The sequence below is a fragment of the Rhizobacter sp. OV335 genome (assembly GCF_900142965.1).
In the GTDB taxonomy this organism is placed as follows: domain Bacteria; phylum Pseudomonadota; class Gammaproteobacteria; order Burkholderiales; family Burkholderiaceae_C; genus Rhizobacter.
Genome location: NZ_FRCQ01000016.1, coordinates 1 through 115,343 on the forward strand (window position 1 = coordinate 1; position 115,343 = coordinate 115,343).

Below are 115,343 nucleotides of genomic sequence, written 5' to 3' on the forward strand. Positions count from 1 at the left end.
GAAGGCATCTGGAACAGGGTGAACATCGGCACGGCGCCCATGGCCGCGACGTCGTTGGAGAAGACCGTGATGACGCCACCGTCCGGATAGTTGTATTGCCATTGAGGCCATGCGTTACCGCCGCCAGCGTTGAAACCCGTGACCGCCACGAGATAGGTATCGATGATGTCCGGAGCGATCTGCTGGGCCTTCATGTCCGCGAAAGTACTGGCCGCGCCGAGGCCCACGAGGAGCCGGCCGGGCTTGCCGAGGGCCGTCGTGATCGAAGGTGCGGGCGCAGGCGCGGGCGCTGACCCGACCGGTGCTGCAGCGGTGCCCGAATCACGGCCTCCGCCGCAGGCAGACAGCACCATGGCGCACAGCAGTGCGCTTGTCGCCGTGGCGAGTCCGGGGCGTTGGCTTGGCATGCTCATCGTGAAGATCCTGTTGCGTCAAAGTAAGTGCGGCGCGCCCGTGTCACTCGACATGCGGCGCCCTCGATTTCTGCCAGTGTGTGGGTCGCGATGTCGGGAAAGCTGACCAAACTTGCGGAGTCGCCTGTGAGCATTTCACGGGTTTGCGCGGGACGACTCAGCAGGGCGAGTTGGTCTGCGTGAGCACGCCGAGACGGTACGGCAGCTTCTCGTAGCTGTCCTTCGCTCCAGGCGTCAGCCCCTGGTAGAGGAAGCGCATGTTGCAGGCACTGATCTCGACGTTCTGGTCGTACCCGCTGCGCAGCATTTCGCCGTGGCTGATGCCCTGGCTCCACTTGCCGGTCGGGAAGCTCACGTTGGCGTCGCCGGCAAACGGGCTCGACTCGGTCGCGGCCAGTGGCGTCCAGGTTCCGCCCAGGCTGCTCGCGGTCCACGAGCGGAAGTACCGGCCGCCGCTGCCGATGGCCTCGACGATGAGCAGGTACTGCCCGGTCTCGCGCACCTTGTAGACCTGCGGTGCTTCGAAGACCTTGTTGCGGTCGGCGTCCTGCAGCGCGATCACCGTGTTGCCGAAGCCGTTCGGGAAGTTCGCGAGCGTGGTCTGCGAACGGTAGATCTGCCCGTTGTCGCCGGCGGAGAACAGGTGGCAGTCGGCCGCATCGCAGGCCACGGCAAAGTCCAGCCAGTTGCCGTTGCCGCCAGCGGTGTTCTGCTGGACGATCTGCGGCACGCTGCCGTAGAAGGTCTTCAGCGCGCTCCACCCACCCGGGTTGCCGATGTCGGGGTTGGTCGAGTAGGCGGCGTTGCCGTTCTGGAACACCAGGTACCACAGCCGCGAAGGCGCATGGAAGAACACGAAGGGCGCAGCCCGGTACCCGCCTCCGATGGCGGTGGAGTCGAGGAAGTAGGGCGTTGCTGCCCCGGCGTTCGACCAATCCGTGAACGAGCGGTACTCGAGGCCCCACCCGTTGCCCTTGGCCTGGGTGGAGAACACGTGCCACAGGCCGTTGTAGTACACGACCGACGGGTCCTTGATCGCCACTTCCGGGAACTGCGCGGCCGGCTTGGCCGCCATCAGCGCCGCGCTCGAGGTCCAGCGGAAGCTGGACGGCAGCGCCACGTTGCCGGTTCCGCCACCAGGCGGCGGCGTGGTGGCGCCGACGGGCACGAGCGCCCAGGTCTGGTTGCGGCCGCTGTAGTCGGTGTACTGGGTGACGTCGCCACCATCGGCGGTGGACGCGCCGGCGACTTCAAGCACCTTGCCCGAATTGCGATTGATGAAGCGCACCGCGTTGTTGTCGGAGCCGACCAACTGCCACTGCTGGTTGACGCCATCGTGGTCGGTGTACTGGTTGACGGCGGCCCCGTCGGCCGTCGAGAGGTTCCACACGTCGACGACCTTGCCCGAGTGCCTGTTCTTGAGCCGGTAGTAGCCGTTGCCGGAGCTGACCAGCTGGAACTGCTGGTTGGCACCGTCGTGCCGGCTCCACTGGCGGAACTCGGCGCCGTCGCCGGTCATCCAGTTGTAGAGGTCGAGCGCCTTGCCGCTGTTGACGTTGACGAGGGTGTACCAGGCGTTGCCGTCGACCGTGACGGCGGCGTGCGCCGGAGCAGCGGCCCCCAGGGTGAGCGCCGGCAGCACGAAGGCCGCCAGCGTCGACAGAACCTTGCGAAGTTTCATCGTGTTCTTCATGACAGGTCTCCTTTCAGATCAGGCAGGGGCTCACAGGTCGCCGAAGCCGATGGCGCCGTTGCAGTGCAGCCATTCGCTGCGGCCGCTGCCGCCACCGCACCGGCCGTTCTGGTACACGCCGGTGTTGTAGGTCTGGTTCTCGGCCTGCCGGACGCTGCCGTTCACGCTCAGGTAGTCGACCTGGACGTCGCGGCCGGCGGCGTCGTTGCTGAACTCCACGGTGCTGCCGCCCGACAGGCTGGTCGTGAACGTGTAGTTGGTCATGGTCTTGCCGAGCGTCCAGCTCTGCACCGCGGTGCCGCCGACGCGCAAGGTCACGCGCTCCTGGCCCGAGGTTCCCCGTGCACGCACGACGATGGACTTGCCGGGCATGCCGCCGCCACCGCCGCCGGTGTTGCTGCGCACGTAGTTGCCGAGCCAGGTCAGCGCGGGCCGCTCGCTGCCATCGCGGCGCACGAGGTGCGAGTTGGCCACCCAGGTCTGGCCTTCGATGTAGCCCCACAGCGTGACGCCCGCGACGCCCGGGTGCGTCCACAGCAGCGGGAACTTCTGTTGGTAGCGCGCCAGCTGCGTGGCGTCGTCACCGGTCATGTCCAGCTCCGACACGTAGATCGGCAAGCCGGCCTGGGCCAGCGAGTCCAGGTTCTGCGTGATCGTGGCCGGCGCCAGGTTGTCGATGCTGAAGTAGTGCGTCTGGATGCCCACGCCGTCGATCAAGCCGCGCGACTTCAGGATGTTGACGATGCCCTTGTAGCGGTTCAGCGCGTTGGCGTCGTTGATGATCCCGTACTCGTTGATCAGGAGCTTGGCGTTGGGGCAGTGCTGGCGGGCCTTCTGGAACGACCAGACGATCCAGTCCCAGCCGGTCGAGCCCGCGCCGCCGAGGGCCTCGCGGTAGCTGGCCGGTGCATGCAACGGCTCGTTGACCACGTCGATGTACTGCGTCTGCGGGTAGCGCTGGCAGTACTGGCGCATGAAATCCTCGACCTCGGCGGCTTGCTGCGGCGCGCTCAGCCCGTCGATCCAGTTCGGCGCCTGCGAACCCCACACGAAGGTGTGCTGCTTGAACGGAAAGCCGTTGGAGCGCGCGTAGTTGTAGGCGGCGTCGAGCTGGCTCCAGTTCATCTGGCCGCGCACCGGCTCCACCGACTCCCACTTGCCGGCGTTCTCCGGCGAGACCTGGTTCCAGTAGGTGCTGAAGTTGCCCGGCGGATTGCCGGCAATGATGTTGCCGAGGAACTTGGGCTTGCCGACGGCGATCTGCGCGTGGGCCAGGCCGGCTGAACCCAGCAGGCCGAGTGCTGCCGTGGTGCAGACCATGGCGCGATGGATGGACTTGACGATGTGTTCGGTGTTCACGGTTGCGTTCCTTTGGAGGGTCAGTTCACCAGCGTCGTGATGCTTTTTGCCGGCAGCGAAATGGAGAACGTGTTCGCGCTGACGCCGATCGCAGGCTGTTGCGCGAACGTGGCGGTCGCGGTGGTGCGGTACGGCGTCAGGCTGGTCAGCGAGCGGCCGGCGGGGGCGATCGACGTCGTCAGCGTGACGTCGGCCGCGTTCTCGTTCACGAGCACGACCACGGCCTTGCTGTCGGCAGCGCCGGGGGGTGTGCCGAACGCCGAGACGCGGACGCCCTTCTGCGGCAGCGCTGTCGCGTCATAGCGGACGTAGCCCGGACGGATGAAGTACGAGAAGTGCTTCAGGCCGATGCCGAAGTAGGTCGGCTTGTTGTTCGTGCCGATCAGGCCGGTCGGCGTCGAGTCGTTGGAGTTGACGAGCCACCAATGGACGTAGGCGTTGTACTGCGACAGCGTCAGGCCGTCGTGGACTTCCTTCGCCATCGCGATGGCGTCGTCGATGCTGGTCTGCCATGAGGTCTTGGCGTCCGATTTGTTGACGGAGTCCAGGAAGTGCTCGGTCATCCAGACGTCTTTTCCGAGCTTTGCCGCCGCGCTGGAGTAGTTCGGCGTGCCGCCGTACAGGTGGCCGCCGACGATGGAGAGGTTGCCGGCTGCCTTCGAGTCGGCCAGCAGCGTGTCGGTGGTGGCCTGCGAGTAGTAGAACGATTCCGCCGCCATCAGCCTGGTGGTGGTGCCGGCGATGGCCGTCGCCCCGTAGCCACCGACCCAGGCCGTCATCTCGTCGGCGTTCCACAGGCAGGACTCGTAGTCCTTCGGGTCCCAGTCCGGCTCGTTCTGCAGCGACACTGCGTGGAGCTTCACATTGCGCGTGGCGGCGTAGCGGATGTAGGCGTTCAGGTACTGGGCGTAGTCCGCATACATCGCGGGGTCGAGCCGTCCGCTGTAGAGCGGGTTGCTGCGTTCCGTGTTGACGATCTTCATGCTCGCCGGGGGTGACCACGGCGAAGCGAAGACGATGGCTCCCCGCGCCTGGGCACCGATGCCGTTCTCCAGCTCGGCCGTCCATTGCGTGGTGTCGGCGGTCTTGGCCGAGGCGTTCCAATTCGCCGGCGCGATGCGCAGCCGGATGATGTTCAGTCCCAGGCTGTCGGCGAGGCTGGTGCCGAACAGCACGTTCAGGCGCTCTTCCGACATCTTGCTGTAGTACCAGGCCGCGGAGCCGCCGAAGCCCTGGATCGTCTGCTTCGTATCGCCGAAGTCGATGGCGGCCGTGGTCGACGCGGGCTTGATGGTCAGCGTGGTGCTGATGACCGCCGGGCTGTAGTGCGCGCCGTCTCTCGGAACGAAGGTGGCCTGGACGATGGCCGTCCCGGCGGCTGCCGTGGTGGCGGTGCCCAGGGGCTTGCCGTCGATGGTCATGTACGACGCCGCATCGGCAGTGCCCTGAACGCCGTAGAGCGCGTACGGTGACGTGGTGATCTGCGCGGCCGTGAGCGCAGAGCCTTGGAGCACGGCGGCGGGGAGATCCCATCTCGCCGGCGGTTGAGCCTTGTTGACGGTCAGCTTCTGCACGACCGTCACCGTCGAGTACTTCGCCGTGTCCTGCGGCGTGAACTTGAGCGTCAGCGACTGGACGCCGACCTCGGGTTTTGCGCCAACCGCCGGTGAGTAGGTGAACGTGCCTGGCACGCCTGCCTTGGCATTCAACTGCGCCGAGCTGAGTGCGGTGCCCCAGTCGATGGCTGCCGGCTCAGGCCAGGTAATGGCTGCTGCCGGAGCGGGAGCGGGAGCGGGAGCGGGAGCAGGAGCGGGAGCGGGAGCGGGAGCGGGAGCAGGAGCGGGAGCGGGAGCGGGAGCGGGAGCAGGAGCAGGAGCAGGAGCAGGAGCAGGAGCAGGAGCAGGAGCAGGAGCAGGAGCAGGTGCGGGAGCGGGTGCGGGAGCGGGTGCGGGTGCGGGTGCGGGTGCGGGTGCGGGTGCCGGTGCTGACCCAACCGGTGCCGCAGCGGTATCCGAATCGTGGCCTCCCCCGCAGGCAGACAGCACCATGGCGCACAGCAGTGCGCTCGTCGCAGTGGCGCGTCTGGGGCGTTGGTTTGGCATGCTCATCGTGAAGATCCTGTTGCGTCAAAGTGGGTGCGGCGCGCCCATCTCATTCGACATGCGGCGCCCTCGATTTCGGCGCTAGTGTCTGAGTCGCGATGTCACGAAAGCTGACGAAACTTGCGGAGTCGACGGATGCCACGCGGGGCGTTGGCGCAGCGAGACGCAGTGCAACAGGATGCAAGTTCACCGCACCCGATTTACATCGAATCGGCTGCGTGCTTCGCCTGCGTCAGGGGGTCACATGAAACGTCGCATGCCGGGCGTCGAGCCTTTCATCGCCGGGGTGTCTCGACGGGCCGCCCACCCTCGGCGGGCTCGGTACCCGCCGCGCGTGCGCGCTCCTTTTCATAGTTGGCGAACTCGGGCAGCACCGGGCACGGTGGGTCGGCCGGCTTTCGACTCAGCCGGCATTGCTGCGCCGTGTTGCGCTGACCTTCGTACAAGGCGCGCTCCCAGTTGACGTCCGCGCACCCGGCCAGCAGGGCAAGCGTGATGCAGACAGCACGACGATTCAGCATGCAATTTCCTTGTGCTCAGTTCGTTGAGAAAATTTCTGTCTTGCATTGTTTTATTATTGTTTTACAGAAATATATGGCAAACTGAAACCCTCGACAAGGGGGCTGCATGAAGAGTTCGCAAAGCGCAATTTCGCCGGTCGGCGCGCGGTTCAACGCGTTGCTTGCGCTCGCATGCCTCGCGATGGTGATTGCCATTCCGGCCCTCACGCTCTACGGGTTGTGCACGACACCGCCCGAGATCTGGCTGGAGCGTCTGGGCAGCAAATCGGCATTTCCGGCAGGTCAGCCCGGTTTGCAGATCGCTGGGTGGCAGTCCGGTCTGGTGGTGCTGGCAGGCATGCTGCCGGCGTGTGCGATGGCCTATGGCCTGTTCCGCGCGCGCTTTTGTTTCCTCGGTTTCGCGCGCGGCGAAACATTCAGCCTGGGCACGGTGCGGCACCTGCGCGGCTTCGCGGTCGGCATGTTCGCTGCAGCGCTTGGCGGGCTCGTGTCGTCGGCGCTGATCGGCGTGCTCCTGACGCTGGGCGCGCCTCCCGGCAAACGCCCACTCGGTCTGGCCATCGGCTCCAGCGAATTGCTGATGCTGCTGTTCGCAGGCATGGTCTGGCAAATCGCGCACGTCATGACGCAAGCTGCCGAACTTGCCGATGAGCACGCGCAGATCGTCTGAAGCGGGACGCCCACCGTGCCCATCGTCGTCCGGCTCGACATCATGCTGGCCGAGCGCAAGGTGAAGTCGAAAGACCTGGCCGAGTACGTCGGCATCACCGAAGCCAACCTGTCCTTGCTCAAGCAGGGCAAGGTGAAGGGCGTGCGCTTCGACACCTTGCAGCGGATCTGCGAGTACCTCGACTGTCAGCCTGCAGACCTGCTCGTCTCGAAACCTGATGGCGAGTCGAACCGCTGATCAGCGCCTCGTGGTGGTGATGGACAGCAGCGCGTTCCCGTTTCCGCGAATGGACGCGCGGCGAAGGCCCTGGATGGCGGCGAGCCAGCTGTCGTTGCCGGAGGTCAGCGCCCAGCTGGTCTCCTTGATGACGTCGAACCAGGTGAAGGCCCGCACGTTGGGCAGCGTCTCGATGTCGCTGAACATGCGCTCGATCCAGGCGGCCTTGTCGCCGCCGGTTTCGGAGCAGCCGAGTTCGGCCAGCACGATGGGCTTGGACGGCGCGATCTCGCGGGCCATCCCGACCGCGCGGCCGAAGACCTGGCTGAAGGGCGTCCAGTGCGACCAGCTCTGGCTGGTGCCGAAGTTGTAGCCGTCGATACCGATCCAGTCGACGTACTCGTCGCCAGGGTAGGCCGCGCGCGGGTCGTTCCACGACTCCGCGGGCGTGCTGTCGTTGTTGAAGCACCAGACCCAGCGGACCTTGTTTGCGCCGGCCGCCCGAAAGCGCTCGACGATGTGGCGGTGGGCCTGCGCGAAGAGCTGGGGCTGGCGGCCGTTCTTCACCAGGCACCAGGGGTACCAGTCGCCGTTGAACTCGTGGCCCACGCGCAGCATGAAGGGGTGGTCGACACGCGCCGCGCCTTGCGCCCAGGCGTCGATGGTCGCGTCCCACTTGCCTGCGACGATGTCGGCGAGCGCCACCGGGCTGTTGTCGAAGCCCCAGGGCTCCCAGGTCACTTGCGCCGCCACGCCGCGCTGCGCGAGGTAGCGGATCTGCGACTCCGGGAACGCCGCGCCGAAGCGGGTGAACCACATCGCGGCCGCGGGCTGGCGGCGCAGGTCGTCCTGCACGTCGATCAGCATGTCGGGCAACGCGCTCTCGCGGAAGATGCCGAAGAAGATGCCGCGGCTGCTGTCCTCGTCGCGGTCGGCAAGGACCGGCAAGGCCAGGCCGTCGTCGAGCGCCGACGCCTTCTTCGGCGCACTGCCGCAGGCCGGCAGGCCCACGCCGAGCGCCGAAGCGGCGAGCAGGCGGCGGCGCAGGCGTTGGTCGGGCCTCATGGCACCAGCTCCAGCCGGACGATCGCCATCGAACGGGCGGGCAGGGTGATCGTGCGTCCGGCCTGCGCGGCGAGCGGCTGCAACGGCTTCTCCTCTTCCGCGATGCCCGCGTCGAAGTAGCGTGCATCCTTGAGCGTCAGCGCGGCTTGGCCGTCGATGCGCACCGGCTGGGGCTGCGTGCGGGTGTTGAACAGCACGAGCTGAAGCTGCGAACCCTTCTTCGTCGCATGGGCCCACAGCATCGCGTCGCTGCTCGCCGCGTCGACGAAGGCGCCGTCCAGCTCGCTCAGCAGGCCGAAGCCGTAGTAGGTCGGGCGCGGTACGCCCCCCGTGTCCAGCAGCCCGTGGAAGCCGGTGCCCATGTAGGCGAAGTAATGGGCCAGGTTCAGCCCTTGCTGCGCCATGCGCAAGGCCGATTCGGCCGCCCACATCGCGCCCACCTGGTCGGACAGGAAGCGCGGCCGGTCGGTGCGCCACGACAGGCCGTATTCCGTCACGCCGAACCGGATGCTCCGCCCGTGGCCGAGCGGGTTGCGCGAGCGGTCCTTCCACAACGAGGAGAAGCGCGCGATCGAGCGGTCGACCTCGGCCACCGTGGCGAGCGCGGCCTCTTCGGTGCCATCGCCTTCGGTGGGGTAGATGTGCCAGGTGAGCACATCCACGACGTCGCCGCACAGCTCGACGAAGCGCTCGAGGAAGAGCGGTGCGCCGGGCTGGGCACCGGAGACGGCGGGGCCGGCGATCAAGGCCTTCGGGTCTTCGCGGCGAATCGCCGCGGCCTGCGCGCGGAAGACCTCGCAATAGCGCGGGACCGTCCAGCTCGCGTCGCCGCGCACGGTGCTGAAGAGGTCGGGCTCGTTGCCGATCTCCCAGATCCTGACGTTCAGTCCGCGGGCGCGGGCCATGCGCACGGCACGCGCCGCGTCCTGCGGCGTGTTGGCGGCGGGGCGGTCGGGCCGCCCCTGGAACACGCGAGTCTGCACGAGCAGTTCGCGTTCGCCCGCGACCTGCGACAGCAGCGACTTGAAGGCGTCCAGCGTCGGCTCGTCCATGTCGTGGTCGTCGCCGATGTTGCCGCCGGGAAAGCGCAGCGCAGCGGCCGGAACCTTGGCCAGTTCATCGCGGAATTCCGTCACCGACATCCAGTTGCCGAAATTGAAACCGGACAGCACCTGCCGATTGACGGCCGGGCCGACGCGCGAGGCGTCGATGCGCACCGTGGCGACCTGCGCGTTCGCCCAGGTCGCCACCGTGAGGGCGAAGACGCCGACGCAGCGAGCGGCCGAGCGGAGGGGGGTGGGGTGAGGGCTGTCTTTCGGCTTCATGGCTGGCACGATAGCCTGCTGTGCAAGCGCTTGCAACATGCTGACCTGACCGTTCTTGCGAATCAACGGTGGCAAGCGGGAAACCCCGGGGTTTCCCGGGTGTGATACCCGAATCGGTGGGTCTTTCCCCTTCCACGGGCAAGTTGCGCAAGCGCTATCATCCGGCCATGCCCATCGAAAACACCAGCGTCACGCTCGAAGAGGTGGCGCGCCTGGCCGGGGTTTCCACGAGCACGGTGTCGCGCTACCTGAGCGGCACCCACGTGGTCGCCGAAGAGAAGGCGACGGCCATCGAGAGCAGCATCAAGCGCCTGAACTACCGGCCCAACCTGGTCGCGCGCGGGCTCGCCAAGGGCCGCACGATGACCGTCGGCGTCCTGACGCAGGAGATCTCCAGCTCGTTCTTCAACGAGGCCATGCGTGGCGTCGAGGATGGGCTGGCCAGCCACCATTACGAGGCCATCTTCGTGAGCGGCCACTGGAACAAGGTCGAGGAAGAACAACGGCTGATGTCGCTGATGGGCCGCCGGGTCGACGGCGTGATCCTGCTGGTGGCCGAACTGGACGACGAGCTGCTGGATCGCCATGCGCAAGGCGTTCCCACGGTGCTGCTCGGGCGGCAGTCGGCGTCGATGCGGGTGCATTCGCTGTGCTTCGACCACTACGCCGGCGCCTGCGAGGCGGTGCGCCACCTCCTCGAACTCGGCCATCGCAGGATCGCCTTCATTGCCGGCCCGCCGGGACGCCAGGATGCTGAAGAGCGCTTGCGCGGCTACCGCGACACCCTGGTCGCGGCCGGGCTGCCCTTCGACGAGGGGCTGGTGGCGCCGGGCGGCTATGTGGAGACGGGGGGCGTGACGGCGATGAACATGCTGCTCGATCGCGGCCTGCCGTTCAGCGCGGTGTTCGCCGCCAACGACGACTCCGCCTATGGCGCGATGCTCTCGCTGTACAGGCGCGGCATGCGCGTGCCGGACGACATGTCCATCGTCGGCTATGACGACCTGTCCCATTCCTCCTTCTCGCTGCCTCCGTTGACCTCGGTGAGGCAGCCGCTGCGCGACCTCGGCCGGGAGGCCGCGGGGGCGGTCGTCGCGCTCATCGACGGCCGCAAGCCGCCGCGCGCGGCGATGGCGAAGCTGGAGTTGATCGTCCGCGAATCGACCAAGGCGGTCCCCGTCACACGCTGACACGGGGCGCCCCATCCGGGTGCGCGACAAGCCGCGAAACCGCAAGATCGGCTAGGTCGTTCAGGGTTCCCCCCGGGCCGGTGCCGACACCCAGTTCATACACTGCCATGCAAGCGCTTGCATGAGCGTTGTCACGGACACGACAGGCGCTTCGTCGGACCACCCCAGAGGAGTTGAAGTGAAATTCGCAACCAGGCTCAGTCTCGCCACGCTGCTGGCATCGGCCACGGGCCTTGCCTCGGCACAGACGGTGCTGACCGTCGCATCGTTCAAGGATCTCGACCGCTCGGTGCAGGCGGCGATCCCGCTGTACAAGAAGGTCCACCCCGAGGTCGAGATCAAGCTGGTCGCGCTCGGCTACGGCGACCACCACAACGCGATGACGACGGCGCTGGCCACCGGCGCGAACCTGCCCGACGTGATGGGCATCGAGATCGGCTTCGTCGCCAAGTTCGCCGAAGGCGGCGGCGTGGAAGACCTGTCCAAGCCGCCCTACAACGCGCTGCAGTACAAGGACAAGTTCTTCAGGTTCACGGTGGCGCAGGCCACCAGCCGCGGCGGCATCTTCGCCGCGATGCCGGCCGACATCGGCCCGGGTGCGCTGTTCTATCGCAAGGACCTGATGGACAAGGCCGGCGTCACCGAGGCGCAGCTCACCCAGTCGTGGGCCTCGTTCATCGATGCCGGCAAGGCGCTCAAGGCGAAGACCGGCGCCTACCTGATCCCGCATGCCGCGGCGATCAAGGACATCGTGATCCGCTCGGGCCTGAAGGACGGCGAAGGCATCTACTTCGACAGCAAGGGCAGGATCCTGGTCGATTCGCCGCGCTTCGTGGAAGCCTTCGAGACCGCCAAGCTGGCGCGTGCGGCCGGCATCGACGCCAAGGTCGGCGCCTGGAGCAACGAGTGGAGCGAAGGCTTCAAGCGCGGCACCATCGCCTCGGAGATGATGGGCTCCTGGCTCGCCGGCCACCTGAAGAACTGGATCGCCCCGGACTCCAAGGGCCACTGGCGCTCGGCCGGCCTTCCCGGTGGCGTGAACGCCTCGTATGGCGGCAGCTTCTACGCGATCCCGAAGGGCGCGAAGAACAAGGAACTCGCCTGGGACTTCGTGAAGTTCATGACGACCAGCAAGGAGGTGCAGATCGCCGCCTTCCGCGAACTCGATGCCTTCCCGGCGCTCGTCGAGGCCACCACCGACCCGTTCGTCGACCAGCCGATGGACTTCCTCGGCGGCCAGAAGGCGCGCCAGGCCTGGAAGGCCACCGCGGCGAAGATTCCCGCCACCGAAGTGGACAAGCTCGACCCGGTGGCCGCCGAGGTCGTCAGCGCCGAGTTCGACAAGGTGCTGGAGCAGGACAAGGACGTGAAGACGGCGCTGGCCGACGCAAAGAAGGCGATCGAACGCCGCGTTCGCCGCTGATCCCCCGAGACCGGAAGTCCCCCCATGTCCGCAGTCCCCGCCCCGCACGGAACGCCGCTGAAGAAGACGAGGCGGCGCCGGCTCAAGCCGTGGCGCTTCATGCCCTACGTGTTCGTCGCACCGTTCTTCATCCTCTTCCTGACGTTCGGCCTGTTTCCGCTGCTGTTCTCCGCGTATGCGTCGTTCTTTCGCTGGGAGTTGACGGCGGGCCTGGGGGGCATGAAGTGGGAGGGCCTCGGCAACTACGCCTTCGTCCTGCAGTTCGATGACCTGCCCTGGTCGCAATTCTTCTCGGGCCGGTTCTGGTCGGAGCTGTACGCGCGCGACTTCTGGCGCGCGATGTACAACACCTTCTGGCTGGGCATCGTCTCCGGACTGCCGCAGCACCTGATCGCGGTGCCGCTTGCGTTCTTCATCCACACGAAGTTCCGCCGCGCGCGCAACCCGGTGATCGCGATGTACTTCCTGCCGTACATCACCAACACCGTGGCGATCACGCTGGTGTTCTCCTCGCTGTTCTCGCGCGACTTCGGCGTCGTCAACCAGGTGCTCACCGGCCTGGGCCGGCTGGAGATGTTCGGCCTGCATCCGCTCGCCTGGCTGTTTCCGGTGCAGAACGTCGACTGGGGGCGGCCGGAGTACACGCGGCCCATCGTGTCCTTCATTGTCTGGTGGCGCTTCGTCGGCTGGAACACCGTGCTCTACCTGTCGGCCCTGCAGACCATCCCGAAGGACCTGTACGAAGCCGCGACCATCGACGGCGCCGGGCTGTGGCAGCAGTTCCGCTACATCACGGTGCCCTTGCTGCGCCCGATGATGCTGCTGGCCGTCACGCTGACCATCATCGGCAACCTGCAGCTCTTCGAGGAGCCCTTCATCCTCACCGGGGGCACCGGCGGGGTGGGGCAGGTGGCCGAGACGGTGGCGATGCAGATGTACAAGGTGGGCCTCAACGATGGCGACTTCGGCACCGCGTCGGCCGTCGCCTGGCTGATGTTCATGGTGATCGCCGCGCTCACGTGGCTCAACAACCGCACCCTCGGGCGCAAGGATTGACCGGCCATGACCGCATCGCAACTCACCGCCCAGGCCATCGCCAGGGCACCCGCCTCGGGCAGCCGGCGCGCACGGCTGCTGCGCAAGCTCAGGCCCTCCGGGTGGTTGCCCTACGCCATCGTGATGATGGGGGCGCTCATCATGCTGGCGCCGTTCTACTTCATGTTCGTCTTCGCGACGCACACCAACAGCGACATCCTCTCGATGCCGCCGCCGCTGTGGTTCGGCTCGGCGCTGGCCGACAACATCCACCAGCTGGTCGCGCTGCGCCCGCACTTCTGGCACAGCCTGGGCCTGTCGCTGTGGGTCGCCGTGGCGGCCACCGCGCTCAACCTGTTCCTGTGTTCGCTGGGCGGCTACGCCTTCGCGATGTACGAGTTCCCGGGGCGCGACACGCTGTTCGCCGGCCTGATGGCGACGATGCTGCTGCCGGCCTTCGTCGGCATGATCCCGTTCGTGCTGCTGATGAAGGAGATGGACTGGCTCAACAGCACGCGCGCCCTCATCGTGCCCGGCGCCTGCTCGGCGTTCGGCGTGTTCATGATGCGCCAGTACATCGGCTCGGCGCTGCCGCGCGAGCTCGTCGAGGCGGCGCGCATGGACGGCTGCGGCGAGTTCGGCATCTACTGGCGCGTCGTCGTGCCGCTCATCGGGCCGGCCATGGGCACGCTGGGCCTCGTCACCTTCATCGGCTCGTACAACAACTTCGTCGGCGCGCTGCTCGTGATGAGCCAGCAGGAGATGTTCACCGCACCGCTCGTGCTGCGCTCGCTGCAGGGCACCGGCCAGACGCCCTGGGGCGCCATCAGCGCAGGCTCGGCCATCACGGTGCTGCCGCTGCTGATCCTCTTCGCCGCCTCTTCACGCCGCCTCATCGAGGGCCTGTCCGCAGGCGCCGTCAAGGGATGAGGCGCCCTAGTTGCCCGATGAACACGAACCTCCTGGTCGCCGACGCCGCCGCGCAGCTCCGTTTTGCGCAAGGTCTTCCGCCCGCCGGCGCCGGCCCGCTGAAGGCGCTCGTGCGCCCGCGTGAACAACCCTCGCTGCGCAGCCACCACCTGCGGCGCATGGAGCAGGTGCTGGACCACGTCGAGACGCACTTGTCGAAGGACCTGAGCCTGGAGCGGCTGAGCGACTGCGCGGCGTTCTCGCCGTTCCACTTCCACCGGCTCTTCCTCGCCTGGACCGGCGAGACGGCGAAGGAGTTCGTGCGCCGCCGCCGGCTCGAGACGGCGGCCGGCCGGCTGCGCCACTGCCCGAACGAGAAGGTCACGGCCGTCTCGCTCCACTGCGGCTTCGCCTCGCCGGAAGCCTTCGCCCGCGCCTTTCGCGAGCACTTCGGCATGACGCCGTCCCGCTGGCGTTCGGGCGGGTGGATCGGCTGGCGAGCGCCGGCCGACGACAGGCGGACCGCCACCAACTGCCGTGTCGAACTCAGGCACTTCGAGGCGAGGGAATGCCTCTACATGCGCGAGCGCGGCGACTACGGCCACAGCTCTGAGGTCCTGCACACGCGCTTCGTGCCCTGGGTCGACAGCATGGGCTTGTCGGACCGGCCGATGCTGTCCATCGGCCTCGACGACCCGGCCATCACGCTCGCAGCGCAGTGCCGCATGGACGCCTGCGTCGAGCTGCCCGCCGGCTGGCAGGACCCCGGCCTGCGGGCCATGCGCAAGAGCCTGCCGGCGCACTGGGCGGCCTGCCTGCGGTACGAAGGCCCGTCGAGCGAGATCGGGCGCGGCTGGAACAGCTTGCTCACCGAATGGCTGCCGTCATCCCCCTTCAAGCTCGCGGAGGGACATTTCATCCAGCGCTGCGAACCCGGTACGCCGCCGCCCGGTTCGCCGTTCGTGCGCTGCGAGCTGTGCATGCCGGTCAGCGCGGCATGAAGCGCGCAGCGTGGTGCCTGGCGGCGCTTGCCGCGGCGTGGCTGTCCGTGCCGGCCTGGGGTGCCGACGCACCGTCGGTGGTGTGGGCCGATTTCAGGACGCCTCCGGCCGGCCGCGAGCGGCCGCCGGTGACGCTTCTGCAGATCTCCGAGAAGCCCGGCGATGTCGCGGCCGACGCGCTCGGCGTCTACGACGGCGGGGTGCGGGTGTCCGGCCGCCTGGGCCGTGCGCATGGAAGCACCTGGACCACGCTGGGGGTGGACGTGGGGGCGGGCCGCGGCGGGGCGGCGGTCGACCTCTCGGCCTTCCGGAACCTGCGCATCCGGCTCGTGTCACCGACCGAACAGGTGCTTCGCATCCGGATCAAGGGCACCGACACGAAGCTGCAGAACACCGGCTGCTACCCGGTGCTGCTGCAGCGGGTGCGGGGCACGATGGACCTCGACATCCCGCTGGCGGTCTTCGAGCCCGAGCCCTATTGCGCCGGCAACGGCGCGAGCATCGCGCAGACCTTGCCGGCCGTCGCGAGCGTGGAGGTCACGGCCAACGAACCGTCGCAGGAGCCGGTGCGCTTCGAGCTGGGGCGCATCGAGTTCCTGAATGCCGCGGGCGACGTGGCGGCCGTGGCGGCGCCGCTGCCGCCGGCGGTCATTCCGCGCGAGGCGCGGGACGGCGCATGGCGGCTCGCCTGGGCCGATGAATTCGACGCGGCGGCGACCGTGCGGGTCGACGAGAAACGCTGGCGCGTGCACAAGGCCCCCGGCGGCGCGAGCCCGCAGCTCGACGGCCATGGCCGCTTGCTGCTGCCGCCCGCGAGCAGCCTGCGCGTGCGGCCGACGGGCGCGATGATCTACGGCCGCATCGAGCTGCGCGTGAAGCTGCCGGCCGGTGCCGCGCGCGTCTCGTTGCAGGGCGCACCGCTGACATCGCTCGACTGGCTGGAAGCCGGCGAGATCGCGTTGATCGAGAAGGACGGGGCCGACCTCCATCTCGGCCTGTATGCGCCGGGCATCGGCGACGAGCCGGCTTTCCATGCGCCGGTGGAACTGACGCCTTCGAGCGATGGCTTCCACCGCTTCTCGCTCGAATGGGACCCGGTGAAGATCCGATGGGCTCTCGACGACGTGGTGGTGAAAGCGGTGCTCCGCGCCGAGGTGCCCACCGGTGCGCGCGAGGTCTTCGAGCAATGGCCCTTCCTGCTGAACCTGGAAGCCGGACCGGGCAGCGAGCCGATGCTCGTCGACCATGTCCGCATCTACCAGAAGGACGAGCTGGCCGCCTTGTCGCGCCAGCGGCTCGCGACCTGGAAGACGGCGTACGAGTCGGTGAACGACTCGGCGAACGCCGCGGTGCCGGTCTCCCGTCGCGTGGCGAGGCCGACGCCACCGCGCAAGGTGGCCGAGCCGGCGACGCCGGCCGCGCGCACGCGCGTCGTCACCTGCGAGCGCAACAAGTTCGGCTTGATGATGTGCTTTTGAGCCCTGAGCGCAAGAACGGCACGGTCAAACGCAAAGACGCGACTGCGCCGACGGCAGCGTGAGAACACCATCCACGGGTCACTTCACAGGAGACCTCAGTGGATCAGATCTATCGGCGTTCATGCACCGCCCTGACGGCGCTCTTCAGCGCGGTGGCGCTCACGGCTTGCGGCGGGGGAGGGAGCAGCACCCCCACGCCGGCGGCCTCTGCGCCGCCGTCGACCCCCGTTCCATCACCGCCCGCGGGCCCGTCGTCGAGCGATGTCGCATTCGCGACCCCTTCGAGCGCGACGGACACCAGCGAGGCCGGCAAGATCGAGACCTACGCCTTTGCCGAGAAGGGCAACGAACTCGTTGCCGGTGCGCCGACGTATGCACCGAGCGAGGCGAGCTTCAGCGCGACGCTGTCGGGCAGCCAGGCCTACGCCGGTGCGGCCATCCGGCTCTACGCGCCCGGCAACACCGGCGCGGCACCGGTCACCGCCTTCAATGCCGCGGGTTTCACCAGGCTGAAGATCCAGCTGAAATCGTCGAGCGACGGCGTGTTGTCGATCAAGCTCCAACCGAGCCCGGTGGCGGGCGACGGCTGCACGGCAACGGCCCAGGCCATCGTCAACTCGACCCTGTCCGAACTCGTCATCGACCTGAACGACACGATGTTTCCGCTGCCGGACTACTGCAATGGCATCGGCTCGAAAGTCGGGACCATCCAGGCCGGTCTCTTCGCGGTCGACGTGATCAACGCCGCGACCACCACGGGCGCGCACAACCTGAGCGTGGGCACCGTGAAGCTCGCCCCCTGATCGCGCACGACAACCCACAACGAGGAGACAAGCATGATCACTTCCATCGTCAAGGGCGCCTTCGCCCTGGTGCTGGCCATGGGCCTGCACCTGAACGCGCAGGCCACCAGCTTCTTCGACGGGTTCGACGGCACGGGCGGTCCCAACGGATCGACCTGGGAGACCGCCAACTGGGCCAATGGCGACATCTTCGGCTGCACCTTCGCCTTCAGCGAAGCGTGGCTGACAGGGTGGGGCGGGCTGGACCTGAACGTCAACGGCAGCAACCGCAACGCGGTGAAATGCGCCGAGGTGCGCACCTGGCAGAGTTTCCAGTACGGCAAGTTCGTGACCCGCATGCAGCCGGGCACCATTCCCGGCGGCAACAGCTCGTTCTTTCTGTTCACCGGCAACGCGGGCACGTCCAACCACTTCGAAATCGACCTCGAGTTCATCAAGGGGGGCACCGTCCTGCACACCAACGTGTGGACGGCGGGCCAGCAGAACTTCCAGCAGTTCGCCATCGCCACCGGCTGGCGGACCATCGGCTTCGAATGGCGGCCGACCTACGTGCGCTGGTTCCACGTCAGCGATGCCGGCGTGGAGATGGAATTCCGGCGCGTCAACACCGCGTTCTCGGCCCCGATGCGCCTGATGCTGAACCACTGGGTCGGCAACAACTCGGCGAACGCCGTCGGCTTCGTGGGCACCTACAACGGTGGCGGCGGTCCGGCCTACTACGACTGGGTGAGGGTCTCGGATTGAGCCGTGTCTTCAGGCGGCGGTGCCGTGGTACCCCGCACCATCAGCTGCAGATCCAGCGACCCGATCGGGGCCTCGTTCAGCTGGTTCACGCCCAGCAGCCGAAGCAATTCCCGGGCGGCGGTGCAACCCATCTCGTAGATGGGTTGCCGGACGGTGGTGGTCGGCGGCACGGAATACTCGGAAGCAGGCAAGCCGTCGAACCCCACCAGCGAGATCTGGCCCGGCACCTCGATGCCGCGATTGAACAAGACCAGCCGCGCGCCATTCAAGCTCTGGTCGTTCGCCGCGAAGACCGCCGTCAACCCGATGCCGGAGTCGAGCAGGGCCTGCATCGCCCGCACGCCACCCGGCTCGGAAAAATCGCCATGCACGATGAGGCGCTGGTCCACCGAGAGACCGGCATCGCGGTGCGCATCCATGTAGCCCTGCATGCGGGCGATCGCATCGGGCTGGTACTCGATCCCGGCGATGTGGGCGATTCGCCGATGTCCCAACTCGATCAGGTGACGGGTTGCCATGTAGCCGCCCTGGCGCTGGTCGACATCCAGCGAACGCAGGCGGGGGCCGTGGCAGTCGCGGCCGATCGCGACGATGGGCTGCAGTTCGGAGAGATCCAGCAACTGCTCGTTGCTGAGCCGTCCCCCGATGACCACGATGCCATCGATCTTGCGCGACATCAGCACGCGCACGCGCTCGGTTTCGTCACCGGTGCGATTCCAGTGGCCCGAGATCACGATGGGGGTGTAGCCACCGCTCATCAACTCGTCTTCCACGCCCTTGGCTGCACGCGAGGTATAGGGGTTGTCGAAATCCTGCGTCAGCACGCCAATGGCCATGCTCACGCCACTGCGCAGGCTCTTCGCCACGAGGTTCGGCTTGAAGCGCAGCTTCTTGATCGCGGCGTCGACGGCCTCGCGCCTGGGCGAGTCGACCTGGCCGTTCAGGATGCGCGACACGGTGCTGGCCGACACCCCGGCCAGCCGAGCCACATCCTGCAGGGTCGAACTCTGCTCCGACGCGCCTCGGTTCGCCAGGGCGCCGTGCCTTCCTTTGGTAGGGCTGGTCATTGAGATGCTTGCCCGAAGGGCGCTCCTTGGCGGTTCCTGGAATCGATTGCACCAAGCATCTTCCAGCAAACGGTTGCTTCGTTTCGCGAATCGATGCTGGCGTGGCGAAAAGAGTCGCCCATCGCTCAGTAATTCACGTTATCCCGATCATAAGGCATTGACCCGTTGACACGACTAGTAACCTTGCTGCAACATTCTCCTCAGCTTGCAATCGATTGCACGCACATTCCACACCTCATGACCGGAAGTTGAACGAATGATGAAGACGGAAGCAAATTCGGCCAGTGGCGCCCCTGATAATCCTTCTCCAGGCCTTCGTTCCCCATCGTTGCAATCGATTGCACGACTCGCCGTGACCGCGATCCTGCTCTGCGCGGGGCTGGCGGCGTGCGGTGGGGCCGGCGGCGCAACGGCGTCCGACGCGCCAACGCTGGCCGACTATCCCGCGGCGGCGGCGGGCACCCCCCCTGGCGCCTCGGCGCGAGCCAACAGCGCTGCGGCTGCGTTCGGCCGTGGGGTGAACTTCGGCAACATGCTCGAGCCGCCGCGAGAAGGCGACTGGGGGCTGACCGTGGAGCAACGCTTCATCGATCTGCTCGATGGCGGCACCTTCGACAGCGTCCGGCTGCCCGTCCGGTGGAGCAATCACGCCTCGGCCGATGCGGCGGCAGTGATCGACCCGGCCTTCTTCGCCCGCGTTGACAGCGTGGTCGACCGCCTGCTGGACAAGGGTGTCTACGTGCTGCTCGACATGCACCACTATCGCCAGCTGGACGGCGACGTGCTGGACGCCAACGAACGCGCGGTGGACCCCGCCGTGCTGGAAGTGCGCTTCCTCGCGATGTGGCGCCAGATCGCGGCTCGCTACAAGAATCGCAGCGACCGGTTGATCCTGGAGGTCTACAACGAGCCGCACGGCAACCTGACCGATCGCTGGAACGACCTCATGGCGCGGGCTGTCGGCGTGATTCGCCGCGACAACCCGCAACGCCTGATCGTCGTCGGCCCGACCAGCTGGAACAGCGCAGCCGACCTGTCCAAGCTCGTGCTGCCCAACGACGCCAACCTGGTCCTCACGGTCCACAACTACGAACCGTTCAACTTCACCCACCAGGGCGCCACGTGGGTCACACCTGCGCTGCCGGTCGGGCAGGGCTGCTGCACGGCGGACCAGCTGTCGCGAATGACCTGGGGCCTGGACCTCGCGAAGGCCTATGGCACGCAGGTCGGCTACCCGGTCTTCGTCGGCGAGTTCGGGTCGTACTCGGCCGCGGACAGCGCCTCGCGGGTGCACTACTCGCGTGCCATGCGCGACCTGATCGAAGCCCGCGGCATGAGCTGGCACTACTGGGAGCTGGCCTCGAGTTTCGGCGTCTACGACCCCTCGGGTGCCGGTGCGTTCCGTACCGACCTGAGAGATGCCCTGTACGGCCGATGAGCGTCTCCAGCTTGATTTCCCGCGTTGCGCCACGTCGCGGCACAACGCTGATCCGTCCGCCCGCCACGTGCAGGCAATCGTCTACCACCCCCACAGCAAAGAAGTCCCCATGAACATCGACAACTCCCATCGCATGGCCGCCGTCTCGACCCTGTTCCTGCTGCTCGCAGCCTGCGGCGGCGGGGGCACCCCGGTGCCGGGCCCGGCGCCTGCGCCTGCACCGGCGCCCTCCGTGCCGGTCACCATCAATGGACAGGTCGTTGCGTCGTTCACCGCGGCCGACGGCAGCACCGACCAGGGGCGAACGGCCTCGGCATTCGCCTATGCCGAAAAGCCGGGCGACTTGCCCGCCCTGCCGGTGCTGGGTGTCAGCGGCAACATCCTCAATGTCACCAGCAGCTTCAGCAACGCCGGCGCCAGCACCTTCGGCGGCGTGGGCATCGACATCCCGCTGCGCGATGCCGATCGCAACCAGGTTCAGTCCGGCGCGACCAAGCTGCAGTTCTCGCTGGCATCGACCGGCACCAACAAGACGCTCAAGCTCAAGATCAAGGCGCTGGGCTCGACACCCAACGGCTGCGTGCCGGCGGCCAGCGTGACCGTCACGGCCACCCAGACGAACTACGAGCTGGCGCTGACCGATGCCAACTTCAAGCTGCCCGACTTCTGTGCCGGCGCCACCGTCACCAACCCGGCGCTGGCCGGCACGCTGGCCAACATCGGGGCCATCGAGGTGTCGGACGAGGCCTTCCCGACCACCGGCTCCGCCACCGTGGCGATCCATGTGGGAAGCATCGCCTTCGCGCCCAAGCCTGCCACACCGGCCACGTCGGCCGTGTCGATCACGGGCCCGTTCTCGTTCGAGTACGGCACCGGTGCCACGGGAAATGCCATCGCCGAAAACAGCTCGGCGTACACGCTGACCGGCAACCGGACGGCCGCCACCGAGTCGTGGGCTGCCACCGTGGCCGTGCTGCCGCTGACGGCGACGAGCGACGTGTCTGGCTGGCCCGCATTGAGCATCAACCTGGCCTCCACCAGCAACAGCCAGGTCGTGCTCATGCTGCAGTCGGCCGATGCGGTCGATGACGGCTGCTTCCCGAGCTATGTGGTCACCGGCCTGAGCGGCACCGCCGCGACGCGCGTGATTCCCTTCTCGTCGTTCAGCCTGGCCAACAACCCCGATGCCAGCTGCGCTGCTGCGAGCGCCACGCGTCCTGACACCGCACTGGCGCTGACCAAGCTCAAGCAGTTCCAGATCCGCGAGCTCAAGGGCAGCGCGGGCCTGGACGCGGTGTCGGTGGTCATCGGCAAGCCTGTCCTGCTGTCGGGTCAGTGATCGACGCGGACCCAACCAACAAGGAGATGACATGAAGTTCGGCCCCTTCCTCGCCCCGGCGGCATGCGCCGTGCTGGGCGCTTGTTCTCAGTTCCCGGGCGGCTCGCCCGCCGAGCGGGCACCCAAGCCCATGGTCGTGCCGCTCGCGTCGCAAGCCGCGGCGCCCAACGTGCAGGCCGACTCGGCCGATCGTTTGTGGGTGACGACGTTCAAGAGCCCGTCACGCACGCCGGAGGGAGGCGTGATCACCAGTTTCGCCTTCTCCGAGAAGCAAGGCGATGCGCTGGTGTCGCCGCTGGCCGTGCAGGGCGATGTCCTCGCCGTGACCGGGCAATTCTTCGGCAAGGGCGCCAGCGCGTGGGGCGGTCTCGGGGTCAACATCGGCGCGCCGAGATCGATGCCGGTGAAAGCCGGCGACTACAGGTTCCTGACGATCCGGCTCAGCTCGGCCACCAGCACCCGCCTGCGGGTGCGGCTCGTCGGGCCGGACGAGGCCACGCAGCGGCTCGGCTGCTACCCGATGGTGTGGCAAGCCGTGAAGCCCGAAGCGGCCGAGTACCGGATTGCGCTGGAGCGCTTCGCGCCCGAAGGCTATTGCGGCCCCAAGGGTGTCGCGCTCAAGCCCACGCTGGAGAGCCTGACCGGCATCGAAGTGGCCGAAGCCGCGGCGCCGATGCGTGACCGCACCGTGAGCTTCGGCGTGGGTGCCATCGGGCTGGCTCGCTGAGTCGAGGGGGCAGCCATGCGCCACCTGAATCACACCACCTTGCTCACCCGCGGGCTGGCCACCGCGTTGGCTGCGCTCGCCCTGGAGGCGACGGCACAGGTGCCGGCTCACATGCCGAATCCGGACAAGGCCGACGAGCAGGCCAAGCGGCTGGCCGAGAGCCCGTTCCGCCGCATCCTGGAAGCGGGCCGGGTCGAGGTCAAGCTGCGCCGCGAGGTCGAAGCGCCCGCTCCCGCAGCCGCAACGTCTCGACGCGTCACCGCTGCGGCGCCGCCAGCAGCGAAGCTGCAGGCGCCCCGGGCGGCGGGCGAGGCACCGGCCCCGTTGCTGGCATCGATCCCGGCGACCACCGCGGCGGCGGTTTCCCCTCCACCGGTGACGGTGGCCGGGGTCGAGCGCCTCTGGGCCGCCTTCAACGGCGCGACGGCCGTGGTGGAGGGGGGCTCCATCGAGGGGACGGTCTATTCCGAAAAGCCTAGCGACGCGATCTTGGGCGACATCTCCGTTGGCAACAACGGTGTGCTCAACGTCACGGGGCAGTTCAACACGCGCGGCGGGAGCCAATGGGCCGGCGTCGGGATCGTGGTGATTTCGCCACGACCTGTGGTTGCCTCCGCGTACAAGGCGTTGAAGGTTCACCTGGCGGGCCATACGGTGGGCAAGCTGCGCCTGCGCATTCTGGGCGATGACACGGCCATTCAGCAAAGGGGCTGTTATCCGGTCGTGATGTTGCCGGTGAAGCCGCAGGTCACGGAGTACCGCGTCGAGTTTTCGCAATTCGCAGCGCCGGAGTACTGCGGTGCCGATGGCGTCGACGTCAAGACCACGCTGGAGTCACTCACCGCCATCGAGATCATCGACGCGGCAGAACCCGTGCGTGATCGCGCGGTGAGTTTCAACGTTGGCACGCTGTCGTTGCTGAAGTAGGAAGCCCGCGGCACGCGCCAGCCGCGAGCGTCAACGGGCTTGACACAACATGATCGCTACCGACGACATCCCACGCCGCTACGACCCCGCGTTGGCTGAACGAGTGCGACATGGCATTGGCCAGATGCCCGGCTCGGGCGGCGTGCACAGCTGCGTCGGGTTCCTGGCCCAGAAACTTGCACAGATCCAGGGTTCGGCCCGGCCGCAGCTGGAGAAGCCTCAGCTGGTGGTTTTCGCCGCCGACCACGGCATCGTGGCGCGGACGGCTTCGGTCTATCAGGCGGATGTGGCGACGCTGCGGGTGCGCAACATCCTGGCCGGCAACACGGTCGCGTCGATGTTTGCTCGCCGGAACGGTCTGGCGTTGACGCTGATCGACTGCGGCTTGCGCGCCGATTTCGAGCCGCACCTGCAGTTGGTCCGGATCAAGATGGCGCGGGGCACCTTGGACAGCAGCCGTGGTGCCGCCATGACGGTCGGGCAATGTCGTGCCGCGATCGAGCGCGGCACACGCCTGGTCACCCGCCTGCCGGGCAATGTGTTGCTGCTGGGAGAGACGGGCATGGGCAACGAGGCTGCTGCATTGTTGATGAGCCGACTCACCGGCGTGCCGGTCGCAGACTGCGCGGGCTTCGGCAACGTGGGTCAGGCGAGGGAGCTCGCGGTGCTGCAGGGGGCACTTGATCTGCATGTCGGCATCTCCAACCCGGTGGCGGCCCTGACGGCACTGGGGGGCCTGGAGATCGCTGCGCTCGTCGGGGCGGTTCTTCAGGCTGCGCGACAGCGCCGCGTGATCGTTGTCGGTGGTTTCGTCACGACGGCGGCTGTGGCTGTTGCCGCCAAGCTGGCACCGGCACTTCTGGAGTGTTGTGTTTTCTCGCATGGCTCGCAGGCGAACGGGCACGCACGGTGGTTGCAGTTGTTGGGCGCCGAGCCCCTGTTCGATGCAGCCGTGTGCACGAGTGAAAGCTGCAACGCCGTGCTCGCCTGGCCCTTGTTGAAATCAGCTGAACAGCTGCTCAGCGCAGTGGCAGAGGCCCAGTAGACCCGGCGCTCCCTCGCGGTCCGTCAAGCGGATCGGAAAGTGTTCGGTAAGGATCGATTGCGGAGCATGCCTGCCTTCCTGCGCGTTCTGATGCCCAGGTATAAAAAGGTCATGAACCGAATCTTGTTGATTGAAGACAACCTGGCGTTGGCCGGGTTGATCTCCAACGCGCTGGCTGCGGCAGGCGTGGCCGCCGATGTGTTTGACCGCATGGATGCGGCGAAGGCGGCCATGCGCCATGTCGACTATGGCGCGCTGGTGCTGGATCGCGGACTGCCGGATGGCGACGGGTTGGTGCTGCTGCGCAGCCTGCGCTCGGCCGGATCGCAGCTGCCGTGCCTGGTCCTCACCGCGCGCGACGCGTTGCACGATCGGGTGGATGGACTGGAAACCGGCGCGGACGACTATCTCCCGAAGCCGTTTGCCATGGATGAGCTGGTGGCGCGCATACGGTCGCTCCTTCGCCGGCCCGCGAGCACCTGGCGCAGCCTGGAGCCGGTGTACGGCGACCTGAAGCTGCGAACGCGGGCCTGCCAGCTGCAATGCCGCGAGCAGCAGATCGTGCTGGCGCCTGCCGAGCTGCAGATCATGCTGCAGCTGGTCCAGGCGGCTGGGGACACGGTACGCCGCAACAAGCTCGAAGCCGCCGCGTGGGGCCTGTCGGAGGCCGTCACGCCCAACGCGCTCGACGTGGCACTGCACAGGCTGCGCCGCAAGCTGGGTGTCATCGGCGCTGCCGTCGAGATCGTCAACATGAGAGGGCAGGGCTATGCGCTTCGTCAGACCGGACTGGGTTGACAGCCTGTCGTTCCGCGTCGTGCTGGCCCATCTGCTGGGCAGCGTGCTGAGCCTGGGCCTGGTGGCCGGCGTCCTGGTGTCGGTCCTCGGGCAGCCGCTGATGTCCGAGCGCAGCGTGGCGATGGCCGACCTGATCGGCGCGCTGCAGTTCGACGCGCAGGGGCACCCGGTGGAGGTGGCTCACTCCGAGCAGTTCGCGTGGATGTATCGCAGCATGGGATCGGAAGTGACCTACCGCGTGCTGGATCCGGCCGGCGCGGTGGTCCTGTCGCCGAGTGCGGACCGGCGCCCGCTGACCTCGTCGGTCGAGGAGGGCGTGTTCGCGGCCAACCTGGATGGTGTCGCGCTGCGCGGCCGGGCCGTGGCCGTGATGCACGGCGGACAGCGGTGGCTGGTGCAGTTCGCCGCCAGCCAGCGCCTGAACGACCGCCTGCGCAACGACCTCTGGCTGCCCCTCGTCGGCTCGGGCGCGTTGGTCGGCGGTGGCGTGCTGCTGGTGGTGGTCACGGTCATCACCAGCATCACGCTGGCGCGGCTGCTCAGGCCCTTGGTCCAGACCTCGGCACAGGTCGCCCGGATCACCCCCGAGGCGCTCGATGCGCGGCTGGATGAAGCCCGGGTGCCGTCGGAGATCCGTCCCCTGGTCCACAGCTTCAACAGCGCGCTCGAGCGGCTGGAGCGTGGGTTCGAGCTGCAGCAGGAGTTCCTGGCGACCGCAGCGCACGAACTCAAGACACCGCTGGCGATGATCAGTGCGCAGATCGAGGCTGAGCCCCATCTCGTGGGTCGGGCCACGTTGCTCAGGGATGTGCAACGCATGGCTCGCCAGGTGCAGCAGCTGCTGATCCTGACCGAGACGCGCGAGGCACAGAACTATCGCTTCGGCAGCGTCGAGCCGCGCCTGCTCCTGGACGAGATCGGCAGCTACCTGCAGCGCCTGGCGGATGTGGCGGGTGTGGACATCGCGTTGCAGGTGCCGACCGGCCTCCCACCGTGGCGAGCCGATGGCGGCGCCTTGTTCACGCTGCTGAAGAACCTCGTGGAGAACGCCATCCAGCATGCGCCGCGCAACACGGTGGTGCGCGTGCAGGCGACGCACGACGGGCTGTGCGTCAGCGACGCCGGGCCCGGTGTTGCCGCGGAGGACCTGCCGAAGCTCTTCGCGCGGTTCTGGCGCGGCGACACGCGGCGCAACGACGGAGCAGGTCTCGGCCTGTCGATCTGCCGGCAGATCGCCGAGGTGCACGGCGGCACGCTGACGGCTCACCGTGGTGCACCTGGATTGCGGGTTTGCCTGCATCTTCCGGCAGATGCTGCGCTCGCCCGCTAAGCGCGCCCCCTTTCGACAAGGCGAAGCGCCACCTGGACGTTGTTGCGGCCCGCGCCTTTGGCCTGGTAGAGCATCACGTCCGCCTGCCTGACGAGCGCGTCGACGGTCGTGGCGTCACCCTGGTAGAACGCCAGGCCGATGCTGGTGGTGACATCGATCGTCTGCTGGTCGATCGCGAACGGCGTCCTCATGGCGTGGACGATCTTGGCGGCGACGGTGGAGGCCACCTCCGGCGTCGGCAGGCCTTCCATGATCACCGTGAACTCATCGCCGCCCAGGCGGGCGACGGTGTCGCTGGAACGCAAGGTCCGGGACAGCCTGCCCGCGAATTCCCGCAGCAGTGCGTCTCCCGCGTTGTGTCCGTACCGGTCGTTGATCTGCTTGAACCGGTCGATGTCGAGGTACATCAGCGCCATCAGTGCACCCGTGGTGCGGCAGCGCTCCATCGCCTCGGCGACGCGCAACTCGAAGCCGGCGCGATTGACAAGGCCCGTGAGCGGGTCCACGCGCGCCAGCTCGATCAGCCGCTTCTCTTCGAGCTTCTGGCGGGTGATGTCGCTGACCACGGCGTGGAAGCCGAGCACCGTGCTGCCGTCGGCGGCAAGCTGCGGGATGTACTGCGCCTCGTAGCAGACGTGGCTGCCGTTGGTCATCTCGCTCTGGAACGTGACAGCCTCTCCCCGCAACGCGGCGCGAATGTGCGGTTCGATCGCGCTGTACGCCGCATCGCCCAGCAGCGCGCGCACGGTCTGCCCCTGGAGCTCGTCGCGCGGCCGGCCGAAGCCTCGCTCGTAGGCCAGGTTGTTGAATCGGTAGCGCTCGTCGGCGTCGATGTAGGCCACGCGCATCGGCAGTGCATCGGCCACCGTGCGCAAACGGGCCTCGCTCTCCTGGAGTGCTCGTTGCGCTTCGCGGTACGAGGTGACGTCGGCGACGAGGGTGTACAGGCCGACGACCTTGCCTTGCTCGTCGCGATCGGGAACGGCCGTGACCTGCACATGGCGACGGCCTTCGGGGCGCACCATTTCCCGGTCGTACGCCACCTCCTGCCCCGCCAGGGCGGCCCGCAGCCGGGGCTCGATCTCCGCCCAGGCCTGCTCGCCATAGAACTCCCGCACGCTCGTCCCGATCTGCGGCGCCGCTTCATCGCCGAACCATTGCTGATACGTCCGGTTGACGAAGCGGAAGCGCAGGTCGCAGTCGAGGTAGGAAATCAGTGCCGGCAGGTGGTCGGTCACCATGCGCAGCCGATGCTCGCTCTCGCGCACGGCCTGTTCTGCGGCCTTGGCGGCCGAGATGTCGCGCATGAGTGCCGAGAAGTACTCGACCTTGCCCTGTTTGTCGCGGTGGCAGATGACGATGTGGCTGACCGGGAACTCGCGACGCTCTGCATCCCAGACCAGCGATTCGCCCACCCACACGCCGGTGGCCACCGCTGTGGGCCAGACCTCCGACATGAAGCGCTCGAGGGTTTGAGGCGGGTTGAAGTCGGCCATCGTCAGGTGCTCGATCGACGCGTCGAGCGCGACCCCGGTGCGCCCGCGTGCGGCCGGATTCATGTAGGTGAGCCGGCCCTTCGGGTCGAGCTGCACGACGTAGTCGGTCGTTGCGTCGAAGACGGCGCCCAGCGTGCGATGCGCCCGGTCGGCCCGCATGCGCTCGGTCACGTCGCGACCGACCGAATGAAGCATCGGCCGACCCGACGGGTCGAGCTGAAGGCTGTCGGTCCACGAAATCCAGCGCTCGGCGCCGTTGGCCGTCTTGATGCGGTTCTCGCCGGTCGCCGTCTTGCCCGTCGACAGAACGTCCGACATGACCTGTCGAACGATCGCGTGTTCCGCCGGCTCGACGTAGTCGAACAGATTCCTGCCCACCATCTGCGCGGGTGTCAGGCCGAACTGCCGCGCATAGGCCGGGTTGACGTAGCTCAGTTCGCCGTCGGGCTGGACGAGCGACACGAGTTCGGACTGGTCATCGAGGATGGCTTTCACCATCTGCTGGCTCGCGACCAGTTGCCTGAGCACCGGCCTCACCTCGCTGTGCTGGACATAGATGGCCAGCGCGACGATGCCGACAAGCGCCAGCGCAAGAAGGTTCAGGCGCGACCTCATCGGCGCATAGAGCGTCTCGACATCGGTTCGCACCGCGAACCCGAGCCCGAAATCCTTGATCGGCGCGAAGGCCGACAGGACAGGGCTGCCGCGCCGGTCATCGAGGAACTGCACGCCCTGTTCGCCGAGCACGGCCCTTGCCACCGGAAGGGCGGGACCGCCCGCCGCGTCGAACATCGGCAGTTCGAATCCGGACGGCCTGAACCGGTTCGGCGCACAGACCAGCTTGTCCTGGTCGCGGCCGCAGATCGCCACGTCGGAGGTGTCGCGGGACGACCGGATGTCCTCCAGCAGGCGATCGAACAGCGGCATGCGCTGCTCGGTGACCACGCGTCCGACGGTGCGCTCCCCGACGAGGACATCGGTTGCCGTGAGGAGCAGGTAGCCGTCCTTCCAGGCCAGGATGGTCGTCGACCCGGTGTTCGACAGGCGCTGGATGACTTGCATCTTCGCCGATGTCATGGAGCCCGCCTGCGCCACGCGCGTGGCATTTGCGGCGTAGAACTCCACACCCGTCAGGTCGGTGGTCAGGATGCTGTCGGCAACCCTCTGCAGGAACTCCTTGGCCACCGCGTCGTCGGGCGCCGTGCTCAGCCTGTCCAGGGCCTGGCGCGCGGCCGGCCGCGTTGCAACGGCTCTCGGGAACCACAGGCTCACCTCGATGGTGTGGGCCAGCGAAGTCGCGTTCGTCCTGGCGATGAGCAGCATGTCCTTCGCGACCGAGCGCTCGAAGGTATCGCGCATCACCCCGAACCCCGCGACGCCACCCGCCAGGGCGACCAGCGTGATGACCGCGATCGAGCGCCGCTTGATGCGCTGCTCGGTCCTTTGCAACACCTTGGGTTCAAGCGCCTGGGATGCTTCATGGAGCATCCACAGGCCAGCGCCGACGACCGAGAGCCCGAACGCGGTGACCGGCAGCATCCCGTTGAGGCTCGCCACCCGGTACAGCGTCTCCAGGCCCACGAAGTGACCGACGAGTCCGGCCAGGCCGATGAGGGAAACGGCCAGGGACAGCGCCAGGAAGATGAGCTGGCGAGGCCGGGTGGCGCGTTGCCTGTTCAGCCAGAAGCCGATGCCGGCGAGCAGGAATGCCAGGCTCGCGTTCGCGGACAGCCGGCCGGGATGGGGATGGGTCGCCGTGGAGACGGTGCCGGCACGGACGATGTCGACGCCCAGGCCGATGCCTGTCGCTCCTTCGAACAGGTAGGCCAGCGGCAGCGCGATCAGGGCGGCGATGCAGAGGGCAGAGAGTCGGGTGAGCCAGGCGGCCGGGCTGGAGGGGCGCGAGGCGTTGAACAGGCAGATGCTCGCCGCGACGAAGAGCAGCGGGTTGACGATGCCTGCGTGCTCGGAGCCGGGGATGAGGCGCGCGACGACGTCCACCTGAAACACCCAGCGAACGGCCAGGGTCACGCCGAGCAGCCCGACGGCGAGGCCTGCCACTCGCGCGGTTGAAAGGGCCGATTTCTGCATGGGGTGTACTCGATCCGGTGCTTGCCGCCAGGCGATGTTGTGGCGCACAACCTCTCGACGGGCAGGCGACACCGGAGCAAGCGCTACGCCGCAGAGTACGCCTCAGCGGGAGTGCCGAAGACCGGAAGTGGACCCGCGCGGGATGCCAATTCGAGTTTCGAAACCGTGAACGATGGCCTCTCGCACCCACCTCTGCCCCGCATGCCCATGCCCCCGCTCGTGCCAGACCATCCCCACCGCGAACCCTTCGACGGGAAACGGCGGCTCAATGAGCAGCAGCCTGTCCGCTCGGTCCCGCACCAGCAGCTCCGGCACCAGGGCCACGAAGTCCGACCCCGCCACGATCTCCGGCAGGAACAGGAACGAAGCCGCCGACAGCACCACCGTGCGCTTGTGCCCCAGCGCCGCCAGGGTGCTGTCCACCGGCGTGACGAAGTCGGCCCCGCGCAGCGAGACGATCACATGCTCCAGCTGCGCAAACCGCGCCACGGAGATCTTGCGCCGCAGCCGTGGATGGCCCCGCCGGCCGATCAGCACATAGCGCTCATCGAACAGGTGCCGCGTCCGCAGGCCCGGTGGCGCGACCTCCGGCGTCATCAGCGCCAGGTCCACGTCGCCCCGCGCCATCTGCGCTTCCAGCTGCGGCAGCTCCAGGTTCCGCAGCGCCACGCGCACGCCGGGTGCCCGGGTGCGCAGTTCCACGACCAGCGGCTTGACCACGGCCGTCTGCAGGAACGGGTCGTCGAACGCGTCGCGCAGGCGGCTCTCGAGCAGTTGCTCTTCCCCATCACGCACGGCTCGCTCCATTTCCTCGGCTTCGATGTGCTGCCCACCTTCGCCGTCTATGGCACGGGACGCATCGCTGCGGAGGAGGTCGCTGCGGCCAGGCAAGCCTGGCGCTCGCGCGTCGAACGCCTCTTCGAAGAAGCTCCCATCCCCTTCCGGCCGCAGAACGGTGGCGACTATCCGGACGGCCACGTCCTGGCAGCGCATGTCGCGGCCGGCCAGAGTGGGCTGGTGGCGCACATCGCCGGCACGGAAACGGTCGCGCCATCAGTCGATCCGAGGATCGGCACTCGGCGCCCGTGAAAGGGCCGGCAGAGCGGCGACAGCGGGCAGAATCGGCCCGATGAACCCGCCGCCCCACCGCCTCGTCCCGCAGCCGCTGACATCCGCAGCCTTCGCGCCCTACGGCACCGTGCTGCAAGCCCCCGGCGGCACGGGCAGGCCCATCAACGGCGGCACGTCGCAGCGTTTCGACCTGGTCGACGACCTGCAGCTCCAGCGGCAGGGTGGGCGGCCGGCGCTGGCGATCTTCCGCGCCACGGCCCGGCGCTTCCCGCACAGCGTCGACGAGATGGAACGGCACGCACTCGGCAGCCAGAGCTTCGTGCCGCTCGGCGCGCGCCGCTTCGTGATCGTGGTGGCAGCCGCCGGCCCGCTGCCCGAGGCGCCGGACCTGGCGGCCTTCATCACGGATGGCGAACAGGGCGTGACGCTCGCGCCGGGCACCTGGCACCACGCGCTGCTGGCCGTCGATGCCGGTGACTTCGTGGTGCTCGAACGGGCGGCGCCGCAGGTCGATTGCGACGTGCACCGACCGGCCCGGGCGGCCCTCGTCGATCAGGCCTGGTGAGCCAGGCGTACGGCCAGCGCAACAGGCGCATCGCCGGATTCAAGGCAGCGCGCTCACCAGCCCGGCCGCGGCATCGGTGCGCAGGCAGCGCGCCTGGTGGCCCGGCGACAGCAGCACCGGCTCGGGTTGGAGGCTGCGGCATTCGGCCATCGCGAGCTTGCAGCGTTCGGCAAAGGCACAGCCCGGCGGCAAGGCCGACAGGTCGGGCGGCGCGCCGCCGATGGTCTCGAGCCGGGTGCCGCGCACCAGCGCGCCATGGGCCCGGCTGCTCAGCAAGGCGATGGTGTACGGATGGCGCGGCGAGCGGATCAGCTCGCGGGCGCTGCCCTCCTCGACGATGCGGCCGGCATACATCACCGCGATGCGATCGGCCACCTCGACCGCCGCGCCGATGTCGTGGGTGACGAAGATCACCGACAGCCCGAGCTCGCGCTGCAACTCGCGCAGCAGCAGCAGGATCTGGATCTGCACCGTGGCATCGAGGGCGGTGGTCGGCTCGTCGGCCAGCAGCAGTTGCGGCCGGCACGCCAGGGCCAGCGCAATCATCGCGCGCTGGCGCATGCCGCCCGACATCTCGTGCGGGTAGGCCGCCAGCCGGCGCTCGGGGCTCGGGATGCGCACCTGCTCGAAGAGCGCCAGCGCGCGCTGTTTCGCGACGGCCGCCGACACCTTCTCGTGCCGCCGGATGGATTCGACGATCTGCGCGCCCACCGAGTACACCGGGTCGAGCGCGAGCAGCGGCTCCTGGAAGATCATCGACGCGACCTTGCCGCGGAACGCCGCCAGCTCGCCGGCCGACATCGCCAGCACGTCGCGGCCCGCCACCCGCACGCTGCCGCCGATGCGGGTGCGCCGCTCGGGATGCAGGCGCAGCAGCGTGCGCAGCGTGACGCTCTTGCCCGAACCCGATTCGCCGATCAGCGCCAGCACCTGCCCGCGCTGCACCTGCAGGCTGACGCCGCTGACGGCCTGCACCGGCGTGCGTCCGCCGGAGAAGACGACGCCCAGGTCACGCAGTTCCACCATCGGCTCTTCCATCGCTTGTTCCTAGGTTGCCGCCGGGTGGCCGCTGCCCGGTTCGTGCATCAGGCAGGCCACGGTGTGTGCGCCACGCCGCGCGGCCAGCACGGGCGCGCGCTGGCCGCACACCGGCGCGGCATCCGGGCAGCGCGGATGGAAGCGGCAGCCCGCGGGCGGGTCGATCGGGTTCGGCGGATCGCCCGCCAGCAGCGCCCGTTCGGTGCGGTGGTCCGGGTCCATCGACGGCATCGACGACAACAGCGCCCGGGTGTAGGGGTGCAGCGGCCCGGCGTAGAGAGACTCCGACGGCCCGAGCTCGGCCACGCGGCCCAGGTACATCACCATCACGCGATCGCTCAGGTAGCGCACCACCTGCAGGTCGTGGCTGATGAAGAGGTAGGTGAGGCCGAACTCGGCCTTCAGGTCGAGCAGCAGGTTGATGACCTGCGCCTCGACCGACTTGTCGAGCGCCGACACCGCCTCGTCGAGGATCAGCAGCCGCGGCTGCAGCGCCAGCGCGCGGGCGATGTTGACCCGCTGGCGCTGCCCGCCCGACAGCTCGTGCGGATAGCGTTCGGCGAAGCGCTGCGGTTCGAGCCCGACGCGGGCCAGCAGGTCGCGGGCCCGTTGCACCGCCGGCCGGCGGCCGCTGCCGTGCACCTGGGGCCCGAAGGCAATCGAGTCCTCGATCGTCAGACGCGGGTTCAGCGAGGCATAGCTGTCCTGGAACACCATCTGGACCTGGCGGTGGAACTGCTTCAGCGGCAGATCGCGGCCACCCACGGTGCGGCCGTCGAACACCACCTCGCCCGCGGTCGGCCGGATCAGCTGCATCAGCAGCCGCGCGGTGGTCGACTTGCCGCAGCCCGACTCGCCCACGACGCCGAGCGTCTCGCCCTTGCGCACCTCGAAGTCGATGCCATCGACGGCACGCACGCTGCCGCCGCCGCGACCCAGCAAGCCCTTGGCCAGCGGGTAGTGCTTCTGCAGGCCGCGGATGGTCAGCAGCGGCTGCGCCGGCCCGCCGACGTCGTCGTGCACCGGGCGGAGGGGCTCGTTCATGCCTTGTTGTCCATCGCCGAGCGCAGGCCGTCGGAAAGCAGGTTGAAGGTGATCGACGTGATGAAGATCATCGCGCCCGGCAAGGCGGCCACCCACGGCTGCACGTAGATCGCCGTGCGCAGCGTGTTGAGCATCAGTCCCCACTCGGGCTCGGGCGGCTTCACGCCCAGGCCGAGGAACGACAGGCCCGAGGCCAGGATCATCGAGACCGCGATCAGGCTGGTCGCGTACACGAAGATCGGCCCCAGCACGTTGCCCAGCACGTGCACGCGCACGATCGTGAAGGCGCCCGCGCCCGATGCCCGCGCCGCCTCGACGTAGTCGCGCCCGCGCACCTGCGTCGTGACGCTTTCGGCGACGCGCGCGATCTGCGGAATGAACACGATCGTCAGCGACACCAGCGAATTGAAGACGCCCGCGCCCAGCGTGCCCGACAGCGCGATCGCCAGCAGCACCGACGGGAAGGCGTAGAACACGTCGACCGTGCGCATGATCGCGGTGTTGACGAAGCCGCCCGCATAGCCCGCGACGATGCCGATGGACGCGCCGAACAGGAAGGCGCACAGCACCGGCGTGATGCCCATGAAGAGCGACAGCCGCGCGCCGACGACCAGGCGCGACAGCATGTCGCGGCCGAGCTCGTCGCTGCCCAGCGGCAGCCCCGGCGTGCCGATGGGCTTGAGCCGCTGCAGCATCGAAGCCTGGTACGGATCGGCCGGCGCGAGCCAGGGCCCGAACAGCGCGAGACCCAGCCACAGCAGCACGACGATGGCGGCGCCGACGGCCACCGGATCGCGCAGGAAGCGGTGGCCGACCGAAGCCCAGTAGCCGCGCGAACGCCGTGCGGGCGAGGCCGCGGACGACATGACAAGGGTGCTCACGGCCATCCTTTCCTCACTTTCCTCACCCACGCGCGATGCGCGGATCGAGCAGCGTCTGCAGCATGTCGACCAGCAGGTTCAGCAGCACGAAGAACATCGCCAGCACCAGGATCGTGCCCTGCAGCAGCGGCAGGTCGCGCTGGAAGATGGCGGAATTCAGCAGGAAGCCGGTGCCCGGCCACGAGAACACCGTCTCGATCAGGATCGAGCCGCCGAGCAGGTAACCCAGTTGCAGGCCCATCACCGCCAGCGCGGTGGGCGCGGCGTTCTTCACGACGTGCCGGAAGATGCCGAAGCTCGTCAGTCCCTTGGCCCGCAGCCCGACGACGAACTCCTGGTCGAGCAGCTCCGAGACCAGCGCCCGCACCGTGCGCGCGATGATGCCCATCGGGATCACCGACATCGTCAGCGCCGGCAGCAGCATGTACTGCAGGTGCGCCCCGTCCCAGGCCCAGTCGTCGGAACCGCTGGGTCCGGCACCGGTGGCGGGCAGCCACATCAGCTGCGACGAGAACACGATCACCAGGACCATGCCCAGCCAGTAGTGCGGCACGCTGACGCCCAGCACCGACAGCATCGATGCCAGCCGGTCGATGAACGAGCGGCGGAAGTAGCCCGCCACGAAGCCGAACAGGCAGCCCAGCGCGAAGCCGATCAGCGTGGCCACCACCGCCAGCCGCAGCGTGTTGACCACGGCCTTGAGCACCTCGCCGATCACCGGCCGGTTGGTCGCGATCGACACGCCCAGGTCGCCGTGCAGGGCCCGCCACAGCCAGGCGACGAACTGCTCGGGGTAGCTGCGGTCGAAGCCGTACAACTGCCGCAGCTGCGCCTGCAGCTCGGCCGACGCATCCGGCGGCAGGATGGACACCAGCGGATCGCCCGGCGCCAGGTGCACCAGCGCAAAGCACACCAGCGCGACGCCGAGCATGATGGGCAGCGCAAGCACGATGCGCCGGGCCAGGTAGGCAAGCATGCTCAGTCCATCGTCATCGTCGCGATGTCGATGAACCAGCTCTTCGGCTGCACGACGTTCTTCACCTTGGGCGACATCGCGCGCGGGCCGACGTCGTGCGCGATCCAGACGAAGGGCGCGTCGTCGACGATGTGGGCGTGCAGCCTGGCCAGTGCCGCGTTGCGCGCCGTGTCGTCGAAGGCGGTGCGGGCATCGGCCACCAGCTTGTCGACCTCGGCATTGCCGTAATAGCCCCAGTTGTTGGACACCGGCGGGAAGGTCTTGGTGCTGACGAAGCGCACCATCGCGAAGAACGGGTCCATCGCCGCGAAGCTCACGTTGACGGCGCTGGCGCCGTTGGCCGACGGGTCCTTCGCGCCCTTGCGCCAGTTGGTGAACAGCGTGTTCCACTCGATCACGTCGAACTGCACATCGAAGTAGCACGCCTTCAGCGACTGCTGCACGAACTCGTTCATCGGCAGCGGCTGCATCTGGCCCGAGCCCGAGGCCGAGATCTGCACCTTGACCTTCAGCGGCTTGGCGGCCGAGTGGCCGGCCTGTGCCATCAAGGCCTGGCCCGCCTTGAGGTCGTAGCGGATGTCGAACGTCGGGTTGCCCCACCACGGATGGCCCGGCGGCACCGTGCCCTTCGGCTCGGCCATCATGCCGCCCAGCAGCTGCTTGAGGCCGCCGCGGTCGACGCACAGGTTGGCGGCCTGGCGCACGCGCTTGTCGAGCCAGGGCGAGCCTTCGGCGAACGACAGCTGCCACGGCCAGACGTGCGGCTGCGCGTTCGAGTAGATCTTGAAGCCGCGCTGCTGGATCTGCGGCATCGCATCGGGCGAGGGCGCCTCGATCCAGTCGACCTGGCCGCCCAGCAGCGCGGCGGTGCGCGCATTCGCCTCGGGCATCGGGATCAGCACCACCTTGTCGATCTTCGGCGTGCGCTTCGCATCCCAGTAGGCCTTGTTGGCGGCCAGCTCCAGTCGCTCGCGCGAGACGAAGCGCGTGACCTTGAACGGGCCGGACCCCGAAGGATCGGCGGCAAAGGCCGTCCAGGCCTGCCTGGTGCGCTCGGCGGCATCGGCGGTGGCGGCAGGCACCGCCTTGAGCTTGGCGTCCCAGTGCGCGGGCGAGGCCATGAAGAGGTTGGTCAAGTTGATCGGCAGGAAGGAATCTGGCTCGCTGGTGGTGAGCTCCACCGTCAGCTCGTCGAGCTTCCTCGCGCTGCGCAGCGTGGGCATGCGCGAGGCCGTCACGCCGACCTGGCTGGCATCGAACTGCGGCGCCGACTTGTCGAGCACCTTGTTGACGTTCCACACCACCGCGTCGGCATTGAACGCCGAGCCGTCGTGGAACTTGACGCCGGAACGCAGCTTGAACACCCACTTCGTCTTGTCCTTGGCATCGACCGCCCAGGACGTGGCCAGCGCCGGGATCAGCACGCTCGGGGCATCGGCCTTCGACAGGTCCCATTGCGTGAGCGAGTCGTAGATCGGGATGCCGGTGAAGCGGTTGCCTTCGAAGCCCTGGTCGGGCTGACCCAGCGTGCGCGGGATGTCGGCCGCCGTCATCGCGATGCGAAGCACCTTCTCCTGCGCCATGGCGGCTGCGCCGCACAGCAGCGAGACGGCCATCGCGGGCACGACCATGCGATTGCGCAGGCGCGAAGACAACAACGGGTTCGGGCTCATCGGGTCACCATCCGGGTGGGGTTGAGGGATTCACGGGCTCGACGCCGGATATGCAAGCGCTGTGCCAAACGGTTTGTCGTGTATCGATAGTCGATACAACAAGACTCGTTTTCGATACTTGATGACTGTTTGTCCATACCATTGGCTCGCAAATTGCTGTCCGCCAGGCGCTGCCGTTCAACCCTTCCACCTGCACTCACCCCGTGAACAACACCCTTCCCGCACCCACCGCGCTCCAGGTCGATGGAGCACGCCTGTGGCAATCGCTGATGGACCTGGCGCACATCGGCGCGACGCCCAAGGGCGGCGTGCGCCGCATCGCGCTGACCGACGAAGACCGCCAGGGCCGCGATCTCGTGCTGCACTGGTTCCACGAGGCCGGCATGGCGGTGCGCATCGACGAGGTGGGCAACGTGTTCGCACGACGTGCCGGCACCGACCCCGCCGCGCGCGCGGTGGCCACGGGCAGCCACATCGACACGCAGCCTTCGGGCGGCAAGTTCGATGGCAACTTCGGCGTGCTCGCGGGCCTCGAAGTGGTGCGCACCCTGAACGATCGCGGCATCCGCACGCGCGCACCGATCGAGGTCGCGTTCTGGACGAACGAGGAGGGCACCCGCTTCACGCCGGTGATGATGGGCTCGGGCGCGTTCGCCGGCGTGTTCGACGTCGCGCGCATCCTCGGCGAGAAGGACCTGGCCGGGTTGGCGGTGGGCGACGAACTCGAGCGCATCGGCTACCGCGGCACGCAGGCCTGCGGCGAGGTCCCGGGCGGCATGTTCGCGGCTTACTTCGAGGTGCACATCGAACAGGGGCCGGTGCTCGAGGCGCAGGGCCTGCCGATCGGCGTGGTGCAAGGCGCGCTCGGCCAGCAGTGGTACGACGTGACGGTGACCGGCATGGACGCACACGCCGGCCCCACGCCGATGGGCCTGCGGCACGATGCGATGCTGGGCACGGCGCGCATGGTCGAGGCGGTCAACCGCATCGCGCTGGCGGAAGCGCCCGACGGCCGCGGCACGGTGGGCTTCGTCCAGGTGACGCCCAATTCACGCAACGTGGTGCCCGGCGAGGTGCGCTTCTCGGTGGACTTCCGCCACGCGCAGCAGACGGGCCTGGACCACATGGACGCCGCGATGCGGCGCGAGTTCGCGGCCATCGCCGATGCCGGCCGGCTGCAGGTGGCGATCGCCCAGGTGGTGAAGTTCGACCCCTGCGCGTTCGACGCGGCCTGTGTGGGCAGCGTGCGCCGGGCTGCCGAGGCCCTCGGCCTGCCTTGCATGGACATCGTCAGCGGCGCCGGCCACGATGCCGTCTACGTGGCCCGGGTGGCCCCCACCGGCATGATCTTCGTGCCCTGCAAGGACGGCATCAGCCACAACGAGATCGAGGACGCGCTGCCCGAGCACATCGCGGCGGGCGCCAACGTGCTGCTGCACGCGATGCTCGACAGGGCGACGTGATCAGTGGGCCATCGCGTGCGAGATCGCGCGCGCACACTCGATGACCATCGGCGCCAGCTGCTTCTGCGCCTCGTCCATCGTCCAGCGGCTGGTGGGCGGCGACACGTGCACGGCGCCCACCGGGCGGCCGGCACTGTCGATCACCGCAGCCGCCAGGCCCATGTCGCCGAGGAACAGCTCCTCGCAGTTGGTCGCGTAGCCGACCTTGCGGCACAAGGCGACGCGCTTCATGATCGCGTCGACATCGGTCAGCGTGGCGGCGGTGCGCCGCTCGCGCGCCGAAGCCTCCAGCAGCGTGCGGGCCTGCGCTTCCGACAGGCGGCTCAGGAAGGCCCGGCCGGAGCTGGTGCAGTACATCGGGATGCGCATGCCCACCGGCGTGAGCACCGGGATGAACTTGGGCGCCAGCAACTGGGCCACGTAGACCATCTCCTGGTCCACCGCCTCGGTGAGGCTGGCCGTCTCGCCGCTGGCATTGGCCAGCTGCGACAGGTAGGGATGCGCCGCGCGGATCAGCGGATGCGCGGCCAGGTAGTTGAACCCGATCTCGATGACCCGGGGCAGCAGCTGGAAGCGGCGCGTCTGCGGGTGCTTGCCGATGTAGCCCAGCACCTGCAGCGTGTGCACGGTGCGCTGCACCGACCCCTTGCTCATGCCGGTGAGGGCGGCCAGTTCGACCATCGTCATCGTGCGATGCGCGGCATCGAATGCCCGCAGCACCTGCAGGCCCTTGTCGAGCGACACGTTGTAGAGCGCGTCGGCCGGCGGCGGTTCGGCGACGCGGGGCTTCTTCTTCGGAGGTGTTTTCCTGCTCGTTGCCATGCGGCTCGGGCCCGGCTGGATATCGATGATCGATTCTAGATGTCCGACGTTGCCGATCCGCACAAACCCGTCCTCTCGCGGTGGGATGGATCCGCATGGGGAAGAGGCCCTGGCTGCACGGGCTTGCGGTGCGTCCTCAATCCATGGGAGGCGCGCCGCGGCTGCGCTCGTAACAATGAGCTCCTGCGGGAGGGCTTCCCATGGACGCTCATTCAGACGAGGGTGCGGCGCGCTCGCTCTGCGAGGTGTTGGAGGCGGAGGTGGTGCTGCTGTTTGGCGAGGCACAGCCCGCCTTCGTGCCGGACGCCGGCGCGCCATCGCTTGAGCGCCTGACGGCGCTGAACCGCCGGCTCGACACGCTCGACGGCGATGACGTGCCGACCGCGCTGTGCCTGTCCGGCGGAGGCATTCGCAGCGCGACCTTCTGCCTGGGGGTGATCCAGGGACTCGCGCGCGCCGGCCTGCTGAAGGACTTCCACTACCTGTCCACCGTCTCCGGCGGAGGCTACATCGGCGGTTGGTTGTCGAGCTGGATCCATCGTGATGTCGGCGGGCTGGACGGCGTCGTCGACACCCTGCAGCACGAGAGTGCCCACCCGCCGGTCACCCGGACCCCTCCCGACTTCGTGGGCCCGCCCCGGCCGGAGCACCGGGTCAACCGCCATTGGCCGGTCGACCGGCTGCGTGCCTACACCAACTACCTCAGCCCGGTCTGGGGTCTGTCGACCGATGCCCTGACGCTGGTCGCCACCTTCGTGCGCAACCTGGTGCTGAACTGGATGGTGATGCTGCCCTTGCTGGCGGCCGCAGTCCTGCTGCCGCGATGGCAGGTGGCGATGGTGGGGGTGAAGGGGGTGGCGGCAGGGCACGTCACTCTGCTGGCAGTTGCCGCCTTGCTGCTGGTCGCGGGCGCCGTGGCCTACATCGCCGCTGACCTGCCGGGGCCGCCGCTCGACGCAGATCAAGCGCCACGACGCAAACCGCACAACCACTTCCTGACCTTCTGCATGCTGCCCCTGGGCGTGGCAGCGCTGCTGCTGAGCTGGGCCGGTGCGTGGGCCTGGCAGGATGCCGAAACCACCTGCAACAGGTTGTTCCAAAAGCCGTGGTATTGGCTCTGCGGTGGCTTCTCCCTGGCCGGACTGCTGCTTCACGTGGCCGGTGCCCGGGTGGGATGGTGGTTGCGCCCGCTGCGTGGGCTGGAGGCCTGGCGCGCGACCTTCCGGGGAACGGCCTATGCGACAGCGTCGCTGACCGGTGTGATCGGTGGGTTGGGGCTGGCGGGCTTCGCGTCGTTCAGCTGCAGCCATGGTGCGCTGCTGCATGGCTCGTGGCGGGACGCCTATGCGGTGCTGGCCGTCCCTGCGCTGCTTGCCGTGTTCTGGGCCACGGTGACCCTCCACGTGGCAGGGGCCAGGCGCTTCACGACCGAGGACGATCGCGAATGGTGGTCGCGGGCGTCGGCGGTATCGCTGGGTTTCACGCTCGCCTGGGTTGTCTTCGCCTGGCTGGTGATCTGCGCACCCGGCCTGTTGTTGTCGGCGCCGTTCTTGCGCGGCCAGGCCGAGGCCGGCGGGTGGGTGGGCGGGGGCACGGTCCTCCTGGGCGTGCTGACCAGCGCCTTCGGCTACTGGAGCAAGCGCGGAGCGGCACTCAAGGCCGATGCCGAAACCTGGGCGTCGCGGCTGGGCGTGCGCGTGCTGGACCTGGCCGCGCTCGGCTTCGGGCTGCTGCTGGTGGTGGCGCTGAGCCTGTCCGTTTCGGCCGCGTTGGCGATCGGGGACCGCAGTCTCGCGGCGGAGCTCGATGCACGGCGGCCCAAGTTCGAGGTGGCGCTGCGCACCGAGGAGTCGATCTGCGTCATGGCGGCAGAGCACGCATCGCGTCGGACCGCGGCACAACGCGCCTGCCCTGCGCTGCTGCCCGACCCGCCGCGGGCCCCCGTCGATTCGGTGCCGGCCGCGACCTATCGGTGGGTGCTCGACCGGAGTACACCGCTCGAACTTCTCGGCGCTGCGGCGGTGCTCGCCATCGTCGGTGTCGTCGTCACCGTCTTCACCGGGGTGAATGCCTTCTCCCTGCACAACATGTACGGCAACCGCCTGGCGCGGGCCTATCTCGGGGCCACGCATCGCAAGCGCCGGGCGCATTGGTTCACCGGGTTCGATCCCGAGGACAACCTGCCGATGGCGGACCTGATGCCCAACGGCCGCAAGCGCATGTTGCACGTGGTCAATGTCGCACTCAATCTCGCGCAGGCGGCCGGCAACCGGCTGGAATGGCAGGAACGCAAGGCGGCCCCCTTCACGATCACGCCCTTGCACTGCGGCAGCCCGACCCTGGGCTATGCCAGGACGCACCAATACGGTCGAAAGCCGCTGCCGGACAGCAGCACATCACCGGGCCAGTCCACCCCGGCGCCAACGGGTGGGCTGACGCTCGGACGGGCCGTCGCGATCTCGGGCGCGGCGGCGTCGCCGAACATGGGATACCACACGTCGAAGATCGTCGCCTTCGCGATGAGCTTCTTCAATGTGCGCCTGGGCTGGTGGTTGCCCAACACCGATCCGCGCTTCCGGAAGGTCTGGCTCTCCGATGAGCCGGATTTCGGCTTGGGCAGCGTGCTGAGGGAGGCCGTCGCCGGCACGAGTTCGGACAAGAGCTTCGTCTACCTGTCCGACGGCGGACACTTCGAGAACCTGGGCCTCTACGAGATGGTGCGGCGGCGCTGTCGGCGCATCGTGCTGGTCGATGCAACCGAGGATCCGGAGTTCCTGTATGCCGACCTGGAGAGCAGCGTCCGCAAGATCCGCATCGACCTGGGGGTGGAGGTGCGCTTCGATGATGGCTTGCCATCGTCCGACCTGGCGAAGAAAAACGGGCGCCACCATGCCATCGGCCGCGTCCTGTACGGCCAGGGCGTCGAAGGCACGATCATCTACCTCAAGCCGGTGCTGAGCGGTGACGAGCCGATGGACGTGCAGCGCTATGCGGCGGCGGCGATCGAGAAGGTCAAAGGCAGGCGCAAGGACGTGTTCCCGCACGATCCGACCTCGAACCAGGCCTTCGACGAGGCGCAGTTCGAGAGCTACCGCATGCTGGGGCTGTTCAGCGTCCAGCAGACATTCACGGGGGACGGGCGCTGGGACCCGCAGGAGCAACCGGAGCGCTGGACACCGGTGATCGGGCCGATGGGGCCGGCGGGTGGGCCGTTGTTGGCACCCGCCGGGGCCGGCGGCAGGCCGGAGGAGCCGGCCGCCAAGGAGAAGCTGGGGACCGCCGTTGCATTTCCGTTGGCCATGGGCAGCTCCTGGAGCACGCTGGCCACCACGGCCGTGCTGGCGGGGTCGGTGGCGGTGACCGGTACCGTGGTGCTGAAGGACAGCACGGTGACGCTGAAGGAAGGCACCACGGTCAGCCTGGCGGACAACACGCTCAAGCTGGTTGGCGAGCGGAACCTGCCGGGCCTGGATGCCGAGCAAGTGGTGGCCTTGACCGAGGCGATCGGCAAGCTGGCTGCAGTCGTCCACGACCTGGGAATCGGGGATCCGGGCAGGGGGAACGGAGACTGGCGGCGCGAGATCGCCCGACTCGACGAGGAGCTGAGGCGACTGCGGGACCAGCTCAAAGGCACGCCGGTGCCACCGGCGCTGGTGACGGCCGTGGAGCGCACGGCCTCCGCTGTCGAACGCGTGGCGCGGGTGCAGGAGGCGGCGCGCCCGGCCTCGGCCGTCGTCACGGCTCACGATGTCAAGACAGCGCTGGAGACGCTGGACGAGGTCCGCAAGGCGATCGTCAACAGCGCGCCGCGGCGCAATGTCAGCGGACAGAACCCATGAGGCCGGCCCTGCATGCGACGACACGCCGCTTCGCCGGCGCCATTTGCCTGGTCGCCCTGCAGGGCTGTGCCTCGTTCGATGCCAAGTGGTACTACGTCGATGCCGGAGCCGCAAAGCAGGCGGAGAACGGTGTCCGCGTGGCCGTGTTGAACCGGGGCGAACGCACGTGCGCCATCAGGTCCATCGGCCTGAACGCGGAATCGGGCCGGAGCGCAGACCAGCATGACAGCGTGGTGAAGTGGAAGCCGGAGACGCTGGACGGCAAGGAGACTGCGGTCGAATTGCTGCCGGGCGAGGTGCTCGTGCTGTCCCTGGAGCAGTTCAGCCGCGAGGACGGGACGGTGCCGGGGCTCTGCCTGATGCCCATGGAGGTCAGCGTCGAAGCCGACAAACCCTGCGGCCTGGCCGGCGCCACCGGCAAGGTCCGGGTCGGCATGCCGCCGCAGTTGCCCCATGAGCTTCCGGACAGCTGGCTGCACTGCCGGGTCAAGCGCGTGGTCGCGCCATGAGCGCGCTGGAACGACGACAACAGCCTGGCCTGGGTGCAACGCTTCAATCACCGCTGAGCCCGCAGGTCAACGCGCCGCGTTGACCTGCCGGAGCGCATTCGGGTAGCGGCAAAACAATGCCCGCGACTTGAGCTTGCGCGATCTCGATGCGAATCGGGCGAAAAACCGACGCGGCCCATGCTGGCAGTGCGAGGTCATTTGCGATATCCAATGGCATCGTCTCCTGGCACGATCCGCATCTCAAACAAGAAGCGACAGGGAGAGCCAGATGATTTCGATCGACGACATCCGCGACCAGGACATCCGCTTCTCGTGCGGATCGGGGGCGTCACGTCATCCCACCGTCGAAGGCGAGCGACAGCAACCCGTCTGATTCAGACCTGCGCTTCGCAGCGACAACGGACTCTCATCCTCTCCGAGCACGGAGAGAACGTCGTAAAGAGACCGGCACGTCGGGTTGTCTCCCTTTATGAGACCGAGATCCATGACGCATTGCGACACAGCAATATCACCGGCTCATGTGGATCAATTGCTGAGCCAAGGCTATCCGCTTGCCGCATTCCACCGCATCAAGTCCCCCGCCGTCGTTTCACCGACTGGCCCCAACAGGTATTAGTCTCAGTGGGTCAGTTCGGCTTGACGCTCATGCTCGACAGGCGAGCGATAGCCGAGAGTGGAATGGAGCCTGACGGGGTTGTAGAAGCAGGCGATGTAGTCGGCGACATCGATCATCGCTTCGGCGTGATTGGCGTAATCGCGCTGCCAGACGCGTTCCATCTTCAGGTTCAGGAAGAAGCGTTCCATCACGGCGTTGTCCCAGCAGTTGCCCTTGCGGCTCATGCTGGCAACCAGGTTGTTGCTCGCGATCAAGGCGGCATGCTCGCTGCCGGCGTAGTGGCTGCCGCGATCGGAATGCCTGGCCACGGCCTGGGGCCAGCTGACCTGAGCCGCCAGGCCGGATCCCGCCGCAGCGCCTCTCAGGCCTCGCGCCGTGCGCGCTTCGGCCCGACCAGCCGCTGCAGCATCGCGATCGCGAGCAGCCCGAAGAAGCCCATGTCCTCGATGAAGTAGCGCCTGAACATGCGGCGCGGCTCCTGCAGGAAGCGGTAGAACCACTCGAGGCCGCTGCGCTGCATCCAGCGCGGCGCACGCCGCGTCAGGCCGGCCATCACGTCGAAGGTGCCGCCGACGCCCATCGCAAAAGGCACGCGCATCTCGCGCTGCCAGCGCGCGAGGAATTCCTCTTGCGCGGCGAGTTGATCGCGACGAACAGGATGTCCGGCCGCGCCTGCGCGATCGCCTCGACCACGGCCGGCTACCGGCGAGTTCATCGGGTTCGGGGATGACCAATCAACTCATGGTCACGCGAGTGCCGGGCGCTGCTCGCCCGTCAAGGGCGAAACCGTGAGGCTGCACTGGCCGGGGAGTGCGATCAGGATGGCATCGCCGCCGGCCACGATCGACACCCAGAATCCCTGGCCTGGTCCGAAGGCGTCGATGACCCAGCCGGAGGCGAACGAGCCGATGTCCATGCCGATGCCGGTCATCACCCAGGTGATGCCTTCGGTGAGCTTGGCGGCAGGGACCAGGCGTTCGACCAATCCGAAAGCCGTGATGAAGGTGGGCGAGATTGCCGCGCCGCTGACGAACAGCGCGAATGCCAGCATCGGAATGTTGCCCACGAACAGCAGCGGCACTGTCGTTGCCGCCGCGATGGCGATTGCCGTTGCGAATTGGCGCGAGAGCTGCGTGCTGAGCTTCAAGGCGCCGAACAACAACCCGACGAAGAGAGAGCCGACGGCATATCCGCCCAGCACCAGGCTGGCGGCGGCTGCAATATTCGCCGTGGGTGCGGGACAGCATGGCGACGATGCCGATCGTCGCCATGGCAATCGGCAGGCGAGCAAAGAAGCCGGCCGCAGCAAAACCCTTGGCTCCGGGCGGTCTGAATATCTCACCGTAGGGGTTGGACATCGGAGACTCATTGCTTTCGAGACGATGGCGACGTATATACGTGGCGCGACGCCGAAATGTCGCACCGTCTGCACGCCATCTCTTCGAAGGCGAAGGATCCCTGGCGCGGCTTCGTCGATGAGAACATCGCCTATATCGAGATGGCCCTGGAGCCGGAGATCCAGCGCATCTTCTTGCGCGACGGCCCTGCGGTGCTGGGCGACCCCTCGTCCTGGCCTTCGCAGAGCGAGTGCAACCGCTCGATGACTGAAAACCTCGGAAGGCTGAAGAAGGACGGCGTCATCATCGATGTCGATCCGGAAGGTGCCGCCCGCCTGCTCAGCGGAGCCGCGCTGCACGCGGCGCAGTGGATCGCCCATGCGGACAATCCGGCCGCGACGTCGAAGCACGCGGTGAAGGCGTTCAAGGCCTTGCTGGACGGGCTTCTGACGCGCGCGAAACAAGGCCCGGCTCGCGTTTCACGCGCCGGTCGACTGGAAAGAGGAGATTGACTTGACACGCACCGCAGGAGAGACCGTTCGTGAGCTGGTTGACCGCGTGACCATGTTGAGGAACGGGGACCACAGTCAGATCGAACCATTGGCAGGCCTGTACGCCCTGGATGCCTACGTCACCCATCCTCTTCACCCGGAACATGCCAATTCGGCAACCGCAGGTCGAGAGGCCCTGAGAGCCCACTTTTCACGGCTGCCGCAAGCGGACGTGTCGGTTGCATCAAGCGTTGAAGACTTTCGATTGCACACGACCGCCGATCCGGAGGTCGTCATTGTCGAGTTTCGCTACGCAGGTCGTGTTGGCCAGCGGGCCTTGAATACCCGATGCATCTTTGTCGTGCGCGTGGTCGCCGGCCTCATTGTCGAATCCCGAGACTACATCGACCATTTGGCGTCTGCCCGGGCCTATGGAGTGCTGCCAGAGGTACTTGCTCGGCTTGGCGCTGGGCTTTGAGGCCTTGGCTGCGGCAATGCACCGGTACCTCGCAGGGCTGGTACTCGTACCCCTTGCGGCCTTCTACGTTCCGTTCGTCTCGCCGTACTGGACTGTTCCTGTTGGCGCGGTATTGGCGATCGTGATGGTTCGGCTCAAACCAGGGTCGCCCATCGCCGAGTTGGGACTGGGGCCACCTCGCAGATGGGGGCATGCCGTCGTACTCGGTGCTGCCGCGGGAATCGGGCTGGTATTGTTGAGTCGTCTTCTGCTGAGCCCCGTCATCGAGCACCTCACCGCGACTCCTCGCGACCTGAGCGGGTTTGACCACTTGCGTGGCAACTGGCGCTCGCTGCTGCCGCTTTTGCCGACGGTCTGGATATCCGCCGGAGTTGCCGAGGAAATCGTCTACCGCGGCTATCTCATTTCTCAAGCTGCAGAGCTGTTGGGAAACTCGGTGCCGGCGCGATTCGCTGCCGTCTTGCTGGCCGCGATCCTCTTTTCTCTGGCGCACGGACATCAGGGTCCGAGCGGCATGCTGCTTGCCGGCACCTTGGGTCTGCTGTTTGGCTTGCTCTTTCTCCAGCAACGCGGGAACCTCTGGGCCAACATGGTGGCTCACATCGTGGGCGATACGGCGAGCCTGGTGGCAATCACCCTGAACTGGGACCTGTGGCTCGATCATCTCGGACGCCATCTGTTTTTCGCGCGATGAACGTCGGTCAGCACGGTTTTCGCGGGCAAATTCAGCGTCTGGCACTGCGTCGATCATCTGCAGGCCCCGCCTCCATGAGCTGGACGGACTACTGACGTCCCCGCCGACACATCGCGGCCCAAGACTGCGCCGCTGCTCCCGGTGTGTCTCCGGGCTTGTCTACGCCGCGCCTCCTGCTGTCGGTCAAGCCGACGGCCGGGCAGGGCGGGCAGCTGTTCTCGTGGGACGGGTTGCCGGCACCGCCCGCTGCATCAGCAAGCGAATACGAACGCCCCGAAAAAGATGCCGATTCCACCGACCCAAACGGCCAGCATGCCGGCTCCTCCCAACAGCAGTGCGGGGAGTCGGTGCCAAAGTTTCCAGCGGCGCGTGCGCTTGACGACAAGGTACATCAGCGCAATGCCAGCCACCAGCGCCAGAAGCAGCAAGCCCCAGCCGACCATCATGAACCCGTCCGACTTCTTCCCGAATTCCGGTGGGCACTGCCTGGTGGCAAACGCCGGCGCCATGACGCTCATCGCGAGAATGCCGATCGACATATTCGAGGTGACAGTCATCGATTTCTTTTCGGTGTGAGCAGCATCACCAGCAGAGGCAGCAGCGCCAAGGTGAACAGGGTGCACAAACAGGCGACCCAAAGCGGATGGTCGTCCGGGTTGCCCAAGGCGAAGTATTTGAGCGCCGCGTAGCCCAGGGCCAGCACCATCAGCAACGTGATGCCCGGCAAAAGAAAGCGGAACAGGAACGCCATGCCGAAGGCCGCTACGCCTTTCATCGGATGGCCCAGTGCGTACCAGACCGTGGCCCACAAACAATAGCCGAGGATGAACAGCATGACGCTCGCCCCGAGCCACAGGCCCACGCTGCGGGCGCTGAGCTCTGCGGCCACCCGGTCCCCCGGGGCGTACACCACCGTCACCGATGCCCCTTCGAGGGGAACCTCGGTCGATGCCACCGAGCTGGGCAACTCCAGCGGTTCACCATCGGGACCCACGAACCGCACCTGGGCGGTGTGCATCAAGCGCTGGCGGGTGACGGTGCGATCTCTGGCGTCTTTTTCCTGATAGTCGCGGTACTCGGAGGTGTACCCCACCACGGTCGCGCTGTACCTGGGTTTGGTGGCAAGGGCGTGAAGCGCCTGGCCGGTCCAATAGCTGAAGGGCACGAACAAGGAAATCAACGCAAAGATGATGACCACCACCAGCGCGTTGGTCCCCGTCCCGGGTCGCAGGCGCTGCGAGACGCGCCGCCCCACCCAGACCGAGGCACCAAGGAACACCGCGCTGCTGGCAAGCAGGGTCTGGCCCGCAGTTGTCAGCCCCATGGGCCGGGCTCCGAATGCGATGCATGGAAAGCAGGAGAGAAATGGGCGTCGGTCATGGTCGGGGCAGTCTAAGGTCTTGGTGCCGCGAGCAGGCTGCTCAAGGCTGAACAGGCGACCCTGCTGGCGGCGGGTCTGTGGCTGACCGCGCTTCCCTACGCCGTGAAGTAGTCCGGATGCGCCAGGCGGATTGCGTCGATCTGCCCCAGCGTGCCGGAGAGGTGATCGCGCAAGCTCGCCTGCGCCGCGGCGGCGTCGCCGCTGGCGATGGCGTCGACGATGCGGCGGTGGTCGCGCACGATCGTGCGCTGCTTGCCGAGGGAGGGCAGGTTCAGCATGCGCAGGCGGTCGACGTGGCCGCTGTGCTTGCGCACCAGGTCAAACAGGTCCGGCACGCCAGCGGCGACATACATCAGCCGGTGGAACGCCCGGTCGGCCGCGATGAAATCGAGGTACGCCGTACTGCCCGTCAACGCCGTCTGCACGTCGATCTGCGCGCGCAACTGGCTGAGCAGCACGGCGTCGGCATGCCCGGTCAGGGTGAGCACCACCTCGGCCTCGATGGAGCGGCGCAGGAACTGCGCCTGCGTGGCGGCCGCCGCATCGATGCGGCTCACGACCGTGGCGTGCTGCGGAAAGATGTCCACCAGGCCCTCTTCGCCGAGCTTGATCAGCGCATCGCGAACCGGCGTCTGGCTGAGGCCGAAGTGCGCCGCCAGGTCGGCACGAGAGAGCACCGTGCCAGGGGCCATCTCCAGCGACAGGATCAGGTCGCGCAGGCGCTCGAAGACCTGCGGAGCCGCATGGCGCGAGCGATCCAGGGCGGCGGAACGGCTGGGGGACGAGGCAGGCATGGAGCGCATTCTAGCGGTGGGGTCGGTGCATTGACACACTAATATATTAGTGCTTCACTTCGGGTCAACGGGCCGAGCCGATGCAGCGCGGCCCACCTTGCCACCACCGGAGACTGCCTTGAATCGTCGAACCCTCGTGTCCTTCCTGTCGTTGCCACTGTCGTTGCCACTGTCGTTGCCACTGTCCCTGGCCCTCGCCGGCACCGCCACGGCCCAGACGCCGGAGTGGCCGCAGGCCAAACCCATCACCTACATCGTTCCCTTCACGGCCGGCGGTTCCACCGACGTGGTCGGGCGTGTCCTCGCAGAGAAGCTGCAGCTCGCGCTGAAGCAGACCGTGGTCGTCGACAACAAGCCCGGGCAGGGCGGTGGCATCGGTGCGAGCTTTGCCGCCAAGGCCGCACCCGACGGGTACACGCTGTTCGGCGGCACCATCAGCACGCACGCGATCAACGCCAGCCTCTACAAGAACCTCGCCTACGACCCGGTGAAGGATTTCGAGCCGGTGGCCCTGGTGGCCACGCTGCCCAACGTGCTGCTGGTCGACCCGGCGCTCGGCGTGAACTCGGTGGCGGAGCTGATCGCCTTGCTCAAGAAGGACGAGAAGCGGCGCACCTTCGCGTCGTCCGGCGCCGGCACCTCCACCCACCTGGCGGGGGAGCTGTTCGCCGACCTGATCGGCGTGCCGCTCACGCACGTGCCGTACAAGGGGACGCCGCCGGCGATGGTCGACGTGTCCGCAGGCCAGGTCACCTTCATGTTCGACCAGATGACGGCTGCGCTGCCGCTGCTGCAGTCCGGCAAGCTGAAGCTGCTGGCGGTGACGACGGGCAAGCGCATCGCGCTGTCGCCGAGCACGCCGACGATGATCGAGTCGGGCGTGCCTGGCTTCGAGATGTCGTCGTGGCAGGCGGTCTACGCCCCCAAGGGCACGCCCAAGGCCGTCGTGCACCGGCTGCATGCCGAGATTGCCAGGGCGCTGAAGATGCCCGACGTGCAGGCCAAGCTGGGCGGGCAACTGGGCATGGAGCTCGTCGGCGGCACGCCCGAGGAGCTGTCGGCGTTGATGGCCCGGGAGATCCCGCGCTGGGGGGCGCTGGTGAAGAAATCCGGTGCCACCGCCAACTGAGTTCCCACCGAGACCCCGCCATGACCCGAGACATCCGCATCACCGACGTCCGCATCACGCCGATCGCCTTCCGCGACGGCCCGCTGCTCAATGCCGCCGGCATCCACGAGCCATGGGCGCTGCGCTCCATCGTCGAACTCGAGACCAGCGACGGCCGCGTCGGCATTTCGGAGACCTATGGCGACGAGCCGATGCTGCGCGTGCTGGCGCAGGCGAAGGCGCTGGTCCTGGGCCTGTCGCCGTTCGACCTCAACCGAATGGAAGAACGCGTGCGCGCCACCATCCGGCCCAGCCCGGGCGCCATCGAGTTCGAGCTGGCGCCCGGTTCGCACACCGCGAAGAACGCCGCCAAGGTGACCAGCACCTTCGAAGTGGCCATGCTCGACCTGCAAGGGCAACTGCTCGGGGCGCCGATCGTCGACCTGCTGGGCGGTGCCGTGCGCGACACCGTGCCCTACAGCGCCTACCTGTTCTTCAAGTACGCCGAACACATCGAGCGGCCCTATGCGGCCGACGCCTGGGGCGAGGGCATCAGCCCGGCGCAGATCGTTGCGCAGGCGCAGCGCATGATCGACGCGTACGGCTTTCAAAGCATCAAGCTGAAGGGGGGCGTGTTCGAGCCCGCACACGAGATCGCCTGCATGCGAGCGCTGCGCGCGGCCTTTCCCGGCCTGCCGCTGCGGCTGGACCCGAACGCCAACTGGTCGCTCGAGACCAGCATCCGGGCCGCGCCCGAGCTCGACGAGCTGCTCGAGTACTACGAAGACCCGACGCCGGGCTTGAAAGGCATGGCCGAGCTCGCCCGGCACACCCGCCTGCCGCTGGCCACCAACATGGTCATCACGACGCTCGACGACTTCCGCAAGGGGGCGGAAACCGGCGCGGTCAGGGTGCTGCTGTCGGACCATCACTACTGGGGTGGGCTGCGCGTGACGCAGACGCTCGCGCGCATGTGCGCGCTGTGGGATCTGGGCATGTCGATGCATTCGAACTCGCACCTGGGCATCAGCCTGATGGCGATGACCCACGTGGCGGCCAGCATCCCGAACCTGACTTATGCCTGCGACACGCACTACCCGTGGCAGGAAGAGGAGGTGATCCGGGGCGGCCGCGTCGCCTTCGAGAACGGCGCGGTGCGCCTGCCCGGCACGCCGGGGCTCGGCGTCGAACTCGACCGCGGCAAGTTGGCCGAACTGCATTCGCAGTACCTGGCCTGCGGCGTGCGCAGCCGCGACGACCTGGCCCAGATGCGCAAGTACGACGCCGGCTTCTCGGGGCGCACGCCGAGGTTCTGAGCGAGGTTGCGAGTCCCGTCCGCGCTCAGCGCGGGCCCGATGCAGCGGCCGGCACCGTGATCAGGCGCCGCAGCTCGCGCAGCTTCGCCTTGATGCGCCGTTCGTTGACCGGCCCGGTGCGCAGCATCAGGCGCTGGCCGGCACTCAGCGCCTGCAGCGCCGGGTCGTTGAACTCGTACAGCACCCACGGCCGCGTCGGCTGCACCGGGCTGTTGACGGTCGGCAGGTGCACGCCGATCGACACGGCGGGGTCGGGCGTGACCAGCAACTGGTCGATCACCGCGACCAACCGGTCGTTGAAGTACACGCCCGGGTAGCCGAGGTCTTCGTAGGCTTGCTGGAACTGCGGGTAGAACGCCGCGTAGAGCGCGACGGCCTGCCGCAGGTCCACCTTCTCCAGCAGCAGCACGTACGGCGTGTAGCGCTGGCCGTTGTCGGCGCTGATGGTGTCGCCGTCGCCATGGCGCTCGACCGTGAAGCGGCCTGCGGCGGGACTGAGCGGCCACAGGCGCGGGGACGCCTGCTCGCGACCCAGGCCATCCACCGTCGCAGCCACGCGATGGGGCAGGTCGTTCATCTGGAACAGCGCCAGCACCGCCTCGCGACCGAACAGCGCCGTCACCGCCGAAGGGAGGTCGGCCGGGGCCGCTGCGGGGTCGGCCTGCAGGTTCTCGATCGGGTGCTGGATGCTCGAGCTGGCCGCCTGCGGGGCGGCAGCCACCTGGGCGGGCGCGGGCTGCGGCGGTGCCGTGGCTGCAGGAATGACAGGGGCGGGGCGCGCCAACCAGAACCAGGCGGCCGCAGCGGCGAGGCCGAGGGCCCCGAGCGTGAGAGCGATCTTCAAACCGAGCTTCATGCCTCAGCTTACCTCTGTCATTCTCGATCAGCCGGAAGAACAGGGTTTGCGCCCATGCAGTACTCGTCTAGATCTGCGCCCGTGCCGTGTGAATCTTGCGATAGCTGTCCATCAGGCGCTGGTGCCTGTCGAGGCCTTCAAGTCGCATGCTCGTCGGCGTGAGCCCGAAGAAACGCACGCTGCCATCGACCGACCCCATCACGGCATCCATGCGCGCGCTGCCGAACATCCGCCGGAAGTTGAACTCGTAATCGTCCAGCTCCAGGTCCTCGTCCAGCATCACTTCCAGGACGGCATCCATCGCTTGGTAGAACAGCCCACGCTCGACGGTGTTGTCGTTGTATTGCAGGAAGGCGCCCACCAGCTCCTGCGCTTCTTCGAACTGCTTCAACGCCAGACGGGTCAGCAGCTTCAGCTCCAGCACGGTGAGCTGGCCCCAGACCGTGTTTTCGTCGAACTCGATTCCGATCAGGGTGGCAATGTCGCCATAGTCATCCAGCTCGTTGTTCTCCAGCCGCTCGAGCAGCAATGCCAGGCTGGCATCGTCCAGCCTGTGCAGATTCAGGACATCGGCGCGGAACAACAGCGCCTTGTTGGTGTTGTCCCACACCAGGTCTTCCACCGGATACACCTCCGAATAACCCGGCACCAGGATTCTGCAGGCGGTCGCGCCCAGTTGGTCGTACACGGCCATGTACGCCTCCTTGCCCATCTCCTCCAGGATGCGAAACAATCCGGCCGCTTCGTCCGCATTGGAATGCTCGCCAGCGCCGGAGAAATCCCATTCGACAAACTCGAAGTCGGACTTGGCGCTGAAGAAGCGCCAAGACACGATGCCGCTGGAATCGATGAAGTGCTCGACAAAGTTGTTGGGTTCGGTCACCGCCTTGCTGTTGAAAGTTGGCCGCGGCAGATCGTTCAGGCCTTCGAAACTGCGGCCCTGCAGCAGCTCGGTCAGGCTGCGCTCCAGAGCGACCTCCAAACGAGGATGGGCGCCGAACGAAGCAAATACACCGCCTGTGCGAGGGTTCATCAAGGTGACGCACATCACGGGATATTGCCCGCCCAATGAGGCGTCCTTCACCAGCACGGGGAAGCCCTGCTCCTCCAGGCCCTTGATGCCGGCAACGATCCCGGGGTATTTCGACAGGACCCGGTCCGGCACATCCGGCAGCGCGATTTCCTCGTTGAGGATCTCCCGCTTGACCGCGCGCTCGAAGATCTCCGACAGGCATTGCACCTGGGCTTCGGCCAGCGTATTGCCCGCGCTCATGCCGTTGCTGACGTAGAGGTTCTCCACCAGGTTGCTGGGGAAATACACCTCCTCGCCGTCCGACTGCCGGATGTACGGCAGCGCGCATATGCCGCGCTGCACATTGCCGGAATTGGTGTCGTGGAGGTGCGAGGCACGCAGCTCGCCTTCGGGATCGTAGATTTCCAGGCAGTGGTCATCCAGGATTCCTGCCGGTAGCGCGTCGTCGGCGCCGGGTTGGAACCAGCGCTCGCCGGGATAATGCACGAATTCCGCGTTGGCGATGTCCTCACCCCAGAACTGGCCGGCGTAGAAGTGGTTACAGCTCAAGCGCTCGATATATTCCCCCAGGGCCGACGCCAAGGCGCTTTCCTTGGTCGACCCCTTGCCATTGGTGAAGCACATGGGCGAATGGGCATCGCGGATATGCAGTGACCACACATTCGGAATGATATTGCGCCAGGATGCAATTTCAATCTTGATGCCCAAGTTCGCCAATACGCCGGACATATTGGCGATGGTCTGTTCCAGGGGCAAATCCTTGCCGAGGATACAGGTGTTCGCGTCAGCGGCCGGATTCACCGTCAGCAGCGACTGGGCATCGGCATCCAGATTCTGCACTTCCTCGATCACGAACTCAGGACCGGCCTGCACGACCTTCTTTACCGTGCATCGCTCGATGGAGCGCAGGATGCCCTGACGGTCTACGGCAGAAATTTCCGCCGGTAGTTCGACCTGGATCTTGAATATCTGCTTGTACCTGTTTTCAGGATCGACAATATTGTTCTGCGACAGGCGAATGTTTTCCGTTGGAATATCTCTGGTGACGCAATACAGCTTCACGAAATAGGCCGCACACAAGGCCGACGAGGCCAGAAAATAATCGAATGGGCCTGGCGCCGAGCCGTCCCCCTTGTAGCGGATGGGTTGGTCTGACACCACCGTGAAATCATCGAACCTGGCTTCGAGACGGAGCTTGTCGAGAAAATTGACCTTGATTTCCATGGAGAACTCCAGAATGACGCTTCAAATGATTTGCTTGTGATTGCCGGTGCGCAGCGAAGCGCATTCAACCATGCCGACACGACTGAAGCGCTGCGCCAGAGTAATCCGACAAGAGTTGGTGACCAGTTTCCGCCCATCCACGCCCGGTAGGCGAGACTGACTACCAGGCCTCGCGGTCCAGGTAGCGTTGCAACCACGCCAACGTGGCGCCGCCGTCCTCGCCGAACCGCCCGGCAAATTCGCCGTGCTGCCGGAGCTTGATCCCGGCGACAGCAGCTTCTACCGCGGCCACCTCGGTTGGCCATGCGTTTCGGTTGCGGTCTCCCAACACCGGATGGTCGCCGGCCCTCACCACCACCCCCTGCGACAGCCGCGCGATGTCGGCATGTCGTCCGACCGCCTGCCATGATTCCGGCGTCACGCGTTCGGCCAGGGCCGAGCCCAGCAATGTCAGCCAGTTCGCACCCTTGATGCCCTCCAACATGTGCGGCAGCGTGACGTTGAGGTCTTCGACCTCGAGGCCAGGGTAGCGTTTGGCCCAGGCGTAGATCTGGTCGAAGGCGGTGGCCTTGAGGTCGGCGTTGAAGACGGCGCCGAAGCCCGCGTGGCCGGAAAGAAACGCCGTGCTGTCGGCCAACTCGCACGCCATGCGAGCCATGACGGTCGGCGCAACGTCGTTCGGCATCACGACACGGCAGAACGACGCGCATTCGGCGCCGTCGCGCAATGGCGCGCCTTGAATGGTCAGCGACCAGCTTTCGCGCAGCTGGCCATCCCACACCATCAGCCCGATATCGCGGCGCCGGTCCATCCGGGCCATCACCCGGGCCGCCAGCGTCTGCCCGAATGCTTCCGTCAGCGGGGTGAAGGCTGGCGCATCACCGCCCGTGACGAACCTCACCCGGTCGGTCGGACAATGCGCACGGTAGACCTCGATGATGCGCCGGGCCACCGCCTGGGTCGGCGCGTCTCGAAGGTAGAGCGTCAACGTCGGCGTCACGTAGCAGAGCCAGTGGCGGTGGTGTGCGACCCGAAGCGCGGAAACATCCTGCATGGCGGCCATCGCGCTCAGCGCTGGTTGGCGCGCTCGTCGGCGATGAACTTGTCGAGTGTCTTCTCGTAGTCCGCCAGGTAGTCGGTGAAGCTCGCATAGCGCTCCAGCACACGCTTGTTCCAGTACACGACCTCCAGACGCCCGGACTGGGCCTGGCCCGCACGATCGAAGTACGAAAAACGCGTCGTGAACGACGCTTCGAAGATCAGGCCCTGGGACAGCGCGTTCTCGCCGCCCGCCTGCATCTCCTCCTGGAAGCCGGTCACATGGTCGTGCAGTTCGCCGTCGCTCATCTCCGCGATCGACAACAACGCGTTCTCGCCGCTGAAGTTGCCCCAGCCGTCGTGAAGGCGAAGGAAGGCCTTGTAGTCGTCGGGAAGCGTGAAGCCGATGCGGCGCTCGAAGTCGGCGATGTCAGCGGGAGATGCCGGCGCTCCGAGCGGGTGGTCCATCTCGAATTCGGTCAACTGGTCGAGCTCGACCAACTTTTCCGAGATGCGCGAGACCAGCGCGGCAATGGTGGCAGTGGGATCAGGGGTCACGGTTGGGTTTCCAGGGTCAAGCGGCCAAGGTCAAGGGGCCAAGATCAGGCGGCAAGAATGTTCTCGGTGTCGTCCTTGCTCGGCGGACAGTGAGTTTCCTCGGCAGGACAGCAGTCGGCCGAGACTCCGCCCGGATGCTGATCCGGGTCGTAGGGCGTCAGCGTCTGGCCGAGGGACTTGTTGACGCTGGATGACAGCCACTTGAAGTTCTTGAAGTCGGTCGCCGCGCCGCCGAATTGGAGGTCGTGGACATGGTCCGGGTTCCAATCCCGGGTGTTCATCTGGAACTCGGTCGCAGCGGCCCGCCTGAACGCGCACGGGTGATAGAACTTGTGCTGGATCGGCTGCCAAGCCAGTGGCGCTTCATTCCAGCGCTGCCGGAACAGTGCTTCGCCGCGCGCCGCATTCCGGTCCTGGATCCTGGCCGGATCGGTGGTGAGCTTGCCCCACCCGCCCAGCTCGTTGATCGAATCGAGCTTGGCACAGAACTGCTTCAGGTCGCAGCAATCCCAATTCCTCTTGGCGCTGGTGTTGACCTTGCACTGGATCTCGCAGACCGCGGGGGCATCGCCGACGACAGCGGACTCGATGTTCATCAGAGACTCACCGTGTTCTCGTTGTTGCTGGTCATCTTGTCCGACAAGCGGCACGCGGCCTGGCCTTCCAGCTTCACGTTCATGGAGTACGAAATCCACTGGGCTGCCTTCATGTTGACGCCCGACTTCACGCCACCGGCCGTGCCCGCCTCGTCGCCGTTGCTGCTGGCGTACTTCGAGCCCTTGTTCGCGCACATGTTGCCGCCGTCGGCCTTCACCGTGGTCGTGCCGTCGGTGAGGCTCGCGGAGCGGGCGATGTTCGGATAAGGGATCGGCACCGGGCCCCCCGGGGAGGGGGTCTTGCAGACATCGGGCACGGTTGCCGCGGCAATGCCGTTGGCGCCCTTGTGCGACAAGGAAAGCGAGTTGACCGAGACAGTGACGCTCATGCACGACTCCTTTGTGGTGTTTCAAGGTCCAGCAGCGCGGCAGTCCGCAGGCCACTCTCGGACCCCGTCCATACCAATACGTGACCGCCGTGGTCCGGGGCGCGCGTGGCGGCCATCGCAGCCAGCCCGACGAAGAGCGTTCCGGAGGCTGCACCGACGTCGCCCCAGCTTTCCGCCGGCGTCAGGAAGGCGCCGGGATCGGACAGCACCCGCGAGAGGCGCACGCGGGTGTAGCCGTACTCGTCGGCACGGTAGGGCTCGCCGTTCAGGTCGCAGACCATGCGATCGACGAGACGGCCTTCGGGCAACCGGCTGAGTGCACCGCGCAACGCGTCGGTCAGGCCCTGGCCCAGGCACACCTGCTCGGTCTTGATGAGGTTGTGCTCGACCGCAGCACCGCAGGACAGCAATCGACCCCAACTGGGCAACTGCAGGTGGGACACAAGCCGCTGCGAGCCCAACAGGACGGCACCAGCAGCCTCACCGGGAATGAAGCCCCATGGATTGCCGTCGTGGTAAAGCTGATGGCCTTGCTCCAGCCACTCCAGCGCATCGGCGGTCAGGTACGAGTCGGCAGCCACCACCAGCACCAGCGCTTGCGGATCGTCGTGCAGCAGGCTCAGGCCACCTGCCAAGGCCCGCAGTGCACCCGCATGACCCTCGGCGACGACGCTGCGCGAGCGGTAGACGACTTGCCCTTGCAGCGCCGCGTCGATGGCCGCCCAGACACGCTGAGCCAACCCGGGTTCCACGCCCGGCCGATCCGGCGGCGGCAGCGCCAGCATCACGTGGACGGGGCACCCGGCCGGCAGCGATTGCGTGGCCTCTTGCGCGGCAGCGCTGCACATCTCGCCCAGGCGGTCAGTCAACGGCATGTCGGCCGGCAGCAGTGCGTCTGCGGCCACGAGCACCGGTGCACCATGCGAATCGACCATGTAGGCGTGATCACCGAATACCGCGATGCCCGCGCGCACCGCGGCGCTCGCCGCCGGAAGCGACAGCCCTACCGGCGTTCGTGCTCCCAGCCCGACGAGGTGTGCCGATTCAGCCATGCGCAACCGCTCGCGAAGGAAGCGATGCGAGCGTGACGCGTGGCTTGCGCAGCACGACGGTGCGCTCCAGCCGATATTTCTTGCCGTGGCAGGGCAAGGCCGAGGCCCAGAGCATCACGAGGCGCGACACGTCGGGCTCCAGCACCACCGCGTACAGCTGGGCAGGCTGGTCGACGAGCGCACCGTCGAGGCGGGAGCGGAAGACCAGGCGGCTGTTGGTCGGCCGGCGCGCTCTGGTGGAACCGCAGATCAAAATCCAGAGGCCTCAGTGGAAAGCGTTCTTGCTCCCATGCCAGGTCGAAGGTGCCCGCATGTCCGGCGCGAGGCTGCCAGTGGCGGGCCACCGGGCCGAAACCCGCCGGTGCCGGGCGATCGTCCCAGCGTGCAAACTCGTGGCCTGCGTATGACACGTTGGCCACCGGCTGCCCATGCATGCCCTCGGCGTGGCGCGCAAACCCCGTGCCGACGGGATTGCGAGGCTCGAATTGTGTCGGCGAGCCTTGTTCGCGGCCGCCGAACGCACGCTCGTAGGTGATCGGCATCGTCACGAACAGCACGGGCGGGCCGGGACGCGGTCCGAGCAGTCCGGATTTCCACACCCGATCCCCGACGACGCGCAACGCCTTGCGCACCGGACCGACCTGCATCGACACCTCGACCTCCGTGCAGGGAACGCCGCCGGGCGCGTGAGCCGAGCCGACGAGCAGCACGTCGGTGGTCCGCTTCGGGAAATCCAGGTCGCTTTCGGACAGCAGCGATGAGACGTGCGGATCGCCGCGAAAACGAGGCTCGAAGAACACAGGCAGTTGCTGCGGATCCACCTCGGTGCGACCGTCAGGCATCAGCTGATAGCTGGCCTTCACGAGCACCAGCATCACATCGGCACCGCGTTCGTCGGTCACGAAGGTGCGTTCGGCCGCGAAGGGCGTTTGGTTGATCAGAGTCCACATCCCCGAGTGCGCAAACGATACTGCGACGGAGTCTAGGTACTCGGGCGGTCCCTCCAAGTGACGTAAGTCAGCGTGGTGGTGTGCAGCGCCCCCGTGCGATGTCCGAATCCCCGTGGAGATCCCGATGGAGACCTTGGCCAATCTCGAGGCCACCGACCACGTCGATCCGGGGACGGGCACAGCAACGTGCTCCGTTCGGGGCGACTGACTAGGGTGGTTGCCGGAAGCAGTGGGAATTTGCGAATGCCTGCTTGTGGCTGGACACCGAATGCTGCCAATTGGCAGGAGTAGCAATCGGTGGACAGGTCTGCGACGCGCAGCGGACTTTCACGTGCGCAGCGTTCTCGGCTAGGGTCAGCCAGTCGCAAGCGCACAGCGAAGTCATGTTGACCCGATCCATGCAACGCAGGAGCCTTGCGCCCGCCGATGAAGCCACTGAACAAGTTGGCCGGTCAGCGGCAGCCCCCATGAGCCTGATTCAGCCGGCCAAGCTGAATGGACACGACCCGTACGCCTTCCTCAGGGCCGTGCGCGAGCCGTCAGCCACTGTGATGGCGGCAATGGCTTGGCCACAATGCGGACCTCGCCCATGCCACCCAGGAATCCGCCCCCGGGGCCATTGCCCTGGTAGTAGCCTGCCCCCACCACCCAAGGCAAACCTTGCGAGGCCAGGCCGACGGTGTCGATGGTGTTACGCAGGACGGGCGCGCCCTCCACATACAGGGTCGTCTCCTTGGCGACCGGGTCGTTGACGACGGCAACATGCAGCCAGCTGTCCAGCAGGATCTCGCCGGACCAGTTGGCACGCGCCGAATCCGGTGCCGGCAGTTGGGGAATGACCTCGAACTGCACCTCCTTCAGGTTGGAGATGGCAAATTGCACGGGCGGCGAGGCATCCCATCCCTGGAATTCCGGGAAATTGCGGTTCCACCCGCCTCGCGTCATGATGTTCATCCAGGCATTGCGGGTGGTCCAGGACTTGTCGAGCTTGATGAATGCCTCGATGGTGTAGCCGGTCGCGTCGAAGGTGGCGCTGTTCAAGGCCGCCGCGGCATCCGTCATGAAGTAGCTCAGGCGCGAACCCTCCGTGTTGCTGAAGTGCACGCTCCCGGTGGCCGACGACAGCCGGTGGTGGTCGTGGCTCCACTGGAGATCCGACAATTGCGCCGCATTGCCGGCAGGCTCGGTCAGCACCGCCCGCGTCAGGTGGGTGGCACGGCCCGAGGCATCGGCGATGACCTGGCGGTCGGCAAGCGCCGTGCCGTCGGTGCCACCGAAGAAGCGCCAGTGAGCAACCGTCTCGGCCACATGCGGATAGTCCTCGACGTTCGCAGGCGCAACGGCCGGCACCTCGACAATGCCCTTGAAGCCATCGAGCATCATCGACGTGGCCACGGTTGCGAGCGATGTGGCGCTTGGCGCGGCGACCTTGAAATCCGGCGCGAAGCCCGCAAAGCGGCGGGCAAAGTCCATCTTGATCACGAACTCGTTGTTGCCGTCGCGCAGCATCACCTGGTCGAAGGCATTCAGGGTGGCGGAGGGCTTGTTCCGGACCCAGGGCGAGAAAGACAGGGCCTTGATCTCGTTGTGGGTCAGGTCGAATTCATAGAAGCGCAACAGCCCATTGCCGCCCTGATAGGCCATCTGATAGTCGACCACCATTTCTTCGACGGCGTTTCCGAAGTCGTTGATCTTGGTCTTGCGGGCCGAGCCGTGAAAGTGGCCGTTGACGGTCATGAAGATCTGGTCGTTGCGCTTGATCAGTTGCTCCCAGAGCATGAGCCCGTAGCCGACCTCGAGCGGGGAAACGCCGTCCGCGTCGATCCGGATCAGTTCGTGGTTGACCAGGATGGCCGGCAAGGTGGGATTCGCCTTCAACACGCCGTTGGCCCACGCGATGCCGTTGTCGGAGGCGCGCCATGACATCGACAACACCAGAAAGCGCTGCCCCTCGGCGGCGAAGACGTGGTACTCGTGGAAACCACTGGGGTCACGTGCGCCGAACGTGCTTTGCTTCTTCGCACGCTCGGTGCCGAACCATTGGAGATACGGCTCATCGGTCAGTACGCGTTGGGCATCGGTGCCTGCGGATTGGTCGCCTTCGTAGCCGATGTCACTCAGCACGTCGTGATTGCCAGCCAGGATCGAATACGGCAGCTTCTTGTCCTCCAGCACCTTCATGGCCCGATCCGCGACCTGCCATTGCTGCGGCTTCTGAACTTGATCGACGACATCGCCCACGTGGATGACGAATGGGATCTTCAGCGCGGCTGCGTTGTCGACGATCCACTGTGTCTGCGCCAGGTAGGGCGTGCTGCCGTAGCGCTTGTCGAACTGGTTGCCGGTCTCCTCGGTTGCATAGCGCGAGTAGAACTGGGTGTCGGGCAGCACGACGAGCCCGAAGCTGGAAACCTGCCGGGACGCAGGCGGCACGGTGTCCGTCGAGTCGGAACCGCCCCCGCATGCGGCAAGGAGCGAACCGGCGCTGAGGGCGGGAAGAGCCAGTCCCATCTTGATCAACTTGCGTCGATCCGGGTCCAGTGGGCGCTGCGCGGTGTGGGGTCGAGTGGAAGAATCTGACAAGCTTTGCTCCGTCGGGAGGGAAAGCCGCAAGCCTATGCGGGCGCCATGTCGCCGCTGTGAACATGCCCCTGAAACGCGGGCACCGCAGCCTCGCGATGACAGATCAGTCCGTGACCCTGCTTCGCGGCCCCGCGTTCAACCGGCCCAGTACGTTCAGGACGTGCTCGACGCTCACTCGCCCGCGTCGCGTGCCCTCCAGCGCCACCAGCACCGCGGACAGGTCGCTTCGCATGAGCGAAACGACACGAACAGTCGGCGGCCGTCACGGGACCTTCTGCCAGCGGGCCGTCCAGAAGCGAAAGCACCCGATGCAGAGTACCGGGTGTCCCCACCGGCTGAACCGGCCACTACTGCCCGCATCTCCACGCGCCAGGACCACTCACCGACAGTGCATGTGCGGCGGAAGCAGCTGCAGAACAGCAAGCACATCGCGCATCTCCACGAACCCATCCTGATCCAGGTCGGCGTTGCGGAGATAGCCATGCTGACCCGCGCGCTTCCAGAGCGAGCTTGCCGCGGCCGATGCATCGGCGCACGTCAACTGGCCGTCACCGTCCACATCGCCCGGAAGGTACGGCTGGATCTCGAAGGCGTACAGCTTGACGCCGCTGCCCTCCTGCGTACTTCCCGCCTGCAGGGCGACGAACCCGCCCACCGAGCCCTGCCGTTGGCTGATGGCGTTGTTCGCGTCGCGGTTCGGCGTGGTGCCGTCAGCCACTTCGTTCAGCACGTAGTGCTGCGGGCTGGCGCTGCTGCCGGCGTACTGGAACATCTTCATCTCACCGGTTCTCGGGTCGACAGGCGTGTTGAACCACACCGCCTGGTCCAACACCCGTTCGGCGATCTGCGAACCCTCCTGGCCGTTCGTCTGTCGAGTGATCAGCGAATACTGGCCCGCCACCACCGTGCCAGTGGCGCCGTTGCCCCTGAATAGGAGGTGCGGGTACACGTTGGAGCCGTGGATGTAGCTTTCCATCGTGTGACCGGTCTCGGCCGCATACGGTCCGGCGGCGGGGCTCTTCGACTCCTCGAAGACGAACTTGTGGTTGTCCTGGGCCAGCGCCGGCTCGCTCGTCGGCGCATTCGAGTTGCGCAACGGAAGCAGCGTGTCGCCACGCAGCACGACGGGCGTGCGGGACAGCGATTCGGGCGAGGTGCTCGTCGCCGGCTTGCTCCTGTTCGTCAGCACGTTCGTCCGGAGTTCTCCGGTGTCATGCGGTGCCGTCGTCGCGGACGCCACCATGTAGGTCCTGCCGGGTTCGAAGCGCTTCACGAGCCGCCAGGCCTTCTCGGTCGACGGGTCCTTGGCCAAGCGAAGTCCCAGGGGCCCGGAGATGGGATCGTGCGGCGACAGGATGAGCGTCTCGCGACCGTGTTTCTGCACCACTATCACGTCGCGCGCACCGGATGCCCGTGCCATGCCGTCGGCTGCGTAATAGGTCTTGTACTGCTTGAACCGGGTGTCGCCATCGCTGAACCGGACTTCGGCATAGGACAAGGGCGACGCCAAGGCGTTCGGCGCGTCCATCCACGAAACGGTCATGTGCCCGAAGGACAGGACGAAGGTGGCGGTGTTCTCCACCCCCACGTTCCGATAGGCAGCGGCTGGCGCCGGGCCCCGCGCGGTCACCGTCACATGGCAAGGCTTGCCGGGCACCACCGCGCAGTCGGGCGGGTTGAAGGTCATGTTCTCGACGGCGTACCCAGGAGGCAGGGAGACATCGCGCGCGCCGAAGGCGACGTGCCGCGTTCCCACCGGCACGTGGATGTCGAGCATCGCGTGCGCGCTCTTGCCGCCCCAGGTCCTGGCCTCGAAGATCTCCCCGCCGTAGCGGAAGGTCGCCTTCACACCGTTCGGCGGCAAGCCTGCATCGATGAGGTACTGCTCCGGGTTCGTGGTGGCCCAGTACGCTTCCTTGGGCTGGCCGACGGCCGACCACGGATAGCCGTTGGTGTGGTACCCCGGGTCCGTCATGCCCCACCAGGTGACCCGGTGCACGCCGCCCTTGTAGTGCGGGTGGCGACCGCCCGGGCCGGCGGCGTACTCCTTGAGCAGGCTGAAGAGCTTCGCGTACTGCACGCCCTGCTCAAGAAACAGCGCGTTCATCTCGGGGCCGTTCTGGATGCGCTGGGCCTTGTCCAGGCCCAGGGTCGGCGCCAGGTCGAGTTCGGTCAGGTCGACGCTCACGCCGAGCTCGAGATAGGTCTTGAGGGTCCTCTCGAAGGCGTCCAGGTTGAGCCTCATGTCCCAGTGGCCCTGGGTCCCGATGACATCGACCAGCGGCCTGGGCTTGCCCCTTTCGTCGTACAGGACCCGGCCCCTGCCGGCAGCCGACTCGGCGGCGTAGCGTTCGTTGAACTCCTTGACCATCGACGCGATCGCGGTGGCCTTCGAGGCCCGCTCGTTGTCGTTGAAGTCGTTGTAGTTCAGCAGCGCCGTCGTGTTCTGGCGGGCGTGGAAGAACGCGTCGTACATGTAGTCCCAGCTCTTGCCGCCCTTGGCGTAGGCCTGGGCCCAGCGGGAAGGCCGCTCTTCCGGGTTGTAGCCGGTGCGCAGCGCGTTGCGCCAGTCCGCCGGGTTCTCGGGGTTGTCCTTGAACGCCTCGTTGACGACGTCCCAGGCGTAGGTCTTTTGGGGTGACCGATCGAAATGGCCGGCCACGATCCGGATGTAGTACTCCAGGCTCGTCCTGGCCATGGCGTAGTCCCACGGTGTCTCCCATCCACCGTTCGGGGTCAGGACGTTGGCGGCGGGCCATTGCGCCGACTGGTTGTGCCACAGGAGCGTATGGCCGGTCACCTTGACGCCGCGCGTGTTGGCGGCACCGATGTCCACATTGATGCCCGAGGTGAAGTTGGTCAGGAAACCCGGGGCGGGGTCGGCGATGCCGCCACTCCAGAACTCAGGCTTCATCGCGTTGCTGGGCGTCACCGCGTTGAAGTGCTTCACGGTCATGGCCGCGACCGAATCCTCGCCCGGCACGACGTTCGCGCCGAAGTTCGCGGCGTTGAGATTCGTGCTGCCGATGAGGAAGTGGTTCTTGTAGACCTCCTTCAGCGCCGGCCAGTCCGCGGGATTCGCGGGTCGGTCAGCCGCCAGGGCGGCGGCCGCCATCGTCAGTGCCGCCGGGAGGGCCGCGAGGCCATTGAAGATCAGGCTGCTGGAGTTCATTCCCATCCTTTCAATGATTCGGTGGAACGGGGAAGCGCTCGTGCGAGCGCAGGGTTGAACCAGGACTTCAATAGAACCAGCGCAGCGGCACGAGCACCGTCTGCGGGAAGAGGACCATGACGAACAGCATCGCGAACTGGGCCACCATGAACGGCAGCACCCCGCGCGTGACCTCGTCCATCTTCATGCGGCCGACACCGGCCACGACGTTAAGGATGGTGCCCACCGGCGGCGTCACCAGGCCGATGGAGTTGTTGATGATGAAAAGCACGCCGAAGTAGACGGGATCGATGCCGGCTGCCTTGATCAGAGGCATCAGCACCGGCGTCAAGATCAGGATGGTGGGCGTCATGTCCATGGCCGTGCCCACCAGCATCACCAGCAGCATGATGGCGATCAAGAGCAGCGTCTGGTTGTCCAGCAGCGGGCGCAGCAGGTCCACCACCTGCGTGGGCAGGTTGGCCACCGTGATCAGCCAGGCCGACACCATCGCCGACGCCACCAGGAACATCACCACCGCCGTGGTGCGGGCCGCCGTGACGAAGATGCGCACCAGCGCCTGCAGCTTCAGCTCGCGGTACACCACCGTGGAGACGAACAGGGCGTAGACGGCCGCGACAACCGCCGCTTCGGTGGGCGTGAACACGCCCATGCGCAGGCCCACCAGGATGAACACGGGCAGCATCAGCGCCCACAAAGACTCGCGTGCCGCCATCAGTATCTCGGCCCGGGTCTTTCGCTGGGGGAGCACCAGCGCCTCCTTGCGGCCCACCCACCACCAAGTCAACGCCAGTGCCAGGCCGATCATGATGCCGGGGACGATCCCGGCGATGAACAGCTTGCTGATCGACACGTTGGCGGCAACGCCGAAGATGACGAAGCCGATGCTCGGCGGAATGATGGGACCGATGACACCCGACGCCGCGATCAGCCCGCCCGAGACCCGCTTGTCGTGCCCCGCCTTGATCATCATGGGCAGCAGCAGCGCCGTCAGCGCGGCTGCGTCGGCCACGGCCGAGCCCGACAAGGCCGACAGCAGGCAGGCCGCGAGGATCACCACGTAGCCCAGCCCGCCCTTGACGTGGCCGACGAGCGCCAGCGCGAAGTTGACGATGCGCTGCGACAGCCCGCCGACGTTCATGATCTCGCCGGCCAGCATGAAGAAGGGCACGGCCAGCAAGGGAAAGCTGTCGGCACCGTTGATCAAGTTCTGCGCCAGGATCTGCGCGTCGAACAGGTCCAGGTGCCACATCAGGGCCACGCCGCTGGCCAGCAAGGCGTAGGCGATGGGAATGCCGAGCGCCATCGCGCCGAGCAGACTGCCGAGGAAGATGAAGACGGTCATGCGCGTGGCCCGTGGGGTACGTCACCAGGACGGGGGTGCGCAGGCTGCGCGTCGTTGCGCACCAGCTCGGCCTGCAGGGTCTCGAGTTCGGCCTGCTCTTCCGACTCCTTGATCCTCACGAGCTCGCCCTCCGAGAGGTGGCCCGTCAGCAGGCGCGCGAGCTGCAACAGCAGCAGGATGCCGGCGCAGACCGAGAAGATCACGCCCGAGGCATAGAAGACCGCCATCGGTGTACCGGTCACGGGCGCTGCCACGTCGAGGTTGATGCGGGCCTGCCGCCAGCTGCCGTCGAGGAACAGCCAGGTCACGTACAGCATGAGCAGGTGGCCCAGCAACAGGCAGGCCTTCTTGCCGGCCACCGGAAGTCGCGACACCAGCATGTCGGTGCCGAGGTGCCCACCTTCCTTGAGCGCCACCACCGCGCCCATGAAGCACAGCCACACGAAGAGCCAGCGCGAGACTTCCTCGCTGACGGCGATGCCCGAGTTGAAGGCGTATCGCAGCACGACGTTGCCGAACACGAGCACGACCATTACTGCGAGTGCCGCTGCGATCAGCAGGTCCAAGGCGCGGCAGAACCGATCGATGGTGCTGTCGATCATGGCGCCGTCCCGAGGTACAGGGCGGCCATCACAACCGGGCCCCCTGCAGCAGGCCGCGAGCGGCCAGGTTGCCGAAGAGCGCGCGCAGGCCGAAGCGCCAGGGCGGCGCGGCCTCGCAGTGCGTCACCCGGTTCTGCAAGCCGCCCAGCCAGTGGCTGTGGATGGTGACCACGTCGCCCAACTTGTGGGTGAAGCCGCCGCCCGGCTCATCGCGGTCTTCCGTGGGCGCGAACAGCGTGCCCAGGAACAGCATGAAGCCGTCGGGGTACTGGTGGCAGGCCGTCGTCTGCGCCACCAGGTCGACCGGGTCACGGCTGATGCTGGCCATGGTGTTGATGCCGCGCAGCGTGAAGCCGTCATCACCCACGACATGCAGGTGGACGGTCTCGCGGCGCAGCTGGTCCAGGCCGAAGCTGTCGTCGAACAATCGGATGAACGGGCCGATGGCACAGGACGCGTTGTTGTCCTTGGCCTTGCCGAGCAGCAGCGCGCTGCGGCCCTCGATGTCGCGCAGGTTGACATCGTTGCCAAGCGCGGCCCCGGCGATGCCGCCGCGGCTGTTGACGGCCAGCACCACCTCCGGCTCCGGGTTGTTCCATCGCGAATCGGCGCGGATGCCGATGTCCTGGCCGTGTCCCACCGCCGCGAGCACCGGGGCCTTGGTAAAGACCTCGGCATCGGGCCCGATGCCGACTTCCAGGTACTGCGACCACAGCTTCTGCTGCTGCAGGAGTTGCTTCAGCGCCTGCGCCTGCGGCGAGCCGGGGCGGATGTCGGCCAGGCTGGTGCCGATCAGCGCCAACACCTGGCTGCGCAGGCCCTGTGCACGGCTGGGGTCGCCACCCGCCTGCTCCTCGATCACGCGCTCGATCATGCTCGAGGCGAAGGTCACGCCAGCGGCCTTGACCACCTGCAGGTCGCACGGCGCCAACAGCCAGGGTGCCGAGTCGTCCCGGCGAGCGGAACCGCTGTTGTCGAGCAACCCCTCGACGCTGCAGAGCAACTCCCCGGGCACCGACCGAACGGCTTGCGCCGGCTGGGCCGTGTCGAGCAGCGTGCTCATGGTGGGGAAGTGCCGGCTCAGGTCGAAGACACCCTCCGGCCGCAGCACCACCACGGACGGGCCGGCCGGCGCGCCCGCGCGCCAGACACGCCCTACCAACGTGCCGGCCAGGCCGTCCTGTGGCAGCACGGTGTGCATGCCATCGGCGCGCACCGGCAGCGCCGTTGTCGTTGAACTCATTCTGGTTTCCTCGGCGTTGGCCGTGGTCGTGGCCGCGAGAGAGAAGCGTGGATGGAGGGTGGCTGCGCCGCCCCCACGAGGAACGGGCTACTTCGCGGCAGTCGTGCCGCCGCGCACCTTGGCCAGCTCACCGTTCAGCTCGGCCGTCGTGTCCTCGCCGAACTCCTTGCTGAACTTGGTCAGCACGGGCTGCAGCTTGGCCTGCATCTTCGCGTGTTCAGTCGGCGGCAGCTCGGTGACCTGCATGCCGGCCTTCTTGAGGTCGGCCAAGGCCGTCTCGGAAAATGCGCGGATGGTCTTGCGCTCATGCAACGTGGCGTCTCGGGCCGCGTCCTGAACGATCTTGCGTTCGTCGGCCGAGAGGCCGTCCCAGGTTTTCTTGGACAACAGCAGCACCCAGGCGCTGTACATGTGGCGCGACAGCACCATGTGCTTCTGCACCTCGTAGAACTTGCTGGCGAGGATGGTCGCTGCCGGGTTCTCCTGCCCATCCACCGCCGCCTGCTCCATCGCGGTGTACAGCTCCGTGAAGGGCATGGGGGTTGCGTTGGCACCCAAGGTGTTGAAGGTGTCCAGGAACAGCGGGCTCTGGATGACGCGCAGCTTCAGGCCAGCGAGGTCCTCCGCGCGCAGCACCGGGCGGCGCGAGTTGGTGACATGCCGGAAGCCGTTCTCCCAGAAGCCCAGACCAATCAGTCCCTTGTCCGGCAACGTGGCCAGCAGCTTCTGGCCGAAGGGTCCGTCCAGCACCGCATCGGCCTCCTTCTCGTTGTTGAAGGTCAAGGGCAGGTTCAGCACGCCGAAGGGCTTGATCAGCGACACCAGCGTGGAACTGTCGGGGATGGTCATCTCGAGCGTGCCGCCCCGCAGCGCGGACGTCATGCTGATGTCGTTGCCCAGCGAGCCACTGGTGAAGACCCTCGCCGTCATCTTGCCGCCGCTCTTGGCCGCCAGCTGGTCCGCGAAGTACTTGAGCCCCTTTGCCTGGGGGTGGTCTTCGCTCAGGCCGGTACCAACCTTGAACACGTGGTCCTTGACCTGTGCCGAAGCGGGGCCCGCCAGAGTGGCCAGCAATGCTGCGGCCACGCAAAGTGATTGCATTTTCATGATGTCTCCGAAAGGTTGTACGTCAGGCGCGCCCACCCTGCTGTGACGCGCCGGCCCTCTGTCGGGCGGTTCTTGATGGGGCTGAAGGCTAGGAGAGTCCCCGTTCACGGTCCACTGACTTTTTCGCTAGCATCCATTCCAAATGCTGATGAGTTCAGACAAGCCTTCTGGGAAACCCTTGGCGCTGGCGCAGGTCTCGCGACTGCGTTTCAGGCACCTGCAGTTCCTCGACATCCTCGGAAAGACGCGAAATCTGCGCCTGACGGCCGAGCAGATGCACATCACCCAGCCGGCCGCGACCAAGGTGTTGGTGGACATCGAGGAGATGCTGGAGTCGCGCCTGTTCGATCGGCTGCCGCGCGGCATGCGGCCGAATGAGCTGGGCCTCTTCACCTTGCGCTATGCGCACGCGGCCCTGGACGGCCATCGCAAGTTCGTCGACGAGTTCAGCACGCTCAAGCAGGGTGGCCATGGCCACTTGTCGATCGGCGCCATCTCGGGTTCGGCCGCACACCTGCTGATTGCCGCGGTTGCCGAGCTCCAGCGCCTGAGGCCGCTGCTCGTCGTGAAGGTGCTCGAGCAGAGCAGCGACCAGCTGATCACCTGGCTCGCCGAACGCAAGATCGACATCATGATCGGCCGCTTCACCGACGAGTCGCAGCGCGCCCAGTTCCAGTATGAGAAGCTCTCCGACGAGGGCCTGCAGATCACGGCGGGTGTGCACCACCCACTGCGCGGAAACCACGCACCTGGGTGGGTGGAACTGTCGCACTGGCCCTGGATCCTCTATCCGATGTCTACGGCGCTGCGCAGGGTGTCGGATGACATCTTCAGCAGCACCGGCCTGTCGCTCACCTCCGGGATCGTGGAGACCCCGTCATTCCTGTTCGCGCTGGAGCTCCTGCAGAGCACGAACATGCTGTCGCTGCAGCCCGCAGCGCTTGTCGACAAGTACGTGCGGCGTGGGCTTCTTACGCGCATCGCCTCAGAGCTTCCAGACCGCATGCCCGACTTCGGGATGATCACACTGCAAGGTGAGCAGCCCAGCACCTCAGTGCAGGCCTTCATGTACGTCATCCGCACCCTCGCAGGCCAGGCTGCAGACAGCGTGTAGGGCGCGGCCTCGAGGTCCGGGTGCGATCTCAGGCCACGCGGTCGCGCGTCTTCTCGCCGTTCACCAGTCGCTCGATGCCCAACGGGTTCTCGTTCTCCAGTGCATCCGGCAGCAGCGCATCCGCCATCATTTGGTGACCATCCGCCAGAGGCCGTCGCCGGTGGCGCCCACAAGCAGCAGGCTGTGTCCGGCGTCGTACGTCATGCTGGCAATGCGTTTGGGGTTGTTGGTGGGAAGCGGGAATGCAGTCCATGCGCTGGTGTTGTTTTCGAACGTGACCTGCATCTTGGGGTTGTTGTCGTCCCAGGCCGTGAAGATGCGCACGCCATCTCCGGCGATCACGTCTCCACTGGGCGCGCCGTGAGCGGGTGTCCAGTCGCGCCAGTTCTTCGTGCGATTCATGCCGCGGATGCCGGGCAGGTAGGTGTAGCCGTCCTTGGCGGTGTAGGGCACGGAGTACCCATCGATTCCGAGCGAAGACCAGTTCTTGCCGCCGTCATTCGTGTAATACATCCCGTCCAGCCAGGTGCGGAACACGAGCTCCTTCGCATTGAGCACGATGGGGCTGGCTCTCTCGGCCCAGCCCTGGAGTTGTGGCGGGCCCTTGATCGCATTCCAGGTCGTGCCCCCGTTGAAAGTCTCCATCAAGCAGATCGGTGCGAACTCGTGTGCGCAGTTGTCGTGGATCGAGGCAACGATGTGCAGGTGGTCGGTCGGGTCGATTGACAGTCCCTGAAAAAACGGATTCGGCGCTGCGTAGGCAATCGCCGGCTGGTTGGCGAAGGTGGAGAACCAGTCGACACCGCCGTTCACCGATTTCAGCAGACCGATGTCCGGGCCATAGAGGCTACCGGCGTAGACGATGTTCGATAACCGGCGACTGCAGGAACAGCTGACCTCTCAGCGCGAGCAAATGCTCCAAGCTTCAGCTCAGGCCCAAGCCACCAGAGATCTGCTGGATCAGTTCAGGCCCAACGCAGGCACGATCCGAACCAAGAAGCCGAAGACCATCCGAGCGACGCCTTGAGTCGGCCCACACGGATCTCTTCGCTCGTGGTCGGCGGCATGGTCGCTGCGCCGCTGCTGTCGACGTGGTCATTCCTGCCGCCTGGCATCCACTGCGTCGAAGGTGAGCCCGCTCGACCCTTCGCCCTGGCCCACGCGGTTGCGCAGTGAGGTCCACAGCCAAGTCGAGCCGTCCGACCAGCGCGTCAGCCGGCGCTGGCGCGTCACGCGGGTGCCCTCGCGCGGCACCTCTTCGTCGTACAGCAGCAGCGGCGTGGCAGCGTTCAGCACCTCGCCGACCGAGCTGTGCACCGTCCTCGTGCCGTCGGGCTGCAGCACCGCGCCTTTTTGCAAGCGCGAGATTACCTGCGCCGGGTTGTTCGGGAACAGCGGGTTCGGCTGCTCCACCGGCAGTAGGGGCACCCAATTGAAGGGCACGGTGGTGGACAGCCGGTAGTGCGGCCACGCGCTGGTCGGGGCGACGACCGGCGGCGTCGCGTCGGCCGCCTCGTCGCGCTGCGCCGGCTGCTCGATCGGGTTCTCGACGCTGCGCTCGACCGCCCAGGCGAGGTTGGCCATTTCGTCGCGCATGAACAGCACCTCTTCGAGCGGCCCGCTGTCGAGGCTGCGGCCCAGCGATGACGGCAGGAAGAAGCGGTTCACTGCGGTCTTCAGCGCCGAGCCGGCCGGCGGCTGCGCGTAGCTCGGCTGCCACATCGAGAAGTACGGCGGCGGCAGCGCCGCGTCGCCGATCGCTCGCACCAGGCTGCGCACGCCGAAGGTGTCGGTCACGACGAGCGACTCGACGCGCGTGACCGAGCCGACCGGCAGCGTCAGCGGCACCGCGAACCAGTCGTTACCGTAGCTGCTGGCGTACTCGATCATCATCAGGTGGGCCAAGTCGGTGGGCCCCACCGGCACCAGCCCGTAGGCGACCTGGCTGTCTTCCATCTCCCAGAAGCGCGGTGCCGGCGCACCGCGGAAGCTCACCGGTGCCGGGATCGTCGTCTCGACCACCGGCGCGAAGGCTGGCGACGCCGCGGTGCCCAGTGCCGCCTGCGCATGCACGTCGAAGCTCGCCCAGTCGACCGGGCTGCCGTCGAGTTCTGCGGCCACGTAGGTGATGTCGTCCTGCGCAGCGGCGGACAGGCGCGTGCCCACCGCCATCGCGTACTCCAGCCGCGACGGCAGCCAGGCATCGCCCGACGCGGAAGTGGGCTCGCTGCACACGGCGTCGTACCACGCAAGCCACGCCGTCGCGGCAGCCTGCACCTTGGGCTGGTCGACCGCGACGATGGCCAGCAGCGGGTCCGCCGCCAGCAGCGCCGCGCCGCCGGCGCTGCGCAGGCGGACGGCGAGCACGCGGCCGTCGGGCGCGCGGCCCTGCATGCTGTCGAGGTAGCGGCGCGTGGCCTCGTCGGTGGTCGCGCCGTCGGGTGGGCGCTGCAGCGCGAGCCGCGCGATGAAGGCGCTGCGGTAGTTCTTGCTCGGCGCCTGCAACTCCAGCATGCGCAGGAAGTGCAGGCCGGCCTCGACCGCCAGGCTCAGCATGCGGGTATCGCCGGCATCGGCCGGGCGCATGGCCCGCCGCTCGGCGATCACCTCCAGCGGCGTGCGTGCCGGGTCGTAGGGCGTGCCGGCCACGCTCACGGCGGCCGAACTCGGCGTGGCCGGCCGCGGCAGTTCGCCGACGAAGCTGCGCGTCAGCATGGCGTTGGTGGCGCGCACGCGGGCCATCGCCGGCGTGCCGGCATCCTCGCCCTGGAATTCGCCCATCTGCCACTGGCGCGTCATCAACCACAGCGGGTCGAACACGCGCGCGCTGGCGCTGATGCCGATGTCGGCACCGTTGCTCTGCGGCTCCAGCCGCGTCCAGCTGGTGACCGACGAACTGGTCGGCGCGCCGCTGAGCGTGGTGCGCCCGCCCGGCGGCACGACGATCGGCGTCTTCGGCTGCACGACGATCGGCTTGGCGATGCTCGACGCCGTGCCGAAGCGGTCGATGGCGTTGACCCGCAGCAGGTGCTGGCCCGGAGGCACCGGCAGCGAGACGCTCCAGTTCCCGTAGTTGTTGCCGTTGTCGACCACCGACAGCGGGCCCTCGACCCAGCCGTCGACGGCGTACTGCACCGTCAGGATGGGCGCGTCGATGCCGACGGCCGTGCCGCTGAAGTTCACGGTCTTGGGCAGCTCGTCGGTCACGATCGTCAGCGGTGAATCGGGCGGCGCGATCGTCAGCGCAGGGCCCACGGGCGGCGGCAGCACGACCGACACGCTGGCCGATCCGCCGACGTCCTCGATGTCCCACGAGCGGTCGGCCGGGATGAAGAACTTGAACGATGCCGAGGCCGACGCGGTGATCGTGATGGGCGTGCTCGGATGGATGCCGGCGGCCGGCGATCCGGTGCACACCCAGCTGGAGTCGGCGGTCACGGTGGCGGCCACCGTCGGCCCGTTGATGCCGAACGAGACCGACACGCTGGCATGGCCCACCAGCGTGTGGCCGCCGCTCGGGTGCAATGTGAGGCCGCCGCGGACCGTGATGCTGCGCGAGCCCACCGTGGTGTTGGGCCCGGGAGAGGTGATGGTGACTGTCAAGGTGGACATGATCGATCCGTGCTGGAAGCGGCTCAGGCCGCGGGAACCGTCAGCGGCTTGAAATCGGTCGACACCGCGTGGTCGACCGGGTTGAAGGCGAGGTACAGGCCGGGCAGGTGCTGCGCGGCCGCGCCGAGCGCGCCGGTGTCGACTGCGCGCAGCTTGGACAGGTCCAGTGTTTCCACCAGCACGCGGCGCAGCGTCTCGGTGGTCCAGTCCTGCCCCGGCACCGGCGGCACGGCGATCAGCACGCACTGCGGCGCAGCCGCGTTCGGCGTGTCGTACTGGAAGGCGAGGCCGGTAGTCTCGCGCGTGGCGGGCACCACCTCCACCCATTCGTCGACCAGCAGGCCGGTCAGCACCTGCGCCGGTGCGACCGGGCCGACGGTGTGGACCACCAGCGACAGCTTGCTGGGCGGCAGCGTCGCGCCGTCCGGCACCGGCAGGCCGACCCAGCGTTCGCCGTTGACCCACGGCAACTGCGCCACGCTGAGCGCGAGCCGCGCCGGCGCGCCGAGCACCTCGGCGCGCTGCAGGCAGGCGCCCAGCCGGGCGACGCCGTCGCGCACGCGCTCGCTGCGCGCGAACCAGGTGTTGGCGGCCAGCGCATCGCCGCCCTGGGCCTGGGTGCTGCCGGCCAGCGCGCTGGCCATCTCGGCGGCTCCCGCCGCGGCCAGGCTGAAGCGCGGCAGCACCACGAACGAATTGCCGAACACCGCGCGCAGGCGTTCCACCAGCTGGTCGCGTCGCGCCCGCGGATCGGCCGCCACCGGTTGAGAGCGCAGCGCCAGGAAGCGGTCCATGCGCACGCCGCTCAGCTTGAGCAGGGCACGCGCCTGGTTCGACAGCGCCGCGATCGCGGCCGGGTCTTCGCCGGTCACACTCACCGGCACGGCCGGGTCGAGGCCGAAGGCGCCCAGCTTCACCAGGCCGGCGCGCAGCTGTTCGGCCGTGGTGGCCGACTTGCCCAGCAGCGTGTCCAGCCCCTTGTGGGCGGCGTTCAGCGCGTTCTCGGCCTGCACCGCGCGGCTCTCCAGGTCGACCAGGTCGACGCTGCCCTGGCCGCTGCGCTCCGGCGGGTTCAGGTCCTCGGGATCGGCGCCGCGTGCCACGCTGAGCAGGCGACGCACGCTGCGCGCCTGCTCCAGCAGGTCGAACAGCGTGATCTCGCCGGCCGCCAGGTCGATCGGCCGCGCATGTTGCAGCCGCAGTTCAGCCTGCGCGTCGAAGCCGCCGGGCTTGCGCCGCACGTAGTACAGCAGCTGCTGCTCGATCACGCTGAGCGCCGCGGGCTGGCCTGCAGCGGGCGTCGCGACGCTGTTCGGCGCCTCGACGCCGTAGACCATGTCCAGCGCTGTGATCGACACCGTCGACAGCTCGCTCAGGGGGAGCCGGCGTGTCTCCACGACCTGTCCGGCGGCGTCCAGCCGCTCGATGGTGCAGCGCACCTTGGCCGCGTCGCCCAGCAGCTTGCCCACCCAGAAGTTCAGCAGCTTGTCGGCGCGCGAGCGCATGCCGGCGTCGCCGGCCTGCCAGCCGGGCGTGCCCAGGTTGGCGGTGCCGCTCATCAGCACCAGCAGGCGGTGCGTGAGCGCAGTGCCGGTGCGCGGCGTGCGCGTGACGTCCAGCTGCGGCGGCGGGGCATTGCCGTCGGCGATGGCCGCCAGCGTGCCGGCCAGCCGCGTGGTGTTGCCGCGCACCATCTGGTAGGCCGTCTCGGCGGTCAGCGCGTCGCCCAGGCCGTCGATGCTGTCGCCGATCCGGTCGAGCAGCGCGCTCAGCGCGGCGAGTTCGCCGGCGCTCGGCGCCAGCGCCGTCAGCACGTTGAGCACCGTCGCGCGCTCTTCCTTCCAGCGCCGGCTCAGCACCTGGCCGTCGACCACGTTGGCGGCCGCGATGGTCTCCAGCGGCGCGCTGCTGCCGGATGCGGGCCGCGCCACCAGCGGCGCCAGGCGGCGCAGCGGCGCGATGAAGCGGTCCAGGTGCAGGCCGGCGTCAACCACCGTGTCGTGCAACGCGCGCTCGAAGCGGTAGCCGAGCAGCGCACCCAGCGGCTGGCCCTGGCGCATGCCGTCGAGCAGCCGGTTGGCCTCTCGCACGCGGCGCGACGAGAGGTCGATGGCGAACGGCCCGTCGGCCGCCGGCACGCCGGTGGTGCCCAGCTGCGCATTGCGCAGCAGCGCGGCGGTGGCCGCATGCGTCAGCGACGGAGCGTGGATGAAGCCGCTGTCGTTGGCTGCCGTCTGCAGCGGGCCGGGCTCGCCGGCGGGCAGCACGCTCACCGCCTTCACGTTGGCCGCCGGCATCGGCCGCAGGTTCTCGACCCAGCCGTAGGCGCCGACGGTCTGGCCTTCGGTGTGCATGGCCGCGAGGCGCTTGGTGGCGACCGAGGTCACCCAGGCATCGAGCCGGTGGCCGGACAGGTCCAGCGTGCCCTGCATCAGGTGCTGCAGCGCTTCGCTGTCCAGGTCCTTCAGCCGGCCGAGCGCGAGGCGCATGCCGCGCAGAGCGGCGAGCCCCGACGCGTCGAAGTCCGTCTGTGCGTCCAGGAAGGCGCGCAGCGTGCCGCTGCCTTGCGGGCTGTCGAGCAGGCGCAGGCTGTGCGGCGTGGCGGCCGCGCCGGCCACCAGGTCGATCAGCTCGGCGTCGCGCAGCAACGGGCCCGGGTCCGCGCCGGTGGCGGCGGCCTGCAGCTGGGCCGCGGCCTGCACGATCTCGCGCAGCAGCGCATGGCGCAGCAGGGTCTGCAGCAGGCTGAAGCCGGCGCCGTCGCCTTGCGGGTCCGGGCGCATCGCGGTCAACGCATCGATCTTCGCGGCCAGCAGGTCGGCGATGTAGTTGGGCGCCAGCGGCGCCCACGGCGAAACCTCGCCGGCCTGCACCAGCGGCACGTTGACGCGGAAGTTCCAGTTCGCGTTCCACAGGTGCGCCGAGCGCGGGCGCCACACCAGGCCCAGCCGCTGCAGCAGGCTGGCCTGCGCCGGGTCGCTGTCGGCGATGCTGGAGGCCACCAGCCGGTACAGGTGCGACAGGAAATGCCGGCCGAAGACGCTGCGCGCGCCGTAGGCGTTGGACAGCGCATCGGTGCGCATCACGTCGACCAGGTCGGCGTCCGGGTCGGGCGGCGCCTGGCGGCTGCCGATGCGCGCCGCCGATGCGGCGGCGGGGCGCCACACCTGGTCGCGCAGCGTGACCAGCATGCCCTTGAGCCAGCTGTCCTGCGCGGTGACGGCCTCGCCCGCGCCGGGCTGCCACAGGTCGAGCGAGGTCACGGGCAACAGGCCGTAGGGCTGCGGCCCGCAGCTCAGCGTGGGGAAGGGGCCGAAGCAGCGCACGTGGTCGGTGAAATGCGTGCGCGCCCAGGTGATGTCCGGCGTGGTGAGACCGGACTCGCTGCCCATCATGTTGCCGAGGAAGTAGCCCCAGCCGACCTGCCACAGTGCGGTGTTCATGCAGCGCATGTCGGTGTCGTCGTGGGCCATGCCGCGGTCGATGCGCGCGAGCGTCGGCTCGATGCGGTCGAACGGCAGGCCGAGCGCGGTGCCCACCCGCAGGGCGTTGCTGGGCACGGGACTGGCGATGGCGGCGGTGCTCTGCGTCTGCAGCGCGAAGCTGCGCTGCTGGCCGGGATCCTTGCTGCTGTAGCCGGTGCGCCGGTCGTCCGAGTTGTTGGTCGGGGTGCCCGGGCGCAGGAAGGCCAGGCCGTCGGTGTAGTGGTGTGCATCCAGCAGGTCGGCCAGCTGGCGGGCGCTGTCGGCAACGCTCAGCGAGCCGGCCACGCCGAACACCACCAGGCTGTCGAGTCCGGCCGCCAGCATGGCCGGCGTGACCGTGATGCGCAGCGCCATGCCGAGCTGCTCGGCGGCGCTGAAGTCGACCATCCAGTTCATCCCGGGGTCGATGGCGAGCTTCTCGCCCGCCTTGACGGCGGCCTCGGTCGCCGCGTCCATCGGCACGGCGTGCGGGTCGGGGTCGGGCCCGACCGCCAGCGAGCCGTGGATGTCGGCGCCGCTGACGCTCGCCACCACGCGGCCGCCCGAATGCAGCACCGCCATGAAGCGGTCCGGCAGCAGGCGGGCCTGCGGTGGGTGGCGCCAGGTGGCGTCGCTCGTGGCCAGCGCAATGACCGGGAACAGCGGTGGCGTCGCGAGCGCCTGGCCGGCCGGCGTGGGCGCAGCCGGGCGCTGCGCCGCGTTGGTGGGCTGCAGCACGCGGGCGATCCACGCGGCGCGGGCCGCACCGACGCGGTCGGCGATCTGCCGCCACGCATCGGCGCGGGCCGCGTCCGCGTCGCCGGCCGACCAGTCCTGCACCCAGTAGTGCCGGCCCCAGGTCTGCTCGTCGGCGGTGAGGTCGCGCTCGTGGGTGTCGATGTGGATCTTGTCGGGGTACACGCGCACGCGCAGTTCGGTGCTGCCGTCGGCCTGCGGGAAGAAACGCGTCTCCAGCCGCACCGGCAGCAGCACCAGCGGCACGTCGCTGCGGCACAGCACGGCGGGCGGCGGGCCGTTGTCCGGCGCGGCGGGAGCGGCGGGGATCGCGAGGCTGCTGTCGAAGAGATCTTTGCTCATGGGTCGGAGTCCGTCAGGTCAGGAGGAGGACAGGAGTTGCGAGGCGCGCAGCAGCACGCGCACCGGCTGGCGCCGCGTCAGCCCGGCCACGTGGGCGGCGTTGCGGCCCCAGCTGTAGCCGGGCTGGGCCGGGATGCCGTCCGGCAGCGTGCTGCCGATCGGCAGGTGGGTGAGGCCGGGCGGCTGGCGCCCGTCGTCCAGGCCGAAGCGCGGCTCCGTCGGGTGCTCCTGGAACACGACGTAGTAGCCGGTGCTGCTGCCATTGCCCGTGACCACGGACGACGCCAGCGGAAAGCCGAAGAAGGCGAGGTCCGGGTCCAGCGCGCCGTTGAAGATCGGGAACACCTCCGGCGTGGAGGGCGTGACCGCGCCGACCGGCGTCAGGTAGATCAGCGCGTTCGGGTAGCGGCGCAGCAGGCTGCTGCGCAACAGCAGTACGAACTCGTCGGCGGGCGCGCCGGGCGGCGGGCTGCCGAGCAGGCGTGTCGGCCGGTTGCGCAGGTCGTCGATGTCCACGCCCGCGGGGTTGCCGGCGTCCTGGCCCCAGAAGTTGCGGAAGCAGGTGCCCTGCTGGTCGGTGGGGAAGCCGCGCCACAGCAGCTCGCGGCCCATCTCGACGTTCAGACCGACCATGTAGGCCTCGACGAACGCGCGATTGGTGCGCAGGCCCAGCACGGTCTCCGGCTTCACCGCGTCGAGGCCGGGCAGCAGCAGCTCCTGGCCGAGTTCCTTCAGCGGCTCGTACATCGGCTGCGCGAAGCGGGGCGTCATCATCACCGTCTCCACGCCCACCGGCGCCACGCCGGCGGCGGCGGCCGGCAGCACGCGGCTGGCGTCGGTGGCCACCACGGCCTGGGCCAGCTTCTTCAGCGCCGCCCGCGGGTGCATCTGCGCAAGCACCAGGTCGGCGGCCTGGTCGAGCGTCAGGTGCGGCTTGATCGCCACCGCCTGCGGCAGGCGGATGCGCGCCAGGTGCTCGACGGCCGCGGCGCGGAAGCGGCCCGGCCAGTCCCACGAGACCGGCAGCAGGTCGACCGGCGGCAGCGCCGCGAGGGCCTGGTTCTCGGGCGCCACCTGGAAGCCGCGGTTCCACAGCACGGCCGTCACGTCGGCCACGGACGGCAGCGCGGGCAGCGGCGCGTAGACCGGCGCAGGGGGCGGCATCTTCGGGGCGACCATGCCGCCCTCGTTGAGCCGCGAGACCCAGGTGTAGACCGGCGAACGCACGAAGCCTTGCGCGAGGATGCGGCGCGTCAGCGGCCCGCGCTGCCGGCCGACGCGGCGCATCGCGGTACGCACTGCAGGTACCGGCAGCGGCGAGTCCATCATCTGCGCGTAGAGCGTGCGGCCGAGCGAGGGCGGTGCAGCGGCGGCACGCGACTGCAGCGCGGCGACCGGCATGCGGATGCGGGCCATCGCCGGTGCCGCGATGCGCAGCATGCGCTCGGTGGTCGCCGGCGTCGCGAGCCGCGCCAGGTGCCGCGCGTGCAGGCTCTCGCCGACCGCGAGGCTCATCTGCAGCTGGCGCAGGCGCTGGTTCACGGGCTGCATCTGCGCGGCCTGCTCCCAGGCCGAGGCCATCAGCGCCTCCTGGTGCTGGCGAATCACCTGCGTTCCGATGCCGGCGGCCATGCGCCAGCGCGGGTCGAGGTTCAGCGTGTCGAGCCAGTTCGCGGCGCCGGGTGCGACGGTGTTGCGGCCGGCGTACCAGCGACCGTACAGCGGCGGCGCGAGCAGCGGCTGGTCGCGCGGGTGCAGCGCCGGCTGGTTGACGATGTCGGCCAGCGCCTTCTCGAAGCGGGGGGCCGCCGCATCGGCCCACAGCACCGGCGCGGCGGTGGCGCCGACCGGCTGCAGGGCCCCTTCGACCTGCACCAGCACCGGCGCCTCGGCCGGCGTGTCCGCGGGCAGGTCGGCGGGCCAGTCGAAGCCCGGGTGGCGGATGTCCACGCTGCGCTGGCCGAGGCCGGGCGGCACCACGTGGGTGAGGCGGGTGGCCAGCGCGACGAAGTCGCCGCCCGGCCCGGTGCGAAAGCGCCATGAGTGGTAGACGGGCAACTGCAACGTCCGCAGCGGCGACACCGGGGCCACGCTCCACGCCGGCGCCAGTGCGTTGGCGGCGGCGATCTCGGCGTCGGTCACCGGCTGGCCCAGCCCGACCCGGCGGCCGAGGTCGAAGGTCGGCACCACGCAGGCGATGTAGTCGGTGTCCGGCGTCAGCAGGCGCGGGCACACCAGACGCGACAGTGCGAGCTCGGGCGCGCCTTCCAGCGCCGCGCGCATCGCGCCTTCGGTGGCGTCGCCGGAGGCGGCCTGCGCATGCGCCCAGGCCCAGCTGTCGGCCAGGTCGGGCAGCTCGGCGAAGTACCGGGCCGGCGGCGCGATCGTCAGCGTGGGCAGCGGCGTGCCGGGCGTGCTGTCGAGCGCGACGCCTTCCTGCTGGCGCACGACCACCAGACACAGCCACGGGCGCAGCTTCGAGGCCTGGGCCGGGTTGGCCGCCGCGGGCGTGAACAGCCAGGGGAAATCGGCCCTGTCGAACTCGATGGTCGGGAAGAAGTTCGACTCGAAGTCGGTGCTGTTCGCCCGCGGTTCGGTGCGCACGACCTGGTGGGCGTCGATGCCGACGACATCGGCCGGACCGCGCAGGCGTATCGTGGTATCGGGCACCACGGCCTGACCGTTGACCGCGAGCGTGAGCTTCAACTGCACGGCGCCGGGCATCGCCCCCAGCGAATCGGCGTTGCCGATGGCGGCAGCGACACCCTGGCGGACCCAGGGCAGGAAACTCAGGTGGGCTTCTGGAACGTCGGGCATGGCATGGCCTCAGGCGAGGAGTTCATGGGCGGGCAGGAGCTGGTAAAGCGCCTTGCCGCGGTTGAGGGTGGAGAGGGCGGCGTGCTGCTCGCTCCAGGTGGCGGCACCGGCGAGCGCGGGCAGCGCTGTGCCGCCGGTGTTCGCGGCGATGCGCCACTGGGGGGCCTGCAGCGTCGCCGCCGGTGCAGCGACGCTGCTGCGGAAGCGGGCCCGCCCGACCTGGCGCACCGGCGCGCGCGCGGCCGAGCCGCTGCGGCTGAAGGCCGGCAGTTGCGCGGCGGGCAGCACATAGGGCGCGGACACGGCGGCCTCGCCGACCACGACGGTGCGGTAGCCGAGCGTCGCGGCCACGCTCTGCGGCGCATCGATCAGCAGGGCGGTGCTGCCGAAGACGCAGCCGGCATCCATCGTCTCGAAGGCGGGCGCGGCGAGCCGCTGGTCGTCGGTCATCGTGAAGTACTGGGCCGGCGCGAAGGCCGCCGCCCGGGCCGTGCTGGCGAGCGGCGCGCCATTCATCGAGGCCGTCACCGCGAAGCGCCGTGCCCCCAGCACCGGCGCTCCACCGAAGGTGTCGATGTCGCGCGCCGTGTTCAGCGGCACCACCTGCTGCGTGACCGACAGCCGGCCCAGCGGGTCCAGCACCAGCGCGCTCGACGGCGGCAGGCTGCGCAGCGCGACACCATGCGGATGGTCGGCGCTGCGCTCGATGCGCCACGCGCTCGGCGCCACCAGGGCCTGCTTCAACTGGGCAAGCACGTCCACCGCGTCGGGCAGTGGAGGCGGCTCGCCGCTGACCAGCGTGGCATCGAAGTGCACCGAGAAGTGGAACCAGAAGATCTTGAAGCTGGCCTTGCCGCTCAGGCGCAGCGGACGTGGCCCCTCCAGCTCGCCGGCCAGCTCGACCATGAACAGGTTGTACGAGCCGCGCTTGAGCTGCAGCCTGGCGTGGTAGTCGGCGATGAAGTGCAGCGGCGCCAGTTGCACCAGCACGTCGAAGCCGACATCGCCCTCGACGCTGAAGCCCGCGGCGCTGGCATACAGCGACGCATGCGCACCGAACTGCACCGTGTTCGACGTGATCGCGAAGTAGGCGTCGCACACCAGGCGCGGGTTGTTGCCCGAGCTGAGCGCGATGGCCACGCGGTCCAGCGCGGGGAAGCCCGCGGGCGGTGCGAAGTGCGGGTTCAGCCCGCCCACGGCCAGCACGAAGCTCGGGCCGGAGGCGAAGCCCGCGCGCAGCGCGGCCGACCCGGTGATCGCGAACTTGTGCGCCAGCCGCGAGTCGACGAGCACCGCATCGACCGCGGCCGTGCCGGCATCGAAGTCGATGACGCCCATCGCTTCCATGTTCAGGCGCACGAGGTCGTTGGCCGCCGACGGCAGCAACGCGCTGATGCGCCCGAGCGCAAGCAGCCGGGTGCGCGAGCCGAACTCCAGGATCAGCGCCAGGTCCATCAGCACCAGCGTCGGCGTGAACCAGCCGATGCGCGCCAGCAGCCCCAGCAGGTAGCTGCCCCGGCGGGCCGGGAAGGCGGCCGCCAGCGAGCGGATCAGCGCCGGTGCATTGCCCACCGGATCGCGCGGGAACAGCAGCGTGGCCAGCGTGCCGTTCCTGAGGCCCTGGCGCATCACGTCCTGGTCGAAGCTGCGGTTCACGCCCACCATGCCGCCGATGCCCAGCAGCGTGAAGCCCAGGCCCAGCGGGATCGGCTGGAAGTCCTCGGCGGTGATGAACACCAGCAGCGAGTAGCCGCGGCTGCCGTCGGGCAGCCGCGTGGCGATCAGCCCGAAGGCCTTCAGCGTGATGCGCTCGTGCAGCGACAACTGCATCGCGCCGGCGTACAGGCCCTGCGCCTCGTCGTGGAACAGGAAGCCACCGCCCGTCAGCACGCCCTGCGCGTCGACCGTCAGGCCGATGCCGCTCGGGGGCTTGAAGCCGAGTCCGACGTCCAGCGGTCCGAGGTTGCCCACCGGCGGATCGGGGAAACGGGCTGCGAGCCGCAGGCCGGTTGCATCGGCCAGCACCCGCACCGGCCCGAGCCGCCCGCGCACCGACGCGCCCACATCGAGGTCCAGCCCCTGCGCGTTCGGTGTCAGGCCGAGCGTGACCGCATCGATGTCCAGCGGCCCCAGGCGCAGCCCGACCGGGAAGCGGCCTTGCAGCCCGCCCGAGCCGCTCAGGTGGAAACCGCTCAGGCTGGACAGGCGCAAGCCCACCGAGAATTCGGCCGAAATCCCGTCGGGCCCGAGCAGGCTGGCCATGAACGAATCGGTGTCGTCGGCCGACGGCTTCACCGCCAGGTGCAGCTTTTCGAGGCCCAGTTCGACGAACGCATCGAGCGCACCTGCCGACGCCACGCCGGCCGACAGCGTCACGCTGCGCATCGCCAGCCGGCTGCGGTCGGCCGCACCCAGCAGCACGCGCTCCGCGTCGCCCGCGGGCGGCGGCACGCGCAAGTCCAGCTGCAGGCGCGTCGGCGACGCAGCGGCGGGTGGATTGCGCAGGAAGCCCGCATCGACCTCCAGCGCGCGACCCGGCGCCCAGGTGAGCGCGAAGCCCTGCGCGAGGTCGGCGTCGCCGCTGATTGCCAGCGAGATCTGGCTGTCATCAGTGCTCGCCGTGCCGGCGCCGAGCGTCGCGAACGGCAGGACTGCGAGGGCCTCGCCGCGCTGGGCGGTGGCCGGTCGCAGCAGCAACTGCAGGCCGGCCTCGCTGCCGGCCTGCAGGCCCAGCGTCTCGTTGAAGTCCAGCCGGACACCCAGCGCTTGCGCCGGCCCTTGCGTGGATCCGGCAGATGCAAAGGCGAGCTGCCCGGGGTCGAGTTTGAAATAAGAGAGGTCCAGCCCGGCGCCTTCGATCACCGCCGCGATGTCGCCGAAGGCCTGGGCCCGCTGCGGCGCCGCCGAGATCCAGGCGTGGCTGTCGCGGAACCCGGCCACCGGGTCGGTGAGCAGCGCCCCCACGCGCGGCCAGTCGATGCGCCGCTGCGTGAAGGCCAGCCGCCGCCCGCTGGCAGGCTGCGCGACCAACTGCACGATGCCGGCCAGCTTGAGCCAGCGGCCGATCCGGTAGCGGCGCCCCAGCAGGTGCTCGACGATGACGTGGTTCAGCAGGTCGCGTGCGATGGTGGCCTTGAACGCGGCGATGTCCACGCTGTCGGGAAAGGCGCTGTCGGGCTGCGTGCCGATGGCCTGGAGGGCGTTCACCAGCGGCGCGATGGACGCGAGCAACCCGGCGCCCGAGCGCTCGCCGGGCTCCGCGGCCAGGGCATCCAGCAGGCCGGCACCAGCGGCCGCAAGGGCCTGCAGCGGGGCCGGAACCGAGGCGGTGGCCCAGCCCAGTTCGCGCAGCAGCGCGATGCAGGCGTCGGGCTCGTGCGCCGCCTCGACCAGCGGGGCCAGCGCCAGCACCACGTCGTCGATCAGCCCGCGCAGCAGTTCGGTGTCGTTCATAGCGTCAGCAAGGCGTTGTGGACGGCAATGCCCAGCGCCTCGCTCTTCTGCGAAGCGCCCAGCGCGGCGTCGGAAATGAGCCCGACGGCGACCACCGCGTACTTCATGACCGAGCGATGGGGCGCCGCGGGGGCGGGGTTCTGCAGCGTCTCCACGTAGACGAACTCGGCCACCAGCGGCGACTTGGCACCGTCCGACTTCTTGAGGATGCCGATCTTGTTGAGCTGCCGGGTGACCCGTGTGGCCGGGGTGCCTTTGATGCCGCCCAGTGTGTTCGACGGGTCCGCGCCGTCGACGAGAAAGCTGACGATCGCCTGGGCGCCGCCATCGGAGAGGTTGGTGCGGATGTCCTCGCAGGCATCCAGCCCGGCGACCAGTCCGCCGGCGTCGGCGAAGGCGTCGGTCATCAGCGCGGTCATGAAGGCGGCCAGCGCCGCGGCCGAGCCGGGCACCCACGACCTGTTGTCGGTGAAGCCGCCGGCGCCGTCGCGCCACCAGTCGTTGACCTTGATCGGGTCGACCCCAGTGAGCGGGCGCGGCGGCGAGGGCGGCGGCGGCTTGCGGCGGTCGGGGTAGGGCGCGTACCCGCTGGTCGGGTACAGGCTCATGCCGTGCGCCAGGTCCGCCAGCCCGTAGGAGCGCAGCACCGCCTTGATGTAGGGCACGCCGATCTCGGCCGCGCAGGCGGTGGCGGCCACGTTGTCCGACAGGCTGCCGGTGAGCCAGAAGCGTTCGGAGAAGGCGAAGGTCGAGGCCTTCTCCCATGTCAGCTCGCCGCCGGTGGCGGTCAGGCGGCTGGTGATGGCGGTCTTGTGGGCGGGCAGGTTGGCCTGCTTCGGATCGGGGCCGAAGAAATCCACCGGGTGCTTCGCGAAGTCGAAGATCTTCGAGATCTGCGGTGCAGCGGCCGGGTCGGCGATCTCCAGCATCTCGCTGCGCGGGCTCTTGCTGCGCGACCACAGCTTGCGGTTGCTGAACAGTGCATCGAACTCGGCCGGCGTCGAGACGATGTGCAGGTCAAGGATCTTGCGCACGTCCAGCCGCAGCTGCACTGCGGCCAGCATCATCGCGATCTTGCTGGCGCTGCCGATGCGAAACGGCAAGTCGCCGTTGTGCATCCAGACCAGCGGGTGCATCGGGTCCGCGGTGAAGTCGATCACGCCGATGCCGGCGGCCCCCAGGTCCGGGTCGGTGCCGATCCAGTCGAGCGCGGCGCTGAGCTTGGCGGCCGCGGGCGACCCGGTGCTCGTCACCGGCTTGGGCAGGCGCGTGGTCTTGCGATCGCGCATCACGAAGATGACATCGGCGATCTGGTCGAGCTGGGCATCGGTCGGCGTGGCCATGGGTCGGCGTGGAGGATGATGAGGCGTGGGGAAGGTCTTTTGCGGCTGTCCTGGGTGAAATCGGAAAGCACGGACATTTACTGCCACGATCCCCTAGTTTTAGGATGAGCCCGCCGCGCTGACTCAGCACAATCGGTGCATGAGCGACGCCACGAACATCCTTTCCGCGCCCGCGCAGGACCAGCAGTTCCATGCGCTGTACGCCGAGTTGCACCGGCTGGCGCGCCGCGAGTCGCGCCGCTACGGCGATGCGCAGGGCATGGGCCCGACCACGCTGCTGCACGAGACCTACCTGCAGATGTCGCAGCGCCGGTCGCTGGTGTTTCCCGATCCGCAGCACTTCATGGCCTACGCGTCGCGGACCATGCGCGGCCTGGTCATCGACCGCCTGCGGGCCGGCCAGGCGCAGCGGCGGGGCGGTGCCTTCAGCATCACCTCGCTGGACACCCAGACCGCCGAGGCGGTGCAGGATCCCGACACGCTCGACAACATCAGCCGCGTGCTCGACGAGCTGGCGCAGCTCGAGCCCGAACTGGCCCAGGTGGTGGACCTGAAGTTCTTCTGCGGCTTCACGATGGCCGAGATCGCCGGGCAGCTGGGCCTGTCCGAACGCACCGTGCACCGCCAATGGGAAAAGGCGCGCGGGCTGCTGTACCTGCGCCTGAAGGAAGATTAGGTGGAATTGCCCGACCAGGCGCGCTGGCAGCGCCTGAGCGCCTGCCTCGACGAACTGATGGACCTGCAGGACGGTCCGCGGGCCGAGCGCCTGCGCGCGATGCGCCGCGAGGACGCGCTGTTCGCGACCGAGCTCGAAACGCTGCTGGCCGCCAGCGACCGCTCAGGCGCCCTGCGCTTTCTGACGGGCACGGCTAGCGGCCCTGCCCGTGACGTGCCGCCGCCGCTGAAGGGCCAGCGCATCGGTGGCTATGCGCTGCTCGAGCCGCTCGGCCAGGGCGGCTCTGGCAGCGTGTGGCGGGCACGCAGCCTGCATGGAGGCCAGGGCGAGGTGGCGGTCAAGCTGCTGCACCTGTCGCTGCTCGGACGCAGCGGTGCGCAGCGCTTCCAGCGCGAAGGCGAGATCCTGCGGCGCCTGTCGCACCCTTGCATCACGCAGCTGTCAGCCACGGGGGTAACCGAGTTGGGCCAGCCCTACCTGGTGCTGGGCTTGGTCGAGGGCGAGCGCATCGACACCTATTGCGACCGGCTGCGGCTGGACGTCGAGCAACGCCTGGCCTTGTTCGGTCAGGTCCTGTCGGCCGTCGCCTACGCGCACAGCCACCTGGTGATCCACCGCGACATCAAACCCACCAACGTGCTGGTCACCCGCGAAGGCGAGGTGAGGCTGCTCGATTTCGGCATCGCCAAACTGATCGACGAAGCCGATGCCAGCGCGTCGACGGCCACGCCGCTCACGCACGAGGGCGCCCATCCGATGACCCCCGAGTTCGCTGCGCCCGAGCAGATGCGCGGCGACGCGGTGACCACAGCGACCGACGTCTACGCGCTGGGCGTGCTGCTGTACTGGTTGCTGACCGGCCGGCATCCCATGGTCACCGGGCACGCCACGGCACAGCAGGTGCTGCAGGCGGTGCTACATGACGAACCGGCGCCGCTGACCGCCACCGAATACCACGGCGGCGGCGACGCGGCCCTGGCCGCTGCCCTGCAGCGCGGCACGACGCCAGCCGGCCTGAAACGCCAGCTGTCGGGCGACTTGCAGAACATCGTCGCACGGGCGCTGCAGAAGGATCCAGCGCGCCGCTACGCCACGCCAGAAGCACTGCACCAGGACCTGCAGCGCTTCCTGGCGCACCAACCGGTCAGTGCCCGGCCGGACTCGTTCGCCTACCGCTGCGGCAAATTCGTGCGGCGCCACCAGCGCTACGTGGCCTTGTCCGCGGCCCTGGTGCTGAGCCTGGTTGCGGGCCTCGCGGGCACGGTCACGCAGGCCTGGCGCGTCCACGAGCAGGCACGGCAGGCTCGCATCGAGCGCGACCATGCGCTGCAGGACCTTGCCTTCGCGTCGGCGGCGCAGGAACTGCTGACCTTCGTCGTCAGCCAGAGCAGCGAGCAGGCCTTGACGGCCGCCCAACTGCTCGAACGCGCCGAGGCCATGGCCGACCGGCAGTTCGCCGGCGATGCGTTGACGCGCGGGCGGCTGCAGCTCGCGCTCGGCGTGGAGTACGCCAACGTGCGCGACATGGCGCGCTACAAGGCATTGCTGCTGAAGGCCCAGGCGTCCGCCCGCATTGCCGGCAACGTGCCGCTGCTGGCGAATGCCGACTGCCTGCTGGGCCGCGTGGTCGGCGAGCAAGGCGAGCCCGAGCGTGCGATGGGCCTGCTCGGCGAGGCCCTACGGCGCATACGGGCGATGCCAACTCCCGACACTGGCGCGGTGATCGACTGCCTGCACGCGCGGGCCGACCTCGAGCTGGTGCTGGACCGGCCGCAAGCCGCGCTGGCGGATGCGCAAGCCGCGCTGGCCTTGCTGCCGGCGCCGCGGCCCGACCAGCGGGCCGTCCTCAACACGCTGCGCATCTCGATCGGCGAGGCTTACGGCAGGCTCGGGCAGATGGCCGACGCCGTCGCCGCCTACGAAAACGCGCTGGCCGACATGGCTGCGCTGGGTCTACAGCAGACGCCCCGCACCGCCGTGCGCTACAACAACCTGGGCCGCATGCTGAACCTTGCCGGCCGACCGCGGCCGGCGCTGGCCGCGCTGGAACAGGGGTTGCTCATCGCGCGCGGGGTGTCGCCGCAGAGCGAGCTGTTGAGCATCCTCGAAGGGCACCGGGTGCGCTCGCTGATCGAATTGGGCCGCCACGACGAGGCGCAGGCCGTCACCGAGCAGGCGCTTGCCGCCGCGGTCCAGCGCCAGGACGTGCTGCGAGAGGGCACGCTGGCGCTGTACGGTGCGCCCGCCTGGTGCGAGAGGGGGGAGCTCACGCGCTGTGCAGCGATGCTGGCGCGGGCCCGCGACCGGCTCGGCTCGGTGCTCAAGCCGGCGCATGCCACCTGGGGTGTGGTCGACTGCGTGGCGGCGCAGTTGTCGCAGGCCTCCGGGCAATGGGCGCTGGCAGGCGCGCAGCTGCGGCACGCCGTGGCGGTGTTCGATGCTGCGGCCGACGGCAACCCGCTGCGCATCCGTGCGCTGGCCCGGCTGGCCGACGTGGAGCGCCATGACGGGGACTTGCCCCAGGCGTCGCGCCATGCCGAGCAGGCTGTCGCCCAGGCGCGCGAGGCCGCGAAGGGTTTCGCCAGCACGCAGTGGCTGGGCATCGCACTCGGTGCACTGGCCCAGGTGCGGCTGGCACAAGGGCAGGGCAATCAGGCGCGCGCGATGCGGGAGGAAGCGGCGGTGCAGTTGGCAGGCGCGCTTGGGCTGAACGCGGCCGAGGTGTCTGCCGGATACAGCGGTCTTCGAGATCGATCGCAACCAAGTCGTTGATTCAAGGTTTACCTCTGGCGCTGGTCAACATCAGCCCCGGAAGAAGCCCATGGGAATCACATCGACGGCCCATCCTTCAGAAGACCATCCGAGTGACGCCTTGAGTCGGCTCACACGGATCTCTAAGCCGATGATCAGCACGACCTCGGTCTACCTGCTCACGGACAAGGCGCGCCGAGCCCGCCAGATGCTCAACACCCGCCAAATTCTTCATGACCTGGCCGATTCGGTGACCGACGTGCTGACTGCTTCAGTCGCAGCCCGAGACTGCATGCATGATTAAGCTGACTCGCTCGAAGCGCCAGCAGTCCAACTTCACTTGAAGGCAAGGCCGCCCATCCAGGGAGGACTGCATTTCCTCCGGCCGGGATGCCTCCGGAGCGAGCTGGCGTCCTGGTCAGCCAGCTGCCGCGCGGGTGATGGATGCCGGAAGTTGGAATGATCCAGCCGGCGCATCGCTAAGTCGTTGATTCATGCGGGCCCAGACTCGCGAAAGACATCGTCCAACTGCCAGTGCCTCGCAGACGCTCTGATCCGTGGGGAGCGTGTTGCAGACGCTGTGATCAACAGGCCGCCATACGGCAGAAGGAATGCTCCTTCGGCAGCCAGCGCGTAGAAGACTTGTTCCATACGCAGCCAGCGTCTGGATGCCGTTCCTCCGGCTGCACTGCATTGAAGGTGCGCCCGTGTTCGCGCCACCTGCGACCGGTCGATCTCTCGGCCGCAGACAGCGACCCATGGCGGTCGGATCGAGCCACCGCTCGCCCAACGCTGGCCAATCACCCGCCAGATACTGTTCCGGCAGGCTACAGCATATTGAATATCTTATACACGGCTCACCAGTTCCGTGTATTTCTACGACGCTCATATTAGCCGACCGACTTGCAGTCCGGCAAATACCAATGGAAAACTGCTTCGGATTGCCTGAAACTCGGCGACTCGTGCGGATTTAACTGGTTTGGATGGTTTCTCGCTCCTTCCGCACGTATTGGGAAGTTGATGGCGACGTCCGCTGAAAAGCGAGAAGAGATCAAGCGGTGGTTCGAGGACAACGGGGTGTCCTTGACGGATTGGGCCGCCGAGCGCGGCTTCAAGCGAAACCAGGTGTACGACGTCCTCAATGGCCGCGCCGCGGGTCGCCGGGGCATGGCTCACCACATCGCCGTGGCGCTAGGCCTCAAGCCCGGCGCGGGCACGCCAGATCCCACGACCCCGGCTTCCAAGCCGGATCCGGATCTGGACAGCTAGTAGGGGAGCGGGACAACCGCCAGTTCAACGAAGCAGCGCCACGCGGCGCAGAAAGGTACCTATGGTCTGACCAAGCAGCTGCATTTCCGCCTCATAGCGGCCCAGAGGAGGGGGTCGTACGCCAATACGACACTCCCTCTTAGGCACAGAGCTTCAGATTAGGAACCTGAGCTTTAAGTGTCGACGGCAATAACTCCTTTTGTCAAGGGGGTTGGTGCTGGACTGGGCCGTCCCTTTCATTTGGGACTGGCTGAGCCAGGCCCAGTTTGACGCTTAAGGACAAACATGAACCGAAAACCCGTCTGCCCGGCTCGGGCAGAGTTTTCACGCGCCCGGTCGCACCAGACCGGCCAGCACATGGCGCAGGAGGGACCCTCGTCATGACACTCCGCCATTACGACCGCTACGGGGGCCGCAAGGGCCGCTACAAGCTGGGCTTCAAGCGCATCCTGGAGCTCTTCGATCCCTGGGAGCACAGGACGCTGCAGTTCCGCGATGAATGGTCGCAAGACCTCTGGCTGCTGCGGCGCTCCGATCTCACCGTCAAGAGCATCGTGGTCGACCCGAAGCCGCTGGAGTACCTGAGCCTCGGCATCCGTCGCCGCGGCGTGGCCGACCTGGCCATCGAAGTGCCCCGCGGGACGGTCTACGAGGCCCTCGGCCGTGGGCCTGACGCGTCCGACGCCGAGTGCCACGCCGAACTCCACCGCGCTGCGGAACTTCATGGCGTGCGCAGCAGCGTTGTGCCACTCGCGGAGCTTCGGGGCCGCTCGAACCTGATCCAGAACATGGAGCATGTGCGCCAGGTCCTCGTGATGTGGCACGACCGCGACCTCAGCGCGGTCCAGCACGGCGTGCTTGATGCGTTGAAGGGCGGCGCGCTCACGCGGGTCGCTCTGCGCGCCGAGCTGTCCGAACAGGCGGGCGAGGCCGCGGTCCAGGGGCTGGATGCCGCGATCTTCCGGCTCCATTTCTCGCGGCAGGTCCGCGTTGATCTTGACGGGAGGTACGACGATGACTGCGTCATCCATCGCCTCTAGTCGGGCACTCGGTCTGCGCCTGCCGGTGGATATCACCACCTGGGCCACGGTTGAAGAGAGCGACATCAAGGCCGCGAAGGACCGGGCGAAGTACAAGCGGCGTCGAGACGCGGTGAGCGTCTACGGCAACACCCAAAGCTTGAAGGAGGCCGCGCGCATCGTCGGGACCAGCGAGCGCAACTTCCGACGACTCTGGGGCCGTTGCTGCGCGCTGGCACCTGACGGTCGGCCGTGGGGCTTCCGAGCGTTGGTCCCCAACAAGGTCACTAGAAAGGTCAGCCGCAAGGAGCTGTTGCGATCCCTGAAGGGCGTCGCGACCAAGGGCTTCCCCGGATCGTTCGAGAAGCTGCTGATCGACTTCCCGTCCATCCGCACGGAGCTCGTCGCGGCGCTGGGCCGCCTCGGTCCCGAGGCCCACCGGCCCGTCACGATGAAGGGCCGGCAACTCCAGCTGCAGTTCGAGCGGCTGTGCTTCGAGGCGGGGCTGACCCAGGACGACTACCCGTTCAACACGCGGGAGCGGTGCCGCCGCTCGCTGCCGGAGTGGGTCAAGCGTGTCTACCTCCCACAATACGCCTTCGCCTACGTGAAAGGTGAGCATGGGCAGGACGCGGCCACGGGTTTCGACTTCCAGAAAGAGGGTGACGCGCGGCGGGCTCCCGCAAAGGCGTGGGACGAGTGGCAGCTCGACGAGGTCAAGATCGACGTGTACGCGAGGTATGAATTCCTCAGCCCGGACCTTGTGCCGATCAGCCTGGAGCTCCCGCGCATCGTGGCCGTGGTCCTCAAGGACACCGGAAGCGGTGCCGTCCCGGCCTGGAAGCTGGTGATCGGCCGCGAGGTCAATGTCGGCGACCTGCTCGAAGTGCTTTGGACAGCGGTCTCAGGGCCGCCCAAGGTGCAGCCGAGCGTCCCCGGCAGTGACTACCAGGACGGGGCGGGCTACCCATCCGTCGTGCTCGAAGGTCTCCGATGGGCCTGGCCGCGGGTGCTTCCCCTCGACAACGCGCTCGCCCACTTGGCCAATGACCTGCGCAACGCGGTGGAGAAGATCGGCGGCAGCAAGGTCCTCCTCGGAAAGCCGAAGACGCCGCTCGCGCGTGCGGAGATCGAGTCCGAGTTCAGCGCACTGGCGCGCAAGGTGCTGCACCAACTGCCGGGCACGACCGGTAGCGGCCCGACCGATCCGAGGCGCAAGAAGGCGGCTACGCCGCTGGAGGGGCTCATCCGCGTCGAGGATCTGGAGCACACGCTCGATGTGTACTTCGCCAATCGCAACGGACTCCCTCACGCGGCATCCAACTACGTCGCGCCGCTCGAGCGGCTTCGCCACAACCTCGAACGCGGCCTGCTGAGCGTCGCGGTGCTGCCGCCCGACAGGCGACACGCCCACGTCTTCGGCTTGCGGCGCGAAGTCACGGTGCGCGCGGACTTGCGCAAGGGGCGTCCCCCGTTCGTCAACTTCATGAAACTCCGCTATCGCGGCCCGGCGTTGACCCCCTTCACCGGGTACGTCGGCAAGCGGCTGGTCGTGCGCGCGAGCCCGATGGACCTGCGCACCATCGTGCTCTACGACGAGCAGGGCTGCGAACTCGGGGTGCTGCGGGCGGAGGGGAAGTGGGGCGCCTTGCCGCACGACCTGCGCATTCGTCGGCTGTTTCTTAAGCTGCGCCGCGAGAACAGCTTGGGCAAGCAGGCGGAGGACGACCCCCTGAGGGCGCTCTTCGCGCACCTGAACAAGGGCGCGCAGCGCGATGCGACGCAGGCCGGCCAACTGGCCTACCTGATGCGCTATCTGCGGGGGTATAGCGGCGAGCTCAGCCCCAGCCTGCTCAGCGACATCGGGGCACGCGTCCACCTCGAGAAGGCGGCCAACGACATTTCGGAAGTGGCCTTGCTCCCGCCGCCCGAGGGTCGGACGCCATCGGTGCCGAAGCTGCTCGCGCCCGCGCCCAACCCGCAGCCGCCTACCCCGAAGTCCCCGCAGCAGCCGGCGGCGCAAACCATCACCTCCGCACGTCCTGTTTACGTGCTGGCCCAAAAACGTGTGCGGCGCTGATGCCGCGAAGGAACCAACATCATGAACCAGTCTGAAACCCTGACCCCCGAGCGCCCCGACGTTCAATCAGCCGCGGCCGAACTTGTTTCGGAAGTGTTCGATTCCGACATCCTCGGGGATACCGATGTCTGGACTCCGGCCATCGACCGGCTCATCTCTTCGGTATCCCGATGGATCCGCATGGACAGCCCTGGGGCTGCTGTGTACGGCCCGCAGCGCACCGGCAAGACGCACGCGTGCCAGTTCTTGCAGGCGGCGCTTCCCACCTTATTCGGCAGCACGATCACCGTATTGCTGCTGACGCTTGGGGGTGGCGTCAAGAGCGAGCGCGCGTTCCTGCAGCACGTGATGGCGAACGTGAAGTGCAAATCCTACTTGTCGCGCGATGACGAGGTGCTTCGCGACCGGCTTGGAGAACACCTGTACGACACCGCGATCGCCAACGGATCCAAGCGCATCGTGCTGGTCTGGGATGAGGCGCAGAAGCTCACCGAACCGCAGTACGGGTGGCTCATCAGCCTGTTCAACGAGCTCGAGCATCGCAAGCTCCGACCCTTCTTCCTGCTGGTGGGGCAACCTGAGCTGCGGGACGTCTCGCAGGCGTTCCGCTCTATCGGTTCGCAGCACGTGATCGGCCGATTCTTCAGCAACCAGGTTGAGTTTGCCGGCATAGAGGACTCCGAACTTCGAGAGGTACTGCGCGCCCTCGACACCGAGGACGCCGATGGCGCGGGCCCGCGGCGCTACATGCCCACGCAATACGCCGAAGGCTTCGAGCTGGAATCGCTTGCCGAACCGCTCGCTCAGGCGCTGGATGTGCTGCGCAATCGCCATCAGTTGGTTCAAGGGGTGCGTCTGCCGATGCAGTACCTGCGCTCGGCCGTGCTGGTCGCGCTCATGAAGATCATGCACGGGGAGGTCGACCATCGCAATGTCAGTTCCGCAACCATGCTCGACTGCCTGAAGGAGACCGGTTTCCTCAACGTCGTGGTGGTCTACGCTGAACTGATGTCGGAACTCTGATGCTGTCCGACCGACGTTCGCCTCCGCCGTCAGTTCCACTCAGGCACCAGTGGCGACCGTCGGACTGGCCCAATGCATCTCTCTACTGCCTTGTGGCCAGGGCAGTCCATCTGAACCCCGCGATATCAGGTGGACTGTCCACCTTGTATGACTTGACGACCAGGAAATCAGAGCCTCTACGGTGCATGAAGGGGCAGGGGAGTTCCCTCGTGCGCCATCTCCTGGAGCAGGAAGTCGACATCGATCATCGGTTGGGGAAAGACTTCAACGGCGGCTATGGGCGAGAGATGCCCGTAGTGGACGAACTCCGATACTGCCCGGTGTGTGTGCGCATGGGCTATCACTCGACCCTGTTCCAGTATCTGGGGCTGTCAAGTTGTCCCGAGCACAAGTGCTTACTGCAGGTTGGGTGTGCGGCATGCGCTTATAAGGTGGTGCCGACACTTGCGAACACGGTGGCCGACCCGTTTGCGTGTCCCAGATGCAGGAAGTCCTTTGTGAGTTCTGTTGCCGCAGCGTGCGACGGTGGAACGCTCAAGACACTGGACCAAAGGCTGGGAAGCATGCGGTTCTGGCTGAGCAAGCCTGTTGAGTGCAAGAGTCCGCGTAAACCCCTGACAACTTCTAGGTCCGCGGAAGCCGCCAAAGCGGCCCGCCGCTTTACGAGCTGGCACGGAGGGCATGTTTGGGGCGATTTCCGAGAGGATCGTCGGCTCGAGGGCCCCACCCCTTCTTGGTCGCAGATGGACGACCAGGCAACTGAGGCAGGAACCTGTGCCGCGCTCAATGCGTTGCAAAGGCTCTTTCAGGACTGCTCGGAGTTCTCGCGCGAGGCGGACGCGCTTCGATGGCGTGTCGGGAATTCCGATTCCGGTGTGCGCCTTGAGGGTCGAGCTTCGGCCATAGCCGCCGCGCTGTGCAAGACCTGTCACGTTCTGAGGGTGGGCGGGCACCTCATGAACTCGGACATTCCTTTGCGGTCTTCTGACGCCCTGGAGAAGCTAGCCTCATGGATCAACGAGGACGTCACAAAGGTCTCGCCTGCAGCGTTTGCGCGATTGCGCGAGCTTGAGGTCCTTGGGCTATTTGCAATTCATCTAGTTGAGGCGGTGAAGGCGCGGCACCTCAAGGACTTCAGTTGGCGGCCCAGGAGGCCTGAGGTTAGCTTCATCGCTGCGTGGTGCAGGCAGCACGATGCCGATGGCGCGCTGTTCCTGCGTATCCGCCCGCGCATCGACGAGGTCGGAGTCGCCCGGCTGATCAGGCGATACCGCACGCACTGCATGGCATTTGAGGATGACGACGCCGTGGCAAAAGCCTAGTAGCGCTTGCGGCGTAAACAATCCGACAAGAGTTGGTGACTGACCATGGATTGGCTCACGACCCACCGCTTTCTTCCCTTTCAGTTTGCCGCCGAAGGTGCTGCTTGTTCTTGCCCATTGAACCGCTTTGCGCTCAAAGCCATGGATGGCCACGCAGCGGACCGCAAACTCGCTCCAAAACTTCCGGGCCGAGCCCGGGTCGTTCTGTATTTCCAAGTGCTCCCGACCAGTCGCTGAGATGGAGCATTGCGGCTGATCCATTGGCCGGATCGTCCGACACATGGGTCAACGCTTGCAACTGAATCCATCGCCTCGGTCCAATCAAAGTCCCTCGCTTGCCGCCAGCGCCAAGATCCTCTGCACCGACTCGCCCTGTTCAAGCGCCGATCGCGGCGCGCGTCCCTCTAGTGCGCCGAGTGGCGTCTCCAGCCATGCCAACATCGCTGGGCCGTTTCCCTGCAGAGCTCGCGCCAACTGCTCGACAACATGCCGAGCGGCAGGCTCAAACTGCCACCGGGGATACCGTAAACCGAGTACCGAGTGGCGCAAAGCGATGACTCGGGGAGTCCTCATCGTCGCGAAGCGGCGCAACTGCGCCGTCGTCATGCGGGCCAGGGCCGCCGCTTCCTCCGGGCCCGCCATGTCGGCGCGAAGCGCGCGGACGTCGACATAGTTCGATGGCGTCGACAGCAAGTGACTTTCGAACGCTACCCGAGCAAGGCCACCCGCAGCTTCACCTGTACCGGTCGCGCCGATCTCTGACCGCGTTGCATCGATGCGCGGATCGATCTCCGGCCACTTTGAAGGGGGAGTCTTGATAACTTCATCAGGAAGCGGTCGAAGCATCCGCCGCAGTTCGGGTCGCAGTGGTGTGCCGTTGATCTCGTTGCTGGCGTGACGCTCGGGCTCCTCCCTCTGAAGTTCTTCGAGCCTTTCCCAGGCTCGGTCGAGAACATCCTGCGTCAGGCCGGCGGCCGGGTCGCATACCAGAAGATGGTCACGCGCGTCTGGTGAGAACCGCTCAGATTGATCGTCGATCGCGAGCCAGGCCGAGAAGTTGTGGCCGTGGTCGCGGAGCCAGAGGCGACACTCGGCGGATCGCTCATGTTCGGCGTGTATCCGATCCATGTTTGAAGTGACGCCAACAAGGCGCTCCTTCAGGTCCGGCACGTCATGGAAAAGAAGTTCGCGCAGCTCGGCAAGCTTGTAGACCTCGCGCCAGCTGCTGCTCACCACCAACTGGATGTTTGGATGTGACCAGAGCCAAGCACCCAAGAGCTCGGCGTGCTCGAAGTAGCGGTCGATATCTCCCTGCGTGCGATGCAGCACGCCGTCAAAGTCAACGAAGACAAAGACGGGGTTCACTGTTCACCCTCACACTCGGGGCGAGCTTGGTCGAGTTTTCCAGGCAGAAGGGCCGACCAAGACCCGTTCGGCGTGTCGAGCACACCAAGCATGAGGATGGCCCGCTTGCCGCCGACCGCACTGCGTTTCTTCGCCCAGTGCTTCGAGTTGCGTCCGTGACGGTGGATGTCGACGGCCCGTTCTCCCGCGTCGCAATCTACGCTCCTCGGCCGGGTCGCCCGCACGACGAACTCGAGGTGGGGTTCGCCGAACACGAGGAGCCTCATTCTGATGCCCTCAGTTGTCGCCGACGTGCATCGTCGATCTCGCCCGGCATGACAACCTCCCACCGCCCGTCGGGCCACAGCGCCGAGACGCCACGCAGTCCTACTCCATGGCTTTCGAACTTTTGCTGTACCCAGAATTCAGAGCTGTCCTGGTTGTCGTGATGATGTCCGTGGATTGCATACCGCGCGCCGAGGAACTGTGCCAGCTCGTCGATGGCTCGAAAGCCCGTTCCCTTGCCGCTGAAGTCGCAGTGGTAGGAAGGTGCCTCGTGCGTCACCAGAATGTCCGCCTGCATTTCTGCCAAGGCGTCGTACTCCTCTTCGAAGATGCTGGCCCAGTGCTTGTGGTGCACCTTGGGTGCCGCAGCATCGTACGGGTTGAAGCGGTACTGTCGCGGGGTCACGCGCTCGAGATCTAACCGAGAGTAGTGCGTTGATCGGCCTCCATTCTTGTCTCCGACCTGCGGGTACCACACGTCGCCCCTGAACACGCCGGCGAGGCCGGTCAAGCGTAGGCCTCCTTTCAACGTGACCACGCGTCCGTGGATGTTGTGCGGCTCTGTATTTCGGTTCCAGACGCGGCGAGCCAACGCCTGGCTGTCGGCATCGTGGTTGCCCGCGATGTAGTACCACTCGGTGTCGCTCTGATGCAGCGCAGTCATCTCCTCTTCCAGAGGACGCGAAGGCTCCATGTCCCCGAGAAGAACGACGGTTGCTGCGCGAGTGCGACTCGCGCTCTCAACAACTTGCCGAAACCTGGAGTGCGGATCCCCGCAGAACAAGACGGGCCGCAACGTCATGATTCGCTCCCGAACGGTCGGAACCGTCCCGGTACGGGCGCATGCGAATTGGTTTGGACTGCCAAAATGGGCTGAAGAGCGGTGGGCATGGCGTGGAATTGCTGCGTGGGCGCGAAATGTCGCCCAGCGGCTTGAAAAATCGCGTTGGCTAGAGCGCTTGAAAACGCTCCCTGTGTAGGGCGAGAACCGCGCGCCCGGATCGCTGACGGCCAGCCGCCGCGGGCGACATGCGGCATCACACCCCAATCGTGGCGACGAGACGTCGCTCGCCAACGATCGGCGGTTCGTCGCTGGGAAACGTGCAGTAGAACTGGGTTCCTCCCACGTCCTCCACGATCACGACCGGCTCGTTCGACGGGACCTCGTTCGCAGCCCACACGCTTCGAATGTCGCGAACCGTCCAACCGGTGCCATGAGCATGCGGCACGACCTGCTGCAAAGAGGCGAGCGCGTGCCGTGCTGGTGGCGATGTCTCGCCAGCATGTGCCAGCGCCTGGGCGTCGATCAGATCGATGAGGTCATTCTCCCAGCTGCAGCACACGGAGCGCACGAAGCTGCTCTCGTCTTCCTGGACCAGGAAGGTGATGATGAACCAAGGCATTTGAAGCGAGAGTTCGACTGCCCTGTAGTAGCCCGACCCGGGCGAGCGAAGGAACGGCGGAACGGGGAATTCGAACGATTTGTGACAGACGAACATCGGCTGGTGGGCGTCGCCGGACTGGATCCGGTGGCTTGAGTCTTTTATAAGCGGAAGTATCCGCAGGTCTTCGCGATCTGGCGAGCGCGATGCCGTTTGTACGACTGCGCAGCCCGTGGTTAGATTCCCTTTCGGAATACGCCCGGGATGCGGCTACCGTGGCTGGCGAAGGGTCGTCATGTTCAAGTCTCTAAACAGCCGTCATCAACAAATCTTCCTGGAGCTCCTGCGAAGCAATCGCGAGTCTGTCAGGCTGCGTCAGGCCGACTTGGCGCAGCGGCTCGGCCGTGGCCAAGCAACGGTCAGCAAGGTCGAGAGCGGTGAACGCCGGATCGACGTGATCGAGTTGCGCGCCTGGCTGCGCGCGCTGGAGGTCGATTTCGTTGCCTTCGCCGTCGAACTGGATCGACGTCTGCAGGCTCATCCGGTGTCTGATGGCCGGTTCCGCGGCGCGCGCCGGAAGGATGCCCCTGCGATCTCACAGGGCACCGCACCACCTCGGCGACGAACGTAGATTCGCTTGCCGTGCAGCTTCTGCACGAGAGACGCCAACTGCGGCTCCTCAGGAACCCAAAGGCCGCCAGCACGAAGACCGGCCGGTGGATTTGGTGGGGGGCTGGCGACGAGGCTCGGCCATGTATGTCGGGCCCAGCTGCTGGTGGGAACTCACGACTTGGGACATCGTTCGACCAGCGCCGCAGTTGCCGCCCCTCGGAATGGTCGACGACGTCGGAGGGAAGGGCGTATCCGGCGGTGTATGAACTCAGTCGGGCTTCCTCGTGCGTCGACGGACGCCTCTGGACTGCTGTGCTTTGAGAAGCGCCATGGTCGTAAGCCGCTCATCAAGCTCCTGAGCGAAAACAACGAAGGAAACACCCAGAGCCGCAAGCCATTCATGCAGCTCGATCACGTCGAGGCGGCGAACGCCGCGCTCGCTCTTGCTGATGTCGGTCTGCCGCATGCCGGTTCGCTCGGCCAGCTGGACTTGCGTTACTCCCGAGCGCTCGCGAGCAGAGCGCAGAAGCTCCAGCAACACGTTCTCGGGCGCGATCTTGATGGTTCGAGGCATAGGTCACACGATCGGAGGCGTGGACGATGCATGCGAATCTGGAATATGCGAAATTCGACTAGTATTCGTTGGAAGCGTGTACGCAGAGGCGGACTACGCGCAGGGCAGAAAAGAACTCCGATGGCAGAAAAAACCACGCACACACTCTCGAACGGCCAGGAACTCTGGCTCTGTACCTTCACCGGCGAAGTATTGGATCAGAGCAAGACTTCGACCACGACGGTGTCGCAGCAAGCACCAACCGTCCTCAGCAGCAAGATGGTGATTCCAGGGCGAATCGAGACCACCACGACGTCAGAGCACGAGATGTGGCTGCGCTCCGCTGATGGTCGAGAGCACCCAATCCGCATGTCGGACATCGGCTTGGCTGCGCGTCCAGGACATACCGTCACGGTGCTGTGGGGCAGCACCGCCGGAAACGAGGAGGGGCAGTATTTCGCGGGTCGCAACCACACGACCGAAGAGGTTCGCAGCGATGTGCTTGCGCTGGGCCCAGAACTGCGAAGCTGGCACCTCAATGTCGGCGCCGGCGCGAACTTCCTTCTCTGGGTCTCGGTCACCGCGATCGTTCTGGGGCTCCTCGGATTTGTGCTGACCGGCGGTAGCCTGGAGAATCGCCTGTCCTTGGCATTCGGCGGACTGATTGCCGGGGCCGTTCTTGGGTTCATCGCATGGGCTGTTGTCGGCAGCAATCTGGGGCCGGAGAGAAGGGCTCGCGCGATCGCCGACGAGATCAACCGTCTTGCTGAGCAGCGCTTGCTTGCCGCGTGACGGAATTCGGTTCTTGGGCGACGTGGTGGTCGCAGCCGCCGACCACCAGGGCCAAGCGCCAAGCTGATGTCGCACGGAATGACGTTGGTGATCGAGCCACGGCCATCAGCGGTCTCCTAGTTCGGTTGAGCTTGGTGATCATGCTTGCCCCACCGAAGGGCTTGGTTCGGCGCCAGCGCGAAGCGGATCTGGGCTGCTTCGTCAACAGCTTGGCGGCGACTTGGGCACATCTCCTGGCAACCCAGCTTCCTCCGCAGTTCGCCGGCATCTTGGGACGCGGTGCGTGGACCAATGCGCCCGCGTGCACCGGTTTGATCTACGGCTGCAGCGTTGGCGAAGGGCTCGTAAGCATTACATCGTCGGAGGATGCGTTGAGACCGGCCGGTTCGGAGAACTCTACCAGTCGCTGAAGTTGCTCCGGGCGATGGATTGCTAGCCATCGAACCAGTGACGGGCTGGTAAGGAGCTTGCGGATGTGGGCAGACAGGATGCTTAACTCCATTGTCGCGTTGGCATGATGAGCGGCAAGTCGCCGAGTCTCCGCAGCGGATGCCGCAAACGACCCGCGCAATGCCTTTGCTGTAGCCCGCTCTGCGTCATTCCATGCGAAGCGCGGCTTGCGAACGAACTGCTCCCTTGACGTAGAGCGAACTAGCGCAAGCGCGACCCGCGCGGAGAAGTCTTCAAGATCGAGCATGGCCCTCGCAACTTCGACCTGTCGCTCGGGCACGAGCCTTCTCAGGCAGCGATAGACCCCTTCGGACACAGGCGTTTCGCCGATGATCTGTTGTGCGTCAGCGCAAATCCGATCGAGCATGCCAAGCCGCAGTGTGATGTCGGAAACCTTGATACCGAAGACTTCGGCGAGGTACTGGCCGCCCATCCCGAACTCTGCCGCCCGCGACAGGATCTGCTGTTCTCGCGCGATCGAAGGTACGTTGAAGCGCTCCGCCGGTCTCAGACGCTTGGCTACCGGTTGAAGGCAGATCGCCGACTGTGAACGCAGGAGTTGCAAGGCAGACACTCGAAGCTCTCCGTCCGCAACGAAGAACTGATCGTCGTTCGACTCGCGCATTCCTGGAGGAACGGGTATGACCACTATCGCGGTGAGCTGACCGAACCGCTTGATGGACTGGCGAAGTTGCCGAAGACGACCGCTTCGACGCTCGTCCGGTGCTGTCTGCCCGCGCAACCGCAGCTGCTCCAGTCGAACTGGCGCAGGGAAGCTAACGAAGTTGAGTTGTCGCTCGAAGGTGCGATGGTTCATGCATTCACCTCTGCATGATGACCCCAAGCGCGCAGCACCTCTGGCACGGTGGGAGAAGAACTGCCGGCGATGAGGACGCTGCAGTCCGGATTGTTCAGGAGCTCAAGCAACTCGGACCTGGTGGCTTGAAGGCGAGCCAGAGAGAGCGCGCCCTTCGCATGAAACCGCTGATGTTCCACGAGCTTTCGGCCGTAGAGCTCGAACAGTTCGACAGGCGCCATTCGGAAGGTGGACGTCCGTGCGGGTGGATCCTGATTGCCGGAGGGTGGGTTCATGGAGGGTCTCTGCGCGAATGGTGCAAAGAGCTCGATGCTCGACTGATGTGACGGCCCCCGTGCGTCCACCGGAACGCGTGACATGAGCGCGAAGAACAGGCAGAGGTCTTGGCAGCGATAGACGTCTAGCTCCCGGCTATTCGCCTCGCGCAGCGGCCGCTCGGAGGGTGGACGATCAACGGCAGGAATGACGTAGTAGTCGAAGGGACGCTCGTTGGCTTCGTCGAGCCGCACGTAGATGCTGATGTCCGCAGCATCGGGGTCCGGTTTCTGCAGGCGCCAGCCACGATGTCCGTCGATTTGGCCAGCAGTGAGGATCACGATGGCGACCTGCAGTTCGCCATTCACCACCAGCATGGAGGTCACTTGATCCATCACCGCGAAGCCCCCTGCGGTGTAGATGCCCTTGATGACGGCTCCAACGATCAGGGAATGAAGTTGGCGGGCTCGTCGATTGGCGTCGACGAACTCCATGTCGCGGGCAGGCTCGAAGCCGGCAAGACGGAAAGCATTCTTCAGCGAGCCGAAGTGCTGGACGTAGGTCGTGCGCGAGGGGATCCCATTGCGCGCGGTGAGCATCTCCGATGACAGGCGGGAGCGCTCCGCCAAGAGCTCTCGCAGGGCTGCCACCATTCGCTCATCGTGGTACTGCTGTGACCGTCGGCCGAATACTGCTTGCGCCTGCTGGAATCGTTCGGGCGTGACGAGGGGCTCGAAGGCATTCGGTCGTCGGATCCACGCCTCCGGCGGATTGCGTTTTGCTGGCGTGTGGAGGCGAGATGATCTGCGGTTGTAGAGGATCGTTCCGATGTACTTCTCGTTCGTCAGGACTTGCATCACCGTGTGCCAGGTCCAGGGGCGTCCTTGCTTCCAGAAGACACCACGCTTGTTCATGCGCCTCGCAATCTCTTTGACAGGGAGATCGTCGTCGATGAAGAGCGAGTACATCAGGTTGACCAACTGACGGTGTTCCTCGGATTGCGGAATCAGCACCACGCGATCCGCCTGCAGGTACTTGCGTTGCCCTGGCTGAAGAATGGCCTTCGGCTTTCGAAAGGGGTCGACCAGCTGTCTGCTGAGTCCGAACCCTGGGCGACCGCCTTGGTGAAACCCTTGCTCGATGGAGTAGCAGTGCCCGGCGAAGACTTTCTCCGACAGCTCCCGGCTGTATTCCGCGGCCATGCTGCGCTTCATTGCTACCAGGATGTTGGCAACCATTGAACCGTCATTGGCGAAAGGCTCGGCGCAGTACAAGACGCGCACGCCGTTGCGGCGACAAGCCAGCTCGTAGGAGGCCGCCTCATCGGGATCCTGAAAGCGCCCCCATCTGCTGATGTCGTGAACCAAGACGGCGCGGTATGGGACCGGCGGGTGCTGAACGTCGTGGAGCAGCTGACGCAAACCTGAGCGGTCTCGGATATCGAGCCCACTTTTGCCGAGGTCCTCGTACGAGCACACGACGTTCATCCCGTGCTCGTGGGCGTATCTGGCGATTGCGCGGGACTGGTTGGTGATCGAGTAGCGCTGATGCTCTGTGGACATGCGCACGTAGCGTGCGACGGGGATCAGCTCCGACGCCGCTGCGATCTCGGCGCCGCCGGTGTGCGTGTCGGTCATGATGCACCTCGCGAGCAAGCTCAGGGGCGCAGTATGTGACCGTGACGGAGTCTCGTCCACCAGATGGCCGAGCTGTCACCAGCAATTGGTACTTCGAGCGCTGCGGGCGGCGTTGTTGGCTGGGCTAGTGGAGGGTGGGGTCCGAAGGCAGCAGAGAGACCTCGACCAGAGACGAGGCGTTCGCCGGGCGGTCGGAACCGAATACTGCGTCGAGGACACACTCCTCAACTCCAAACCACACCTGTGCGGCATCGAACTCCGCATTTGACGGCAGCTTCTCTGGAGGAAACCCCTCGGCGTCCCAGCGCTTCAGCTTATGGGCCGAACGGGCAGCGAACGCAGGTGGCAACTCGGCCGCCGCGAACAGCGCGTGAAGGGCGGCGAGGGCGCGCTCGATCTGCTGCGGTGATGCGCCGACTACGCTGAGCAACCAGTTCTGTCGCGGCAGGACAGGTGCTGGACTCTGCCCTTCGGTCATCGGTGGCAGATTCATGCCCATGAGGTGGTCTGCGGCTTGGCTTGCCGGGCGCTCGCTTTGGATCGGGTCGGCCACCGCGGTTTCCCACAGATCCCAAGCATCCATCAAGCTGAGCCTGGGCTCCAGTTCGAACACACGCTCCCAGAAGGCAAGACGCCACTGCCGATCGGAAGCATCCGAATTGATCTGCAATCGAAAATAGCGCTCCGCCCAGGCCTCAGGCGTGCCGGAATCGGTTGCAGCGAAGGAGTCCTCCGCCACCTCCTTCAGCTGCTCGATCGTCGCCTTGGCATCCAGCTTGCTGAGCTCGGCAAACACGCGGTCGACCCAGGCGGCTTTCTTCAGGGCAGTCGACATGATCTTTCCAGTACTGCGGGGGGGTTTGAGGCTCGGACGAACTCTACGACGGGACGAGACGGCTGACGAGAGGGCTTGTCATGGCCAGCCCGACAGAGGTTCGAGAGTAGGCTGCTCGCGTTCAACGCATCCAAGGAGACGACAGCATGGAGCAGTTCGATGAGGCAGGCGATGTCGCCAAGTACCTTCACGGCGAAATCATGGCGTTGACCGCGCTGATTGCGGCGGTGGTCAAGGTTTCCGTGCCGAAGCCGCTGTTCGAACAAGCGGCACTCAGGGAGCTGCAGCTGCTGCGAGATGCCTTCCAGCCCAATCCGGAGGCGGCAGTCCAGCTGCGGGCCGTCGAGATGACCCAGAAGTGGTTGTTGGACTTCACTCGGGGCGGCGCCCCGACGAACTGATCGGGGCGAGCTATGGAGGTGGCCGGACTACTGGATATGAGACACCGCCTCACACACGTCTCATCGGGCGCCACTGACAAAGGGCCCGCATCGCTGCGCGCCCCGTCAATACTGGCTCATCGACCTGGGCTCGAACCAGGGACCTACGGAATAACAGGCCGCCGCTCTCGTCATGCGTTGCCCGCTTCGCCGCCAGTGCCTTGCGAATCTGCGTCGATGTTCGGGCTTGCTCGCTCCACGGTCTACCAGATCGTCGGCCAACGGGACCGCGCATAGAAGCACCCGGGCGAGCGAGGTGAAGTGCCGTGGATCCTGTAGGCGTTCACCTGCGAGAACGTTGGTGGTTCTCTGGCAGATCCAGGACGGCTGCCGCAAGAAGATGGAAGAACATCGGTGTTTCGGAGACCGCAATGGACGACAAGAGCAAGGCTGGCGGGCAGGACCGCACCAGGATCAACGCCAACGAAGACTACGAGGTACGCAACTGGTCCAAGAAGTTCGGCGTGAGCGCTGAGCAACTGCGGGCGGCGGTGAAGGCCGTTGGATCGAATGCGAAGGATGTGGAAGCGCATCTGAAGCAGGGTAAGTCGAGCTGACGACGCGCTCACCACGCCATGGCCGATAAGCCGAGTGCCCGCGGTGCTGAAGCACCCCTGGCGAAGTACAAGGCGAAGCGGAACTTCAGCGTCACGCCTGAGCCTACGGGTACCGGCTCGCGTCGAGCGGCAGGCCGGAAGCAGCAAGCGCCCAGCTTCGTCATCCAGAAGCACTGGGCCAGCCGGCTGCACTACGACTTCCGCCTGGAGCATGGCGGCGTCATGCTGAGCTGGGCGGTGCCCAAGGGCCCCAGCATCGATCCCGCCGTCAAGCAGATGGCGATCCACGTCGAGGATCACCCGATCTCGTACTCGGACTTCGAAGGCGAGATCCCCAAGAAACAGTACGGCGCGGGCACCGTGATCGTCTGGGACCGCGGTACATGGGAGCCGGTTGGCGATGTCGCTGAGGGTTTGGCGAAGGGAAAGCTGATCTTCCATCTGCACGGCGAGAAGTTGGCCGGACTCTGGGAACTGGTGCGGATCTCCAAGCCAGGCGACAAGAAGCAGGAGCAGTGGCTGCTGCTCAAGAAACGGGGCGACGGGTGGACTCGAAGCACTGCGGACTACGACGTCATCGCCGCCTTGCCCGACAGCGTGATCGCCCACCCGTTGGGGCTCCTCGAAGACAGAGAGGCACCGGCAGCGACCGCCAAGCGCTCACCCGTTCAGGCGGACGGCGACGAGCCGGACCTGACAAACGCCGTCAAAGGGAAGATGCCCGAGGTGTTGGAACCTCAGCTCGCGACGCTCGTCAGCGCAGCGCCTGCTGGCGGCTCGTGGATCATCGAGAACAAGTACGACGGTTACCGCATGCTTGCTCGGATCGTCGGCGGCGACGTGCGTCTGTTGACCCGCAAGGGCAACGACTGGACTTCGAAGCTGAAGGAGCTGGCCAGTCATGTCGAGGCGCTCGGGATTGCCGACGCTTACCTCGATGGCGAAATCGTTGTACTCGACGAGAAGGGCGTTCCCGATTTCAACCGGCTGCAGAACGCGATCGACAACTCGCGCAGCAAGGACCTCGTCTACTTCGTCTTCGATGTGCCCTTCCTGGCCGACACTGACCTGAGGGCAGTTCCTCTGATGAGCCGGCGCGCAGTGCTCAAGCGGCTGATGGCGCAATCCGAATCAGAGCGTGTCCGGTTCAGCGAGGCCTTCGACGTTTCCCCGGATCAGCTGCTGGCAGCGGCGTGCCACATGGGGCTGGAAGGCGTGATGCTGAAACAAGCGACCGCGCCCTATGTCGAAGGGAGAACGGAGACCTGGCTGAAGCTGAAGTGCCAGAAGCGGCAAGAGTTCATCGTCGTGGGCTTCAACGATCGGAAGGACTCCACCACTGAGGTTGGCAATCTGCTGCTCGGCTATCACGACAAGGGAAAGCTGCTGTACGCAGGCGCGGTGGGAACGGGCTGGAGCAATGCGACTGCGCGCGAGCTTCACCAACTGCTCGCCAAGCATGAAACGGATGTGCCGGCGGTCGACGCGTCAGCCGTGAAGCCTGGCCGCTGGTCGCAGCGCAGCGCCGGCGCCAAGCACTGGGTCGAACCGAAGGTGATTGTCGAAGTGGCATTCGGCGAATGGACCCCTGATGGCCACATCCGCCATGCGTCGTTTCGTGGCGTGCGAACCGACAAGCCCGCGGCGGAGGTTGATCGGGAGAAGGCAAAGGATGTGGCGGCCCCGAAGACCGCGGCGCTGAAGGCTGACGCTGCTGTGCCAGCGGCGTCCAAGCGCGGCTCGCGAGCTTCACCGACCGCGGCCTCGAAGCTCAAGATCACGCATCCGGAACGGGTCATCGATCCTGCGTCCGGGACTACAAAGATTGAGCTGGTGCGGTACTACGAGAGCGTGGCCGACTGGATGCTTCCCCATCTCGCAGGTCGACCGGTGTCGCTCGTCCGGGCACCACAGGGCGTCGGACAGCAGCTCTTCTTCCAGAAGCACCCTGAGACGAAGATGCCGGGAATGGCAGCACTGGATCCGAAGCTGTGGCCAGGCCATGCAGCGCTCCTCACGGTGGACGGAGTGGGGGCACTGCTCTCTGCTGCGCAGATGAACACGATCGAGTTCCACACCTGGAATTCGACGGCGTCGCACATCGATCACCCGGACCGTGTCGTCTTCGACCTCGACCCAGGGGAGGGCGTCGGCTGGACTGAGGTGCAGGAAGCGGCCGTGTTGATGCGTGGCTTCCTGGAGCAGCTCGGCCTGCAGAGCTGGCTGAAGACCTCTGGCGGCAAGGGGCTGCACGTCGTTGTGCCGGTGGCGCCGAAGCTGACCTATGACGCAGTGAAGGGGTTCTCGCAGGCGGTGGTCGTCCACGTGGCGAAGACCATCCCTCAGCGATTCGTTGCGAAGTCTGGAGGCTCCAATCGCGTTGGAAAGATCTTCATCGACTACCTTCGCAACGGACACGGGCAGACGACTGCAGCGGCCTTCTCGGCACGCGCTCGGCCGAGCATGGGTGTCTCGATGCCGATCGCCTGGGAGCAGCTGCCAGAGATCAAGGGCGGTGACCAGTGGACAGTCGCAACGGCCCGGGAGTACCTGTCATTCCAGAAAGAGGACCCCTGGGCGTCGTACACGAAGAGCCGGCAGACGCTGACGGAAGCGATGAAGACGCTCGGCTACAAGGCTCCGCGCGCGTCGAAGAAGTGAGGGCGACGCTCTGTGCGCCTGCGTCGGCATAGCGCACGGCGCTGAAGCACCGTGCGACCGACTGCAGCCGGAGCGTCGAGACGAAGCGCTACCGAATCTCCATCTCTTCCCGCGTGCGCCCGCTCTCGAGCTGCTCACTGAACCAGTTCGGTCGCTTGCCGCGTCCTGTCCATGTTTGGCTTGCGTCGGCGGGGTTCGCGTACTTCGGTTGGCCCGGCTCGCCGCTGCTCGAAGGCGTTTTCGCGGCCTTCGCGGGGAGGTAGGGGCGCAGAGCCTCGATCCCCTCGCTGATACCGAAGCCACCCATCTGGAGCTTCTTCGCGTAGCCGTCGGCGAGCACCTTCAGCTCTTCGCTCCGCTTTGCGCCCAGTGCTGCTTCGGTCTGTTGCAGCAGGGCCCGCAGCTCAGCGTACGACAGGCCTTTGAGTTCATCTTTGCCGGGTATCTGCGACATGATTCCTTGGTGTGAGGTTGGCGGCAACGCTCGCCGCAAGAGGTGGGATTGCTGTCGCCGCGGCGCTATGCCGCCTGGCGGTGCTCGTAGTAAAACGGCTGCTTGTCGTCGAGAATTTCTTGTTGACGTTGCAGGGCCCCGAGTGACGGCGAAAGCCAGTCGTCCATGCTCTCGGGCTTGATGGCGATTGGGCAGCGATTGTGCCCGGCCGCTGCGACTTCTGGCGGTGGCTCATCGGTGATCACCGCGAAGGAGAGCAGATCGTCATGGCCAGGTGCAGTCCAGTGCGCCCATACGCAGGCAACGAGCATCGGGTCGCCGGACTGCGGGCGGAACTGCAGCACGGTGTTGGCCGGGGCTCCATCGGAACCGCCCACCGTAACGTTTTCATAGAACGCGTTCACGACCAGTACACCGTGCGATATGCCGAAAACCGGCTTCCAGAAGTTGTCCAATGAGTCGCGGCGTGCGTTGTAGGTGCCGGGGTACTTCGTGTCGTAGAAGACCGGCTTGTCAGGCAAGCGGCACAGATACCGCATCGGTACCAACTTCCGCTCGCCGTCGCGCATGACCATGACGGGTGCGTAGTTCGCCGGGTAGATGCGCCCGTCACGTGGCTCGATGTGGGTTCTCCGAAGATCGTCCAACTTTGCCTGGGCCCGCGCAATCTTGTTGTTCGCGATGCGCTCACTCTCCTGAGCGCTCTTCGTCACCTTCGTCACCAACTTGCGTTGCGCGTCGATCAGTCGCGTTCGCTGGGTGAAGAACTCGGTCTCGAACCTCGCGACCTGCTGCAGATTGAACTCGTCAATCAGCTCTTTGATCCTGAGCTCGTCGGGCGAGCCGGGCGAGGCGAACGGAGCCTCCATGCTCTTCGGGATCACGATCGAGGGGTCTGAGCGCCTTCGCCAGAAGATGTCGAAGTACTCTTTGATGCTCATGGTCGCACCCCACTCGCGGACGTACAGCTTGTACTCGGCTTCGACTTCAGCGCTGTAGCACATCCCGTGTCCTCCACACGCAAGGCCGTGGCCCGATTGCTCCCTTGAGCGATCGTAGCGCCTGGTCGACGAGACGCGAACCGTGCCCTGATGTCCTAGGGGGAGCCGAGGAGGCGGTGTTGTCAGATGCCCGGTGACGCAAGGTCTCTCGCAAAAATATCTTCAGCGTCAAAAATCAACGGGCTCAACGCTTTACCGACCGAATGGTGCAAACGTCGCACGTGGACAGTGGACCGTCTCCTCCCGTGATGGCTGTATGGATGTACAGTGTTTGTATGAATTCGCGTCCAAGCCGACCAGTGTCTGCGATGCCTCGCCTGCCAACGCAGGTGGAGGCCGCGGTTTGGCGCGCAGATCAGATTGGGAACGAGCGGTCGCGCGTGTTGCCTACCGGCTTTCAAGCCCTTGACCAGGCTCTGCCTGGAGGCGGATGGCCGTGCGCTTCGATCACTGAGGTGCTGCAACTTCAGCCGACCGTCGCGGAATGGCGGCTGCTCGGCCCGGCATTGAAAACCGCGATGGAGAAGGGCGTCGAGCTCGTGCTCATCGGTCCACCGAAACTACCCCACCTCCCAGGACTGCGCCTGGCCGGCATCGATGAACGGCGCGTGATCTGGGTGCAGGCTGAGTCGCCTGCGCAACGACTGTGGACCACGGAGCAGCTCATCAAAGCCAACACGATGGCGGTGCTGATGGCCTGGCTGCCTCAGGTGAGGCCGGAGCAACTGCGGCGGCTGCAGGTGTGTGCAGCCAGCGCTGACAGCCCCGTCTTCCTGTTCCGCCCGGCCTCCGCGCAGCACCAAGCCTCCGCAGCGCCGCTGAGGCTGATCGCCGAGGCCGATGTCGACTGGCAACTGCACGTGCGCGTGTTGAAGCGACGCGGCCCGACCATCGACGAAACGCTGACGCTGCGCTCTGTTCCTGCCGGACTGGACGCGTTGATCACGCCTCGCATCGCCAAACCCTCGTCACTCTTCGCCGCACGGCGTCGTCATCAGCACGACCCGCTTCAAACCTTCCTTTCTCAGGCCGATCCAGATGTTGTGGGCAGCCTTCCTTCCGCAAGTAGCGTCAGTTTCGGACGTCGGGCACCAGCGCACTGACGTGAGCTCGCAAGCGCTGTCCGACGCGGTCAGCGGCTTGAGCACTTGGGCGCTGCAGTTCACCCCGCGCGTCGCAGTCATCGAACCCGAAGGGGACTCGCCGGCAGTCGTCATGGAGGTCGAAGCCAGCGTGCGACTTTTCGGCGGCAAGCGCCGACTGGTCGAACGTGTCCGCGAGGAAGCCAGTGCACTGGGCGCAGAGCAGGTCAGTTGGGCGCCCACCAGCCTGGGCGCCGTCGCACTCGGGCGGGCTCGGCAGTCCAACGGCTTTGCGGCGCCCCTCGGCACGCTGCTCGATGCGCTGCCCATCCACACGCTGACCTCGGTGGGTACGCATCAGGCGACGCTTGCCCGACTTGGATGTCAGACGCTCGGGCAGGTGAGGGCGTTGCCTCGCGGTGGACTCAGCCGCCGCTTCGATGGACAGCTCCTCGCCGCGCTCGACCAGGCGTACGGCTTGCGGCCGGAGGCGCACGAATGGGTCGTCTTGCCCGACGTCTTTCGGGCGCGTCTGGAGCTGATGGCGCGCGTCGAGCTCGCCCCGGCGTTGCTGTTTGGTGCGCGTCGCCTGCTCCTCCAACTCAGTGCCTGGTTGACCGCGAAGCACAGCGGCGTCACGGCGTTCACCTTCCACTGGTGGCATGACGCGATGCGGTCGCGATCAGCAGGCACCGGTGGCTCGTTGACGATTCGAACAGCGCGCCTCATGAGGGATGTCGAGCACCTGGGCAGTCTGCTGGCAGAGCAGCTGGCGAAGGTCGAGCTGCTCGCTCCGGTCGGGGACATCGAGCTGAGTGCCGATGAGGTCGAGCCGCTCGAAGAGGCGAGTCTCTCTCTCGTCCCGGACGTGCGCGTTGCAGGTGAAGGACTTGCGTTGGTGCTGGAGCGCCTGGCCGCCCGGCTCGGTCCTGAGCGCGTGCTTCGACCGCTGGCATTGGAGGATCACCGGCCGGAGTGGATGTGCCAGTGGCAGGCAGCCGACGTTCAGCGCCCGAAGCGCCTCGCACGCGCGCTCGACGTTCCACAGCCGACGTTCATACTCGCGCAGCCGCTGCGACTGGCGATGCAGGGCCCGCATCCGATGTACCAAGGCGCGCTGCAACTGCTCTCTGGTCCGCATCGCGTCGAAGGGGGATGGTGGGACCGCATGGAGGGAGGCGGGTCACAGTGCACGCGCAATGTCAGTCGTGATTACTGGATCGCGGTCAGTGAGCACGCAGGGGTCCTGTGGATCTTCCAAACGCGACTGGCCGAGAGTGAGTCGGCGGCTCAAACGGCCTGGTATTTGCACGGCACTTTCGCCTGACGGTCATGCGCCGCATTCCTGCCTACGCCGAGCTGCGCTGCGTCTCGAACTTCAGCTTCCTGCGGGGCGCGAGCCAGCCCGAAGAGTTGGTGGAGCGCGCGTACGAGCTGGGATATTCAGCGTTGGCCCTCACCGACGAGTGCAGCCTCGCTGGCATCGTGCGTGCGCACGTGGCTGCGAAGAAGTGCGGATTGCATCTGGTCGTCGGCAGTCAGTTTCACGTTCACTGCGACGAGGCGGCACGTGCCGCCGTCCCTGCATTCGTTCTCACCGTGCTCGCGAACAACTTGAACGGCTATGGGAACCTCTCGCAGTTCATCACGAAGCTGCGGCGCTCTTCGGACAAGGGGACCTACCAGCTCGCGATTGAGGATGTCACCGGGGCCGAGCTGGCGGACTGTGTCGTGCTCTGCTCTCCGAAACGAATGTGCGAGCAGAGACAGCTGGACGCCGCCGCCCGCTGGCTTTTGACGCACTTCATGGGGCGCTGCTGGTTCGGTGTGGAGCTCATCCGGGTGCTCGACGACGAGGCATGGCTGCACCGGCTGAGACAGGCCTCAGAAGACAGTGCCATTCCTCTAGTCGCAGTGGGCGACGTTCACTTCCACGTTCGATCGCGAAAGCCGCTTCAGGACGTACTGACGGCCACGCGTGTTGGGCGCCCCCTGACCGACTGCGGCCTGGACCTGCAGCCGAACGCGGAGCGCCACCTGCGCACGCGCCTTCGGCTGGCACAGACCTACCCGGCGGACTTGCTCGATGAGACGCTCAACGTCACGGCGCGGTGCTGCTTCTCGTTGGACGAGTTGAAGTACCAGTACCCCGACGAGGTCGTTCCCGCAGGGCACACGCCGGCGAGCTACCTGCGCAAGATCACCTACGAAGGCGCGGGGCAACGGTGGCCCCAGGGCATGCCGGCGAAGGTCCAACAGCTGATCGAATACGAGCTGTCCCTGGTGGCAGAGCTGCGCTACGAACACTACTTCCTGACGGTCGCCGACATCGTGATGTTTGCGAGGTCTCGCGGCATCCTCTGCCAGGGTCGTGGCTCGGCTGCGAACTCGGTGATCTGCTACTGCGTCGGCGTGACCGAGGTCGACCCGGCACGCATGTCGGTGCTGGTCGAGCGCTTCATCTCGAAGGAGCGCAACGAGCCACCTGACATTGACATCGACTTCGAGCACGAGCGGCGCGAAGAGGTGCTGCAGTACCTCTACAACAAGTACGGGCGCGATCGTGCAGCGATCACCGGCGTGGTCATCTCGTACAGGCCGAAGAGCGCGATCCGTGACGTCGGGAAAGCGCTCGGCTTCTCGCTGGACGAGGTGGACACCATCGCGAAGGGGCATCAGTGGTGGGACGGCTCCGACATCGCCGACGACCGCGTACGTGAGGCTGGCCTCGAGCCCGACGATCTTCGCGTCCAGCAGCTGCTGCAGTTGACCAGGCAGCTCCTCGGTTTTCCGCGCCACCTGAGTCAGCACACTGGCGGCATGGTGCTGACGAAGGGGCCGCTGTCTCGCATCGTGCCGATCGAGAACGCTTCGATGGCCGATCGGACCGTCATCGAGTGGGACAAAGACGACCTGGACGCCATGGGACTTCTAAAGGTGGACTGCCTGGCGCTCGGGATGCTGACCGCCATTCGCAAGGCGCTGGATTTCATCGGAGAGCGGCAGCAGACCGTCTTCGGCATGCAGGACATACCGGCTGAGGACACCGAGACCTACGACATGATTTGCAAGGCCGACACCGTCGGGGTGTTCCAG

Annotated in this window: 94 protein-coding genes and 3 pseudogenes (1 of these 97 running past the window's edge); 45 read left to right on the forward strand and 52 right to left on the reverse strand. The window is 67.0% G+C overall.

What is annotated here, in order from left to right:
• The 5 genes and pseudogenes from BUE42_RS32260 to BUE42_RS32265 form a co-directional block, all read right to left on the reverse strand.
• Window positions 1-413, reverse strand: a pseudogene (locus tag BUE42_RS32260) (hypothetical protein); the annotation flags it as partial.
• 157 nt (window positions 414-570) lie between these two features.
• Window positions 571-2,106, reverse strand: coding sequence for a non-reducing end alpha-L-arabinofuranosidase family hydrolase (locus tag BUE42_RS17265; protein ID WP_073466444.1), 1,536 nt, complete (start codon window positions 2,104-2,106; stop codon window positions 571-573).
• A 30-nt stretch (window positions 2,107-2,136) separates the two neighbouring features.
• A complete protein-coding gene (locus tag BUE42_RS17270; RefSeq protein ID WP_073466446.1) occupies window positions 2,137-3,465 on the reverse strand; it encodes an endo-1,4-beta-xylanase in 1,329 nt (442 codons plus the stop codon).
• A gap of 20 nt (window positions 3,466-3,485) precedes the next feature.
• Window positions 3,486-5,156 (reverse strand): glycoside hydrolase, encoded by a 1,671-nt coding sequence (locus BUE42_RS17275; protein WP_143171555.1) that lies wholly within the window; start codon window positions 5,154-5,156, stop codon window positions 3,486-3,488.
• Between the two features lie 686 nt (window positions 5,157-5,842).
• Window positions 5,843-6,088, reverse strand: a complete 246-nt coding sequence (locus BUE42_RS32265; RefSeq protein WP_143171556.1) for a hypothetical protein — start codon at window positions 6,086-6,088, stop codon at window positions 5,843-5,845.
• A 106-nt stretch (window positions 6,089-6,194) separates the two neighbouring features.
• On the opposite strand from BUE42_RS32265, the gene BUE42_RS17285 reads away from it, so the two are divergent.
• Window positions 6,195-6,758 (forward strand): DUF2975 domain-containing protein, encoded by a 564-nt coding sequence (locus BUE42_RS17285; RefSeq protein WP_143171557.1) that lies wholly within the window; start codon window positions 6,195-6,197, stop codon window positions 6,756-6,758.
• 15 nt (window positions 6,759-6,773) lie between these two features.
• Window positions 6,774-6,995, forward strand: coding sequence for a helix-turn-helix domain-containing protein (locus BUE42_RS17290; protein WP_073466453.1), 222 nt, complete (start codon window positions 6,774-6,776; stop codon window positions 6,993-6,995).
• Here BUE42_RS17290 and BUE42_RS17295 read toward each other — a convergent pair whose 3' ends face one another.
• Together BUE42_RS17295 and BUE42_RS17300 are read right to left on the reverse strand one after the other, a co-directional pair.
• On the reverse strand, window positions 6,996-8,039 hold the full coding sequence (locus BUE42_RS17295) for a glycoside hydrolase family 26 protein (protein ID WP_073466455.1): 1,044 nt from the start codon (window positions 8,037-8,039) through the stop codon (window positions 6,996-6,998).
• Window positions 8,036-9,430, reverse strand: a complete 1,395-nt coding sequence (locus BUE42_RS17300; RefSeq protein WP_143171558.1) for a glycoside hydrolase family protein — start codon at window positions 9,428-9,430, stop codon at window positions 8,036-8,038. Before BUE42_RS17300 ends, BUE42_RS17295 begins: the two co-directional genes overlap by 4 nt.
• A 101-nt stretch (window positions 9,431-9,531) precedes the next feature.
• Between BUE42_RS17300 and BUE42_RS17305 the strand changes: the two genes are divergently transcribed.
• The 8 genes from BUE42_RS17305 (at window position 9,532) to BUE42_RS17340 (ending at window position 17,947) form a co-directional block, all read left to right on the forward strand.
• Window positions 9,532-10,554: a LacI family DNA-binding transcriptional regulator gene (locus tag BUE42_RS17305; RefSeq protein WP_073466458.1), complete on the forward strand. Its 1,023-nt coding sequence runs from the start codon at window positions 9,532-9,534 to the stop codon at window positions 10,552-10,554.
• 178 nt (window positions 10,555-10,732) lie between these two features.
• On the forward strand, window positions 10,733-11,977 hold the full coding sequence (locus BUE42_RS17310) for an ABC transporter substrate-binding protein (RefSeq protein WP_073466460.1): 1,245 nt from the start codon (window positions 10,733-10,735) through the stop codon (window positions 11,975-11,977).
• A gap of 24 nt (window positions 11,978-12,001) precedes the next feature.
• Window positions 12,002-13,033 (forward strand): carbohydrate ABC transporter permease, encoded by a 1,032-nt coding sequence (locus BUE42_RS17315; RefSeq protein ID WP_073466462.1) that lies wholly within the window; start codon window positions 12,002-12,004, stop codon window positions 13,031-13,033.
• Window positions 13,034-13,039: 6 nt separating this feature from the next.
• Window positions 13,040-13,942, forward strand: coding sequence for a carbohydrate ABC transporter permease (locus BUE42_RS17320; protein ID WP_083614222.1), 903 nt, complete (start codon window positions 13,040-13,042; stop codon window positions 13,940-13,942).
• 17 nt (window positions 13,943-13,959) lie between these two features.
• Window positions 13,960-14,922 carry an AraC family transcriptional regulator gene (locus tag BUE42_RS17325; protein ID WP_073466464.1) on the forward strand — a complete coding sequence of 321 codons (963 nt, stop codon included), beginning with the start codon at window positions 13,960-13,962 and terminating at the stop codon, window positions 14,920-14,922.
• Entirely contained in the window at window positions 14,919-16,400 is a 1,482-nt protein-coding gene (locus BUE42_RS17330; RefSeq protein ID WP_159445441.1) for a glycoside hydrolase family 16 protein, read from the forward strand. Before BUE42_RS17325 ends, BUE42_RS17330 begins: the two co-directional genes overlap by 4 nt.
• A gap of 98 nt (window positions 16,401-16,498) precedes the next feature.
• Complete coding sequence (locus BUE42_RS17335) at window positions 16,499-17,203, forward strand: hypothetical protein (RefSeq protein WP_073466468.1); 705 nt, start codon at window positions 16,499-16,501, stop codon at window positions 17,201-17,203.
• 33 nt (window positions 17,204-17,236) lie between these two features.
• Complete coding sequence (locus BUE42_RS17340; protein ID WP_073466470.1) at window positions 17,237-17,947, forward strand: family 16 glycosylhydrolase; 711 nt, start codon at window positions 17,237-17,239, stop codon at window positions 17,945-17,947.
• Here BUE42_RS17340 and BUE42_RS17345 read toward each other — a convergent pair.
• Complete coding sequence (locus tag BUE42_RS17345; RefSeq protein WP_073466472.1) at window positions 17,920-19,014, reverse strand: substrate-binding domain-containing protein; 1,095 nt, start codon at window positions 19,012-19,014, stop codon at window positions 17,920-17,922. The two genes, BUE42_RS17340 and BUE42_RS17345, sit on opposite strands and share 28 nt — an antisense overlap.
• Window positions 19,015-19,366: 352 nt before the next feature.
• On the opposite strand from BUE42_RS17345, the gene BUE42_RS17350 reads away from it, so the two are divergent.
• From BUE42_RS17350 to BUE42_RS17380, 7 genes are all read left to right on the forward strand, one after another.
• Window positions 19,367-20,452 (forward strand): glycoside hydrolase family 5 protein, encoded by a 1,086-nt coding sequence (locus tag BUE42_RS17350; RefSeq protein WP_159445442.1) that lies wholly within the window; start codon window positions 19,367-19,369, stop codon window positions 20,450-20,452.
• Window positions 20,453-20,561: 109 nt separating this feature from the next.
• Entirely contained in the window at window positions 20,562-21,791 is a 1,230-nt protein-coding gene (locus BUE42_RS17355; protein ID WP_073466474.1) for a hypothetical protein, read from the forward strand.
• A 31-nt stretch (window positions 21,792-21,822) separates the two neighbouring features.
• Window positions 21,823-22,518, forward strand: a complete 696-nt coding sequence (locus BUE42_RS17360; RefSeq protein ID WP_143171561.1) for a hypothetical protein — start codon at window positions 21,823-21,825, stop codon at window positions 22,516-22,518.
• Between the two features lie 15 nt (window positions 22,519-22,533).
• Complete coding sequence (locus BUE42_RS17365) at window positions 22,534-23,445, forward strand: hypothetical protein (RefSeq protein WP_073466478.1); 912 nt, start codon at window positions 22,534-22,536, stop codon at window positions 23,443-23,445.
• A 49-nt stretch (window positions 23,446-23,494) separates the two neighbouring features.
• Entirely contained in the window at window positions 23,495-24,490 is a 996-nt protein-coding gene (locus BUE42_RS17370; RefSeq protein ID WP_073466480.1) for a nicotinate-nucleotide--dimethylbenzimidazole phosphoribosyltransferase, read from the forward strand.
• A 111-nt stretch (window positions 24,491-24,601) separates the two neighbouring features.
• Entirely contained in the window at window positions 24,602-25,288 is a 687-nt protein-coding gene (locus tag BUE42_RS17375) for a response regulator transcription factor (RefSeq protein ID WP_073466482.1), read from the forward strand.
• Window positions 25,260-26,618, forward strand: a complete 1,359-nt coding sequence (locus BUE42_RS17380; protein WP_073466484.1) for a sensor histidine kinase — start codon at window positions 25,260-25,262, stop codon at window positions 26,616-26,618. The genes BUE42_RS17375 and BUE42_RS17380 overlap by 29 nt, the downstream gene beginning before the upstream one ends.
• Here BUE42_RS17380 and BUE42_RS17385 read toward each other — a convergent pair.
• Window positions 26,615-30,205 (reverse strand): PAS domain-containing protein, encoded by a 3,591-nt coding sequence (locus BUE42_RS17385; RefSeq protein ID WP_143171562.1) that lies wholly within the window; start codon window positions 30,203-30,205, stop codon window positions 26,615-26,617. The genes BUE42_RS17380 and BUE42_RS17385 overlap by 4 nt on opposite strands.
• 102 nt (window positions 30,206-30,307) lie before the next feature.
• Entirely contained in the window at window positions 30,308-31,000 is a 693-nt protein-coding gene (locus BUE42_RS17390) for a LysR substrate-binding domain-containing protein (protein WP_235002412.1), read from the reverse strand.
• On the opposite strand from BUE42_RS17390, the gene BUE42_RS17395 reads away from it, so the two are divergent.
• Both BUE42_RS17395 and BUE42_RS17400 read left to right on the forward strand, forming a co-directional pair.
• Window positions 30,980-31,294, forward strand: coding sequence for an NADPH-dependent FMN reductase family protein (locus BUE42_RS17395; protein WP_200798979.1), 315 nt, complete (start codon window positions 30,980-30,982; stop codon window positions 31,292-31,294). The two genes, BUE42_RS17390 and BUE42_RS17395, sit on opposite strands and share 21 nt — an antisense overlap.
• A gap of 40 nt (window positions 31,295-31,334) precedes the next feature.
• A complete protein-coding gene (locus BUE42_RS17400; RefSeq protein ID WP_073466488.1) occupies window positions 31,335-31,841 on the forward strand; it encodes an ureidoglycolate lyase in 507 nt (168 codons plus the stop codon).
• Between the two features lie 39 nt (window positions 31,842-31,880).
• Here BUE42_RS17400 and BUE42_RS17405 read toward each other — a convergent pair whose 3' ends face one another.
• Genes BUE42_RS17405 through BUE42_RS17425 form a run of 5 tightly spaced genes read right to left on the reverse strand, consistent with a single transcriptional unit; the run spans window position 31,881 to window position 37,411 of the window.
• Window positions 31,881-32,867: an ABC transporter ATP-binding protein gene (locus tag BUE42_RS17405; protein WP_073466490.1), complete on the reverse strand. Its 987-nt coding sequence runs from the start codon at window positions 32,865-32,867 to the stop codon at window positions 31,881-31,883.
• A gap of 21 nt (window positions 32,868-32,888) precedes the next feature.
• Window positions 32,889-33,923, reverse strand: a complete 1,035-nt coding sequence (locus BUE42_RS17410) for an ABC transporter ATP-binding protein (protein WP_073466492.1) — start codon at window positions 33,921-33,923, stop codon at window positions 32,889-32,891.
• On the reverse strand, window positions 33,920-34,789 hold the full coding sequence (locus tag BUE42_RS17415; RefSeq protein WP_369822976.1) for an ABC transporter permease: 870 nt from the start codon (window positions 34,787-34,789) through the stop codon (window positions 33,920-33,922). The genes BUE42_RS17410 and BUE42_RS17415 overlap by 4 nt, the downstream gene beginning before the upstream one ends.
• Before the next feature lie 37 nt (window positions 34,790-34,826).
• Entirely contained in the window at window positions 34,827-35,780 is a 954-nt protein-coding gene (locus BUE42_RS17420; protein WP_073466496.1) for an ABC transporter permease, read from the reverse strand.
• 2 nt (window positions 35,781-35,782) lie between these two features.
• Window positions 35,783-37,411, reverse strand: a complete 1,629-nt coding sequence (locus tag BUE42_RS17425) for an ABC transporter substrate-binding protein (RefSeq protein ID WP_073466607.1) — start codon at window positions 37,409-37,411, stop codon at window positions 35,783-35,785.
• 245 nt (window positions 37,412-37,656) lie between these two features.
• On the opposite strand from BUE42_RS17425, the gene BUE42_RS17430 reads away from it, so the two are divergent.
• Window positions 37,657-38,916 carry a Zn-dependent hydrolase gene (locus BUE42_RS17430; protein WP_073466498.1) on the forward strand — a complete coding sequence of 420 codons (1,260 nt, stop codon included), beginning with the start codon at window positions 37,657-37,659 and terminating at the stop codon, window positions 38,914-38,916.
• On the opposite strand, the gene BUE42_RS17435 is transcribed toward BUE42_RS17430, so the two are convergent.
• Window positions 38,917-39,738: an IclR family transcriptional regulator gene (locus BUE42_RS17435; protein ID WP_073466500.1), complete on the reverse strand. Its 822-nt coding sequence runs from the start codon at window positions 39,736-39,738 to the stop codon at window positions 38,917-38,919.
• Window positions 39,739-39,938: 200 nt separating this feature from the next.
• On the opposite strand from BUE42_RS17435, the gene BUE42_RS33045 reads away from it, so the two are divergent.
• A complete protein-coding gene (locus tag BUE42_RS33045; protein ID WP_073466502.1) occupies window positions 39,939-43,577 on the forward strand; it encodes a hypothetical protein in 3,639 nt (1,212 codons plus the stop codon).
• Window positions 43,574-44,086: a hypothetical protein gene (locus BUE42_RS17445; RefSeq protein WP_073466504.1), complete on the forward strand. Its 513-nt coding sequence runs from the start codon at window positions 43,574-43,576 to the stop codon at window positions 44,084-44,086. The genes BUE42_RS33045 and BUE42_RS17445 overlap by 4 nt, the downstream gene beginning before the upstream one ends.
• Window positions 44,087-44,704: 618 nt before the next feature.
• Here the strand turns inward: BUE42_RS17445 and BUE42_RS17450 are convergent.
• The 3 genes and pseudogenes from BUE42_RS17450 to BUE42_RS17460 all read right to left on the reverse strand — a co-directional run.
• Window positions 44,705-45,001: pseudogene (locus tag BUE42_RS17450) on the reverse strand (integrase core domain-containing protein); the annotation flags it as partial.
• A gap of 62 nt (window positions 45,002-45,063) precedes the next feature.
• Window positions 45,064-45,300 carry a WecB/TagA/CpsF family glycosyltransferase gene (locus BUE42_RS17455; RefSeq protein ID WP_200798980.1) on the reverse strand — a complete coding sequence of 79 codons (237 nt, stop codon included), beginning with the start codon at window positions 45,298-45,300 and terminating at the stop codon, window positions 45,064-45,066.
• A 147-nt stretch (window positions 45,301-45,447) separates the two neighbouring features.
• The gene (locus BUE42_RS17460) at window positions 45,448-45,903 is read right to left on the reverse strand and encodes an MFS transporter (protein ID WP_235002414.1); all 456 of its coding nucleotides are present in this window, start codon (window positions 45,901-45,903) and stop codon (window positions 45,448-45,450) included.
• A 213-nt stretch (window positions 45,904-46,116) separates the two neighbouring features.
• On the opposite strand from BUE42_RS17460, the gene BUE42_RS17465 reads away from it, so the two are divergent.
• From BUE42_RS17465 to BUE42_RS17475, 3 genes are read left to right on the forward strand one after another with little or no spacing between them, the layout of a single operon-like run.
• Window positions 46,117-46,551, forward strand: a complete 435-nt coding sequence (locus BUE42_RS17465; RefSeq protein ID WP_200798982.1) for a hypothetical protein — start codon at window positions 46,117-46,119, stop codon at window positions 46,549-46,551.
• 1 nt (window position 46,552) lies between these two features.
• Window positions 46,553-47,008, forward strand: coding sequence for a nuclear transport factor 2 family protein (locus tag BUE42_RS17470; protein WP_143171563.1), 456 nt, complete (start codon window positions 46,553-46,555; stop codon window positions 47,006-47,008).
• Window positions 46,992-47,702 (forward strand): CPBP family intramembrane glutamic endopeptidase, encoded by a 711-nt coding sequence (locus tag BUE42_RS17475; RefSeq protein ID WP_235002415.1) that lies wholly within the window; start codon window positions 46,992-46,994, stop codon window positions 47,700-47,702. The genes BUE42_RS17470 and BUE42_RS17475 overlap by 17 nt, the downstream gene beginning before the upstream one ends.
• Before the next feature lie 251 nt (window positions 47,703-47,953).
• Here the strand turns inward: BUE42_RS17475 and BUE42_RS17480 are convergent, their stop codons facing one another.
• The 3 genes from BUE42_RS17480 to BUE42_RS17490 form a co-directional block, all read right to left on the reverse strand.
• Window positions 47,954-48,259, reverse strand: coding sequence for a hypothetical protein (locus BUE42_RS17480; RefSeq protein ID WP_143171564.1), 306 nt, complete (start codon window positions 48,257-48,259; stop codon window positions 47,954-47,956).
• Complete coding sequence (locus BUE42_RS17485) at window positions 48,256-49,026, reverse strand: hypothetical protein (protein ID WP_073466512.1); 771 nt, start codon at window positions 49,024-49,026, stop codon at window positions 48,256-48,258. Before BUE42_RS17485 ends, BUE42_RS17480 begins: the two co-directional genes overlap by 4 nt.
• A 152-nt stretch (window positions 49,027-49,178) precedes the next feature.
• The gene (locus tag BUE42_RS17490) at window positions 49,179-49,877 is read right to left on the reverse strand and encodes a GntR family transcriptional regulator (RefSeq protein ID WP_143171565.1); all 699 of its coding nucleotides are present in this window, start codon (window positions 49,875-49,877) and stop codon (window positions 49,179-49,181) included.
• A gap of 169 nt (window positions 49,878-50,046) precedes the next feature.
• On the opposite strand from BUE42_RS17490, the gene BUE42_RS17495 reads away from it, so the two are divergent.
• Together BUE42_RS17495 and BUE42_RS17500 are read left to right on the forward strand one after the other, a co-directional pair.
• On the forward strand, window positions 50,047-51,006 hold the full coding sequence (locus tag BUE42_RS17495) for a Bug family tripartite tricarboxylate transporter substrate binding protein (RefSeq protein WP_369822977.1): 960 nt from the start codon (window positions 50,047-50,049) through the stop codon (window positions 51,004-51,006).
• A gap of 20 nt (window positions 51,007-51,026) precedes the next feature.
• The gene (locus BUE42_RS17500; protein ID WP_073466516.1) at window positions 51,027-52,301 is read left to right on the forward strand and encodes a glucarate dehydratase family protein; all 1,275 of its coding nucleotides are present in this window, start codon (window positions 51,027-51,029) and stop codon (window positions 52,299-52,301) included.
• Between the two features lie 25 nt (window positions 52,302-52,326).
• Here the strand turns inward: BUE42_RS17500 and BUE42_RS17505 are convergent, their stop codons facing one another.
• The 8 genes from BUE42_RS17505 to BUE42_RS17540 all read right to left on the reverse strand — a co-directional run bounded on the left by BUE42_RS17505 (window position 52,327) and on the right by BUE42_RS17540 (window position 59,997).
• Window positions 52,327-53,157: a DUF3014 domain-containing protein gene (locus BUE42_RS17505; RefSeq protein WP_073466517.1), complete on the reverse strand. Its 831-nt coding sequence runs from the start codon at window positions 53,155-53,157 to the stop codon at window positions 52,327-52,329.
• Between the two features lie 67 nt (window positions 53,158-53,224).
• The gene (locus tag BUE42_RS17510) at window positions 53,225-55,414 is read right to left on the reverse strand and encodes an OsmC domain/YcaO domain-containing protein (protein ID WP_073466519.1); all 2,190 of its coding nucleotides are present in this window, start codon (window positions 55,412-55,414) and stop codon (window positions 53,225-53,227) included.
• A 160-nt stretch (window positions 55,415-55,574) separates the two neighbouring features.
• On the reverse strand, window positions 55,575-56,477 hold the full coding sequence (locus BUE42_RS17515; protein WP_073466520.1) for a type VI immunity family protein: 903 nt from the start codon (window positions 56,475-56,477) through the stop codon (window positions 55,575-55,577).
• 5 nt (window positions 56,478-56,482) lie between these two features.
• Window positions 56,483-57,010: an SMI1/KNR4 family protein gene (locus BUE42_RS17520; protein ID WP_143171566.1), complete on the reverse strand. Its 528-nt coding sequence runs from the start codon at window positions 57,008-57,010 to the stop codon at window positions 56,483-56,485.
• A gap of 44 nt (window positions 57,011-57,054) precedes the next feature.
• A complete protein-coding gene (locus tag BUE42_RS17525; RefSeq protein ID WP_143171567.1) occupies window positions 57,055-57,660 on the reverse strand; it encodes a hypothetical protein in 606 nt (201 codons plus the stop codon).
• A complete protein-coding gene (locus tag BUE42_RS17530; protein ID WP_073466525.1) occupies window positions 57,606-57,995 on the reverse strand; it encodes a DUF4150 domain-containing protein in 390 nt (129 codons plus the stop codon). Before BUE42_RS17530 ends, BUE42_RS17525 begins: the two co-directional genes overlap by 55 nt.
• Window positions 57,992-59,047, reverse strand: coding sequence for a hypothetical protein (locus tag BUE42_RS17535; RefSeq protein ID WP_143171568.1), 1,056 nt, complete (start codon window positions 59,045-59,047; stop codon window positions 57,992-57,994). The genes BUE42_RS17530 and BUE42_RS17535 overlap by 4 nt, the downstream gene beginning before the upstream one ends.
• Window positions 58,999-59,997: a DUF2169 family type VI secretion system accessory protein gene (locus BUE42_RS17540; RefSeq protein ID WP_073466529.1), complete on the reverse strand. Its 999-nt coding sequence runs from the start codon at window positions 59,995-59,997 to the stop codon at window positions 58,999-59,001. The genes BUE42_RS17535 and BUE42_RS17540 overlap by 49 nt, the downstream gene beginning before the upstream one ends.
• A gap of 446 nt (window positions 59,998-60,443) precedes the next feature.
• On the opposite strand from BUE42_RS17540, the pseudogene BUE42_RS33795 reads away from it, so the two are divergent.
• A pseudogene (locus BUE42_RS33795) lies at window positions 60,444-60,527 on the forward strand (transposase domain-containing protein); the annotation flags it as partial.
• Here the strand turns inward: BUE42_RS33795 and BUE42_RS17545 are convergent.
• The 6 genes from BUE42_RS17545 to BUE42_RS17570 form a co-directional block, all read right to left on the reverse strand.
• The gene (locus tag BUE42_RS17545) at window positions 60,517-62,508 is read right to left on the reverse strand and encodes a LamG-like jellyroll fold domain-containing protein (RefSeq protein ID WP_083614234.1); all 1,992 of its coding nucleotides are present in this window, start codon (window positions 62,506-62,508) and stop codon (window positions 60,517-60,519) included. The pseudogene BUE42_RS33795 and the gene BUE42_RS17545 sit on opposite strands and share 11 nt — an antisense overlap.
• Before the next feature lie 451 nt (window positions 62,509-62,959).
• A complete protein-coding gene (locus tag BUE42_RS17550; RefSeq protein WP_073466532.1) occupies window positions 62,960-65,752 on the reverse strand; it encodes an endo-1,4-beta-xylanase in 2,793 nt (930 codons plus the stop codon).
• Window positions 65,753-65,819: 67 nt separating this feature from the next.
• On the reverse strand, window positions 65,820-67,097 hold the full coding sequence (locus tag BUE42_RS17555) for a TRAP transporter large permease subunit (RefSeq protein WP_073466534.1): 1,278 nt from the start codon (window positions 67,095-67,097) through the stop codon (window positions 65,820-65,822).
• Complete coding sequence (locus BUE42_RS17560; RefSeq protein WP_073466535.1) at window positions 67,094-67,699, reverse strand: TRAP transporter small permease; 606 nt, start codon at window positions 67,697-67,699, stop codon at window positions 67,094-67,096. Before BUE42_RS17560 ends, BUE42_RS17555 begins: the two co-directional genes overlap by 4 nt.
• Before the next feature lie 28 nt (window positions 67,700-67,727).
• Window positions 67,728-68,942 carry a fumarylacetoacetate hydrolase family protein gene (locus BUE42_RS17565; RefSeq protein ID WP_073466537.1) on the reverse strand — a complete coding sequence of 405 codons (1,215 nt, stop codon included), beginning with the start codon at window positions 68,940-68,942 and terminating at the stop codon, window positions 67,728-67,730.
• Between the two features lie 87 nt (window positions 68,943-69,029).
• Entirely contained in the window at window positions 69,030-70,049 is a 1,020-nt protein-coding gene (locus tag BUE42_RS17570) for a TRAP transporter substrate-binding protein (protein WP_143171579.1), read from the reverse strand.
• Between the two features lie 148 nt (window positions 70,050-70,197).
• On the opposite strand from BUE42_RS17570, the gene BUE42_RS17575 reads away from it, so the two are divergent.
• Window positions 70,198-71,163, forward strand: coding sequence for a LysR family transcriptional regulator (locus tag BUE42_RS17575; RefSeq protein ID WP_073466610.1), 966 nt, complete (start codon window positions 70,198-70,200; stop codon window positions 71,161-71,163).
• Between the two features lie 126 nt (window positions 71,164-71,289).
• Here the strand turns inward: BUE42_RS17575 and BUE42_RS17580 are convergent, their stop codons facing one another.
• The 6 genes from BUE42_RS17580 to BUE42_RS17605 all read right to left on the reverse strand — a co-directional run bounded on the left by BUE42_RS17580 (window position 71,290) and on the right by BUE42_RS17605 (window position 86,950).
• On the reverse strand, window positions 71,290-71,976 hold the full coding sequence (locus BUE42_RS17580) for a hypothetical protein (protein ID WP_073466541.1): 687 nt from the start codon (window positions 71,974-71,976) through the stop codon (window positions 71,290-71,292).
• 282 nt (window positions 71,977-72,258) lie between these two features.
• Complete coding sequence (locus BUE42_RS17585; protein WP_143171570.1) at window positions 72,259-74,775, reverse strand: hypothetical protein; 2,517 nt, start codon at window positions 74,773-74,775, stop codon at window positions 72,259-72,261.
• Window positions 74,776-74,798: 23 nt separating this feature from the next.
• Window positions 74,799-79,337, reverse strand: a complete 4,539-nt coding sequence (locus BUE42_RS17590) for a hypothetical protein (protein WP_073466543.1) — start codon at window positions 79,335-79,337, stop codon at window positions 74,799-74,801.
• Between the two features lie 18 nt (window positions 79,338-79,355).
• Entirely contained in the window at window positions 79,356-82,154 is a 2,799-nt protein-coding gene (locus BUE42_RS17595; RefSeq protein ID WP_073466545.1) for a hypothetical protein, read from the reverse strand.
• 9 nt (window positions 82,155-82,163) lie between these two features.
• Window positions 82,164-85,607 carry a DUF6603 domain-containing protein gene (locus BUE42_RS17600; RefSeq protein ID WP_073466547.1) on the reverse strand — a complete coding sequence of 1,148 codons (3,444 nt, stop codon included), beginning with the start codon at window positions 85,605-85,607 and terminating at the stop codon, window positions 82,164-82,166.
• Entirely contained in the window at window positions 85,604-86,950 is a 1,347-nt protein-coding gene (locus BUE42_RS17605) for a serine hydrolase (protein ID WP_073466548.1), read from the reverse strand. Before BUE42_RS17605 ends, BUE42_RS17600 begins: the two co-directional genes overlap by 4 nt.
• A gap of 139 nt (window positions 86,951-87,089) precedes the next feature.
• On the opposite strand from BUE42_RS17605, the gene BUE42_RS17610 reads away from it, so the two are divergent.
• From BUE42_RS17610 to BUE42_RS17640, 8 genes are all read left to right on the forward strand, one after another.
• Window positions 87,090-87,626 carry an ECF-type sigma factor gene (locus BUE42_RS17610; RefSeq protein WP_073466550.1) on the forward strand — a complete coding sequence of 179 codons (537 nt, stop codon included), beginning with the start codon at window positions 87,090-87,092 and terminating at the stop codon, window positions 87,624-87,626.
• Window positions 87,627-90,398 carry a serine/threonine-protein kinase gene (locus BUE42_RS17615; RefSeq protein ID WP_073466551.1) on the forward strand — a complete coding sequence of 924 codons (2,772 nt, stop codon included), beginning with the start codon at window positions 87,627-87,629 and terminating at the stop codon, window positions 90,396-90,398.
• 130 nt (window positions 90,399-90,528) lie between these two features.
• Window positions 90,529-90,681, forward strand: coding sequence for a hypothetical protein (locus tag BUE42_RS33050; RefSeq protein WP_159445444.1), 153 nt, complete (start codon window positions 90,529-90,531; stop codon window positions 90,679-90,681).
• Between the two features lie 599 nt (window positions 90,682-91,280).
• Complete coding sequence (locus BUE42_RS17620; protein ID WP_235002417.1) at window positions 91,281-91,646, forward strand: DNA-binding protein; 366 nt, start codon at window positions 91,281-91,283, stop codon at window positions 91,644-91,646.
• Window positions 91,647-92,026: 380 nt separating this feature from the next.
• Window positions 92,027-92,686, forward strand: a complete 660-nt coding sequence (locus BUE42_RS17625; protein WP_073466555.1) for a hypothetical protein — start codon at window positions 92,027-92,029, stop codon at window positions 92,684-92,686.
• Window positions 92,661-94,745, forward strand: coding sequence for a Mu transposase C-terminal domain-containing protein (locus BUE42_RS17630; protein ID WP_159445445.1), 2,085 nt, complete (start codon window positions 92,661-92,663; stop codon window positions 94,743-94,745). The genes BUE42_RS17625 and BUE42_RS17630 overlap by 26 nt, the downstream gene beginning before the upstream one ends.
• 21 nt (window positions 94,746-94,766) lie before the next feature.
• Window positions 94,767-95,768 carry an ATP-binding protein gene (locus tag BUE42_RS17635; RefSeq protein WP_083614229.1) on the forward strand — a complete coding sequence of 334 codons (1,002 nt, stop codon included), beginning with the start codon at window positions 94,767-94,769 and terminating at the stop codon, window positions 95,766-95,768.
• A 743-nt stretch (window positions 95,769-96,511) separates the two neighbouring features.
• On the forward strand, window positions 96,512-97,090 hold the full coding sequence (locus tag BUE42_RS17640) for a hypothetical protein (RefSeq protein ID WP_073466560.1): 579 nt from the start codon (window positions 96,512-96,514) through the stop codon (window positions 97,088-97,090).
• A 321-nt stretch (window positions 97,091-97,411) separates the two neighbouring features.
• On the opposite strand, the gene BUE42_RS17645 is transcribed toward BUE42_RS17640, so the two are convergent.
• The 4 genes from BUE42_RS17645 to BUE42_RS17660 form a co-directional block, all read right to left on the reverse strand.
• On the reverse strand, window positions 97,412-98,455 hold the full coding sequence (locus tag BUE42_RS17645; RefSeq protein WP_073466562.1) for an HAD domain-containing protein: 1,044 nt from the start codon (window positions 98,453-98,455) through the stop codon (window positions 97,412-97,414).
• Window positions 98,452-98,721: a hypothetical protein gene (locus BUE42_RS17650; RefSeq protein ID WP_073466563.1), complete on the reverse strand. Its 270-nt coding sequence runs from the start codon at window positions 98,719-98,721 to the stop codon at window positions 98,452-98,454. The genes BUE42_RS17645 and BUE42_RS17650 overlap by 4 nt, the downstream gene beginning before the upstream one ends.
• On the reverse strand, window positions 98,718-99,521 hold the full coding sequence (locus BUE42_RS17655) for a metallophosphoesterase family protein (protein WP_073466565.1): 804 nt from the start codon (window positions 99,519-99,521) through the stop codon (window positions 98,718-98,720). Before BUE42_RS17655 ends, BUE42_RS17650 begins: the two co-directional genes overlap by 4 nt.
• A gap of 235 nt (window positions 99,522-99,756) precedes the next feature.
• Entirely contained in the window at window positions 99,757-100,122 is a 366-nt protein-coding gene (locus tag BUE42_RS17660; protein WP_143171571.1) for a hypothetical protein, read from the reverse strand.
• A 274-nt stretch (window positions 100,123-100,396) separates the two neighbouring features.
• Here BUE42_RS17660 and BUE42_RS17665 point away from each other — a divergent pair, with 274 nt between their 5' ends.
• Complete coding sequence (locus BUE42_RS17665; protein WP_073466568.1) at window positions 100,397-100,732, forward strand: helix-turn-helix domain-containing protein; 336 nt, start codon at window positions 100,397-100,399, stop codon at window positions 100,730-100,732.
• Window positions 100,733-100,981: 249 nt separating this feature from the next.
• On the opposite strand, the gene BUE42_RS17670 is transcribed toward BUE42_RS17665, so the two are convergent.
• Window positions 100,982-101,287, reverse strand: a complete 306-nt coding sequence (locus BUE42_RS17670) for a helix-turn-helix domain-containing protein (protein WP_073466570.1) — start codon at window positions 101,285-101,287, stop codon at window positions 100,982-100,984.
• Between the two features lie 120 nt (window positions 101,288-101,407).
• Between BUE42_RS17670 and BUE42_RS17675 the strand changes: the two genes are divergently transcribed.
• Window positions 101,408-102,058, forward strand: coding sequence for a hypothetical protein (locus BUE42_RS17675; protein ID WP_143171572.1), 651 nt, complete (start codon window positions 101,408-101,410; stop codon window positions 102,056-102,058).
• Window positions 102,059-102,374: 316 nt separating this feature from the next.
• Here the strand turns inward: BUE42_RS17675 and BUE42_RS17680 are convergent, their stop codons facing one another.
• From BUE42_RS17680 to BUE42_RS17690, 3 genes are all read right to left on the reverse strand, one after another.
• Complete coding sequence (locus BUE42_RS17680) at window positions 102,375-103,325, reverse strand: ParB/RepB/Spo0J family partition protein (RefSeq protein ID WP_073466574.1); 951 nt, start codon at window positions 103,323-103,325, stop codon at window positions 102,375-102,377.
• A complete protein-coding gene (locus BUE42_RS17685; RefSeq protein ID WP_073466576.1) occupies window positions 103,322-105,217 on the reverse strand; it encodes a recombinase family protein in 1,896 nt (631 codons plus the stop codon). Before BUE42_RS17685 ends, BUE42_RS17680 begins: the two co-directional genes overlap by 4 nt.
• Window positions 105,218-105,341: 124 nt before the next feature.
• On the reverse strand, window positions 105,342-106,052 hold the full coding sequence (locus tag BUE42_RS17690) for a hypothetical protein (protein ID WP_073466579.1): 711 nt from the start codon (window positions 106,050-106,052) through the stop codon (window positions 105,342-105,344).
• Between the two features lie 146 nt (window positions 106,053-106,198).
• On the opposite strand from BUE42_RS17690, the gene BUE42_RS17695 reads away from it, so the two are divergent.
• The 3 genes from BUE42_RS17695 to ligD all read left to right on the forward strand — a co-directional run bounded on the left by BUE42_RS17695 (window position 106,199) and on the right by ligD (window position 109,710).
• Complete coding sequence (locus tag BUE42_RS17695) at window positions 106,199-106,453, forward strand: hypothetical protein (RefSeq protein WP_073466581.1); 255 nt, start codon at window positions 106,199-106,201, stop codon at window positions 106,451-106,453.
• 410 nt (window positions 106,454-106,863) lie between these two features.
• A complete protein-coding gene (locus BUE42_RS17705; RefSeq protein WP_073466582.1) occupies window positions 106,864-107,049 on the forward strand; it encodes a DUF3606 domain-containing protein in 186 nt (61 codons plus the stop codon).
• Window positions 107,050-107,067: 18 nt separating this feature from the next.
• Window positions 107,068-109,710, forward strand: a complete 2,643-nt coding sequence (ligD, locus tag BUE42_RS17710; protein WP_073466583.1) for a DNA ligase D — start codon at window positions 107,068-107,070, stop codon at window positions 109,708-109,710.
• An 88-nt stretch (window positions 109,711-109,798) separates the two neighbouring features.
• Here ligD and BUE42_RS17715 read toward each other — a convergent pair whose 3' ends face one another.
• On the reverse strand, window positions 109,799-110,164 hold the full coding sequence (locus tag BUE42_RS17715; RefSeq protein ID WP_073466584.1) for an H-NS histone family protein: 366 nt from the start codon (window positions 110,162-110,164) through the stop codon (window positions 109,799-109,801).
• 65 nt (window positions 110,165-110,229) lie between these two features.
• Complete coding sequence (locus BUE42_RS17720; RefSeq protein ID WP_073466585.1) at window positions 110,230-111,168, reverse strand: SOS response-associated peptidase family protein; 939 nt, start codon at window positions 111,166-111,168, stop codon at window positions 110,230-110,232.
• 305 nt (window positions 111,169-111,473) lie between these two features.
• Between BUE42_RS17720 and imuA the strand changes: the two genes are divergently transcribed.
• The 3 genes in view from imuA to BUE42_RS17735 are tightly spaced (at most 5 nt apart) and all read left to right on the forward strand, a layout consistent with a single transcriptional unit that may run on beyond the window.
• Window positions 111,474-112,268: a translesion DNA synthesis-associated protein ImuA gene (imuA, locus tag BUE42_RS17725; RefSeq protein WP_073466586.1), complete on the forward strand. Its 795-nt coding sequence runs from the start codon at window positions 111,474-111,476 to the stop codon at window positions 112,266-112,268.
• The gene (locus BUE42_RS17730; protein WP_369822975.1) at window positions 112,204-113,574 is read left to right on the forward strand and encodes a Y-family DNA polymerase; all 1,371 of its coding nucleotides are present in this window, start codon (window positions 112,204-112,206) and stop codon (window positions 113,572-113,574) included. Before imuA ends, BUE42_RS17730 begins: the two co-directional genes overlap by 65 nt.
• Window positions 113,575-113,579: 5 nt before the next feature.
• A protein-coding gene (locus BUE42_RS17735; RefSeq protein WP_073466588.1) for an error-prone DNA polymerase crosses the window boundary here: on the forward strand, window positions 113,580-115,343 show its 5' portion. It continues 1,362 nt past the right edge of the window; the window shows 1,764 of its 3,126 coding nt (coding positions 1-1,764); its start codon is at window positions 113,580-113,582; its stop codon lies beyond the right edge, outside the window.

Bases quoted from the DNA above. Each gene is read 5' to 3' on its own strand.
- BUE42_RS17265 (WP_073466444.1), bottom strand. From the start codon at position 2,106: ATGAAGAACACGATGAAACTTCGCAAGGTTCTGTCGACGCTGGCGGCC.
- BUE42_RS32265 (WP_143171556.1), bottom strand. From the start codon at position 6,088: ATGCTGAATCGTCGTGCTGTCTGCATCACGCTTGCCCTGCTGGCCGGG.
- BUE42_RS17285 (WP_143171557.1), top strand. From the start codon at position 6,195: ATGAAGAGTTCGCAAAGCGCAATTTCGCCGGTCGGCGCGCGGTTCAAC.
- BUE42_RS17295 (WP_073466455.1), bottom strand. From the start codon at position 8,039: ATGAGGCCCGACCAACGCCTGCGCCGCCGCCTGCTCGCCGCTTCGGCG.
- BUE42_RS17305 (WP_073466458.1), top strand. From the start codon at position 9,532: ATGCCCATCGAAAACACCAGCGTCACGCTCGAAGAGGTGGCGCGCCTG.
- BUE42_RS17315 (WP_073466462.1), top strand. From the start codon at position 12,002: ATGTCCGCAGTCCCCGCCCCGCACGGAACGCCGCTGAAGAAGACGAGG.
- BUE42_RS17320 (WP_083614222.1), top strand. From the start codon at position 13,040: ATGACCGCATCGCAACTCACCGCCCAGGCCATCGCCAGGGCACCCGCC.
- BUE42_RS17325 (WP_073466464.1), top strand. From the start codon at position 13,960: ATGAACACGAACCTCCTGGTCGCCGACGCCGCCGCGCAGCTCCGTTTT.
- BUE42_RS17330 (WP_159445441.1), top strand. From the start codon at position 14,919: ATGAAGCGCGCAGCGTGGTGCCTGGCGGCGCTTGCCGCGGCGTGGCTG.
- BUE42_RS17340 (WP_073466470.1), top strand. From the start codon at position 17,237: ATGATCACTTCCATCGTCAAGGGCGCCTTCGCCCTGGTGCTGGCCATG.
- BUE42_RS17345 (WP_073466472.1), bottom strand. From the start codon at position 19,014: ATGACCAGCCCTACCAAAGGAAGGCACGGCGCCCTGGCGAACCGAGGC.
- BUE42_RS17355 (WP_073466474.1), top strand. From the start codon at position 20,562: ATGAACATCGACAACTCCCATCGCATGGCCGCCGTCTCGACCCTGTTC.
- BUE42_RS17360 (WP_143171561.1), top strand. From the start codon at position 21,823: ATGAAGTTCGGCCCCTTCCTCGCCCCGGCGGCATGCGCCGTGCTGGGC.
- BUE42_RS17365 (WP_073466478.1), top strand. From the start codon at position 22,534: ATGCGCCACCTGAATCACACCACCTTGCTCACCCGCGGGCTGGCCACC.
- BUE42_RS17370 (WP_073466480.1), top strand. From the start codon at position 23,495: ATGATCGCTACCGACGACATCCCACGCCGCTACGACCCCGCGTTGGCT.
- BUE42_RS17375 (WP_073466482.1), top strand. From the start codon at position 24,602: ATGAACCGAATCTTGTTGATTGAAGACAACCTGGCGTTGGCCGGGTTG.
- BUE42_RS17380 (WP_073466484.1), top strand. From the start codon at position 25,260: ATGCGCTTCGTCAGACCGGACTGGGTTGACAGCCTGTCGTTCCGCGTC.
- BUE42_RS17385 (WP_143171562.1), bottom strand. From the start codon at position 30,205: ATGCAGAAATCGGCCCTTTCAACCGCGCGAGTGGCAGGCCTCGCCGTC.
- BUE42_RS17400 (WP_073466488.1), top strand. From the start codon at position 31,335: ATGAACCCGCCGCCCCACCGCCTCGTCCCGCAGCCGCTGACATCCGCA.
- BUE42_RS17405 (WP_073466490.1), bottom strand. From the start codon at position 32,867: ATGGTGGAACTGCGTGACCTGGGCGTCGTCTTCTCCGGCGGACGCACG.
- BUE42_RS17410 (WP_073466492.1), bottom strand. From the start codon at position 33,923: ATGAACGAGCCCCTCCGCCCGGTGCACGACGACGTCGGCGGGCCGGCG.
- BUE42_RS17415 (WP_369822976.1), bottom strand. From the start codon at position 34,789: ATGTCGTCCGCGGCCTCGCCCGCACGGCGTTCGCGCGGCTACTGGGCT.
- BUE42_RS17420 (WP_073466496.1), bottom strand. From the start codon at position 35,780: ATGCTTGCCTACCTGGCCCGGCGCATCGTGCTTGCGCTGCCCATCATG.
- BUE42_RS17425 (WP_073466607.1), bottom strand. From the start codon at position 37,411: ATGGTCGTGCCCGCGATGGCCGTCTCGCTGCTGTGCGGCGCAGCCGCC.
- BUE42_RS17435 (WP_073466500.1), bottom strand. From the start codon at position 39,738: ATGGCAACGAGCAGGAAAACACCTCCGAAGAAGAAGCCCCGCGTCGCC.
- BUE42_RS33045 (WP_073466502.1), top strand. From the start codon at position 39,939: ATGGACGCTCATTCAGACGAGGGTGCGGCGCGCTCGCTCTGCGAGGTG.
- BUE42_RS17445 (WP_073466504.1), top strand. From the start codon at position 43,574: ATGAGGCCGGCCCTGCATGCGACGACACGCCGCTTCGCCGGCGCCATT.
- BUE42_RS17455 (WP_200798980.1), bottom strand. From the start codon at position 45,300: ATGCGCGTGCCTTTTGCGATGGGCGTCGGCGGCACCTTCGACGTGATG.
- BUE42_RS17465 (WP_200798982.1), top strand. From the start codon at position 46,117: ATGTCGCACCGTCTGCACGCCATCTCTTCGAAGGCGAAGGATCCCTGG.
- BUE42_RS17480 (WP_143171564.1), bottom strand. From the start codon at position 48,259: ATGACTGTCACCTCGAATATGTCGATCGGCATTCTCGCGATGAGCGTC.
- BUE42_RS17485 (WP_073466512.1), bottom strand. From the start codon at position 49,026: ATGGGGCTGACAACTGCGGGCCAGACCCTGCTTGCCAGCAGCGCGGTG.
- BUE42_RS17490 (WP_143171565.1), bottom strand. From the start codon at position 49,877: ATGCCTGCCTCGTCCCCCAGCCGTTCCGCCGCCCTGGATCGCTCGCGC.
- BUE42_RS17500 (WP_073466516.1), top strand. From the start codon at position 51,027: ATGACCCGAGACATCCGCATCACCGACGTCCGCATCACGCCGATCGCC.
- BUE42_RS17505 (WP_073466517.1), bottom strand. From the start codon at position 53,157: ATGAAGCTCGGTTTGAAGATCGCTCTCACGCTCGGGGCCCTCGGCCTC.
- BUE42_RS17510 (WP_073466519.1), bottom strand. From the start codon at position 55,414: ATGGAAATCAAGGTCAATTTTCTCGACAAGCTCCGTCTCGAAGCCAGG.
- BUE42_RS17515 (WP_073466520.1), bottom strand. From the start codon at position 56,477: ATGGCCGCCATGCAGGATGTTTCCGCGCTTCGGGTCGCACACCACCGC.
- BUE42_RS17530 (WP_073466525.1), bottom strand. From the start codon at position 57,995: ATGAGCGTCACTGTCTCGGTCAACTCGCTTTCCTTGTCGCACAAGGGC.
- BUE42_RS17535 (WP_143171568.1), bottom strand. From the start codon at position 59,047: ATGGCTGAATCGGCACACCTCGTCGGGCTGGGAGCACGAACGCCGGTA.
- BUE42_RS17540 (WP_073466529.1), bottom strand. From the start codon at position 59,997: ATGTGGACTCTGATCAACCAAACGCCCTTCGCGGCCGAACGCACCTTC.
- BUE42_RS17545 (WP_083614234.1), bottom strand. From the start codon at position 62,508: ATGGGACTGGCTCTTCCCGCCCTCAGCGCCGGTTCGCTCCTTGCCGCA.
- BUE42_RS17550 (WP_073466532.1), bottom strand. From the start codon at position 65,752: ATGAACTCCAGCAGCCTGATCTTCAATGGCCTCGCGGCCCTCCCGGCG.
- BUE42_RS17555 (WP_073466534.1), bottom strand. From the start codon at position 67,097: ATGACCGTCTTCATCTTCCTCGGCAGTCTGCTCGGCGCGATGGCGCTC.
- BUE42_RS17560 (WP_073466535.1), bottom strand. From the start codon at position 67,699: ATGATCGACAGCACCATCGATCGGTTCTGCCGCGCCTTGGACCTGCTG.
- BUE42_RS17565 (WP_073466537.1), bottom strand. From the start codon at position 68,942: ATGAGTTCAACGACAACGGCGCTGCCGGTGCGCGCCGATGGCATGCAC.
- BUE42_RS17570 (WP_143171579.1), bottom strand. From the start codon at position 70,049: ATGAAAATGCAATCACTTTGCGTGGCCGCAGCATTGCTGGCCACTCTG.
- BUE42_RS17575 (WP_073466610.1), top strand. From the start codon at position 70,198: ATGAGTTCAGACAAGCCTTCTGGGAAACCCTTGGCGCTGGCGCAGGTC.
- BUE42_RS17585 (WP_143171570.1), bottom strand. From the start codon at position 74,775: ATGTCCACCTTGACAGTCACCATCACCTCTCCCGGGCCCAACACCACG.
- BUE42_RS17590 (WP_073466543.1), bottom strand. From the start codon at position 79,337: ATGAGCAAAGATCTCTTCGACAGCAGCCTCGCGATCCCCGCCGCTCCC.
- BUE42_RS17595 (WP_073466545.1), bottom strand. From the start codon at position 82,154: ATGCCCGACGTTCCAGAAGCCCACCTGAGTTTCCTGCCCTGGGTCCGC.
- BUE42_RS17600 (WP_073466547.1), bottom strand. From the start codon at position 85,607: ATGAACGACACCGAACTGCTGCGCGGGCTGATCGACGACGTGGTGCTG.
- BUE42_RS17605 (WP_073466548.1), bottom strand. From the start codon at position 86,950: ATGGCCACGCCGACCGATGCCCAGCTCGACCAGATCGCCGATGTCATC.
- BUE42_RS17610 (WP_073466550.1), top strand. From the start codon at position 87,090: ATGAGCGACGCCACGAACATCCTTTCCGCGCCCGCGCAGGACCAGCAG.
- BUE42_RS33050 (WP_159445444.1), top strand. From the start codon at position 90,529: ATGATCAGCACGACCTCGGTCTACCTGCTCACGGACAAGGCGCGCCGA.
- BUE42_RS17625 (WP_073466555.1), top strand. From the start codon at position 92,027: ATGACACTCCGCCATTACGACCGCTACGGGGGCCGCAAGGGCCGCTAC.
- BUE42_RS17630 (WP_159445445.1), top strand. From the start codon at position 92,661: ATGACTGCGTCATCCATCGCCTCTAGTCGGGCACTCGGTCTGCGCCTG.
- BUE42_RS17635 (WP_083614229.1), top strand. From the start codon at position 94,767: ATGAACCAGTCTGAAACCCTGACCCCCGAGCGCCCCGACGTTCAATCA.
- BUE42_RS17640 (WP_073466560.1), top strand. From the start codon at position 96,512: ATGGACGACCAGGCAACTGAGGCAGGAACCTGTGCCGCGCTCAATGCG.
- BUE42_RS17650 (WP_073466563.1), bottom strand. From the start codon at position 98,721: ATGAGGCTCCTCGTGTTCGGCGAACCCCACCTCGAGTTCGTCGTGCGG.
- BUE42_RS17655 (WP_073466565.1), bottom strand. From the start codon at position 99,521: ATGACGTTGCGGCCCGTCTTGTTCTGCGGGGATCCGCACTCCAGGTTT.
- BUE42_RS17660 (WP_143171571.1), bottom strand. From the start codon at position 100,122: ATGCCTTGGTTCATCATCACCTTCCTGGTCCAGGAAGACGAGAGCAGC.
- BUE42_RS17665 (WP_073466568.1), top strand. From the start codon at position 100,397: ATGTTCAAGTCTCTAAACAGCCGTCATCAACAAATCTTCCTGGAGCTC.
- BUE42_RS17670 (WP_073466570.1), bottom strand. From the start codon at position 101,287: ATGCCTCGAACCATCAAGATCGCGCCCGAGAACGTGTTGCTGGAGCTT.
- BUE42_RS17675 (WP_143171572.1), top strand. From the start codon at position 101,408: ATGGCAGAAAAAACCACGCACACACTCTCGAACGGCCAGGAACTCTGG.
- BUE42_RS17680 (WP_073466574.1), bottom strand. From the start codon at position 103,325: ATGAACCATCGCACCTTCGAGCGACAACTCAACTTCGTTAGCTTCCCT.
- BUE42_RS17685 (WP_073466576.1), bottom strand. From the start codon at position 105,217: ATGACCGACACGCACACCGGCGGCGCCGAGATCGCAGCGGCGTCGGAG.
- BUE42_RS17690 (WP_073466579.1), bottom strand. From the start codon at position 106,052: ATGTCGACTGCCCTGAAGAAAGCCGCCTGGGTCGACCGCGTGTTTGCC.
- BUE42_RS17695 (WP_073466581.1), top strand. From the start codon at position 106,199: ATGGAGCAGTTCGATGAGGCAGGCGATGTCGCCAAGTACCTTCACGGC.
- BUE42_RS17705 (WP_073466582.1), top strand. From the start codon at position 106,864: ATGGACGACAAGAGCAAGGCTGGCGGGCAGGACCGCACCAGGATCAAC.
- ligD (WP_073466583.1), top strand. From the start codon at position 107,068: ATGGCCGATAAGCCGAGTGCCCGCGGTGCTGAAGCACCCCTGGCGAAG.
- BUE42_RS17715 (WP_073466584.1), bottom strand. From the start codon at position 110,164: ATGTCGCAGATACCCGGCAAAGATGAACTCAAAGGCCTGTCGTACGCT.
- BUE42_RS17720 (WP_073466585.1), bottom strand. From the start codon at position 111,168: ATGTGCTACAGCGCTGAAGTCGAAGCCGAGTACAAGCTGTACGTCCGC.
- imuA (WP_073466586.1), top strand. From the start codon at position 111,474: ATGCCTCGCCTGCCAACGCAGGTGGAGGCCGCGGTTTGGCGCGCAGAT.
- BUE42_RS17730 (WP_369822975.1), top strand. From the start codon at position 112,204: ATGTTGTGGGCAGCCTTCCTTCCGCAAGTAGCGTCAGTTTCGGACGTC.